At 63.4% G+C, this 112,523-nt stretch carries 117 protein-coding genes, 1 tRNA gene and 4 pseudogenes (2 of these 122 running past the window's edge); 58 read left to right on the top strand and 64 right to left on the bottom strand.

Annotated elements, in window-relative coordinates:
• The 4 genes in view from HB777_01180 to HB777_01165 are tightly spaced (at most 12 nt apart) and all read right to left on the bottom strand, a layout consistent with a single transcriptional unit that may run on beyond the window.
• On the bottom strand, positions 1-1,629 hold the 5' portion of the coding sequence (locus HB777_01180; protein ID QND62654.1) for a sarcosine oxidase subunit alpha. The gene continues 1,365 nt to the left of window position 1, outside the view; only the first 1,629 of its 2,994 coding nucleotides appear in the window; the start codon lies at positions 1,627-1,629; its stop codon lies beyond the left edge, outside the window.
• Positions 1,626-1,922, bottom strand: a complete 297-nt coding sequence (locus tag HB777_01175) for a sarcosine oxidase subunit delta (protein ID QND62653.1) — start codon at positions 1,920-1,922, stop codon at positions 1,626-1,628. The genes HB777_01180 and HB777_01175 overlap by 4 nt, the downstream gene beginning before the upstream one ends.
• 12 nt (positions 1,923-1,934) lie before the next feature.
• Positions 1,935-2,375 (bottom strand): hypothetical protein, encoded by a 441-nt coding sequence (locus HB777_01170; protein QND62652.1) that lies wholly within the window; start codon positions 2,373-2,375, stop codon positions 1,935-1,937.
• A complete protein-coding gene (locus HB777_01165) occupies positions 2,375-3,628 on the bottom strand; it encodes a sarcosine oxidase subunit beta (protein QND62651.1) in 1,254 nt (417 codons plus the stop codon). The genes HB777_01170 and HB777_01165 overlap by 1 nt, the downstream gene beginning before the upstream one ends.
• Before the next feature lie 216 nt (positions 3,629-3,844).
• Between HB777_01165 and HB777_01160 the strand changes: the two genes are divergently transcribed.
• The 8 genes from HB777_01160 to HB777_01125 all read left to right on the top strand — a co-directional run bounded on the left by HB777_01160 (position 3,845) and on the right by HB777_01125 (position 9,951).
• The gene (locus HB777_01160; GenBank protein ID QND62650.1) at positions 3,845-4,213 is read left to right on the top strand and encodes a DUF2568 domain-containing protein; all 369 of its coding nucleotides are present in this window, start codon (positions 3,845-3,847) and stop codon (positions 4,211-4,213) included.
• Between the two features lie 105 nt (positions 4,214-4,318).
• Positions 4,319-5,077, top strand: a complete 759-nt coding sequence (locus HB777_01155; GenBank protein QND62649.1) for an SDR family oxidoreductase — start codon at positions 4,319-4,321, stop codon at positions 5,075-5,077.
• 129 nt (positions 5,078-5,206) lie between these two features.
• The gene (locus tag HB777_01150) at positions 5,207-5,593 is read left to right on the top strand and encodes an SET domain-containing protein-lysine N-methyltransferase (protein QND62648.1); all 387 of its coding nucleotides are present in this window, start codon (positions 5,207-5,209) and stop codon (positions 5,591-5,593) included.
• A 179-nt stretch (positions 5,594-5,772) separates the two neighbouring features.
• A complete protein-coding gene (locus HB777_01145) occupies positions 5,773-6,051 on the top strand; it encodes a 30S ribosomal protein S21 (GenBank protein ID QND62647.1) in 279 nt (92 codons plus the stop codon).
• Between the two features lie 141 nt (positions 6,052-6,192).
• Positions 6,193-7,035 (top strand): tetratricopeptide repeat protein, encoded by an 843-nt coding sequence (locus HB777_01140; protein QND62646.1) that lies wholly within the window; start codon positions 6,193-6,195, stop codon positions 7,033-7,035.
• Between the two features lie 203 nt (positions 7,036-7,238).
• The gene (locus tag HB777_01135; protein QND62645.1) at positions 7,239-7,715 is read left to right on the top strand and encodes a DUF992 domain-containing protein; all 477 of its coding nucleotides are present in this window, start codon (positions 7,239-7,241) and stop codon (positions 7,713-7,715) included.
• 93 nt (positions 7,716-7,808) lie between these two features.
• On the top strand, positions 7,809-8,291 hold the full coding sequence (locus HB777_01130) for a DUF992 domain-containing protein (protein QND62644.1): 483 nt from the start codon (positions 7,809-7,811) through the stop codon (positions 8,289-8,291).
• 223 nt (positions 8,292-8,514) lie between these two features.
• A complete protein-coding gene (locus tag HB777_01125; GenBank protein ID QND62643.1) occupies positions 8,515-9,951 on the top strand; it encodes an MFS transporter in 1,437 nt (478 codons plus the stop codon).
• A gap of 14 nt (positions 9,952-9,965) precedes the next feature.
• Here the strand turns inward: HB777_01125 and HB777_01120 are convergent, their stop codons facing one another.
• The 7 genes from HB777_01120 to kdpF are packed head-to-tail and all read right to left on the bottom strand — an operon-like array spanning position 9,966 to position 18,143.
• Positions 9,966-10,658: a response regulator transcription factor gene (locus HB777_01120; protein QND62642.1), complete on the bottom strand. Its 693-nt coding sequence runs from the start codon at positions 10,656-10,658 to the stop codon at positions 9,966-9,968.
• A complete protein-coding gene (locus HB777_01115; protein ID QND62641.1) occupies positions 10,655-13,384 on the bottom strand; it encodes a sensor histidine kinase KdpD in 2,730 nt (909 codons plus the stop codon). The genes HB777_01120 and HB777_01115 overlap by 4 nt, the downstream gene beginning before the upstream one ends.
• A 54-nt stretch (positions 13,385-13,438) precedes the next feature.
• On the bottom strand, positions 13,439-14,005 hold the full coding sequence (gene kdpC / locus HB777_01110) for a potassium-transporting ATPase subunit KdpC (GenBank protein QND62640.1): 567 nt from the start codon (positions 14,003-14,005) through the stop codon (positions 13,439-13,441).
• Between the two features lie 11 nt (positions 14,006-14,016).
• On the bottom strand, positions 14,017-16,110 hold the full coding sequence (kdpB, locus tag HB777_01105; GenBank protein ID QND62639.1) for a potassium-transporting ATPase subunit KdpB: 2,094 nt from the start codon (positions 16,108-16,110) through the stop codon (positions 14,017-14,019).
• Positions 16,107-16,322 (bottom strand): hypothetical protein, encoded by a 216-nt coding sequence (locus HB777_01100; protein QND62638.1) that lies wholly within the window; start codon positions 16,320-16,322, stop codon positions 16,107-16,109. Before HB777_01100 ends, kdpB begins: the two co-directional genes overlap by 4 nt.
• A gap of 7 nt (positions 16,323-16,329) precedes the next feature.
• A complete protein-coding gene (gene kdpA, locus HB777_01095; protein QND62637.1) occupies positions 16,330-18,033 on the bottom strand; it encodes a potassium-transporting ATPase subunit KdpA in 1,704 nt (567 codons plus the stop codon).
• 20 nt (positions 18,034-18,053) lie between these two features.
• Entirely contained in the window at positions 18,054-18,143 is a 90-nt protein-coding gene (gene kdpF, locus HB777_01090) for a K(+)-transporting ATPase subunit F (GenBank protein QND62636.1), read from the bottom strand.
• A gap of 364 nt (positions 18,144-18,507) precedes the next feature.
• Here kdpF and HB777_01085 point away from each other — a divergent pair, with 364 nt between their 5' ends.
• Positions 18,508-19,005: a ferritin-like domain-containing protein gene (locus HB777_01085; GenBank protein ID QND62635.1), complete on the top strand. Its 498-nt coding sequence runs from the start codon at positions 18,508-18,510 to the stop codon at positions 19,003-19,005.
• Positions 19,006-19,277: 272 nt separating this feature from the next.
• Here the strand turns inward: HB777_01085 and HB777_01080 are convergent, their stop codons facing one another.
• The 6 genes and pseudogenes from HB777_01080 to HB777_01055 form a co-directional block, all read right to left on the bottom strand.
• Positions 19,278-19,580 (bottom strand): DUF982 domain-containing protein, encoded by a 303-nt coding sequence (locus HB777_01080; GenBank protein ID QND62634.1) that lies wholly within the window; start codon positions 19,578-19,580, stop codon positions 19,278-19,280.
• 263 nt (positions 19,581-19,843) lie between these two features.
• Entirely contained in the window at positions 19,844-20,140 is a 297-nt protein-coding gene (locus HB777_01075) for a hypothetical protein (GenBank protein ID QND62633.1), read from the bottom strand.
• Positions 20,141-20,216: 76 nt separating this feature from the next.
• Positions 20,217-21,436: pseudogene (locus HB777_01070) on the bottom strand (acyltransferase).
• Positions 21,437-21,563: 127 nt separating this feature from the next.
• The gene (locus HB777_01065) at positions 21,564-21,788 is read right to left on the bottom strand and encodes an alkylphosphonate utilization protein (protein ID QND62632.1); all 225 of its coding nucleotides are present in this window, start codon (positions 21,786-21,788) and stop codon (positions 21,564-21,566) included.
• Between the two features lie 189 nt (positions 21,789-21,977).
• Positions 21,978-23,609, bottom strand: a complete 1,632-nt coding sequence (locus tag HB777_01060; protein QND62631.1) for a transposase — start codon at positions 23,607-23,609, stop codon at positions 21,978-21,980.
• 80 nt (positions 23,610-23,689) lie between these two features.
• Positions 23,690-23,779, bottom strand: a tRNA-Ser gene (locus tag HB777_01055).
• A 264-nt stretch (positions 23,780-24,043) separates the two neighbouring features.
• Here HB777_01055 and HB777_01050 point away from each other — a divergent pair.
• From HB777_01050 to HB777_01030, 5 genes and pseudogenes are all read left to right on the top strand, one after another.
• Positions 24,044-24,864, top strand: a pseudogene (locus HB777_01050) (DUF2569 domain-containing protein).
• A gap of 117 nt (positions 24,865-24,981) precedes the next feature.
• Entirely contained in the window at positions 24,982-25,305 is a 324-nt protein-coding gene (locus HB777_01045) for a hypothetical protein (GenBank protein QND62630.1), read from the top strand.
• 105 nt (positions 25,306-25,410) lie between these two features.
• The gene (gene msrA, locus HB777_01040; GenBank protein QND62629.1) at positions 25,411-26,076 is read left to right on the top strand and encodes a peptide-methionine (S)-S-oxide reductase MsrA; all 666 of its coding nucleotides are present in this window, start codon (positions 25,411-25,413) and stop codon (positions 26,074-26,076) included.
• A gap of 312 nt (positions 26,077-26,388) precedes the next feature.
• Positions 26,389-27,378 carry a BMP family ABC transporter substrate-binding protein gene (locus HB777_01035; GenBank protein ID QND62628.1) on the top strand — a complete coding sequence of 330 codons (990 nt, stop codon included), beginning with the start codon at positions 26,389-26,391 and terminating at the stop codon, positions 27,376-27,378.
• 127 nt (positions 27,379-27,505) lie between these two features.
• Positions 27,506-27,970 (top strand): GNAT family N-acetyltransferase, encoded by a 465-nt coding sequence (locus HB777_01030; GenBank protein ID QND68606.1) that lies wholly within the window; start codon positions 27,506-27,508, stop codon positions 27,968-27,970.
• 14 nt (positions 27,971-27,984) lie between these two features.
• Here the strand turns inward: HB777_01030 and HB777_01025 are convergent, their stop codons facing one another.
• Entirely contained in the window at positions 27,985-28,377 is a 393-nt protein-coding gene (locus tag HB777_01025; GenBank protein ID QND62627.1) for a hypothetical protein, read from the bottom strand.
• Between the two features lie 193 nt (positions 28,378-28,570).
• Complete coding sequence (locus tag HB777_01020; GenBank protein ID QND62626.1) at positions 28,571-28,780, bottom strand: hypothetical protein; 210 nt, start codon at positions 28,778-28,780, stop codon at positions 28,571-28,573.
• A 231-nt stretch (positions 28,781-29,011) separates the two neighbouring features.
• Between HB777_01020 and HB777_01015 the strand changes: the two genes are divergently transcribed.
• Genes HB777_01015 through deoA form a run of 6 tightly spaced genes read left to right on the top strand, consistent with a single transcriptional unit; the run spans position 29,012 to position 35,256 of the window.
• Complete coding sequence (locus HB777_01015) at positions 29,012-30,544, top strand: ABC transporter ATP-binding protein (protein QND62625.1); 1,533 nt, start codon at positions 29,012-29,014, stop codon at positions 30,542-30,544.
• Positions 30,541-31,680: an ABC transporter permease gene (locus tag HB777_01010; GenBank protein QND62624.1), complete on the top strand. Its 1,140-nt coding sequence runs from the start codon at positions 30,541-30,543 to the stop codon at positions 31,678-31,680. The genes HB777_01015 and HB777_01010 overlap by 4 nt, the downstream gene beginning before the upstream one ends.
• Position 31,681: 1 nt before the next feature.
• Positions 31,682-32,653, top strand: a complete 972-nt coding sequence (locus HB777_01005) for an ABC transporter permease (protein ID QND62623.1) — start codon at positions 31,682-31,684, stop codon at positions 32,651-32,653.
• Positions 32,654-32,704: 51 nt separating this feature from the next.
• Complete coding sequence (gene cdd / locus HB777_01000) at positions 32,705-33,097, top strand: cytidine deaminase (GenBank protein ID QND62622.1); 393 nt, start codon at positions 32,705-32,707, stop codon at positions 33,095-33,097.
• A 30-nt stretch (positions 33,098-33,127) separates the two neighbouring features.
• Positions 33,128-33,937: a purine-nucleoside phosphorylase gene (locus HB777_00995; GenBank protein QND62621.1), complete on the top strand. Its 810-nt coding sequence runs from the start codon at positions 33,128-33,130 to the stop codon at positions 33,935-33,937.
• On the top strand, positions 33,937-35,256 hold the full coding sequence (gene deoA / locus HB777_00990; protein ID QND62620.1) for a thymidine phosphorylase: 1,320 nt from the start codon (positions 33,937-33,939) through the stop codon (positions 35,254-35,256). Before HB777_00995 ends, deoA begins: the two co-directional genes overlap by 1 nt.
• Before the next feature lie 87 nt (positions 35,257-35,343).
• Here deoA and HB777_00985 read toward each other — a convergent pair whose 3' ends face one another.
• The 3 genes from HB777_00985 to HB777_00975 all read right to left on the bottom strand — a co-directional run bounded on the left by HB777_00985 (position 35,344) and on the right by HB777_00975 (position 37,753).
• Positions 35,344-35,907: a TIGR02281 family clan AA aspartic protease gene (locus tag HB777_00985; protein QND62619.1), complete on the bottom strand. Its 564-nt coding sequence runs from the start codon at positions 35,905-35,907 to the stop codon at positions 35,344-35,346.
• 95 nt (positions 35,908-36,002) lie between these two features.
• On the bottom strand, positions 36,003-36,632 hold the full coding sequence (upp, locus tag HB777_00980) for a uracil phosphoribosyltransferase (protein ID QND62618.1): 630 nt from the start codon (positions 36,630-36,632) through the stop codon (positions 36,003-36,005).
• 146 nt (positions 36,633-36,778) lie between these two features.
• Positions 36,779-37,753: an adenosine deaminase gene (locus HB777_00975; protein QND62617.1), complete on the bottom strand. Its 975-nt coding sequence runs from the start codon at positions 37,751-37,753 to the stop codon at positions 36,779-36,781.
• 134 nt (positions 37,754-37,887) lie between these two features.
• Here HB777_00975 and ubiE point away from each other — a divergent pair, with 134 nt between their 5' ends.
• The 3 genes from ubiE to coaBC all read left to right on the top strand — a co-directional run bounded on the left by ubiE (position 37,888) and on the right by coaBC (position 41,853).
• Positions 37,888-38,664 carry a bifunctional demethylmenaquinone methyltransferase/2-methoxy-6-polyprenyl-1,4-benzoquinol methylase UbiE gene (gene ubiE / locus HB777_00970; protein QND62616.1) on the top strand — a complete coding sequence of 259 codons (777 nt, stop codon included), beginning with the start codon at positions 37,888-37,890 and terminating at the stop codon, positions 38,662-38,664.
• Between the two features lie 70 nt (positions 38,665-38,734).
• Positions 38,735-40,309: a 2-polyprenylphenol 6-hydroxylase gene (gene ubiB, locus HB777_00965; protein ID QND62615.1), complete on the top strand. Its 1,575-nt coding sequence runs from the start codon at positions 38,735-38,737 to the stop codon at positions 40,307-40,309.
• A 305-nt stretch (positions 40,310-40,614) separates the two neighbouring features.
• Positions 40,615-41,853, top strand: a complete 1,239-nt coding sequence (coaBC, locus tag HB777_00960) for a bifunctional phosphopantothenoylcysteine decarboxylase/phosphopantothenate--cysteine ligase CoaBC (protein QND68605.1) — start codon at positions 40,615-40,617, stop codon at positions 41,851-41,853.
• Between the two features lie 103 nt (positions 41,854-41,956).
• Here coaBC and HB777_00955 read toward each other — a convergent pair whose 3' ends face one another.
• Positions 41,957-42,535 (bottom strand): Invasion associated locus B family protein, encoded by a 579-nt coding sequence (locus HB777_00955; protein QND62614.1) that lies wholly within the window; start codon positions 42,533-42,535, stop codon positions 41,957-41,959.
• On the opposite strand from HB777_00955, the gene HB777_00950 reads away from it, so the two are divergent.
• From HB777_00950 to HB777_00940, 3 genes are all read left to right on the top strand, one after another.
• Positions 42,513-42,785, top strand: a complete 273-nt coding sequence (locus HB777_00950; GenBank protein ID QND62613.1) for a hypothetical protein — start codon at positions 42,513-42,515, stop codon at positions 42,783-42,785. The two genes, HB777_00955 and HB777_00950, sit on opposite strands and share 23 nt — an antisense overlap.
• A 67-nt stretch (positions 42,786-42,852) precedes the next feature.
• A complete protein-coding gene (locus tag HB777_00945) occupies positions 42,853-43,191 on the top strand; it encodes a hypothetical protein (protein ID QND68604.1) in 339 nt (112 codons plus the stop codon).
• Positions 43,192-43,318: 127 nt separating this feature from the next.
• Positions 43,319-43,795 carry an NUDIX hydrolase gene (locus HB777_00940; GenBank protein ID QND62612.1) on the top strand — a complete coding sequence of 159 codons (477 nt, stop codon included), beginning with the start codon at positions 43,319-43,321 and terminating at the stop codon, positions 43,793-43,795.
• A gap of 4 nt (positions 43,796-43,799) precedes the next feature.
• Here the strand turns inward: HB777_00940 and HB777_00935 are convergent, their stop codons facing one another.
• The 5 genes from HB777_00935 to HB777_00915 form a co-directional block, all read right to left on the bottom strand.
• Positions 43,800-44,651, bottom strand: coding sequence for a citryl-CoA lyase (locus HB777_00935; protein ID QND62611.1), 852 nt, complete (start codon positions 44,649-44,651; stop codon positions 43,800-43,802).
• The gene (locus HB777_00930; GenBank protein QND62610.1) at positions 44,648-45,832 is read right to left on the bottom strand and encodes a CoA transferase; all 1,185 of its coding nucleotides are present in this window, start codon (positions 45,830-45,832) and stop codon (positions 44,648-44,650) included. The genes HB777_00935 and HB777_00930 overlap by 4 nt, the downstream gene beginning before the upstream one ends.
• Before the next feature lie 15 nt (positions 45,833-45,847).
• On the bottom strand, positions 45,848-47,371 hold the full coding sequence (locus HB777_00925; GenBank protein QND62609.1) for a tripartite tricarboxylate transporter permease: 1,524 nt from the start codon (positions 47,369-47,371) through the stop codon (positions 45,848-45,850).
• Between the two features lie 4 nt (positions 47,372-47,375).
• Positions 47,376-47,912: a tripartite tricarboxylate transporter TctB family protein gene (locus tag HB777_00920; protein ID QND62608.1), complete on the bottom strand. Its 537-nt coding sequence runs from the start codon at positions 47,910-47,912 to the stop codon at positions 47,376-47,378.
• A 122-nt stretch (positions 47,913-48,034) separates the two neighbouring features.
• Positions 48,035-49,012, bottom strand: coding sequence for a tripartite tricarboxylate transporter substrate binding protein (locus HB777_00915; protein ID QND62607.1), 978 nt, complete (start codon positions 49,010-49,012; stop codon positions 48,035-48,037).
• A gap of 183 nt (positions 49,013-49,195) precedes the next feature.
• Here HB777_00915 and HB777_00910 point away from each other — a divergent pair, with 183 nt between their 5' ends.
• Positions 49,196-49,966: an IclR family transcriptional regulator gene (locus HB777_00910; protein ID QND62606.1), complete on the top strand. Its 771-nt coding sequence runs from the start codon at positions 49,196-49,198 to the stop codon at positions 49,964-49,966.
• 27 nt (positions 49,967-49,993) lie between these two features.
• Here HB777_00910 and HB777_00905 read toward each other — a convergent pair whose 3' ends face one another.
• The gene (locus HB777_00905) at positions 49,994-51,094 is read right to left on the bottom strand and encodes an OmpA family protein (GenBank protein ID QND62605.1); all 1,101 of its coding nucleotides are present in this window, start codon (positions 51,092-51,094) and stop codon (positions 49,994-49,996) included.
• Between the two features lie 110 nt (positions 51,095-51,204).
• Positions 51,205-51,738 carry a GNAT family N-acetyltransferase gene (locus HB777_00900; GenBank protein ID QND62604.1) on the bottom strand — a complete coding sequence of 178 codons (534 nt, stop codon included), beginning with the start codon at positions 51,736-51,738 and terminating at the stop codon, positions 51,205-51,207.
• A 199-nt stretch (positions 51,739-51,937) separates the two neighbouring features.
• On the opposite strand from HB777_00900, the gene HB777_00895 reads away from it, so the two are divergent.
• Positions 51,938-52,393 carry a DUF2214 family protein gene (locus tag HB777_00895; GenBank protein QND62603.1) on the top strand — a complete coding sequence of 152 codons (456 nt, stop codon included), beginning with the start codon at positions 51,938-51,940 and terminating at the stop codon, positions 52,391-52,393.
• On the opposite strand, the gene nth is transcribed toward HB777_00895, so the two are convergent.
• On the bottom strand, positions 52,387-53,148 hold the full coding sequence (gene nth, locus HB777_00890; GenBank protein ID QND68603.1) for an endonuclease III: 762 nt from the start codon (positions 53,146-53,148) through the stop codon (positions 52,387-52,389). The genes HB777_00895 and nth overlap by 7 nt on opposite strands.
• Positions 53,149-53,214: 66 nt before the next feature.
• Here nth and HB777_00885 point away from each other — a divergent pair, with 66 nt between their 5' ends.
• On the top strand, positions 53,215-53,709 hold the full coding sequence (locus tag HB777_00885; protein QND62602.1) for a DUF2244 domain-containing protein: 495 nt from the start codon (positions 53,215-53,217) through the stop codon (positions 53,707-53,709).
• Between the two features lie 9 nt (positions 53,710-53,718).
• On the opposite strand, the gene HB777_00880 is transcribed toward HB777_00885, so the two are convergent.
• On the bottom strand, positions 53,719-54,534 hold the full coding sequence (locus tag HB777_00880; GenBank protein QND62601.1) for a class I SAM-dependent methyltransferase: 816 nt from the start codon (positions 54,532-54,534) through the stop codon (positions 53,719-53,721).
• Between the two features lie 147 nt (positions 54,535-54,681).
• Here HB777_00880 and HB777_00875 point away from each other — a divergent pair, with 147 nt between their 5' ends.
• The 8 genes from HB777_00875 to HB777_00840 all read left to right on the top strand — a co-directional run bounded on the left by HB777_00875 (position 54,682) and on the right by HB777_00840 (position 60,888).
• A complete protein-coding gene (locus tag HB777_00875; GenBank protein QND68602.1) occupies positions 54,682-55,524 on the top strand; it encodes a methylated-DNA--[protein]-cysteine S-methyltransferase in 843 nt (280 codons plus the stop codon).
• Positions 55,525-55,744: 220 nt separating this feature from the next.
• Entirely contained in the window at positions 55,745-56,215 is a 471-nt protein-coding gene (locus HB777_00870) for a hypothetical protein (protein ID QND62600.1), read from the top strand.
• A 22-nt stretch (positions 56,216-56,237) separates the two neighbouring features.
• Positions 56,238-56,630, top strand: coding sequence for a hypothetical protein (locus HB777_00865; GenBank protein QND62599.1), 393 nt, complete (start codon positions 56,238-56,240; stop codon positions 56,628-56,630).
• The gene (locus HB777_00860; GenBank protein QND62598.1) at positions 56,597-57,106 is read left to right on the top strand and encodes a hypothetical protein; all 510 of its coding nucleotides are present in this window, start codon (positions 56,597-56,599) and stop codon (positions 57,104-57,106) included. The genes HB777_00865 and HB777_00860 overlap by 34 nt, the downstream gene beginning before the upstream one ends.
• Positions 57,081-57,563, top strand: a complete 483-nt coding sequence (locus HB777_00855; protein QND62597.1) for a hypothetical protein — start codon at positions 57,081-57,083, stop codon at positions 57,561-57,563. Before HB777_00860 ends, HB777_00855 begins: the two co-directional genes overlap by 26 nt.
• 156 nt (positions 57,564-57,719) lie before the next feature.
• Positions 57,720-58,625 (top strand): ribokinase, encoded by a 906-nt coding sequence (locus tag HB777_00850; protein ID QND62596.1) that lies wholly within the window; start codon positions 57,720-57,722, stop codon positions 58,623-58,625.
• Position 58,626: 1 nt separating this feature from the next.
• Positions 58,627-60,081, top strand: a complete 1,455-nt coding sequence (locus HB777_00845) for an amidase (protein QND62595.1) — start codon at positions 58,627-58,629, stop codon at positions 60,079-60,081.
• A 192-nt stretch (positions 60,082-60,273) separates the two neighbouring features.
• Positions 60,274-60,888: a LysE family translocator gene (locus HB777_00840; protein QND62594.1), complete on the top strand. Its 615-nt coding sequence runs from the start codon at positions 60,274-60,276 to the stop codon at positions 60,886-60,888.
• Between the two features lie 205 nt (positions 60,889-61,093).
• Here the strand turns inward: HB777_00840 and HB777_00835 are convergent, their stop codons facing one another.
• On the bottom strand, positions 61,094-62,035 hold the full coding sequence (locus HB777_00835) for a nucleoside hydrolase (protein QND62593.1): 942 nt from the start codon (positions 62,033-62,035) through the stop codon (positions 61,094-61,096).
• 315 nt (positions 62,036-62,350) lie between these two features.
• Between HB777_00835 and HB777_00830 the strand changes: the two genes are divergently transcribed.
• Together HB777_00830 and HB777_00825 are read left to right on the top strand one after the other, a co-directional pair.
• A complete protein-coding gene (locus HB777_00830) occupies positions 62,351-62,776 on the top strand; it encodes an Hsp20 family protein (protein QND62592.1) in 426 nt (141 codons plus the stop codon).
• A gap of 65 nt (positions 62,777-62,841) precedes the next feature.
• The gene (locus HB777_00825) at positions 62,842-63,096 is read left to right on the top strand and encodes a DUF1150 family protein (GenBank protein ID QND62591.1); all 255 of its coding nucleotides are present in this window, start codon (positions 62,842-62,844) and stop codon (positions 63,094-63,096) included.
• A gap of 68 nt (positions 63,097-63,164) precedes the next feature.
• Here the strand turns inward: HB777_00825 and ptsN are convergent, their stop codons facing one another.
• From ptsN to HB777_00790, 7 genes are all read right to left on the bottom strand, one after another.
• Positions 63,165-63,629: a PTS IIA-like nitrogen regulatory protein PtsN gene (gene ptsN / locus HB777_00820; protein ID QND62590.1), complete on the bottom strand. Its 465-nt coding sequence runs from the start codon at positions 63,627-63,629 to the stop codon at positions 63,165-63,167.
• A gap of 127 nt (positions 63,630-63,756) precedes the next feature.
• Positions 63,757-64,341, bottom strand: coding sequence for a ribosome-associated translation inhibitor RaiA (gene raiA, locus HB777_00815; protein QND62589.1), 585 nt, complete (start codon positions 64,339-64,341; stop codon positions 63,757-63,759).
• Between the two features lie 265 nt (positions 64,342-64,606).
• A complete protein-coding gene (gene rpoN / locus HB777_00810) occupies positions 64,607-66,133 on the bottom strand; it encodes an RNA polymerase factor sigma-54 (GenBank protein QND62588.1) in 1,527 nt (508 codons plus the stop codon).
• A 200-nt stretch (positions 66,134-66,333) separates the two neighbouring features.
• A complete protein-coding gene (lptB, locus tag HB777_00805; GenBank protein ID QND68601.1) occupies positions 66,334-67,152 on the bottom strand; it encodes an LPS export ABC transporter ATP-binding protein in 819 nt (272 codons plus the stop codon).
• Positions 67,152-67,736 carry an LPS ABC transporter substrate-binding protein LptA gene (locus HB777_00800; protein ID QND62587.1) on the bottom strand — a complete coding sequence of 195 codons (585 nt, stop codon included), beginning with the start codon at positions 67,734-67,736 and terminating at the stop codon, positions 67,152-67,154. The genes lptB and HB777_00800 overlap by 1 nt, the downstream gene beginning before the upstream one ends.
• Positions 67,723-68,436 carry an LPS export ABC transporter periplasmic protein LptC gene (locus tag HB777_00795; protein QND62586.1) on the bottom strand — a complete coding sequence of 238 codons (714 nt, stop codon included), beginning with the start codon at positions 68,434-68,436 and terminating at the stop codon, positions 67,723-67,725. Before HB777_00795 ends, HB777_00800 begins: the two co-directional genes overlap by 14 nt.
• A 471-nt stretch (positions 68,437-68,907) precedes the next feature.
• Positions 68,908-69,102 carry a hypothetical protein gene (locus HB777_00790; protein ID QND62585.1) on the bottom strand — a complete coding sequence of 65 codons (195 nt, stop codon included), beginning with the start codon at positions 69,100-69,102 and terminating at the stop codon, positions 68,908-68,910.
• Between the two features lie 167 nt (positions 69,103-69,269).
• Between HB777_00790 and sppA the strand changes: the two genes are divergently transcribed.
• The 4 genes from sppA (at position 69,270) to HB777_00770 (ending at position 72,015) form a co-directional block, all read left to right on the top strand.
• Complete coding sequence (sppA, locus tag HB777_00785) at positions 69,270-70,226, top strand: signal peptide peptidase SppA (protein ID QND62584.1); 957 nt, start codon at positions 69,270-69,272, stop codon at positions 70,224-70,226.
• 82 nt (positions 70,227-70,308) lie between these two features.
• Positions 70,309-70,593 carry an integration host factor subunit beta gene (locus HB777_00780; protein QND62583.1) on the top strand — a complete coding sequence of 95 codons (285 nt, stop codon included), beginning with the start codon at positions 70,309-70,311 and terminating at the stop codon, positions 70,591-70,593.
• A gap of 50 nt (positions 70,594-70,643) precedes the next feature.
• Positions 70,644-71,012: a LapA family protein gene (locus HB777_00775; protein ID QND62582.1), complete on the top strand. Its 369-nt coding sequence runs from the start codon at positions 70,644-70,646 to the stop codon at positions 71,010-71,012.
• Between the two features lie 37 nt (positions 71,013-71,049).
• Positions 71,050-72,015 (top strand): ornithine cyclodeaminase family protein, encoded by a 966-nt coding sequence (locus HB777_00770; protein QND62581.1) that lies wholly within the window; start codon positions 71,050-71,052, stop codon positions 72,013-72,015.
• Here HB777_00770 and HB777_00765 read toward each other — a convergent pair.
• The 3 genes from HB777_00765 to HB777_00755 all read right to left on the bottom strand — a co-directional run bounded on the left by HB777_00765 (position 72,012) and on the right by HB777_00755 (position 73,620).
• Positions 72,012-72,449 carry an EVE domain-containing protein gene (locus tag HB777_00765; GenBank protein QND62580.1) on the bottom strand — a complete coding sequence of 146 codons (438 nt, stop codon included), beginning with the start codon at positions 72,447-72,449 and terminating at the stop codon, positions 72,012-72,014. The genes HB777_00770 and HB777_00765 overlap by 4 nt on opposite strands.
• Positions 72,446-72,841, bottom strand: coding sequence for a drug:proton antiporter (locus tag HB777_00760; protein QND62579.1), 396 nt, complete (start codon positions 72,839-72,841; stop codon positions 72,446-72,448). The genes HB777_00765 and HB777_00760 overlap by 4 nt, the downstream gene beginning before the upstream one ends.
• Positions 72,842-72,915: 74 nt before the next feature.
• Positions 72,916-73,620, bottom strand: a complete 705-nt coding sequence (locus HB777_00755; protein ID QND62578.1) for a YafY family transcriptional regulator — start codon at positions 73,618-73,620, stop codon at positions 72,916-72,918.
• Positions 73,621-73,756: 136 nt separating this feature from the next.
• On the opposite strand from HB777_00755, the gene HB777_00750 reads away from it, so the two are divergent.
• The 6 genes and pseudogenes from HB777_00750 to HB777_00725 all read left to right on the top strand — a co-directional run bounded on the left by HB777_00750 (position 73,757) and on the right by HB777_00725 (position 80,765).
• Complete coding sequence (locus HB777_00750) at positions 73,757-74,848, top strand: class I SAM-dependent rRNA methyltransferase (GenBank protein ID QND62577.1); 1,092 nt, start codon at positions 73,757-73,759, stop codon at positions 74,846-74,848.
• 17 nt (positions 74,849-74,865) lie between these two features.
• Positions 74,866-75,723 carry an RNA methyltransferase gene (locus tag HB777_00745; protein ID QND62576.1) on the top strand — a complete coding sequence of 286 codons (858 nt, stop codon included), beginning with the start codon at positions 74,866-74,868 and terminating at the stop codon, positions 75,721-75,723.
• A 13-nt stretch (positions 75,724-75,736) separates the two neighbouring features.
• A complete protein-coding gene (locus HB777_00740) occupies positions 75,737-76,225 on the top strand; it encodes a signal peptidase II (GenBank protein ID QND62575.1) in 489 nt (162 codons plus the stop codon).
• A 57-nt stretch (positions 76,226-76,282) separates the two neighbouring features.
• Positions 76,283-77,272, top strand: coding sequence for an oxidoreductase (locus tag HB777_00735; GenBank protein QND62574.1), 990 nt, complete (start codon positions 76,283-76,285; stop codon positions 77,270-77,272).
• A 142-nt stretch (positions 77,273-77,414) separates the two neighbouring features.
• Positions 77,415-79,707 (top strand): annotated as a pseudogene (locus HB777_00730) (response regulator).
• Between the two features lie 182 nt (positions 79,708-79,889).
• Positions 79,890-80,765, top strand: coding sequence for a GNAT family N-acetyltransferase (locus HB777_00725; protein ID QND68600.1), 876 nt, complete (start codon positions 79,890-79,892; stop codon positions 80,763-80,765).
• Positions 80,766-80,846: 81 nt separating this feature from the next.
• Here HB777_00725 and HB777_00720 read toward each other — a convergent pair whose 3' ends face one another.
• Together HB777_00720 and grpE are read right to left on the bottom strand one after the other, a co-directional pair.
• Complete coding sequence (locus HB777_00720) at positions 80,847-81,479, bottom strand: trimeric intracellular cation channel family protein (protein QND62573.1); 633 nt, start codon at positions 81,477-81,479, stop codon at positions 80,847-80,849.
• A 150-nt stretch (positions 81,480-81,629) separates the two neighbouring features.
• Positions 81,630-82,265, bottom strand: coding sequence for a nucleotide exchange factor GrpE (gene grpE, locus HB777_00715; GenBank protein ID QND62572.1), 636 nt, complete (start codon positions 82,263-82,265; stop codon positions 81,630-81,632).
• Between the two features lie 239 nt (positions 82,266-82,504).
• Between grpE and HB777_00710 the strand changes: the two genes are divergently transcribed.
• The 3 genes from HB777_00710 to HB777_00700 all read left to right on the top strand — a co-directional run bounded on the left by HB777_00710 (position 82,505) and on the right by HB777_00700 (position 84,376).
• The gene (locus HB777_00710; protein ID QND62571.1) at positions 82,505-82,705 is read left to right on the top strand and encodes a hypothetical protein; all 201 of its coding nucleotides are present in this window, start codon (positions 82,505-82,507) and stop codon (positions 82,703-82,705) included.
• Between the two features lie 86 nt (positions 82,706-82,791).
• Positions 82,792-83,184 (top strand): hypothetical protein, encoded by a 393-nt coding sequence (locus tag HB777_00705; protein QND68599.1) that lies wholly within the window; start codon positions 82,792-82,794, stop codon positions 83,182-83,184.
• Between the two features lie 169 nt (positions 83,185-83,353).
• Positions 83,354-84,376 (top strand): fatty acid desaturase, encoded by a 1,023-nt coding sequence (locus HB777_00700; GenBank protein ID QND62570.1) that lies wholly within the window; start codon positions 83,354-83,356, stop codon positions 84,374-84,376.
• Between the two features lie 130 nt (positions 84,377-84,506).
• Here the strand turns inward: HB777_00700 and HB777_00695 are convergent, their stop codons facing one another.
• The 7 genes from HB777_00695 to cobA all read right to left on the bottom strand — a co-directional run bounded on the left by HB777_00695 (position 84,507) and on the right by cobA (position 91,930).
• The gene (locus HB777_00695; protein ID QND62569.1) at positions 84,507-85,127 is read right to left on the bottom strand and encodes a DJ-1/PfpI family protein; all 621 of its coding nucleotides are present in this window, start codon (positions 85,125-85,127) and stop codon (positions 84,507-84,509) included.
• A gap of 193 nt (positions 85,128-85,320) precedes the next feature.
• Positions 85,321-86,925 carry a glucose-methanol-choline oxidoreductase gene (locus HB777_00690; protein ID QND62568.1) on the bottom strand — a complete coding sequence of 535 codons (1,605 nt, stop codon included), beginning with the start codon at positions 86,923-86,925 and terminating at the stop codon, positions 85,321-85,323.
• Between the two features lie 96 nt (positions 86,926-87,021).
• Positions 87,022-87,555 (bottom strand): DUF934 domain-containing protein, encoded by a 534-nt coding sequence (locus HB777_00685; GenBank protein ID QND62567.1) that lies wholly within the window; start codon positions 87,553-87,555, stop codon positions 87,022-87,024.
• 169 nt (positions 87,556-87,724) lie between these two features.
• Complete coding sequence (locus HB777_00680) at positions 87,725-88,489, bottom strand: phosphoadenylyl-sulfate reductase (GenBank protein ID QND62566.1); 765 nt, start codon at positions 88,487-88,489, stop codon at positions 87,725-87,727.
• The gene (locus HB777_00675; protein QND62565.1) at positions 88,464-90,134 is read right to left on the bottom strand and encodes a nitrite/sulfite reductase; all 1,671 of its coding nucleotides are present in this window, start codon (positions 90,132-90,134) and stop codon (positions 88,464-88,466) included. Before HB777_00675 ends, HB777_00680 begins: the two co-directional genes overlap by 26 nt.
• Positions 90,135-90,176: 42 nt before the next feature.
• On the bottom strand, positions 90,177-90,482 hold the full coding sequence (locus HB777_00670) for a DUF2849 domain-containing protein (protein QND62564.1): 306 nt from the start codon (positions 90,480-90,482) through the stop codon (positions 90,177-90,179).
• Positions 90,479-91,930 carry a uroporphyrinogen-III C-methyltransferase gene (gene cobA / locus HB777_00665; protein ID QND62563.1) on the bottom strand — a complete coding sequence of 484 codons (1,452 nt, stop codon included), beginning with the start codon at positions 91,928-91,930 and terminating at the stop codon, positions 90,479-90,481. The genes HB777_00670 and cobA overlap by 4 nt, the downstream gene beginning before the upstream one ends.
• Before the next feature lie 607 nt (positions 91,931-92,537).
• On the opposite strand from cobA, the gene HB777_00660 reads away from it, so the two are divergent.
• Positions 92,538-94,322: a Kef family K(+) transporter gene (locus HB777_00660; protein ID QND62562.1), complete on the top strand. Its 1,785-nt coding sequence runs from the start codon at positions 92,538-92,540 to the stop codon at positions 94,320-94,322.
• On the opposite strand, the gene HB777_00655 is transcribed toward HB777_00660, so the two are convergent.
• On the bottom strand, positions 94,319-95,119 hold the full coding sequence (locus tag HB777_00655; protein ID QND62561.1) for a helix-turn-helix transcriptional regulator: 801 nt from the start codon (positions 95,117-95,119) through the stop codon (positions 94,319-94,321). The two genes, HB777_00660 and HB777_00655, sit on opposite strands and share 4 nt — an antisense overlap.
• Before the next feature lie 108 nt (positions 95,120-95,227).
• Between HB777_00655 and HB777_00650 the strand changes: the two genes are divergently transcribed.
• Entirely contained in the window at positions 95,228-96,148 is a 921-nt protein-coding gene (locus HB777_00650; protein ID QND62560.1) for a zinc-binding dehydrogenase, read from the top strand.
• Between the two features lie 13 nt (positions 96,149-96,161).
• On the opposite strand, the gene HB777_00645 is transcribed toward HB777_00650, so the two are convergent.
• The 10 genes and pseudogenes from HB777_00645 to HB777_00600 all read right to left on the bottom strand — a co-directional run bounded on the left by HB777_00645 (position 96,162) and on the right by HB777_00600 (position 105,196).
• A complete protein-coding gene (locus HB777_00645; protein QND62559.1) occupies positions 96,162-96,914 on the bottom strand; it encodes an SDR family oxidoreductase in 753 nt (250 codons plus the stop codon).
• Positions 96,915-97,059: 145 nt separating this feature from the next.
• Positions 97,060-99,336, bottom strand: a complete 2,277-nt coding sequence (locus tag HB777_00640) for a penicillin-binding protein (protein ID QND62558.1) — start codon at positions 99,334-99,336, stop codon at positions 97,060-97,062.
• Between the two features lie 370 nt (positions 99,337-99,706).
• Positions 99,707-100,090 (bottom strand): hypothetical protein, encoded by a 384-nt coding sequence (locus HB777_00635; protein QND62557.1) that lies wholly within the window; start codon positions 100,088-100,090, stop codon positions 99,707-99,709.
• Between the two features lie 113 nt (positions 100,091-100,203).
• Positions 100,204-101,217, bottom strand: coding sequence for a hypothetical protein (locus HB777_00630; protein ID QND62556.1), 1,014 nt, complete (start codon positions 101,215-101,217; stop codon positions 100,204-100,206).
• Between the two features lie 84 nt (positions 101,218-101,301).
• Positions 101,302-102,215: pseudogene (locus HB777_00625) on the bottom strand (hypothetical protein).
• A gap of 24 nt (positions 102,216-102,239) precedes the next feature.
• Positions 102,240-102,386: a hypothetical protein gene (locus HB777_00620; protein ID QND62555.1), complete on the bottom strand. Its 147-nt coding sequence runs from the start codon at positions 102,384-102,386 to the stop codon at positions 102,240-102,242.
• 25 nt (positions 102,387-102,411) lie between these two features.
• Positions 102,412-102,666, bottom strand: coding sequence for a GlsB/YeaQ/YmgE family stress response membrane protein (locus HB777_00615; GenBank protein ID QND62554.1), 255 nt, complete (start codon positions 102,664-102,666; stop codon positions 102,412-102,414).
• Between the two features lie 110 nt (positions 102,667-102,776).
• Positions 102,777-102,980 (bottom strand): hypothetical protein, encoded by a 204-nt coding sequence (locus HB777_00610; GenBank protein QND62553.1) that lies wholly within the window; start codon positions 102,978-102,980, stop codon positions 102,777-102,779.
• 84 nt (positions 102,981-103,064) lie between these two features.
• The gene (locus HB777_00605; GenBank protein QND62552.1) at positions 103,065-103,685 is read right to left on the bottom strand and encodes a ribonuclease D; all 621 of its coding nucleotides are present in this window, start codon (positions 103,683-103,685) and stop codon (positions 103,065-103,067) included.
• Between the two features lie 125 nt (positions 103,686-103,810).
• Positions 103,811-105,196, bottom strand: coding sequence for a M20/M25/M40 family metallo-hydrolase (locus HB777_00600; GenBank protein QND62551.1), 1,386 nt, complete (start codon positions 105,194-105,196; stop codon positions 103,811-103,813).
• A gap of 422 nt (positions 105,197-105,618) precedes the next feature.
• Here HB777_00600 and polA point away from each other — a divergent pair, with 422 nt between their 5' ends.
• Positions 105,619-108,576, top strand: coding sequence for a DNA polymerase I (polA, locus tag HB777_00595; protein ID QND68598.1), 2,958 nt, complete (start codon positions 105,619-105,621; stop codon positions 108,574-108,576).
• Between the two features lie 205 nt (positions 108,577-108,781).
• Here polA and HB777_00590 read toward each other — a convergent pair whose 3' ends face one another.
• Complete coding sequence (locus tag HB777_00590) at positions 108,782-109,186, bottom strand: transcriptional repressor (GenBank protein ID QND62550.1); 405 nt, start codon at positions 109,184-109,186, stop codon at positions 108,782-108,784.
• Positions 109,187-109,435: 249 nt separating this feature from the next.
• Here HB777_00590 and HB777_00585 point away from each other — a divergent pair, with 249 nt between their 5' ends.
• From HB777_00585 to HB777_00575, 3 genes are all read left to right on the top strand, one after another.
• Positions 109,436-111,640 (top strand): caspase family protein, encoded by a 2,205-nt coding sequence (locus HB777_00585; GenBank protein QND62549.1) that lies wholly within the window; start codon positions 109,436-109,438, stop codon positions 111,638-111,640.
• 125 nt (positions 111,641-111,765) lie between these two features.
• On the top strand, positions 111,766-112,146 hold the full coding sequence (locus HB777_00580) for a hypothetical protein (GenBank protein ID QND62548.1): 381 nt from the start codon (positions 111,766-111,768) through the stop codon (positions 112,144-112,146).
• Positions 112,143-112,523, top strand: the 5' portion of a protein-coding gene (locus tag HB777_00575; GenBank protein QND62547.1) for a hypothetical protein. It continues 327 nt past the right edge of the window; 381 of the gene's 708 nt are visible here — the first part of the coding sequence; its start codon is at positions 112,143-112,145; its stop codon lies beyond the right edge, outside the window. Before HB777_00580 ends, HB777_00575 begins: the two co-directional genes overlap by 4 nt.

The following is a 112,523-nucleotide window of genomic DNA, read 5'->3' as shown; positions in this document are numbered from 1 at the left end:
GTGCTCGATCGAGCGCATGCCTTCATGCACCGCCTGGCGGATGTCCTTGGCGGTGACGTCGTTCTGGAAATCGACGAAGGCTTTCACCGTCGTGTCCGGCCCGGCGCCGGGGGCAGCGCCCAGCATGCCGCGCGACCAGCTCTCGGAGGCGTCGACCTTCGGCTTTGTACCCTTGGCGGTTTTGGCACCCGCATCCTTGGCCGCCTTGGCGCCGGCCGCATAGGCCTCGTCGACCGTCGCCGACAGCCCGTCGGTGCCGTTGCAGGCGCCGACAGAGACGCAATCCTGCGCATAGGTGCCGGGCACGAAGCGCTTGGTCTCGTCGTTGAAGGCAACCTTGCCGCGCGACTGCGAGAACAGATGCACCGACGGCGTCCAGCCGGCCGACATCAGGATCGCATCGACCGGGATGGTGCGTTCGCCGCCGCCATTCTTCGGCTGCACCGTCATCGAGGAAACGCGGAGCTTACCGCCGGCACGGATGACCGCGCGGCCGAAATTGACCTCGATGCCGAGCGCCCTCGCCTCGTCGATCACCGGTCCGGTCGGATTGTCGCGCAGATCGACGATCGCCGCCACATTGACGCCGGCCTTCTTCAGGTCGATCGCCGCCGCATAGGCAGAATCATTGGCGGTGTAGACGCCGACATTTTTGCCGACCGCGACGCCATAGTGGTTGAGATAGGTGCGCGCCGCACCCGCCAGCATGATGCCCGGCCGATCATTGTCCGCGAACACCATGTGGCGCTCGATGGCGCCGGAGGCCAGCACCACGCGCTTGGCCCTCACCTGCCACAGCCGTTCGCGCGCCAGGTCGTGGCCGGGGGCCTTCAGATGATCGCTGACACGCTCGACCAGCCCGACGAAATTCTGCGCGTAATAACCAAAGGCGGTCGTGCGCGAGAGCACGCGGACATTGTCCATCCCGCTCAGCTTCGCAATCGCACCTTGAGCCCAGGTAAAACCGTCCTGGCCGTCGATCTTCGCACCAGTTTCGAAACGCAGGCTGCCGCCGAACTCGGCCTGCTCGTCGGCGAGGATGACCCGCACGCCGGTTTCAGCCGCCGCCAATGCTGCCGCGATGCCGGCGGCACCGCCACCCAGCACCAGCACGTCGCAATGCGCATAGCGCGACGAATAATGGTCCGGATCCGGCTGGTCCGGGGAAACACCAAGGCCGGCCGCGGCGCGGATCTTGGGTTCGTAGAGGCTCTTCCACGCCGCCTTCGGCCACATGAAGGTCTTGTAGTAGAAACCGGCCGAAAACAGCGGCGAGGCGATGTCGTTGACCGCACCGACGTCGAAAGACAGCGACGGCCAGCGGTTCTGCGACTGCGCGTCAAGCCCGTCATAGAGTTCCTGCACCGTGGCCCGCACGTTCGGCGTCTTGCGCGCCGCGTCGCGCTTGATCTCGACCAGCGCGTTAGGCTCCTCGGCGCCCGCCGACAAGATGCCACGCGGACGGTGATACTTGAACGAGCGGCCGACCAGATGGACGCCATTGGCAAGCAGCGCCGAGGCCAGCGTGTCGCCCTCGATGCCAGCATAGGACTGGCCGTCGAAGCTGAAGCGCGCGGTCTTGGCTTGGCTGAAGCGGCCGACGCCGGGAATGCGGAACGCGCCGCTCATTTGGCAACTCCCGGGAGCTTCGACGGCTTCGGCTCGCCGGCCTTGTAGGTCATGACGAACTTGTCGGTGACGGTGTCGCGCACGGCGTTGAAGAAGCGGGCGCAGCCATGCATGTGCCGCCAGCGCTCATAAATGATGCCCTTGGGGTTGGAGCGGATGAAGAAGAACTTCTCGAAATCGTCGTCGCTCTCGCCAGCCATGTTGGCCGAGCGCGCAATATGCGCCTCGCCCGCGTTGCGGAATTCGAGTTCCGGGCGCTCTTCCTCGCAATAGGGGCAGCGGATGAGAAGCATTTTGGTTCGTTCCTACAATTCGCCGTGGCCGACGCGGGCGCCCGCCGGTTGATCGCAAAGCTTCTGTCCCAGCGTCGCGAACGGCGCGACGAGCCGGATGCGCTCTTCCACGCTTGCGGCCGGGCGAAAGAGGTCCCGATACGCCATGTTGCCGAGGGTAAGCTGCATCGGATCGGTGGTGACGATGACTTGACGTGGCTGGAATGTCTCGTCCTCGCCGAAATCGGAAGGCTCTTTCTCCAGGAATATGACCACCCTCTGACCGCCGCTCCAGACGCAAGCCAGCGTGCCCTCGTCTACCGAAAACGGCCAGCTGGCCTCGTTCCCGGCACGGCTGATCGGCTGCGTGCGCACTTCGTCCGCCGACGGAAAATGGAACATGCCCCGTTCCCCCGCCAGCACTTGTTCCCCCGCCAGCATCAGCGGCATCGCGACAGCCATCTGCGCCATCATCAGTGCGCCACCGCCGCCGCCGCCGCCTCGTCGATGAGCCGGCCGGTGCGGAAGCGCTCGATGGTGAAGGGCGCGTTGATCGGATGCGGATCGTCTTTGGCAATCGTATGGGCAAAGACATGGCCCGAGCCCGGCGTCGCCTTGAAGCCGCCCGTGCCCCAGCCGCAATTGACATAGAGGCCGGGCACCGGCGTCTTGGCCAGGATCGGCGAGCGGTCCGGCGTGACGTCGACGATGCCACCCCACGAACGCAGCATCTTCATGCGCGTGAAGATCGGGAACATCTCGCAGATGGCGTCGAGCGTATGCTGCAATATGTGCAGGCCGCCGGTCTGCGAATAGGAGACATATTGGTCGGTGCCGGCGCCGATCACCAGCTCGCCCTTGTCGGACTGCGAGATATAGGCGTGCACCGTGTTCGACATCACCACGCAGGGAACCACCGGCTTGACCGGCTCCGACACCAGCGCCTGCAGCGGATAGCTTTCCAGCGGCATGCGCACGCCGGCCATGTTCATGATGACCGAGGAATGGCCGGCGGCAACCACACCGACCTTCTTGGCGCCGATGAAGCCGCGCGTCGTGTCGACGCCCATGACCGCACCATTGGCGGCCCGCTTGACGCCGGTGACCTCGCAATTCTGGATGATGTGCACGCCGCGCGCCGAGGCGCCGCGTGCGTAGCCCCAGGCAACCGCATCGTGGCGCGCCGTACCGCCGCGGCGCTGCAAGGCAGCGCCGACGACCGGATAGCGGGCATCCTTGGAGGTGTTGAGCGGCGGGCAGAATTCCTTCGCCTGCTCCGGCGTCAGCCACTCATTGTCGATGCCGTTCAGCCGGTTGGCGTGCACGTGGCGCTTCAGCACCTGGACGTCGTGCACATTGTGAGCGAGCATCATGACGCCCCGCGCCGAATACATGACGTTGTAGTTGAGCTCCTGGCTGAGCCCATCCCACAGCTTCAGCGCGTGGTCGTAGATGCCGGCGCTCTCGTCATAGAGATAGTTGGAACGGATGATGGTGGTGTTGCGGCCGGTGTTGCCGCCGCCAAGCCAGCCCTTTTCGAGCACCGCGACATTGGTGATGCCGTGCACCGTGGCAAGATAATAGGCGGTGGCCAGGCCATGGCCGCCGGCGCCGACGATGATGACGTCGTATTCCTTCTTCGGCTCAGGCGAGGACCATTGTTCCTCCCAGCCCTTGTGGCCGCGCATGGCCTCGCGGGCGATGGCGAATACCGAATATTTCTTCAACGTTCCAGCCTCTCGCCAAAAGGTCTCGCGAATAGCGGCCGGGCATTCATTCGGTCCCGGCGCGCGAGGTGTATCACTAGCGAAACCGGGCTTCCACCCTTGCGCTGTTTGCGACGGCGCTTGCCGTTTTGCGCCACGACGAAAAAGACGCATGCGATCTGGCTGCCATGGCTGCGTTCAGTCACACTGCCTGCCGCGAGACTCGGGAGGACGAATATGGGCAACGCCTGGTGGAATATGACGTTGCGCTTCCTGCTGGAGCTTGCCGCCTTGCTTGGCCTCGGCATTGCCGGCTGGAGTCTCTCCGACGGATGGGGGCGCTGGCTCCTCGCGCTGGCCTTGCCGCTCATTGCGGCCGTACTGTGGGGGACCTTCGCGGTACTCAATGACCCAAGCCGGTCGGGCCGCGCACCGGTGCCTGTGCCCGGCGTGGTGCGGCTGGTGCTCGAACTGGTCATCCTGTTCGGCGGTGCGGCTGGGTTCTATGGGGCCGGTTACACGACTACGGGCATCATCGTCGCCCTGCTGATTGCCATCAGCTATGCGTTCTCGATGGACCGACTCGGCTGGCTGTTGAGGCAATAGCTCAGGGCGACGCGGCCTTCGCAGGTATCGGGTGGCTCCGACCCGCCCCATTTGCGACCAAGCATCCAATTGCCGGCGCAGCTGGCGCAAAAAAGGATGCAAAAAATGTTCGCACTCGCCAACAAGGTCGCCATCGTCACCGGCGCCAGTTCCGGCATAGGCCGCGCCACTGCAAAACTCTTTGCCGAGGAAGGCGCCAGGGTCATCGTTGCCGCCCGCCGCCAGGCCGAGCTCGATGCGCTTGTCGCAGAGATCGCGGACACCGACCGCACGGCAGTCGCGCTTGCCGGCGATGTCAGGGACGAAGCCTATGCAAAGGCCCTTGTCGATCTGGCGGTCGAAAAGTTCGGTGGACTCGACGTCGCCTTCAACAATGCCGGCGCCGTCGGCCTGATGGGTCCGATCCCGGAGATGGTGCCGAAGACATGGCACGAGACGATGGACACCAACCTGACCAGCGCCTTTCTCTGCGCCAAGCACCAGATACCGGCCATGCTAGACCGTGGCGGCGGCTCGCTGATCTTCACGTCGAGCTTTGTCGGCTACACAGCCGGCATGCCCGGCATGGCCGCCTACGCCGCGGCCAAGGCCGGCCTGATCGGCCTGACGCAGGTGCTGGCCGCCGAATACGGGCCGCAAGGCCTGCGCGTCAACGCGCTGTTGCCCGGCGGCACCGACACGCCCGGCGCGACGACGACCACGCCCGAAGCCCGCGCCTTCGTCGAAGGCATCCATGCCTTGAAGCGCATGGCGCAGCCGGAGGAGATTGCTCGTTCGGCGCTTTATCTCGCCTCCGACGCCTCGAGCTTCACCACAGGAACGGCGCTGCTGGCCGATGGCGGCGTGTCGATCAACCGGACGTGATGGATTTTTCGCGGCGAACGGGCATGTTCATAGCCGGCAGGCAGCCGGCCGGTCTTGCTTTTTCGCCGCGATTTGGCGATGCCGTTTGCTGTCGAAACGGGTCTTCTTGTCAAAACCGGTCCTGCAAACATGATGCTGATCAGAACCTATGTGGCTGCGAGCGCGATCGAGGGCGTTGGCGTGTTTGCCGCCGAGCCTATCAGGAAAGGCGCTTCGATCTGGCGGCTCGATCCGGATTTCGATCGGCTGATCCCGATGGACAAATACGAGGCAGCCCCCTCGCATCTCAGGGAACTGCTCGACCGCTATGCCTATCCGAGCCCGGACCGGCCGGGTTTCATGGTCTATGAAGTCGACAATGGGCGCTTCATGAACCATGCCGGCAACCCGAACACGGATTTTTCGCAGTATGGCGGAGCCACCGCGACCCGCGACATCGCCGCCGGCGAGGAGATCACCTGCGACTACGGCGAGTTCTTCGAGGATTTCGAGCGGCTTCACCTCGCCACGGCCTAGTCGGCTCCCTGATCTCCAGACAAACCGACTGCGGTTTGGCCCTCCAAGTGCATTTCGGCTGTGGACAGCGCGGCATGATTCTGCTATCAGCCGCCCCAATTCGTGGTGTAAACCGCCGCGGAGGCTAGTGGCTATGGCCGCTTGCCTGTTGATATCAAACCCGAAAGACAGGATTGCCCGTGCAGGTACTCGTCCGCGACAATAACGTTGATCAGGCGCTTCGCGCTCTCAAGAAGAAGATGCAGCGCGAAGGCATTTTCCGCGAAATGAAGATGCGCGGTCACTACGAGAAGCCGTCCGAGAAGCGCGCCCGTGAAAAGGCTGAAGCCGTCCGCCGCGCCCGCAAGCTTGCCCGCAAGCGCGCCCAGCGCGAAGGCCTGCTGCCGATGACGCCGCGCCCGGTTGCCGCTGGCGCCGCCGGTGGTCCTGGTGGCGCTCCGCGTCCGCCGCGGTTCTAACGCCAATTTTTCGTCCTTTTCGAAGGATATCAGAGGTGGCGCGATGCGGAATCGCCGCCACCTTTTTGTTTTGATTGTGACCCGGCCCGGAGGGGGGAACCGGACCTGATCGACGCGGCTTGAAGTGAGGACAGGGCAGACATGAACGCAACAAGCGTGGAGCGCGGGACCGCATTGCGTGGTTTCGCCCTGACAGCGGCTCTGCTCTCCGGACTGGCGCTTGCCGGTTGCCAAACGGCCGGCCCGACCGGTGAATTCAACAACATCGACAAGGCGCAAGGGTCGAGCGAGAACATCTCCTCGCTGTCGGCGGTCATCCAGCGCAATCCCCAGGATCCCGAAGGCTACAATGTGCGCGGCTCGGCCTATGGCCGTGGCGGCCAGTACCAGGCAGCGCTCAAGGACTTCAATCAGGCCATCCAGCTCAACCCGAATTTCTTCCAGGCCTATTCGAACCGCGCGCTCATCCAGCGCTTCCTCGGCAATCAGACGGCCGCGCTCGAGGACTACAACCGTTCGATCCAGATCAATTCAAATTATGACGCCGCCTATATCGGCCGTGGCAATCTCTACCGGAAGGCAGGCCGCACCCAGGACGCCTTCAACGACTTCCAGAAGGCGATCCAGCTCGACACCACCGACGCGCGCGCCTACCACAATCGTGGCTTGATCTATCAGAGCCAGGGCCAGCACAAGTTCGCTATCGAGGACTTCTCGACGGCCATCTCGCTGGCGCCGGACGCCGCCGAGCCCTACAACGGCCGTGGTCTCTCCTATCTGGCGACCAACGACGAAGACAACGCCTTCTCCGACTTCAACATGGCGATCAAGCTCGACGGCAAGAATGCCGAGGCCTGGGCCAACCAGGCGCTGATCTACGAGCGGCGCGGCGACAAGGCCAAGGCAGCGAAATCCTATAAGGAAGCCGTTCGCCTCGACCCGACCTACCAGCCTGCCAAGGACGGCCTAGCCCGCGTCAGCTGACATCGACTTCAGCAGGCTACGTGCGCATCAGGTGCCGCAGCGTCCGAAAGGACGCGCGGCGCGCTTCACCTCGTCAATCCGGCAACCGCGCATTAACCCCGGCAGCAGGCTGTTGGCCCCTGCCTTGATCGCGCCAAGTTTTCAGCGGAACGGTCTGCCCATCCAATCCGTTGTTAAGAAGTGATTTGCGAAAGGACCCTCCCATGATCAAGAAACTCGCCTGCGCCGCTGCCCTCGCCACGACAGTCTTCGCTGCTGCCCCGGCCAGCGCCGGCAAGCTGCAGCTCGGCACGCTCGACTGCACCATCGACGGCGGCACCGCCTACATCGTCGCCTCCAACAAGGGCGTGTCCTGCACCTTCCGTCCCCACCATCACGGACCGTCGGAGACTTACACGGGCGTCATCTCCAAGATCGGCCTCGATGTCGGCCAGACGCATCAGGGCCAGTTGGTCTGGGCCGTGCTGGCCGCGACCCGCGATCGTGACGGTGGCGATCTCGCCGGCAGCTATTACGGCGTCAACGCCGAGGCGAGCGTCGTGACCGGCGGCGGCGCCAACCTGCTGGTTGGTGGCCTGGACAGCGCCTTCATGCTCGAACCGCTCAGCGTCCAGGCACAGACCGGCGTCAACCTTGCCGTGGCTGTGACCTCGCTCCAGCTGATCCACTCGTTCAAGTAAATTGCATGGAGCCATGCGCTCCATCCCCCCTCACCCCGCGGCGCGGAACCAGATAGGATGGTTCCGCGCCGTTTGATTTTGAGGGGGACCGCCATGCCGAAGACAGCCTTTGCCGCTGCCATATTCGCCACCGTGCTTGCCGGGACGGCGCATGCGCAGGACAAAGGCATCGAACTCGGCGTGCTTGATTGCGCCATCGGAGGCGGCACCGGCTTCATTTTCGGCTCGAGCAAGGATCTGAGCTGCACCTTCAACCCCGCCGACAAGAGCTTCGCGCCGGAAGCCTATTTCGGCGCCGTCAACAAATACGGCCTCGACATCGGCACGACGAAGCAGACGGTCATGCAGTGGATCGTGCTGACGCCGCTGAAGAACATCTATGCGCCGGGCGCGCTGGCCGGCGACTATATCGGCGCCAGCGCCGAGGTGACGGCGGCCGTCGGCGCCGGCGCCAATCTGTTGGTCGGCGGCTCCTCGCAGGCCTTCACCTTGCAGCCACTCAGTCTGCAGACGCAGACCGGCATGAACCTCGCGATCGGCGTCAGCCAGTTCCAGTTGCGCAGCACCGAGAACTGATGCTGCAGCAAAGGCTGCCGATCGAAAAGACGGCCGCGCGAACGATCCTCAAGAAACCGCTTGAACTCAATCGCGGTTGAGGTTTTACAAGCCTGCCCCGAACGCAACAACGCCTTGATGCGGCGCGCAATCCGGCGCTGTCGATTCGCATGGTCCTGCCGGAAACCTGTACTGGCTTCTGGCGTCCTGCGCCGGCGTCGAGATATGCAAGGCAGGGGTGGAAATGACCGAAATCAACACAAAAAGGGTCGACTGGCGCGCATTGTGGGCAAGCGGCGACCTGGCGCGCTTCTGCTTCATCAGCCTCGGCATCCTGCTGCACGCCACCAACGAAACGATGGTGGCAACGGTGATGCCGGCCATGGTCGGCGAACTGGCCGGCGTCCAGCTCGTCGGCTGGTCACTGGCGATCTATGAACTCGGCGCCATCGTTGCCGGCGCGGCCGCCGGACGGCTGGTGAGCTATGTCCCGCTGCGCACCAACATGGTGGTCGCCGCGCTGCTCTACGCAGCAGGCGCACTGATCTGCGCCACCTCTCCTTCCATGCAATTGTTCCTCGCCGGCCGCCTGATCGAGGGGCTTGGCGGCGGTGCGCTGGTGTCGCTGGCCTTCGTCTCGGTCGAACAGCTGTTCGCGCGCGCCATCTGGCCGCAGCTGTTCGGCATCATGTCGGCAATCTGGGGCGTCGCCGCCTTCAGCGGGCCGTTGCTCGGCGCGATCATGACCGAGCTGTTCTCATGGCGCTGGGCCTTCGGCATCTTCACCTTCGGCGGCACAGCCATGGCGCTGGCAAGCTTCATCGTGCTCAACACGCCGCAGGCGACGAAACCCAGGGCAAGCACAGGCAAGGCGCCGCCCTTCCCGTTCACGGCCCTCGGCTGCCTTGCCGTCGCCGTGGTGCTGATCGCCTCGGCCGGCGTCGACATCGCCTTGCTGCGCTCCTCGCTGCTGATGGTGCTGGGCCTCAGCGGTCTGGTGCTGTTCTTCACCATCGACGCGCTGAAGCCGCGCTCGCGGCTGTTCCCGGCGCGGCTGTTCTCATGGCGCACGCCGGTCGGCGCCGGCATGACCATGGTTGCCGCCTTTTCGGTGGCGACCTGTTCCTTCGGCGTCTACGGGCCGCTGCTGCTGACCAGCCTGCACGACATTCCCCTGCTGACCACCGGCTACATCATCGCCGCCGAATCGATCGCCTGGTCGATCCTGTCGATCCTGGTCGCCAATGCGCCGCCGCAGCGCGAGCGGCTGATCATCGTTGGCGGCGCGGTGATGATCGCGGCCGGCATCGCCGGCTTTGCCTACACGATACCGATGGGCTCCATCCCGCTGATCCTGATGTGCGCCCTGTTGCAGGGCGGCGGCTTCGGCATCGCCTGGCCCTTCCTGACGCGCGTCATCGTCGCCTCAGCGCCGGAGGGCGAGCAGACCATCGCCTCGGCGGCGGTGCCGACCATGCAGCGCATCGGCTATGCCGTGGGGGCCGCCCTTGCCGGCATCGTCGCCAATGCCAGCGGCTTTTCGCAAGGCTTGAACCACGACGCGGCGGCGAATGTGGCGTCCTGGCTGTTTCTTGCCTTCGTGCCGCTCGGCATTGTCGGCTGCCTGGCGGCCTTGCGAGTATCCATGCCGCTTGGTCGGCAGCTGGAAGCTACCGGCTAGAAGCGCCTAACCCCTCACTCCACCTCGCGCAGGCGGTAACCGACACCGGTCTCGGTGGTGATGTAACGCGGCTGGTCGGGGCTCTTCTCGATCTTCTGCCTGAGCTGCCGGACATAGACCCTGAGATACTGCACGTCGGTTGAATCGCCCCAGACCTGCTTCAACAGGAAATGGTGGGTCAGCACCTTGCCGGCGTGCTGCACGAGGATGCGCAGGATGTCGTATTCCTTCGGCGAGAGCTTTACGTCCTTGCCCTCGACCTTGACGATGCGTTTGACCAGATCGACACTGAGGTCGCCGGTGTGGAACACCGGTTTTTCGCCCTGCTGCTGGAATTTGTGCCGCAACGCCACGCGGATGCGCGCGACCAGCTCGTTCATGCCGAACGGCTTGGTGACATAATCGTCGGCTCCGAGTTCCAGAGCCTGGACGATGCCGGCCTCGTCGGTGCGGCTGGACAGGATGACCACCGGAATGTCGAGACCGTCGTCGCGCCATTTGCGCAACAGCTCATGGCCACTCATGCCGGGCAGGCCGAGGTCGAGCAGGACAAGGTCCGGCTTCTCCGCCTCCATCACCTCGATCGCCACCTTGGCGTTCGGCGCCTCGCTGATCGCGTAACCCTGGCTGCCGAGCCCGACGCGAAGCAGCTTGCGGATCGGCGGCTCGTCATCGACGACCAGTATCCTGACGTTCGAGTTTGTCATGCCAAGTCACCCACATCGTCCGTGTTCGAGGCATCAAAATTGGGCGGGTTCGCCGGCTTCGGCATCTTGATGGTGAACACCGCGCCCGAACGATCGGTCCGGTTTGCCGCCATGATCGTGCCACCCATCGCCTCGATGAAGCCGCGGCAGATCGACAGCCCGAGCCCGGTGCCGGCGCGGACCTGATCGCGCTTGCGCACCCGGTAGAACGTATCGAAAATCCGCTCCAGATCGCCAGGGGGGATGCCCGGCCCTTCATCCATGACCTGCAGGAGGACTGAGCCATTATCGGTCCAGCCCTGCACGCGGATCGTCGAGCCGGCTGGCGCGTATTTCGCCGCATTGTCGAGGAGATTGAACAGCGCCTGCTCGAACAGGACCGGGTCGACCTTCAACATCGGCAAATCCGAGGGGATGTCAGTCTCGGTCTTGTGCTCGGCTATGATTTTCCTGGCCCGCTGCAGGGCAGAGCCGACGATGTCGCCGACATAGTGGAAAGCGTAGTTCGGCTCCATCGCGCCGGACTCGATCTTGGTCATGTCGAGCAGATTGGCGATGAAGCGGTTCAGCCGCTCGGATTCGTCGAGCACGGTCGTCAGCAGTTCCACCCGGTCCTGTTCGGGAAGTGCCGGTGCGAATTCGCGCAGCGTGCCGGCCGCGCCCATGATGGCGGCGAGCGGCGTCTTCAAATCGTGGGAGATGGAGGTGAGCAGCGCCGAGCGCAGCCGGTCCGCCTCGGCGGCGAGCTTGGCGCGGTCAACGTCCGCGACCAGTTGGATACGCTCGATGGCGACCGCCGCCTGATCGGCCAGCGCATCGAGCAGGCGCTGCTGCTCGGGCGTCAGCAGCGGACCCTGCTTGTCATTGTCGAGGCCGACGACGCCGATTGCCGTGCGCCCGGTGCGCAAGGGAAGATAGAGGCGCTTGGCGCCAGGCAGCGTGTCGGCGCCGCGTCCCGCGGCGCGGTTGTGTTCCCAGGCCCAGCGTGCGGCAGCGATGTCGGCTTCGGCCAGCGTGTCGTCTGGCGGATAGCCGGCCTTGACGGTGATCGTTCCATCTTCCGGCAAAAGCAGCACCACCCGCAGCTTCAGCATCGAGGCGATCTGGAAGGCGGTTGCCCACAGCACATCGTCGAGCGTGCCGGCACCGGCGAGCTTTTTTGAAAAAAGGTAGATATCCTCCGTGGCCCGCGCCCGTGAGCGGGCGGCGACCGCCTGGCGCTGCACGCGCGCCGTCAGATTGCTGGCAATGACGGCAACAACCAGGAACACGCCAAGCGCAACAATGCTCTCCGGATCCCGGATGGTCAGCGTGTAGCGCGGTTCCAGGAAGAAATAGTTGAAGGCAAGGGCGCTGACGAAACAGGCGTACAAAGCCGGCCACAGACCGCCGGTTACCGCCGACGCCAGCACCCCGATGAGAAGGATGATCGCCAGATTGCGAACGTCGAGAAACTGGTCGAGAAGGACGGCGAAGGCGAGCGAGCCCATGACAAAGGCCGTGGCCTTGAGATAAGGCCAGATTTCGAACTGCCACTGCTCGTCCGCTGCCCTGACGCTCCTCGACGCCGTCTCGGTACCGCGTTCGTTTCCCGAAATGACATGGACGCTGATGTCGCCGGCATTGCGGATGAGATCATAGGTGAGCGAGCCTTCGATCAATTCGCGCCAGCGCGACCGGGTCGGCCTGCCGACCACGATATGGGTGAAATTGTTCGCCGTCGCATAGCGCACGATGTCCTGCGCGACGTTCTGACCCGGAATGGTGGTCACTTCGGCGCCAAGCTGTTGGGCAAGGCGCAGGTTCGTCGCGAGCCGGTCCTTGTCCTCCTCGGGCATGCTGGCCGAGCGGGTGCTGTCGACGTGCAGCGCCGTCCACGGAGCACGCAGCCGGTCGGCCAGCCTGCGCGCATAGCGGACGCGGGCCGCTCCTCCCGGGCGCGCGTCGAGGCAGACGAGAACCCTTTCGCCGGCCGCCCACGGTCCGGGAATGGCGTGCGCCTGCATATGGATCAGCAACTGGTCGTCGACGCGCTGCGCGGTGCGGCGCAGCGCCAGCTCTCTCAGCGCCGTCAGATTGCCCGGCGAGAAATAGTTCTCGATCGCGCGCTGGGCGGTGTTGGGGAAATAGACCTTGCCCTCCTCGAGCCGCTTGATCAGGTCGTCGGGGGTGAGATCGATGATCTCGACATCGTCGGCCTGGTCGATGATGGAGTCGGGAACCGTCTCACGGACCCTGACCTTGGTGATCTGGGCGACGACATCGTTCAGGCTTTCGACATGCTGGATGTTGAGCGTCGTGTAGACGTCGATGCCTTGCGTCAGGATTTCCTGGACGTCGAGATAGCGCTTGGGGTGCCGGCTGCCGGGCGCGTTGGTGTGGGCGAGTTCATCGACGAGAACCAATGCCGGGCGCCGGGCAATGATGGCGTCGATATCCATCTCGTCGAGGACGCGCCCCTTGTAGTCGACCTTGCGGCGGGGAATGACCTCATACCCCTCGACCAGGGCCAGTGTTTCCTTGCGGCCATGCGTCTCGACGACGCCGACCACCACATCCACGCCGTCGGCCAGCCTGGCGCGGCCCGACATCAGCATCTCGTAGGTCTTGCCGACGCCCGGTGCTGCGCCGAGGAAAATTCTCAAGCGGCCGCGCCCCTCCCGCTCGGCATGGTCAAGCAGTGCGTCGGGAGAAGGTCTGGCGTCGTTGCTTCTGTCGTCCGGCATCAGGATCGATCATGGATGGCGCCGGGGATACTGTCGATCCCCGGCCCGCATCATTCACTGTTTCGCGGCGTCCAGCGCAAGGTTGAGACCGAGCACATTGACCACGGGTTCGCCCATGAAGCCGAGCTCCCTGCCCTCGACTTGGGCGTCGACAAGCGCCTTGATCTTGGCTTCGTCGATACCCCTGGCCTTGGCCACGCGGGCGACCTGGAAGTAGGCCGCTTCGGGGCTGATGTCAGGGTCGAGGCCGCTGCCGGACGTCGTCACCAGGTCCATCGGAACAGGCTGGTTCGGATTTTCCGCTTTCAGCTTTTCGGCGTCGCCCTTGATGCGGTCGATCAGCTTGGGGTTGGTCGGGCCGAGGTTGCTGCCGCTCGAGGCGGCGGCGTTGTAACCGTCGCCGGCAGCCGAGGGGCGGCCGTGGAAATAGCGGTCACTGGCGAAGCCCTGGCCGATCAGTTCGGAACCGATGACCTTGCCGTCCTTTTCGATCAGACTGCCATTGGCCTGACGCGGGAACAGCGCCTGGGCGATGCCGGTCATGCCGAGGGGATAGATCAGGCCGGTCAGCGCCGTGAAGAAGATGATCATGATGATCGCGGGTCTTATCTGTTTGAGCATGAACGTATTCCTTAAGCGAGGCCAAGCGCGGTGACGATCATGTCGATCGCCTTGATGCCGACGAAGGGCACGATGATGCCGCCGAGGCCGTAGACAAGCAGGTTGCGGCTGAGCAGCGCACCGGCGCCGATGGCGCGATATTTGACGCCTTTCAGCGACAGCGGGATCAGTGCGATGATGATCAGCGCGTTGAAGATGATGGCTGACAGGATGGCGCTCTGCGGTGTCGCCAGATGCATGACGTTGAGCGCCTGCAACGGGCCGGTGGTCTGCCCCGGCGCGATGTAGAAGGCCGCGAACATCGCCGGGATGATGGCGAAATATTTGGCCACGTCGTTGGCGATGGAGAAGGTCGTCAGCGAGCCGCGCGTCATCAGCAGCGCCTTGCCGATCTCGACGATCTCGATGAGCTTGGTCGGGTCGCTGTCGAGGTCGACCATGTTGCCGGCCTCGCGCGCGGCCACCGTGCCGGTGTTCATGGCGACGCCGACATCGGCCTGGGCAAGGGCTGGCGCATCGTTGGTGCCGTCGCCGCACATGGCGACCAGCTTGCCCTTGGCCTGCTCGTCGCGGATCAGCTTCAGCTTGTCCTCGGGCGTCGCCTGGGCGAGGAAGTCGTCAACGCCGGCTTCCGCTGCAATGGCTGCCGCCGTCATCGGGTTGTCGCCGGTGATCATCACCGTGCGGATGCCCATCTTGCGCAGTTCGGCGAAGCGCTCCCTGATGCCGCCTTTGACGATATCCTTGAGGTGGACGACGCCGAGCAGGCGCCCGTCGCGCTCGACCGCCAGCGGCGTGCCGCCCGATTTGGCGATCTCGTCGGCGATCGCCTGAAGATCCCTGACGGTATCGCTGCCGGGCCGCGTGGCGTGTGCTGCGACCGTCGACTGGCTGACATGGGCGAGCACGGAATCGACCGCGCCCTTGCGTACCGAGGAGCCGTCGATGTCGACGCCGCTCATGCGGGTCTGCGCCGTGAAGGGCACGAAGGTGGCGTGCAACGTCGCCATGTCACGGGCCCGGATGGCGTATTTCTCCTTGGCCAGCACAACGATCGAACGGCCTTCCGGCGTTTCGTCGGCGAGCGAGGCGAGTTGGGCAGCATCGGCCAGCTCCTGCTCGGTGACGCCCTTGACCGGACGGAACTCGGTTGCCTGGCGGTTGCCGAGCGTGATCGTGCCGGTCTTGTCGAGCAGCAGCGTGTCGACGTCACCGGCAGCCTCAACGGCGCGGCCCGACATGGCCAGCACATTGAAGCGCACCAGGCGGTCCATGCCGGCGATGCCGATGGCCGACAGCAACGCGCCGATGGTGGTCGGGATCAGGGTCACGAACAAAGCAACCAGCACCGTCACCGAGATATAGCCACCCGAATAGGTCGCAAAACTCGGGATCGTTGCGGTGGCCAGAACGAAGATCAGCGTCATGCCGACAAGCAGGATGTTGAGCGCGATCTCGTTCGGCGTCTTCTGGCGCTCGGCGCCTTCGACGAGCGAGATCATGCGGTCGAGGAAGGTGTGGCCGGAGGCGGCGGTGATGCGCACGCGGATCCAGTCGGACAGCACCTGCGTGCCGCCGGTGACCGCCGAACGGTCGCCGCCGGATTCGCGGATGACCGGTGCGGATTCGCCCGTGATCGCGGCCTCGTTGACCGAAGCGACGCCTTCGATCACTTCGCCGTCGGACGGGATGATGTCGCCGGCCTCGACCAGCACGGCATCGCCGACCTTGAGGCTGGTGCCGGGCACGAGTTTGTATTTGGTGCGGTCTTCACCGGTCAAAAGCTTGGCCTGGGTTTCGGTGCGTGCCTTGCGCAGCGAATCCGCCTGCGCCTTGCCGCGGCCCTCAGCGACCGCTTCGGCGAAGTTGGCGAACAGAACGGTGAACCAAAGCCAGATGATGATCTGCAGCGTGAAGCCGAGATTGCCGCCGCCGGTGACCAAGTCCTTGACGAACAGCACCGTGGTGAGCGCCGAGACGACGGCGACGACGAACATCACCGGGTTCCTGGCCAGCGTGCGCGGGTCGAGCTTGCGGAAGGCGCCGCCGATGGCGGGAAGCAGGATGCGGGCATCCATGATGCTTGCTGATTTCGAGTGGCTCATTTTGAAGCTCCGGCTTCGGTGTTGTTGGACGGCACCGGATGATCGGATGCCGAAAAGAGATGGGGCGGCCCGTAGGCCAGCAACCAGAGGACGAGCATGACTGCCGCAAGACCGAGGAACGTCGACAGGGTCGGGAAAGGAGGAGGTCTCTCCTCCTTCCCGTGATCGCCACTGTGGCTGGTCTTGCGACGCATGGTGTTGAACCAGGACATGACGGCCTCAGAAGGTCTGCCCGTGGATCATTGCCAGGTGCTCGATGATCGGCCCGACGGCGAGCGCCGGGAAGAAGGTCAGACCACCGACGATCAGGATGACGCCGACCAGCAACCCGACGAACAGCGGGCCATCGGTAGGGAAGGTGCCGGCGGAGGCCGGAACAGTCTTCTTCGCCACCAGCGAGCCGGCAAGGGCCAGCGCCGGGATGATGACCAGGAAGCGGCCCATCAGCATGCCGATGCCGATGGTGATGTTGTACCAGGGCGTGTTGCCGCTGAGGCCGCCAAAGGCCGAGCCATTGTTGGCCGCACCCGACGTATAGGCATAGAGAACCTCGGAGAAGCCGTGCGGGCCGGCATTGCCCATCGACGCCACGCCTGTCGGCAGCACGACCGCGATGGCCGTGAAGATCAGCATCGCCAGCGGCAGGCACAGGATGGCCAGCATCGCCATCTTGACCTCCTTGGCCTCGATCTTCTTGCCGAGATATTCGGGCGTGCGGCCAACCATCAGGCCGGCGACGAAGACGGCGACGACGATGTACATCAGGATGCCGTAGAGACCGGCGCCGACACCGCCGACGATGACTTCGCCAAGCTGCATGTTGATGATCGGGATCATGCCGCCGAGCGCGGTGAACGAGCCGTGCATGGCGTTGACGGCGCCGCAGGAGGCGGCCGTTGTGATGACGGCAAACAGTGCCGACAGAGCGATGCCGAAGCGGCTCTCCTTGCCTTCCATATTGCCGCCGTCGATGCCCAGCGCATGCACCAGCGGGTTGCCGGCGGCTTCCGCCCAGTAGCAGATGGCGACACCGGCGATGAACATGACGCCCATGGCCGACAGGATCGCCCAGCCCTGGCGCTGGTTGCCGATCATGCGGCCGAAGACGTTGGTCAAGGCAGCGCCAATGGCGAAGATCGACACCATCTGGATCAGGTTGGAGATCGCGTCGGGGTTCTCGAACGGATGCGCGGCATTGGCGTTGAAGAAGCCGCCGCCATTGGTGCCGAGCATCTTGATGGCCACCTGCGAGGCGACCGGGCCGACAGCGATGGTCTGCTGGGCGCCTTCGAGCGTCGTGGCGTTGACATAGGCGCCAAGCGTCTGCGGCATGCCGAGCCACACATAGACCAGCGTCAGCACGACGCAGAAGGGCAACAGCAGATAGAGCGTGGAACGGGTCATATCGACCCAGAAATTGCCGATCGACTTGCCCGATGCGCGGGCGAAGCCGCGGATCAGCGCAATGGCGATGGCGATGCCCGTGGCCGCCGAAACGAAGTTCTGCACCGTCAGGCCGGCCATCTGCACGAGATAGGACATCGTGCTCTCGCCACCATAATTCTGCCAGTTGGTGTTGGTCATGAAACTGGCGGCGGTGTTGAAAGCCAGCCCTGGTTCAACCGCGGTCATGCCGGCCGGATTGTAGGGCAGGCTTCCCTGCAGGCGCTGCAGGACATAAAGCACCAGGAAGCCGGCAAGGTTGAACAGCAGCAGAGCGACCGCGTAGGTCGTCCAGTGCTGTTCCTCGCGCTCGCTGGTTCCGCAAATCCGATAGAGCCCGCGCTCGAGCGGGCCGAAGATTGACGAAAGCAGTGTGCGGTCACCGTTGAAGACGCGGTGCATGTAGCCGCCGAGCGGCTTCACCAGCAAAATGATGATCCCGCAAAAGACCAGGATCTGTATCCAACCGTTTGTTGTCATGGCTGTGGCTTTCCGTGCCTTCAGAAGCGTTCTGGACGAATGAGCGCGTAGGTCAGGTAGGCGAGCAGGAACAACGTCACGCCACCACCAAGGATGTAATCGACAAGCATGATCCGATCCTCCAGCTCAAATTCTGTCGCAGGCTTTGACATAGGCGAAGAACAGGGTGAAAAATAAAACCCCGATCCCGAGAACAATGACGTCCATTATGTTTGTTCCTTGCTTCCATTTTTCTATGGCGCGCCTGCTGCTTGCAAGCTGACAATTACGTGAAGACGGCGCGCCCCACTTCGATCGGTGGCGGCGTCCGGCGTTTTGCTCAAGGGAATATGGACCCGATCGCCATAAAGGTTCGAGACGGGGCGCAGTGGAAAGAAATAGGAATTTTATAAAGGTTTCCGTTCGAAGCGGGCGGAACGAATCCCCGGACGGGAGATTGTCGACCTGAGGGCTCACGCACCAAAGGACATGACAATGGCAAAGCAGAAAGTGCTCGACGACCTGTTTCACGACACGCTGAAAGACATCTATTTCGCCGAGAAGAAGATATTGGCGACGTTGCCGAAAATGGCCAAGGCCGCGCAAAGTGCCGACCTGAAAGCCGCCTTCGAAAAGCACCGCACCGAGACCGAAGGACACGTCGCAAGGCTGGAGAAGGTCTTTGGCGTGATCGGCAAGAAGCCGGCCGGCAAGACCTGTGCGGCCATCATGGGCATCACCGAGGAAGGCGCCGAGATCATGGAGGAGTACAAGGGATCTCCCGCGCTCGACGCCGGCCTGCTGGCTGCCGCGCAAGCGGTCGAACACTACGAGATCTCGCGCTATGGGACGCTGAGGACCTGGGCTGGCGAACTTGGCCTGAACGAGGCCGTGACGCTGCTTGAAGCGACGCTGAAGGAAGAGAAAGCCACCGACGAAGCGCTGACGCAGCTCGCGGAGTCGGCCGTGAACGTCGCGGCGGAAGCAGCGTAGATCCGCGAAAATGATCGGTGGGCCGCGTCTAAACGATCTGGCGCGGTTTCCGCATCATGCTGAGCTAGGTCGGATCGAACTCGGCGATTTCCCGCAGCCCGTGCGATGCACAGGTTCGACAAGTTGATCGCCACGGAAGGCGCAACGTCGTCAGGCTCAGCTGCAAGATGGCGGTTTCTGGGTCGCTGGAAAAGTGAAAGCCCGGCTGGAGGGCCAAGCCGGGCTTTCTGTGGTGGCTGGTATGGCTTTAGCCGCCACGATGGCATCAATCCTCAGGCGGCGTAGCCGCCATAACCACGGGCAACGGCGCGGGCGCCCGCAACCGGCTCGAGATCCGGCCATAGGATGCCGGCAGCCTGCGCAAACTCCACCAGCGCCCGGCGCGCCTGCTCCGTGGTCACATAACCCGGGACGGCAAGATCGCAGGCCTTCACCGCGTTGCGAAAAAGCGGGCCGCGGCGGGAGGTCGTCCAATTGGTCAGGAAATCGTGCATTTCGGCCAGTGAGGCGATCTCGCGCTTGAAGCCGAGGCCGACGGACAGTGCGACCGGTGAATGAAACAGCTTGTCGTGCATGAAGCGGGCTCCTGATTTTATCGCAGCCCTTGGAGAAATATCCGGGCGGGTCCACGAACGGGACGCCAAGAAACGCGCAACAAGGCAGGAGGTTCCAAGCTTGGGCCTGGACGTTTTTTTGGATGTGCCCGACTGCTGTCGAAGCGGTTGTTTCGAAGGCTGAGCGGCTTCAGGAAATGTGTCCAGGGCCTTGCGTCGGATACCCGCTTAGCCGGTGATGTCGGGCGGGCATATGTGCTTGGCGATCTGCGCGTGCCACAGTTTCATTGCTGAATGGATTTGGCCGGCATTCCAATATCGTTCTGTATTCCTATGGCATCCGCGGCCCATTCCCGCATTTCCGGGGACGCATCGCTGGACTTGAGGATCGACACTGCCAGTGCTGCTATATCGGCCGGCGGTTTTTGGTTGGCAGCCATATAGGCAAAATAGCCAACTGTGACGGCACATCCTATCGAGATGACAGGTGGGATAAACTGTGCTGTCTTCAGAGCTATTGTCCGCCAGCGTTTGGATGGGCTGGGTTTTGGGACGCCATCCTCGTCATCCTGGTCAGTCATTCCACCCCGCCCCCGCGAGTCGATACCACACCATTTAGTAGGATGAGCTTCATTAGTTAAAATGCGAATAAAACTTTCATGGGCCTGTTTTCCCAAGAAGGCCGCGATGTATCCGGCTACAAGCGGTCGGCAGATTGTCTTGTGAAGCTTCCCGGCATCCGCCCGGGCCGAGCCACGCTCGCAATTGCAGCCTCGTGTGTATCGTGCGTCGTCAGCAGGTGAAGAACTGTCACAAGACTGTTTCCTAGCGAGACGCCCGGCTTTTCGACAACAAGGTGCGCGACCAGCGCCATCAAAACCAGAAGCACCATTGTCATCAATATCACGAGCCAATACTGGCTGGCGCTGTCCAGGGCAAAATTCCGCACGGGCGCAACGGAGAAAACCAAGACGAAGGCAAGCCCCTGCAGCAGATAGATGCCATAGCTGATCTCTCCCAGTCGCACGGAACGGTTGGCCGTCAGAAGACCAAAGAAATCAGCGCCTGACACAATCAGGAAGAAGCTGCCTATGCACAGCAGTATCGGCACCGGTGCGTAGGCAATCTCGTAGGTGGCAAATATATACACCAGCACCGCCAGAGCGACGGCGGACAGGGTGTGTCGATGCACTTTCACCAGCAGGGCGTTTGCTTCAAGCGTCGCGCACACCATGCCCCCCTGCGAAAAGTCCCAGGTAGCAGTAGGCGAGACTGCCTCCGGCCACCGACATGAGAATGGAAAAAGCCAGGAGGGCGACTGGCAGACCCAAGCGGGCAATCGGGTGCCGGCTGAATATCGCCATGATCGGCAGGCTGAAATAGAACAGCCATTCATAGGGCAAGGTCCAGGTTACGCCGGCCAGCAAGTAGACACCGGAGCTCGAAAGCGGGACGTAGCCGAAGACACCAAACAGCAGATTGAAAAATGCGTGCTCATATGTGGCGAACGTCGAGTAATCGATCTGCCCATCGATGACCTCCAATGCCATCGCCAAGCCCACGGCCAGAATGTAGAGCGGCCCAATCCTGAAAGCCCGCTTGAGCAACAAGGTCGGAAAATCCACGGAGGACTTTGCCGACAGCAGTTTCCCCCAGAACAGATAGGCGGAGATGACGAAGAAGAAGGATACCCCTACCTGCCCCAGCAGCCCGTAGAAAGCGGAAGGCGGATACTTCCATGCGCCAGTCGTCAAGAATTCATGGTAGATGACAGAGTGGTGAAGCGCGACGGCAAGCGCCAGATACCCTCGCATCCCGTCTATTGTCCGGATTCTGGCGGAGCTCGATTCGAAGCCTACCCGCTGAAATAGCGGCATGCCTGCAAGCGGCCAAACCAGCGCCATGACCACAAACGCGGGCCAGAGATCATAAAGTCCAATCATGTCCGCGATTGCTCCACGCTCATAATAGACCATCCATCGAGATAGCTTGCCGCCTTGAGGGTCACGCCTTCTTCACGAACTCGGTCTTGAGCACCAGGCCTTTCACTTGCTTGGTGTTGCATTCGATCTCACCGGGATTGCCGTTGAGGCGGATGGACTTCACCAACGTGCCGCGCTTGATCGTCTCCGAAGTGCCTTTGACTTTGAGGTCTTTGATCAGCGTGACGGAATCGCCGTCATTCAATTGAGCGCCATTGCTGTCGCGCACGACTACATCGTTTGGCATGCCATCTCCTGTGATTTGGATCACCACTACCAGATCACGTAAGAATCCCAAAACCGATGGCGAACCGGCCGGCCAACCGTCAAGGTGACTATGAATTTGCGGCGGCAGACACTCTGGCGTCCTTACGAAACGCAATGTTATCAGACGGTTACACCACTCTTGAAGTAACCGGGGCAGATTACCGGGCAGTCAGGCTTGAGCGGCTTGCCTAACGAGATCCGGGAGCGGCGGAATCGACTCTTGTGTTGGTATGCCGAGGCGGTCGCCGAGATAGCGGAAGAATGAGACGTCGAGCTTGATGCAGGTCTTCATCAGGCCGAGCAGGACGTCGCGGGCGTTCTTGCCTGCCTCGCTGACGGTTCCGCCGGAGATCTTGCGCTTGGTGACGAAGGTGCGGATGTCGTTTTCCGAACCATTGGTGTGGAGCGGGATCTCGGGACGATCGAGAACGCGCAGGAGTTCATGCTTGCGGCGATGCAGCCTGGCAAGAAGCCGGTCGAGCATGACGTAGCCGGTTCGTCGTTTGAACAGGCGCTCGAAGCGGGCGCGCAGGGCCGCCGCGTGGCGCGGACAAGGAGCACGCTGGTAGCTCTTGAGGTCGCGATAGAACCACCAGATCAACTGGCGCATGATGTCGACGGCCTGACGTTGATCCGGGGTCACGGGTATCAATTTGTGGACGAGCCGCTCGGCGTGGACCCAGCACAGAGCATGGTCGCCGATGCGGAACTGGCCGGCATCATCGGACACGACCACGGTATCGCCAAGAAAGCCGTGGTGGCGGATCGCTCCCCACATCGCCCCTTCGGTGGCGATCCTGACTGGGTTGGGCTCAACCGCGAGCTGGTCGAGGCCGAGTGCGGCCAGATGCGCCTGCCATGCGGCGCTGTCGGCAAATGCCTTGTGCGGCGCAGCCGCTAGCCGCGCGATCACCGGACCGGCGAGGTTGCGGCCGCGCATATAGGCCAGGGCCTCTTCATTGATGAAGTAATCGCTGTGCCCGGCACGCAGCGTCGCCAGGAACGCCTCCCGTGACTTCGATCGCCCGGTGCGGAACGCGGTGAAGCGGCGATCGCCGATCTGGGTGGTGTAGCCGTCCTGGTGGGCGTGGCGCGCCGACGTATCATCGACGGTGATCCAGGGCGCCGTAGCCAGCCCGGCGCGCAGCACGTCACGGTCCTCCGCCGCGAAGGCCTCCAGGCCCTCCGAAATCAGCCGCACCACCTGGCGCTTCGAAATGTCGACCCCGATCCCGGTCAACAACGCCGTCAACCGCTCCGTCGTCACCTGGCCTTGAATGTGACAGGCCAGAATGAAGCGGCGCAGGTTCGCGCCCCAGCCGCCGATGATCCCCGCCGGCAAGGGCGCCACCATCGTTTCGCCGGTCGGTGTCACCCAGCGCTCGCGGCGATAGCGCACCACCTCGGCCGACAACGCCAGATCGCGCACCAGGATCGTCTCATACCCCTTGAAGCGAGAGCCCGCAGGAGCGCTCACCGCAACCGTCACCTCGCGGCTCACGCGACCGCCGTCGCGCTTGGCGCCGCGCCGGCGGCGCTTGCCCTTGCCAGATGTCGGCTGCGTCGCCTTCTCCATGCCCGATGGCTTGGTCGGCTTGACCGGGGGACGCGGCGGCAGGTCCTTCAGCCGGGCGATCTCATCCTTCAGGGTCTGGTTCTCGGCGCGTAGCGCCTGGTTCTCGATCTCAAGGCTCTCGACCCGGCCTTGAAGACCGCGCACTTCGCCGATCAGCGCAGAAACCAGCCCGCGGAGTTCCGCGAGCGACAGGCCTTCAAGCGAATCAGTCGGTGGTAGCGTCACGCAAAGGGTGAATCACGAAAGCACGCGCCTGCAAACCCCCACCGCCCGGTAATCTGCCCCGGTTACACTCTTGAAGCTGTTGGCGGAGAGAGCGGGATTCGAACCCGCGTTACGGTCTCCCGTAAACACACTTTCCAGGCGTGCGCCTTCAACCACTCGGCCACCTCTCCGTCCTTGCATGTCGCGCCGGCCGGTTTCGCCGCGCGGGTTGGGGAGATGCACCTCCCTTGGGCAAGGCGGAACTTCCGCCATCGGCGTCGCCAACCAGCAAACGCCTTTCCCCGCACCTGAGCCGTCGAAGCAACAGGCGCGGGGCTCATCTAGTCGATCCGACGGCGAATGCCAAGCCATAACGGCAGTCTATTCGCTTTGCCGGCCACACAGTGTTTCGCAAGGCCGCCGGCGCCGCCGTTTCTGACAGGTACCGCCAGCAAATAGTGTGCACAGGCCAAGCCGCAAAGCCAGCCGCGCTTGACTTCGCCCCTGCCCGTCTGTCGAGTAGCGCAAAGGCGCTGCGGGGGCATTGTCGGACATGACATCGAGCAGTGGAACGTCGGGCAGTGGACAGACGCCAGCCAAGCGGCCGGACAGCGGACTGTCCTTCGTGCCGGTGGGCTGGCTCATCTTCGTCATGGCATGGTCGGTCTACGGTGTGGTGTCGGCATGGTGGCTGGTCGGCGATTACGGCAGACTGCCGGGCGGCATCTTCTATCTCCTCCTTGGCGGGCTCGCCGTCGACATCATCACCATCCTGTGGGGGCTTTATTTGCTCGGCCTCGCCTTCGGCCGCTCGGCCCGCTTCCCGCGCCAGTTCACCCTCTGGCAGGTCGCCACAATCATCTGGCTGCTGGCCTGGCAGGCCTGTGTACTGATGATTTCCGATTTCGTCTTTTCGGGCAAGGCGCTTGCCATCACGGCCGCTCAGATCGCCATCGGGGTTCTCTGCATCTACCTGCTGCGCCGGGGATCCGAAGCCGATGCCGTTTATGCCAATCCTAAAACCGAAAGCCCACCTGTCTTCGTCTCGGTCATCGCCGCCCTGCTCGGCATCGTCCTCGGCGCGGTCATCGGTGCCGTAGGCGGATTCGCCATCGGCTCAGTGATCGCGAATGCCACCGACATGAGCTGCTTCGAAGGCGCCTGCGGTTATTTCGCCGTGTTCATCGGCCTGGCCGGGCTGGTGATCGGCGCCATAGGCGGCGGCATTTTCGCCGTCTGGCGCGTCCACCGGCGCAAACGCAAGCCGGCGGCATAGTCGGGCTTCAAATTCGCGTATGGCGATTGCGAACCAGACATGCGCATTCTATCTCTCGTCTTGAAACCGGAAGGCCCTCGGGAGGAGCTTGAGGACTGGCCGGAGGGAAGGTCTCCAATGTTTCGCTTCGTCTTCCGTCTTGCCGCAATGGTCGCGCTGTCGGTTTCCGTCATCATGGCGGTGCTCGACGCGACACGCACCGTGGCGGCCTCGGTGCTGGTGCTGACCCCGCTCAACACCAGCTGGCTGGCCGTCTCGCCCGACACGCGGGCCGCCTTCGAGACCTTCGTTCGGGCCAAGGCCGGTCCGCTGCTGTGGGACGGCGCCATCGCCTGGGTGCTCAACCAGCCCGGCTTCGCCGTGTTCGCGGTGCTGGCCTTCCTGCTCTATGCGATTGGCTACAGGCGACAACGGCGCACGGGACAGTTCGCCGCCACCTGAGCATCGGACCCAAAGTGGTGGCCGGTTTTGGGAAGATCCTATGCTCAAGCGAAAGAGCCGCCGTCAGGCGGTTTCTTGCGTTACACCGACAGAGGAAAACCGTGCATGTTCTTTCTCAGCGACATGTTGAACAAGAAGCTCAATCTGCCGAAGCCGTCCGAGGCGTTGCCGGGCCGCGCCCGGGCGATCCCGACCGCACCCAGGCACAAGGTCTTGAAAAGACCGCTCAAGGGTCCCTATCCCGAGGGGTTGGAGACGGCGATGTTCGGGCTGGGCTGCTTCTGGGGTGCGGAGCGGCTGTTCTGGCAATTGGAAGGCGTCTGGGTCACGGCGGTCGGCTATGCCGGCGGCTTCACGCCCAATCCGACCTATCAGGAAACCTGCACCGGGCTTACCGGCCATGCCGAAGTGGTGCTGGTCGTCCACGATCCCGAGATCGTCTCCTATGCCGCGCTTCTGAAGCTGTTCTGGGAAAGCCACGACCCGACGCAAGGCATGCGCCAGGGCAATGATGTCGGCACCACCTACCGCTCCGCGATCTACACATCAGGTGATGCGCAATTGCGGGCGGCGAACGCCTCGCGCAATGCCTATGAGGCCTCGCTGCGCGGCGCCGGCCACGGCAAGATCACCACCGAGATCGCCCCGGCGCCCGAGTTCTACTTCGCCGAGGGCGATCACCAGCAATATCTGGCGAAGAACCCTTACGGCACGTGTAACCTCAAGGGCACGGGTGTCCCTTGCCCCACGCCGGCTGCCGCCTCCGCCTGAAGCCGCAATGCATGTCGCTCAAAAGTGGCCCGGTTTGAGACAACGACATGCATGGAAACAAGGACCTAAAGGGCGGCGCATGAATCCGTTTCGACGCGACGCGCTTTAGGCGCAAGGAACAAGCTGCGGCGCGGCTTGGCCGCGCCATGCTTTTCCAAAAGGTCAAAATTCCGCGTGAATTTTGTTTCGGGCCATGCCAGATTGACCCGAGCGGGAGGGGAGTACACTCCTGGCTGACGTCGCATGCCTGCCGGAGAACCGGGCCGGCATGCGGTGCGTAACGGAAAAAATAACCGACAGGGTGTGGATCACATGAAACGTATCATTCTCGGCCTCCTGGCCGCAACCGCAATGGTTCTTCCGGCTTTCGCCGCGGATGTCCAGCCGGCCATCCTCTATGATCTCGGCGGTAAGTTCGACAAATCCTTTAACGAGGCTGCCTATCACGGCGCCGAGAAGTTCAAGACCGAGACCGGCGTCGCTTACGTCGAGTTCGAGGTGTCCAATGCCTCGCAGCGCGAGCAGGCGCTGCGCCGCTTCGCCGAGGACGGCCACAACCCGATCGTCATGGCCGGCTTCGCCTGGGAGGATGCGCTGAAGAAGGTCGCGGCCGAATATCCCGATCTCAACTTCGCCATCATCGACGACGCTGTCGACCTGCCCAATGTTCGCTCGCTGGTATTCAAGGAGAACGAAGGCTCCTATCTCGTCGGCATCCTGGCGGCGATGGCTTCGAAGTCCAAGAAGGTCAGCTTCATCGGCGGCATGGACATCCCGCTGATCCGCAAGTTCGAATGCGGCTATGTTGGCGGCGCCAAGTCGGCCGGCGCGACCGACGTCATCCAGAACATGACCGGCGACACGCCAGCGGCCTGGAACGACCCGGCCAAGGGCGGCGAGATCGCCAAGACCCAGATCGACCAGGGCTCCGACGTGGTCTATGCCGCGGCAGGCGGCACCGGCGTCGGCGTGTTGCAGGCAGCGGCTGATGCCGGCAAGCTCGGCATCGGCGTCGATTCCAACCAGAACGGCCTGCAGCCCGGCAAAGTGCTGACCTCGATGATGAAGCGCGTCGACGTTGCCGTCTACACCGCCTTCATGGACGGCAAGAACGGCACCTTCAAGGGTGGCGTCGAGAACCTCGGCCTCAAGGAAGGCGGCGTTGACTACGCCATGGACGACAACAACAAGGCGCTGGTGACCGACGAGATGAAGGCGGCGGTCGAAAAGGCCAAGGCCGACATCATCGCCGGCAAGCTCGAAGTGCACGACTATACGACTGACAACGCCTGCCCGTACTGAGCGGCACGGATATCCAGCAATGATCCGCAAACCGCCGGGCGCAGCCCGGCGGTTTTTGTCTTTTGCCGGACCGGGTGAACGTTCGCCGTTGCGTAGGGAACACCATCGCGGGATACACGGGATACAGATGCAGCCGACAATCGAGCCTATGGACGAGCGCGATGTAGCAGCGGTCGCGCAATTGCGCCTGGCCACCTTTTTCGAGGGAACAGGAAGGACCATCGAGGAGGACACGGCAGGGCTTCGCACCTTGCTCGCCGGCGACGACGGCTTCGAGGCGGCATTCGTGGCCCTGATCGGCGACGTGCCGGTTGGGACATGCCTGCTGGTCCGCCACGAACTTGAACCAGCGCATGATCTCACGCCATGGCTGGCCGGGTTGGTTGTCGATGCCGGGTATCGAGGCGCAGGGATCGGCAGCGCGCTGGTCAGGGCGACTGAAGCCCATGCGGCTGCGCGGGGTGTCGAGACACTCTATCTCTACACATGGGAAGCACGTGATTTCTACGCATCCCTTGGCTGGAACATGATTGAGGTTTTTGCGCAGGACGACGAAACGATGGCTCTGATGTCGTGCCAGCCGCGAGCGTGACCCCGAAAGAAGCCCTAAAACTTGCCGGCCAGGTACCCCAGCGCAAACGCCGCCATCAACCCGACGGCGACGGCAAATCCGCGCCGACCGCCAAGCGTGTGCAGGCCAATGCCGTGCGGCCGCTGCGACAGGCTTCGGATCACGGTTGGCGACCTGGCGTCGCTCAGGCCAGAGCTGCGCATCTGCGGCAGGTCGGCAATGCGCTGCGTGATCTGCTTCCAGCGCGCTTCGCCATCAGCCGGTTCGGCACGGTCGAAGATGTGCATGCGTTCGGCAAGTTGCACGACGGCGTCGCGGAAGGCCGGGTCGATCTCCAGATCGCGCTCGGCCCGTTCACGTTCCGCGTCGTTCATCAGGCCGAGCACATAGTCGCCGGCCCGCGCGACGCGATCGCTTTCACTGGCCATGGCGTGCACCCTCCCCCTTTTTCCTCAGAGACTGTTTCGAAATTCGCTCTGGCGAGTCATATGATGGTGATTTCGAGAACCGTAGCGGAGCGGACATTTGGTCCGTGAGCTCAGTTCTACTGCACGCAGTAGAACGGGGAAGCGCAGAAAACGCCATCAGATGGCCGCCAGAGTAGAATTTCCAAACAGTCTCTCACCAGTGCGGCGGCTTGGTTACTGGCACATCATCTCCTGCCTGCTCCTCAAGCGCCAGGAAGCGATCCGTCAGCGCGTCGAGCTTGCGCTGCATACGTTCGATCACCTTCCACTGCTCGGCAATCTGGCCGGACAGTTCCTCGATGGTCTTCTCCTGTTCGGCGGCGCGGATCTCCAGCGTCGTCAGCCGATCGGCAGGCATGATCATGTAAAATTCCCCAGTCCTTCACCACGAAGTCTTCCACCGCGATGTCTTGCACCGCGGTGCGAATTTCGGCTTCGCCATATTAGCGAATGTGAAGGCCTCGGCCACGTTGGAAATTGACAAGCGCACCGGGATTTGTCGAGAGTGAACACTGCTCCGGCCAATTGGCATGGACGGAGCGTCATGCTAGGCGTTTTGACCAAGCGATAAAAAAATAAGAGTGGGACAGGCTGCATGGCGCAAGCCGCAATCGAGCTGATCGGCATCAACAAGAGTTTTGGCGCCGTGCGCGCCAACCGCGACATCAATCTGGAGATCGCGCGCGGCACCATCCACGGCATCGTCGGCGAGAACGGGGCCGGCAAGTCGACGCTGATGTCGATCCTCTACGGCTTCTACCAGGCCGACAGCGGCGAAATCCGTGTCGGCGGCCAGCCGGCCTCGATCAAGACGCCCAATGACGCGATCGCGCTCGGCATCGGCATGGTGCATCAGCATTTCATGCTGGTCGACAATTTCTCGGTGCTGGAGAACATCATCCTCGGCGCCGAGAGCGATGCGCTGCTGAAGAAGAGCATCGCCAAGGCGCGCTCCGAACTCGAGCGTCTCGAACGCGAATACGGGCTGGAAGTCGATCCCGATGCGATCATCGAGGAACTGCCGGTCGGCCTGCAGCAGCGTGTGGAGATCCTGAAGGCGCTTTATCGCGGCGCCGAGATCCTGATCCTCGACGAGCCAACGGGCGTGCTGACGCCGGCCGAGGCCGACCATCTGTTCCGCATCCTCAAGCAGTTGAAGGAACAGGGCAAGACGGTGGTGCTGATCACCCACAAACTGCGCGAGATCATGGCCATCACCGACACGGTGTCGGTCATGCGCCAGGGCACGATGGTGGCGACGCGCGAGACAGCCAAGACCACGGTCGAGGAGCTGGCCGAGCTGATGGTCGGGCGGCGCGTGCTCTTGAGGGTCGAAAAGGGCGAGGCGGAAGCCGGCGGCGTCAAGCTCGCGGTCAAGAACCTGACGGTGAAGGACACGCGCGGCGTCACCATGGTCGACGACATCTCCTTCGACATCCGCGCCGGCGAGATCGTCGGCATCGCCGGTGTCGCCGGCAACGGCCAATCCGAACTGCTCGAGGCGATTTCCGGCATCAGGCGCGCCGTCTCCGGCTCGGTCATGCTGGACGGCAAGCCGATCGACCTGACCGGTGCCGCCGACCCCGGAGAATTGCGCGACCGTGGCCTGGCGCATGTGCCGGAGGACCGCCATCACGTCGGGCTGGTGCTGGCCTTCGAGGAGAACGAGAATTCCATCCTCGGCTATCATGACGACCCCCGCTATTTGAAGGGACCGTTCCTCAACATCGATGCCATCCGCAACGATGCCAAGGACAAGATCGCCAAATACGATATCCGCCCGACGGACTGCCGGCTCAAGACCGCGAATTTCTCCGGCGGCAACCAGCAGAAGATCGTGCTCGCGCGGGAAATGGAACAAGACCCGGGTGTTCTCATCGTCGGCCAGCCGACGCGCGGCGTCGATGTCGGCGCCATCGAATTCATCCACAAGCGCCTGATCGCCATGCGCGACCAGGGCAAGGCGGTGCTGGTGGTCTCGGTCGAGTTGGACGAAATCCGTTCGCTTTCCGACCGCATCCTGGTGATGTTTGCCGGCCGCATCGTCGGCGAGCGCGGCCCCGAAGCGACCGAAGGCGAGCTCGGCCTGCTGATGGCCGGCGTCGAGCATCAGGAGGCCGCGCAATGAGCACGCCTTATGCCAAACTGCCGGCCTGGGCCGACTACGGGCTGATCCCGCTGATCAATCTGTTCGTCGCCTTCGTCGTCGCCGGCTTCGTCGTGCTTCTGGTCGGCGAGAACCCGTTCCGCGCCGCCGTTATCCTGGTCGAAGGCGCCTTCGGCAAGGGCACAGGCATTGCCTTCACCCTGTTCTATGCCACCACCTTCATATTCACCGGGCTTTCGGTGGCCGTGGCAGCGCATTGCGGCCTGTTCAACATCGGCACCGAGGGGCAGGCCTATATCGCCGGCCTCGGCATCGCCGTCGTCTGCCTGAGCTTCGACAGCACGCTGCCATGGTGGCTGACCTTTCCGCTGGCGATCGTTGCTGCGGCGGTCGTGGGCGCCTTGTGGGCGCTAATCCCCGCCTACCTGCAGGCCAAGCGCGGTTCGCACATCGTCATCACCACCATCATGTTCAATTTCATCGCCGCCTCGATCATGGTTTACCTGCTGGTGGGCCCGTTGAAGCCCGCAGCCTCGCAGGCGCCGCAGACGCGCAACTTCTTTGCCGGCGCGGAATTGCCGAAGCTCAACTGGATCATCGAGCTGTTCGGCGCCAAGATCCGTTCGGCGCCGCTCAACATTTCCTTCCTGCTGGCGCTGGCCATGGCCTTCCTGGTCTGGCTGCTGATCTGGCGCACCAAGCTCGGCTATGAGATGCGCACCTACGGTCACAGCCCGAAGGCGGCGCGCTATGCCGGCATTTCCGAAACCCGCATCATCATCACCGCCATGATGATCTCCGGCGCGCTGGCCGGCATGATGGCGCTCAACCCGGTTATGGGCGACCAGCACAATGTCGCCATCGACTTCGTTTCCGGCGCCGGCTTCGTCGGCATCGCCGTGGCGCTGATGGGCCGCCTGCACCCGGTCGGCATCGTGCTGGCGGCGATCCTGTTCGGCATGCTCTACCAGGGCGGTGCCGAGCTAGCCTTCGAGATGCCGGCGATCAGCCGCGACATGATCGTCATCATTCAAGGGTTGGTGATCCTGTTTGCCGGGGCGCTGGAGCACATGTTCCGGCCCTACATTCAGGCGCTGTTCGCCTCGTTCAGTCCGCGGTCGGTGGGCATGGAAGCGGTCAAGGGGAAGGGTGCCTGAGATGGACGTGTTCAACGCAATCGTCCAGACTTTGGACTCCACCATCCGCCTCTCGGTGCCGCTGCTGCTTGCTTGCCTCGCCGGCCTCTATTCGGAGCGCGCCGGCATCTTCGACATCGGTCTCGAAGGCAAGATGTTGGTCGGCGCCTTCGCCGGTGCTGCGGCGGCTTCCGTGTTCCATTCGGCCTTTCTCGGCCTCGGCATGGCCATCCTGATCTCGGTCGCCTTCGCCATGATCCACGGCTTTGCCTCGATCACCCATCGCGGCAACCAGATCGTCTCCGGCGTGGCCATCAATTTCATAGCCGCCGGCTCGACCATCATTCTCGGCCAGGCCTGGTTCCAGCAGGGCGGGCGCACACCGGCGCTGCAACCGGGCGAGCGCTTCGAGGCCATCACTCTGCCGGGTGCCGAAGCCATCCGCGACGTGCCTGTCATCGGGCCGATCTATGCCGAGCTCCTGTCGGGCCACTCGATCCTGGTCTATCTCGCCTTCGCGATGGTGCCGTTCACCTGGTGGGTGCTGTTTCGCACCCGCTTCGGCCTGCGCCTGCGCGCCGTCGGCGAGAATCCGGCCGCCGTCGACACCGCTGGCATCTCTGTCACCTGGCTGCGCTACCGGGCACTGATCTGCACCGGCATCCTGACCGGCATCGCCGGCGCCTATCTGTCGATGGTGCAAAATGGCGGCTTCGTGAAGGACATGACCGCCGGCAAGGGCTATATCGCGCTGGCCGCCCTGATCTTCGCCAAGTGGAAACCGGTCAACGCCATGTTCGCCTGCCTGTTGTTCGGCTTCCTCGACGCGCTGTCGATCCGCCTGCAAGGCTCGCCGCTGCCCATCATCGGCAAGGTGCCGGTGCAGTTCATGCAGGCGCTGCCCTACATCCTTACCGTCATCCTGCTCGCCGGCTTCATCGGCAAGGCCATTCCGCCACGCGCCGGCGGGGTGCCTTACGTCAAGGAACGCTGAGGGGCGGCCTGGTGCCGGGTTTTGGACACGATCATCGGAGAGAACACCTGAATGTCGCATGATCTGTTCGAGGCCGCCAAGGCTGCCATGGCCAAGGCCTATGCGCCCTATTCGAAATTTCCGGTGGGCGCTGCCTTGCGCACCGAGGACGGGCGCGTCTTTACCGGCGCCAACATAGAGGTCGCGTCCTATCCGGAAGGCTGGTGCGCCGAGACCACGGCGCTCGGCCACTACATCATGGGCGGCGGCGGTAAGATCGTGGAAATCGCCGTTCTTGCCGAGCGCATGGCGAAATGCTCGCCTTGCGGCGGCTGCCGGCAGCGGCTGGCCGAATTCTGCCGGCCGGAAACAAAGCTCTATCTCTGCGACAATGCCGGCGTGGCCGAGACCGTGACCATGGGCGAGATGCTGCCCTACGGCTTCCGCGGCGACATTTTGAAATGAACAACGGGCTGAAATGAAGAGCTGGCTGAAATGACGGAAAAGGCTCTCGACCATCTCATCGAAAGACTGGACGGCTTGGCGCCGTTGACAGCGCTGGTGCTGGGTTCGGGCCTGGGCGGGCTGGTCGACCAGATCGAGCATCCGATCCGCATCTCCTATGCCGACCTGCCGGGCTTTCCCAGAAGCGGCGTCACCGGCCATGCCGGCGAAGTGGTGGCGGGGCTGTTTGCCGGTGTGCCGGTGCTGATGCTGTCCGGCCGCGCCCACTACTATGAGCACGGCAACGCGGCGGCGATGCGCCCGGTGCTGGAAGTGCTTGCCGGCATCGGCATCACGAAACTGATCCTCACCAACGCCGCCGGCTCGGTCGATCCGGACATGCCACCGGGCTCGGTGATGCTGATATCGGACCACATCAATTTCTCGGGCACCAATCCGCTGATCGGCGAGCCCAGCGACCGCCGCTTCGTCGGCCTGACCGAGGCCTATGATGCCGGCATCCGCAAGGCCATCGAACGGGCGGCGAAAGCGACTGGCACCACACTGCACAAGGGCGTCTACATGTGGTTCTCGGGGCCATGCTTCGAAACACCCGCCGAAATCCGCATGGCGCGCATCATGGGCGCCAACGCGGTCGGCATGTCGACCGTACCGGAGGTCATTCTCGCCCGTTTCCTCGGACTGCGCGTCGCCGCCTGTTCGGTCATCACCAATCTGGCGGCCGGCATGACCGGGGCCGAGCTTTCGCACCAGGAGACCAAGGACATGGCGCCGGTAGGCGGTGCGCGGCTGGCAACGATCCTACAGCGCGTGTTCCGCGACGGACTGCTGGAGAGCTGATGCTTCCGCAGGAAATCATCCGCCGCAAGCGCGACGGCCTGAGGCTGTCGGAGCAGGAGATCGCCGACTTTGTAAAGGGCTTGACCGGCGGGGCCGTTTCGGATGGCCAGGTCGGCGCCTTCGCCATGGCGGTGTTCTTCAACGGCATGAACCGCGACGAGGCGGTGGCGCTGACGCTGGCGATGCGCGATTCCGGTGACGTGCTCGACTGGTCGGATCTGCCCGGCCCGGTCACCGACAAGCATTCGACTGGCGGCGTCGGCGACAATGTCTCGCTGATGCTGGCGCCGATCGTCGCCGCATGCGGCGCTTATGTGCCGATGATATCAGGCCGTGGCCTTGGCCACACCGGCGGCACGCTGGACAAAATGGATGCGATCCCCGGCTACACCAGCCAGCCCGATATCGCGCTGTTTCGCAAGGCGGTGCTCGAAACCGGCTGCGCCATCATCGGCCAGACCGCCGACCTCGCGCCGGCCGATCGACGGCTCTATGCGATCCGCGACGTCACCGGCACGGTCGAATCGGTGCCGCTGATCACCGCTTCGATCCTGTCGAAGAAGCTGGCGGCCGGGCTGCAATCGCTGGTGCTCGACGTCAAGGTCGGCAACGGCGCCTTCATGGAAAAGTCGCGCGACGCCACCGCGCTCGCCAACAGCCTGGTCGAGATCGCCAATGGCGCCGGGCTGAAGGCCTCGGCGTTGATCACCGGCATGAACGAGCCGCTGGCGTCGGCCGCCGGCAACGCCGTCGAGGTGCGCAACGCCGTTGATTTCCTCACCGGACGCTTTCGTGACCATCGGCTCGAGGATGTGACGCTGGCGCTGGCCGCCGAAATGCTGCAGTCGGCGGGACTGGTGTCGTCCAATCAGGACGGCATGCGGCGTGCCACAGAGACGCTCACCAGCGGCCGCGCCGCCGCCACCTTCGCGCGCATGGTTGCCGTGCTCGGCGGCCCGGCTGATTTCATCGAGAAGCCGGAAAAATACCTGGCCACGGCGGCGACCGAGTTTGCCGTCAAGGCGACGGCGAATGGCTTCGTCACGGGCATCGCGACCCGCGACATCGGGCTCGCCGTGGTTGGCCTGGGAGGCGGACGCACGCGGCCGGACGACAAGATCGACCCCGCGGTCGGCATCACCAGGCTGTTGCCGGTCGGTGCCGAGGTTCGCGCCGGCGAGCCGTTGGCGCTGGTCCATGCCCGCTCATTGGCCGATGCCGAGGCGGCGGCCGCCACGGTGCTCTCGGCCTATACGGTCGGCGCTTCGAAACCGGCCGCGGACAAGTCGGTCATCCGGCGGATTCTGCCACGCGGCTAGAGCAATTCCAGGATAAGTATGAAGCGGTTCTCCCCGGGAAAAGCGCATAGCGCTTTCCCTTGGGAATTGCGGAAAACGAATAGGCCCTTACTGGATGAGCAGCAGCGTGCCGTTCTCGACCTGATATTTGTCGAGCCGGCTGAGGAAGCTCATACCGATCAGATTCGTGCGCAGCGCCTTGTCGTCGAGTACGATGGTCTGGACGTCATTGACCGTGATGTTGCCGATCTGCAGGCGGTCGATCATGGCCACGGCCGCCTTGATGGTGCCGTTGGCGGTGCTGACTTCACGGTTGAAGTCGGAAGCGTTCAACGACAGGCCGATTCTGCGTGCCGTCGAGGTGTTGATGGCGACCAGCGTGGCGCCGGTGTCGATCATGCCGTCGATCTGACGTCCATTGAGCTTGAAGGCCGACGAGAAATGTCCGCGCTCGTCTGCCGCAACGACGACCTTGCGGCCCATCGGCAGCGATGCCGCCGGCTTGTCGGGCACCGATGCCAGGTTGACATTGGGTTGGACGTCGACCGCGGGTTTGCCCGGCGATGCCGATTTCAGCAGGTTTTCGACGAATTGCGGATTCGACTGGTACACAATCGGTATCGATGCCGATGTACCGGCGAAAACACCGAGGATGAGAAGTTTGCGCAGCATGGCTCGGCCTTCGTGAGAGCCGATCTTTAAGCCCGGATGGTGTTTGCCGCTTTAACGGGCGCCAGAAACCCGCCTTTACGTAAACAATTGGTAAATTACTTGGTCCCGTACATGCGGTCGCCGGCGTCGCCGAGGCCGGGCATGATGTAGCCCTTCTCGTTGAGCTGGCGGTCGATCGAAGCGGTGAAGACGGGAACGTCCGGATGCGCCTTGGTGAAGCGCTCGATGCCTTCGGGCGCGGCCAGCAGGCAAAGGAAACGGATGTTGGTGGCGCCGCGCTCTTTCAGCTTGTCGATCGCCGCGATCGCCGAATTGGCGGTCGCCAGCATCGGATCGACGACGATCACCAGCCGGTCGGCGAGGTCGCTTGGCGCCTTGAAGAAATACTCGACCGCTTCCAGCGTTTCGTGATCGCGGTAGAGACCGACATGGGCGACGCGGGCCGCCGGCACCAGGTCAAGCAGGCCTTCCAGCAAGCCGTTGCCGGCGCGCAGCACCGAGGCGAAGACCAGCTTCTTGCCCTCCAGCGTCGGCGCTTCCATGGTTTCCATCGGCGTTTCGATCGTCGTCGTCGTCAGTTCGAGATTGCGCGTGACCTCGTAGCCGAGCAGCAGCGATATTTCGCGCAGCAGCCGGCGGAAGCCCGCCGTCGAGGTTTCCTTCTTGCGCATGATGGTCAGCTTGTGCTGGACAAGCGGATGGTCGACGACGGTGACGCCCTGCATGGTGTTCTCCTGATGCCTGCGCCCGAAAGCGCGCGCATGGTCCTTTCGGAAGCGCCGCGCTTCAAGCTGCTTGAGCGAACCCTAGCGACAATGCGCCGGCCAAGGAACCGCTTGACCCGCACCGACCACAGCTTTGTCGGCAGAAATCAGCGTGCCGCGCCGTTCAACCGGGCAAGAAGCGCGGTCTTGGTCTTTTTGTCGACGAAAGCGGCTTCGATGGCCGTTCTGGTGACGGCGGTCAGCGCCTTGTCGTTCATCGAGAAATGCTCGGTGGCGATATCGTATTCACGCTTGAGCGAGGTCCAGAAATAGGGCGGATCGTCGGAATTGAGCGTCACCTTGCAACCGGCCGCCTGCAGGGCCGGAAACGGATGGTCGGCAAAACTGTCGAACACCTTGAGCGCGATGTTGGAACCGGGGCAGCATTCCAGAACGATGCCTTCGTCGGCGATGCGCCGGACAAGGTCCGGATTCTCGATGGCGCGCACGCCATGGCCGATGCGCGAGGGTTTGATGTGGTCGAGCGCCGCCTGCACGGTCTCCCAGCCCGTCAGTTCGCCGGCATGGATGGTGATGCCGAGCCCGGCCTCGCGCGCGATCTCGAAAGCCCTGACATAGTCCTCCATCTCGCCCATCCGCTCATCGCCCGCGACGCCGAAACCGGTGACCAGCGGATGCCCGCAGCGCGCCGCGAAGCGCGCCGCCTTTTCGATCGACTCGACGCCGACATGGCGCACGCCGGTGACGATCATGCGGCCCTCTATGCCGGTCTTGGCCTTGGCGCGGAGCATGCCCTCGCCCAGCGCGTCGGTATAGGCCTTGGGCGATAGGCCGGCTTTCGTCGCATGGTCCGGCGAGGTGAACACCTCGGAGTAGATGGCGCCATCGCGGGCAAGGCTGGTCAGATAATGGTCGGCCAGCCGCGCGTAATCTTCCTCGGTGCGGAACAGATCGGCGGAAAAGTCATAAGCCGCGAGGAAGGAGGTGAAATCGTGCCAGACAAACGAACCGTTCTGGATATAGGGCGAGGTATCCTTGCCGTATTTCTGCGCCTGGCGGATGACGAGTTCTGGCGCCGCTGCCCCTTCAATGTGGCAGTGCAGTTCCGCTTTCAAAGGCATTCAAACATCCCGTCGGTCAGTCCAGGTCTTGAAAACCCACCACCTGGAAGCGCGGCCGAACACCGCGCCTTAAACAATAGCGCCCACAACATCGATCGGCTATGGTCCCGCCGGTTTTATGACGGATCAAAAAAATGTCAGTTGAGAGAACCACGGCCGCGGGCGGCATGGAAACCTCCTATGGTTTCAAGCGTGTAGGGGCTGGCGACAAGCAGTCCCTGGTCAACGATGTTTTCCACAAGGTTGCCAACCGCTACGACCTGATGAACGATCTGATGTCGGCCGGCCTGCACCGGCTGTGGAAGGACGCCATGGTGACATGGCTCAATCCTCCAAAAAGGATTGGCTGGAAGGTGCTCGACGTTGCCGGCGGCACCGGCGACATCGCCTTCCGCATCGTCGATGCCAGCCACGGCAACGCTCATGCCACGGTGCTCGACATCAATGGCTCGATGCTGGCCGTCGGCCGCGACCGCGCCGAAAAGAAAGGCCTGTCCGGCAACACTGATTTCGTCGAGGCCAATGCCGAAGAATTGCCCTTTGCTGATGCCACATTCGACGCCTACACCATCGCTTTCGGCATCCGCAACGTGCCGCGCATCGATGTCGCGCTCGCAGAAGCGTTTCGTGTGCTGAAGCCGGGCGGACGTTTCCTGTGCCTGGAATTTTCCGAGGTCGAGATGCCGCTGCTCGACAAGGCTTACGAGGCCTGGTCATTCAACGCCATTCCCAAGATCGGCAAGATGGTGACCGGCGACGGTGAACCCTATTCCTATCTGGTCGAATCGATCGCTAGGTTCCCCAATCAGCAGAATTTCGCGACGATGATTTCCCGCGCCGGCTTCGACCGCGTTTCCTTCCGCAATTATTCCGGCGGTATTGCCGCGCTTCATTCGGGCTGGAAGCTTTGAGGCTGGCTCGCATTTCTCGCACGCAATGTGGTCTGTGCCGGTTCAAAGAGCCGGCAGGACGGGCGCGGCCATGAGCACGGTCAGCGCTGGATTTCGGCTCGTAAGGGCCGGCTGGGTGCTGGTGCGCGAGGGCGTCGTCGCCGCCTTGCCGGGCGAGGAGCTGTCGGGCCTGCCGAAATTCGGCTGGCGGCTGGCGCGGCTGTTCACCCGCCGTCGCGCCCTTGCCTATGAGCGCAGCGACCGGCTGGCCAAGGCAGTCGTCCGGCTTGGCCCTTCCTATGTCAAGCTCGGCCAGTTCCTGGCGACACGGCCCGATGTCGTCGGCAACGACATGGCGCTCGATCTCGCCATGCTGCAGGACAAGATGCACACCTTTCCGAAGGCCGAGGCGGTCGCGGCCATCGAGGCTTCGCTCGGCCGCAAGGTCGGCGATCTCTACGCGCAATTCGGCGATCCGGTCGCAGCCGCCTCCATCGCCCAGGTCCATGCCGCCGACACCATCCACGAAGGCGTTGCCACCAAGGTGGCGGTCAAGGTGATCCGGCCCGGCGTGCGCCGCCGCTTCTTCCAGGATCTCGAAAGCTATTTCCTCGCCGCCCGCCTGCAGGAAAAATACATCCCGTCGTCACGCCGACTGCGGCCGGTCGAGGTTACCGAGACCCTGGCGCAGACGACCAAGATCGAAATGGATTTGAGGCTCGAGGCGGCCGCCCTTTCCGAACTCGGCGAAAACACCAAGGACGACCCCGGCTTCCGCGTGCCGTCCGTCGACTGGGAGCGCACCGGCCGCGACGTGCTGACCATGGAATGGGTCGACGGTGTCAAGATGAACGACATTGCCGGTCTCGAAGCCGCCGGCCACGATCTGAAGGCGATCGCCGCCAACCTCATCCAGTCGTTCTTGCGCCATACGCTGCGCGACGGGTTCTTCCATGCCGACATGCATCCGGGCAATTTGTTCGTCGAGGCAAACGGCACCATCGTCGCTGTCGATCTCGGCATTGCCGGCCGGCTTGGCAAGAAGGATCGCCGCTTCCTTGCCGAAATCCTCTACGGCTTCATCACGCGCGACTATCTGCGCGTCGCCGAGGTGCATTTCGAGGCCGGCTACGTGCCGCGCCAGCACAATGTCGCGGCCTTCGCGCAAGCGATTCGGGCGATCGGCGAGCCGATCCACGGCCAGCCGGCCGAGACCATTTCGATGGCCAAGCTTTTGACGCTGCTGTTCGAGGTGACCGAGCTCTTCGACATGGCGACGCGGCCGGAACTGATCCTGCTGCAGAAGACCATGGTGGTGGTCGAGGGCGTGGCGCGCACGCTCGACCCGGCCTTCAACATGTGGAAGACGGCCGAACCGGTGGTCGGCGGCTGGATCGCCGGCAACCTGGGCCCGCGTGGCATGATGATCGACGCGCGCGATGGCGCCAAGGCGCTGCTGACGCTAGCCCGCCAAGTGCCCGAGCTTGCGGCGCGCACCGACCGGTTGTCACGCGAGATCGACCTGATGGCCGAGCACGGCCTGCGCTTCGACGAGACAACAGCCCGCGCCATCGGCAAAGCCGAGGCGCGTTACAGCCGCTCCGGCCGCCTGGCACTGTGGGTGATCGCACTGACGCTGGTTTATATCGCCTGGAAGATCATCTAGCGGTTTGCCAAGAACGGCTTGCTCCAGAATGATTGCATTGCTATCATTGCATTCGGCAATGTTGAGCAGAGTGCAATCATATGGCCAGCATCACCATTCGCAATCTTGACGACGAGGTCAAGGATCTGCTGCGTCAGCTCGCGGCGGAGAACGACCGCTCGATGGAAGAGCAGGCGCGGGTCATGATCCGTGCCGCCGTCGAGGGCCAGCTTGGTTCGGCCGGCCGCATCGATCAGATCGAACAGACCTTGCGCGAACTGGCGAGCGCACGCGGCCTGGCCGCCCCAGTTGTCGCAGGGAAAATCATACCGCGCGGCCTCTCCGGCAAGCGTATCTTGCTCATCATCGGCGGTGGCATTGCCGCCTACAAGGCGCTCGATCTGATCCGCCGGCTGCGCGAGCGCGGGGCCGCGGTTCGGGTTGTCATGACGTCGGCCGCGCAGGAATTCGTCACCACGCTGTCGGTTGGCGCGCTCTCCGCCGACCATGTCTTCACCGAGCTGTTCGACCGCAATGACGAGCACGATGTCGGCCATATCAGGCTGTCGCGCGAAGCGGAGCTGCTGGTGGTGGCGCCCGCCACCGCCGACCTGATGGCCAAGCTCGCCAACGGTCACGCCAACGATCTCGCCTCCACCGTGCTCATCGCCACCGACAAGCCGGTGCTGATGGCGCCGGCCATGAACCCAAGGATGTGGGCGCATCCGGCCACCCGCCGCAATCGCGCGACGCTGCAGAAGGACGGTGTCACCTTCGTCGGTCCGGCCAGGGGCGAGATGGCAGAAAGCAATGAGGCGGGCGAAGGCCGCATGGCCGAACCACTGGAGATCGTCGCCGCGATCGAGGCGCTGCTCGATGTCGGCCCCAAGCCGCTGTCGGGGCGCAAGATCATCGTCACCTCCGGCCCGACGCATGAGCCGATCGACCCGGTGCGCTACATCGCCAACCGTTCGTCCGGCAAGCAGGGCCATGCCATCGCCGCGGCACTGGCCAGGCTTGGCGCCGATGTACGCCTCGTCTCCGGCCCTGTCGGCATTGCCGATCCGGCAGGCGTGAAGACCATCCACGTCGAACGTGCGCAGGAGATGCGCGACGCGGTGGAACAGCTCCTGCCCGCCGACGCGGCGGTGTTCGTCGCCGCCGTTGCCGACTGGCGCACGGAGAATTCGGCCGATGAGAAGATCAAGAAGGTCGCGGGCGAAGGGCCGCCGGTGCTGCGCATGGTCGAAAATCCCGACATCCTCGCCGGCGTCGGCCATCACAGTCAGCGACCCGGCCTGGTTATCGGCTTCGCCGCCGAGACACAGGATCTCCTGCGCAACGCCGAGGCCAAGCTCAAGAAGAAAGGCGCCGATCTTATCGTCGCCAATGACGTGTCGCAGGCAAGCGGCGTCGGTCCTTCGGGCGTGATGGGTGGTGATCGCAACCGGGTGCGGATCGTGTCAAAGGCCGGTGTCGAGGAATGGCCGGAGATGAGCAAGGACGAGGTGGCGGCGCGGCTCGCCGCCCTGATAGCCGAACGGCTTAAAACGATCGTCGTTTGAGCCGGCGCAAAGACGTCCTGCCGTCACGTTCCGCTGCAGTGACGCACCGCCCCTGCCGCGAGACGACATTCAGGCGGCGCGCCTCAAGTTCTGCGGCTCTACATCAATTGGTCAAAAGCTCCGCGGTCCGGGCAAGCGCGCCGGCGAAGCCGTTGAGCGGAATGGAAAAGGTCACTGCTTGTCCGGTATCGGCGGCGAAGGCGTCGATTTTCAGCGTGGTGCCTGACTTCAGCAGCGGCGTGACAGTCGCATCGAACGCCACCGGCACCAGACAGCCGACGACCTGGCAGGTGTTGAACGGCAGGCTGCCATCCAGCTTCTGATCGTCGATGGTCAGGCTGACCCCCTTGGCCAACGCCAGCCCGAACGGCAGCGCGAGCGTTCCCGTGGCATCCTCGCCGGTCTTGCTCGACAGCTCGATCGCCAGCAGGCGCTGGTTGCTTTGCTTGTTGAATTGCTGATGCGACAGGCTGCAGGTCTTGGTCGCCCCTGATATCTGGCAATTGACCGTCCAGTCGCCGTGGGTTTCGGACAGTGCCGACGCGCCGCCAGGCAGCTGCGGTGCATCGGCGGCAGCGGGTGCCGCGACCGCCTTGTCGCTCTTGGTTTGCGCCGCCACGGCCGGCACACCGACGGCGCAGGCAACACCCAGCATCGCCATGAAATACGCGTACTTCCTCATCAAGACCCTCCTGCCCGGCTCCGCCTCGGACCAGCTGGAAGCTGACCTTGAGAGACGTGCTGATCGCGTTCTGTTTACCCGTCTCGCCGAAGGCGCCATTATACCTGACGGACATGCCGACGCCATTGACGCCATTCAGCTCAAGGCCGGCGCCGGCCCGATAGAGCGGCGAATCGACGGCCTCCGTCAAGTGCAATGCGGGGTTGCCAAGCAGATTCTCCGCCGCCGCGAAGCGGCCTTCGGCGGGTAAGTAGATCGACTTCACGACGATCGACACACCCCTGGGCATGGCATCGCCGCGCAAACGCCCTATATCACTGGACAGTGTTTTACGCGGGAATGAGCGGATGTCGGCGCTTCGACCATCAAGGATCTTCACATCGGCAATGCTGGCCACGGCAGTGCTGGTGGGCGCTTGCCTGCCCGCTGCCGCGCAAGCCCTCAATTCTGTCACCGGCAACAATGCGCTGATCCGGCAGAACGACCTGCAAATCCTGCAAAACAGGGTGCAGCGGCAGCAATACCAACAGCAACAGCAACAGTATCGTGCCCAGGACCGTCAGATCGTGCGGCAACCGCCGCCGGTCGTGCAGCAACTCAAGCCAAGCTGCACGACGCAGATAATCGGCACCACCGCCGTGAGCAATTGCCGCTGACATCCGGGCGTTTTTCGTTTAATTAGCCGACTTATGTATTCGGAGTGCCTTTCGGCACACGCGAAAATTTTGGTTTTGCAACGATGCCTTGTCGCGCTATGCGGCATTGCATCGACTGGATCCACGAATGGCTGCCACGAAGAAAAAGGCCGTACGCAAGGCAAAGAAGGGCGAGAGGATCCGCCAGGTGGCGGCTATTCCCTTTCGGCTGAACGTGCGCGGCGATATCGAGGTGATGCTGGTCACGTCGCGAACCACCAGGCGCTTCATTGTCCCCAAGGGCTGGCCGATGAAGGGCAAGAGCGGACGCAAGGCAGCCACCATCGAGGCGCAGGAAGAAGCCGGCGTGCTCGGCAAGACGCTGAAGCAGCCGGCAGGCATCTATTCCTACTGGAAGCGGCTGGCCAACCGCTTTATCCGCGTCGACGTCATCGTCTATCTGCTCGAGGTGAGCGAGGAACTCGCCGACTGGCAGGAAGCCAAACGACGCCAGCGGGCCTGGCTGGCGCCGGCCGACGCAGCCATGCTTATCGACGAGCCCGACCTCTCGACGCTGGTCAAGACGCTGAAACTTCCTCAGCCTATGCCGGTCGATCAGACCTAAAGTCTCATTCGCCGGTTTCGTCCCCATCGGGAAACGGCCGTACCGGCGTGCCGGTATAGGCCCACAACCACTCGCGCGGCAGCGGCCCCTTGTTTCGCTCGGTCTGCTGCGACTGCTCCCAGGCATGCGCCAGGATGCCGACCGAGCGTGACAGCACGAAAAGCCCGCGCGTCAGTGCTGGCGGAAAGCCGAGTTCGCCATAGATGACGGCGGTGGCGCCATCGATGTTGAGCGGTATCTTTTTCCCCTTGCGCCGCGCGACCTCCGCTTCGACCGCCTCGGCGATGTCGGCGAAACGTCCATTGACGGCACCGCGCGCGGCAAATTCACGGGTCAGTTCCAGCAGACGCGGTGCGCGCGGGTCGACGGGATGGAAGCGGTGTCCGAGCCCCGGCACATAGCCTTTCTCCTCGGCGAAGAACCGGTCGAGCCGTGCCGAGACGGCCTCCGTCAGCGTCGCGCCGCCATCGAGCGCCACGGCAATGTCACCGTAGAGGGACAGCGCCTGTTCGCCGGCGCCGCCATGCACGTCGCCAAGCACATTGATGGCCGAGGCCATGGCGCTGTTGATACCGACCCCGCAGGTTGCCGCCATGCGCGCGATGGCGATCGATGGCGCCTGCGGTCCGTGGTCGACGGCGGCACCGAGCGCAATGCCGAGCAGCACCGCCTGGTCCTCGCTGGGCAGTTCGCCACGCAGCATCAGCCAGATGACAGCCGGGAAGCTGACGCGGCCGATCAGATCCTGGATCTCGTAGCCGCGCAGCCGGATGACACCCGGCCGCATCTCGATGATATCGGTCTGCCACCATTCCTCTGCGCGCTCACGGCCAGTCTTCTTCTCCGTGCCGCTCATGCCCGTGCCTTTGCCTTGGCGCGCGGTGGCAGGTCCGCGAACACCTCGCCCATATGCTCGCCGAGCGCCGGCGGTGGCTTCGTCGGCAAGGGTGCCGCGCCATCGACCATGAAACCGCCGCGCAGGACGGTCAGCGGCTTGTCCATGCCAGCCACATCATCAAAATTCGCGGTCACCTGGCGTTCGAGGACTTGCGGCTCGGCCAGCACCTGCGGGATCGTCAGCACCCTGCCCGCGGGCACGCCGGCACGATTGAGCGTCTCTTCCCAGGCCGCCGCCGGCGCGCTCGCCAGGGCGTCCTCGATCTCGACTTTTAGCGCCGCGCGGTTGCGCTTGCGCGTCTCGCGCTCGGCAAAGCGGGCATCCGAGGCCAGCTCCGGCCGGCCGATCAGCCGGCACAGCGTCACGAACTGCTCCTGCTTGTTGGCGGCGATGTTGATGAGCCCATCGCCGGTGCGAAACGCGCCGGAGGGTGCAGCGGTCATGTTCTCATTGCCCATCGGCTTGGGGTCGACACCTGCGGTCAGATAGTTGGAGACCGGCCAGCCAAGTGCGGAAAGCGTGCATTCGAGCATCGAGACGTCGAGAAAAGCGCCCTCGCCGCTCGTCTTCTGCCGCACGAGCGCCGAGGCGATAGCGAACGCGCCGACCAGTCCGCCAAGCGTGTCGGCGACGGGATAGCCGACCCGCAGCGGCGCCGTCTCCGGCGTACCGGTGATGCTCATGATCCCCGAAAGGCCCTGGATGATCTGGTCATAGGCGGGATTGTCGCGCATTGGCCCGGTCTGGCCGAAACCCGATATCGCGCAATAGACGAGGCCGGGACGGACCGCCTTCAGCGCCTCGTAGCCAAGGCCGAGCCGATCCATCACGCCCGGTCGGAAATTCTCGACCAGCGCATCGGCACTGGCGACCAGATCGAGGAAGCGCTCGCGATCGGCTGGCTTCTTGAGGTCGAGCACCACCGATCGTTTGCCGGCGTTCTGCGCCAGGAACGAGGTGCCCATGCCGGCGCTGTTGAGCCTTGGCGAGCCGCCGAGCTGGCGTGCCAGGTCGCCACCTTGCGGTGCCTCGACCTTGATCACGTCGGCGCCGAGCAGCGCCAGCTGATAGGCGCAATAGGGGCCGGCCAGCACGTTGGTCAGGTCGAGGACGCGGATACCGGAAAGCAGTTCTGTCATGGCATCGGGGATCGATCAGGCATCGCCGGGCACATGCTCCGGTCCGCGCCGACGCCGATGCTCGATGAAGGCCCAGATATGCGGGCCGGCGAGACCGATGAAGGCGAGCGTCAGCAGCGTCAGCGACAGCTTGTGGGTGTAAAACACCGACCAGTCGCCATTCGAGATGGTCATCGCCCGGCGAAACTGAGTTTCGGCGAGTGGCCCCAGGATCATGCCGATGATGACGGGCGCGGTCGGGAAATCGAAGCGCCGCATCAGGAAGCCGGCGGCCCCCAGGAAGTAGAGGATGACGAGGTCGATGGGCGATTGCGAAATGCCATAGGTGCCGACCGTGGCGAACACCAGGATACCGGCATAGAGCTGCGGCGCCGGGATTTTCAGCAGCCGCACCCACAGCCCGATCAGCGGCAGGTTGAGGATGACCAGGATGACGTTGGCGATGAACAGGCTGGCGATCAACCCCCAGACGAGATCGCCCTGGGTCGTCAGAAGCAGCGGCCCGGGATTGATGCCGTAGCTCTGGAACGCCGACAGCATGATCGCCGCCGTCGCCGAGGTCGGCAGGCCAAGCGTCAGCATCGGCACCAGCACGCCGGCAGCGGACGCATTGTTGGCAGCCTCGGGGCCGGCAACGCCTTCGATGGCGCCGACCGTGCCGAACTCCTCCTTGTGCTTCGACAGCTTCTTTTCGATCGCATAGGACAGGAAGGTCGGGATTTCCGCGCCGCCGGCCGGCATGGCGCCGATCGGGAAGCCGATCGCAGCACCGCGCAGCCAGGGTTTCCATGACCGCCCCCATTCGGCTTTTGTCATGTAGAGCGAGCCCTTCAGAGGCACGATCTCGTCCTTGCCGGCATAGCGGCGCGAAGCCATGTAGAGCGTCTCGCCGACGGCAAACAGGCCAACAGCGGCGATGATGACGTCGACGCCGTCGAGCAGTTCGGTCATGCCGAAGGTGAAGCGCGGCTGGCCGGTCTGCAGATCGACGCCGATCATGCCGATGACGAAGCCGGCGAACAGGCTGGTCAGGCCACGCACGGACGACGAACCGAGCACCGCCGAAACGGTGATGAAGGCCAGCACCATCAGCGAGAAATATTCGGCCGGACCGAAGGCCAGCGCGAACTTGACCACCACCGGCGCCAGGAAGGCGACGCCCATCGTGCCGATCGTGCCGGCGACGAAGGAGCCTATGGCCGAGGTGGCGAGGGCTGCACCGCCACGGCCGGACCGCGCCATTTTGTTGCCTTCCAGCGCGGTGACGATGGTGGCGCTTTCGCCGGGCGTGTTGAGCAGGATCGACGTCGTCGAACCGCCATACATGGCGCCGTAGTAGATGCCGGCAAACAGGATGAAGGATGCTTCCGGCGCCACCTGGTAGGTGATCGGCAAAAGCAGCGCGATGGTCAGCGCCGGCCCGAGACCGGGCAGCACGCCGATGGCAGTGCCGAGCGTGGTGCCGAGCAGGCACCACAGAAGATTGACCGGGGTGAAGGCGACCGAGAAGCCGTGCGCGAGATGTCCGAGCGTTTCCATGGCGTCAGCCCCTCAACATGCCGATGAACGCGTCGATGACCGTGTTCAGCTGGTTCTCGATGAAGCCGGCGCCGATGTTGACGCCGAGCGCCCTGGCGAAGCCGAAATAGGCGGCCAGCGCCAGGATCAGGCCGAGCACTGCGTCGCGCAGCGTGCGCTTGCTGCCAAAGCCGTAGCAGACGAGAACGAACATGATGACGGATGCCGCAGTGAAGCCGAGCGGCTGGATGAGCAGCAGATTGGCGATCAGGCCGATGACGACGAAACCCATCGCCTTCCAGTCTGTCGGCGTTTCCTTTTCTTCCTCCGGCTGCCAGCCGCCGCGAAGTGCGGCGAGGATGAGCAGCAGCGAAAGCACGATCATGCCGGTCATGGTGATATAGGGAAAGACGGTCGGGCCGACCTTCGAGTAGAGCGGCGACACCGGGATCGCCAGCGTCTGCCAGGCTACGGCCCCGGCGCAGGCCAAAAGCCCGATGCCGATCAACAATTCCGGCACGGCAAGGCGCGACGGCGCCGCCTGCTGGTCGCTGGTGCTCATCGGTGTCCTCCCAAGGTGGCCGGCATCCTCCAGCCGGCCGCATCCGCAGTTTCGCCGCATCATATGTCCATGCGGCAGGCGAAGTGGGAAGGGGGCGGCACTCTAACCGCCCCCTGAAGACATCAGGCAAGGCCGAGATCCTTGAGGATCGCGGTGATGCGGGCCGTGTCCTCAGTGAGGAATTTTGCGTAGTCGTCGCCAGTCAAAAGGATGGGCGTCCAGTTGCGGTTTTTGCACTCGGTTGCCCATGCATCGCTCTTGGCCATGGTCTCGATCATGGTGACCATCGCCGCCTTGTCGGCGTCGGAAACGCCGGGCGGTGCGAAGACGCCGCGCCAGTTGAACAGTTCGACATCGATGCCGGCTTCCTTCATCGTCGGTGCGTCGATGCCGTCCTGACGCTTGTCGGCCGAGATGGCGAGCAGCCTGAGCGCACCTGCCTTGATCTGCTCTGAGAACTCGCCAAAGCCGGAAATGCCGGCCGCGACCTGGTTGCCGAGCAGCGCCGACAGCGCCTCGCCACCGCCGGCGAACGGCACATAGGAGAGGTTTGTCGCCGGCACGCCGACCGTCTTGGCGATCAGGCCGAACAGGATGTGGTCGGAACCGCCGGCCGAGCCGCCGGCCACCGGAACCTTGGTCGGGTCGGCCTTGAGCGCGGCGACGAAATCGGCGGCCGTCTTGAACGGCGACTCCGCCGGCACGACCAAAGCCTCGAACTCGCCGGTGAGGCGAGCGATCGGCGTGACTTCGGTAAGGTTGTTGGCGGATTTGTTTGCGATGATGGCGCCAACCATGACCATGCCGGCAACCATCAGCGAATTGCCCTTGCCGTTCCACTGGCTGATGAATTGCGGCAGGCCGACCGTGCCGCCGGCGCCGCCGACATTGGTGATCTGCGAGCCGGAGATCAGTTTTTCACTGCGCAGCACCTGGTCGATGGTGCGCCCCGTCTGGTCCCAGCCGCCGCCCGGTGCCGCAGGTACGAAAATCTGGATCTGGGGTGCGCCCTCGGCGAAGGCGGGAGAGAGATGCGACGCCACCAGCCCGGCGGCGCCCGCGGCTGCGGTGCTCATCAAAAATCTGCGTCTGTTCAGCATGGGATTCCTCCAGATCACGACACCTCCTCCGGTGCCTGCCAAAACGCGCCTGCATCCAGACCCGTAATCAAGTTCAAGCAGATGTTACTGAGTTCTGTCAACGGAAACGATATTCTGCTGGACAGAACGGACTGCCGGCGCGACACAGTCGCTCCGCTCGGCTTTCTTCGAACTGGAACCGCAATGGACTCACCAAGCAAATCGGCAGATGCGGAAATCCGGCGCGCGCCGGCTGAAGGTGTTGCAGCACTAGATCGGGCGATCGCCATCCTCGATGCCTTCACCACGGCCGACCGGTCGCTCAGCCTGGCTGAAATCGCGGCGCGCACAGGCCTCTACAAGAGCACCATCCTGCGGCTGGCGAATTCCCTGTTGCGCGGACGATTGCTCGAGCGCCTCGACGACGGACGCTACCGCGTCGGACCTGCCACGTTTCGCCTCGGTGCGCTCTATCAGCGTTCGGTGGTGGCGATCGATATCCTGTTGCCGATCATGCGCGACCTTTCCGAACGAAGCTGGGAAAGCGTTGCCTTCTATGTTCGCTCGGGCGACGTCCGCACCTGCCTCTACCGCGTCGAATCCAAGCACCCGATCCGCTACACGATACGCGAAGGCGACGTGTTGCCTTTGCTGGTCGGCTCGGGCGGGCGCGTGCTTGCGGCGTTTTCCGGCCAGCCGGGCGAACCCTACGAGACCATCCGCAAGACCTGCAACTGTCTCGCCATCGGTGACCGCGATCCCGACACGGCGGGCGTGTCGGCGCCGGTGTTCGGGCCGGGACACGCCCTGCTCGGCGCCCTGACGCTGGCCGGACCCAGCACGCGCGTCGACGCGGCGTTTCTCCAGCGCATGAGACGTCCGCTGCTCGAGGCGGCGGCCCGCGCCACCCGCGCCTTCGGCGAGGACGCCTCCATGCTCGAGCAGGCGAGCCTCGCGGCGGATGCTACGTCGTAGACATGCGTGCCGGTCGGGACAGCTCGCTCAGTTCAACTTGACCAGCACCACACGGCGGTTCTTGGCGCGGCCCGCATCATCATCATTGCTGGCGACAGGCGCCATCATGCCGGCGCCGGCAGCGGTCAGCCGCGCCCCGTCGATGCCGTATTTCGCTACGAGCGCTGCCTTGACCGCTTGCGCCCGTCGCGACGACAGGTCGAGATTGTAGTCGAAGGCGCCTTGATTGTCGGTGTGGCCGACAACGATCACGGCCATGTCGGGCGCGTTGGCCAGCAGCGTCGAAATTTCCTTCAGCGTTGGTTCCGACTCCGGCTTGATGTCGGCCTTGTCGGTGTCGAAGAAGATGCCGTAGAGCGAAATGCTGCCGGTGGTGGTGAGCGAATCCGCCATCTTGGCCGCCTCGACGACCACCATCTTCTTGTCGCGCGCCTTGGGTTCCAGCACCTGGACGACGGCAACGGTGCGGCCGTTGAGCTCCTTGCAGTAGAGATCGTCGGTCATCGTATAGGTCTGCACGGTCACATAGGCGTCGCCGCCATCCTGCGGCACCTTGGCCGAGAAATAGCGCTGGTCATTGATGCCGGAGGTCAGCGCGCAGGCGCCATTGGAGAATGTCGCGTCCTTCAGATCGCTCTCATGGAAGGAATACATCGTCAGGCTCATGTCGCCGCCGCCGCCGCTCGACGAGCGGTCAGCGGCACCTCCGCATTCCTCCTTCTTGCATTCGAACAGGATTTCGCCGCCGGCCGCCCCGATCACATCCTGATAGTTGCGCAGCACTTCGAGCGGCGAGCGCTCGGCCGGCAGCACATAGGCGATGCGGGTCAAAGCGCCCTCGACCTCGGCCTTCTTGTCGGGTGCGAAGACACGATTGTTCATCGCATCGCGCGCGTCCGGGTCGGCGCTCGGCTTCAGCGGCGACAGCGGCACGCTGAAATCCGTGAAGGCCAATTTCTCATAGGAGACGATGAACGAGCCTTCGTAGCGCTTGGCGAGATGGTTGTCGGCGGCGCCCTCGATATCGGCGGTCGGCACTGTCGCGTCGGCTGCCGCCAGCCGGCCGGCCAGCAAGAGCACCAGCACCGCCCAGAAAAACTTGATGGCTATCGTCTTGAATGCACGCATCGATCGTCCCCCTTCGCACTATGATCGATGCTAGCAGAGCAGGTATATCCAGTCGATGACGACGCCCAGAGCATGATGCCGAAAAGTGCGAAGCGGTTTTTCGGACGACATCACCGCGCCAGCAGGATGGTCGGGGTGTCGTGATAGGTGGTCTGCACCACTTCCCGGTAGCCGCACTTCGCCGCAACCCTCAGCGAAGCCGTGTTTTCCGGATCGATGATGCAGACGGTCTTCTCCCGCCCGAACGTCTCTTCGCCCCATGCGAGCACGCGGCCGACCACCTCGGTGGCGAAGCCCGCTCCGTGCACGGCCGGAACCAGCGCCCAGCCGGCCTCGGGAATGCCTTCGATCGACGGCTCCATATCGCGCTTGAGATCGTGAAACCCTGCCTCGCCGATGAAACGACCCGTCGCCTTCTCCTCGATCGCCCAGAAACCGTAGCCGAGCAGCGACCACAGGCCGGCGTGACGCAGGAAGCGCATCCAGCTTTCTTCGCGCGTGCGCGGCTTGCCGCCGATGAAACGGGTGACGACGGGATCGGTCCACATCGCGGCATAGGCGTCGAAATCGCCCATCCGGTGTGCCCGCAAGATGGTTCGCTTCGTCTCGATGACAGGAGCGCTGGTCGCTGGTGGATTGTTCATGGGATCTGCCTCGCACGGATGGTCCGCGCTTAGCAAATCGCCGGCCTGGTGCAAGGGCCAGGGCAACGCGGTCCATCATCCAGGCGCCGCTATGGGAATCTTGCGCGACGGTGCTATTTTCACGACAGGCTGATTCACACCAGCAGCGTGATCCATTTTCAGGCGCGGGGCGGCGCCGTCAGACCCAAGGGAAAAAAGCATGGACGCCACCGATCTTGTGCTTGCGATCTTCCATCACGTGCTGGTGTTTTCACTGGCAGGCATCATCGGCGCCGAATTCGTGCTGATCCGTGGCGATCTGGCCGCCACGACGCTCAAGCGGCTCGCCGGCATCGACCGCCACTATGGCATCATCGCCACGCTGATCATTATCGTCGGTATCGGCCGCGTCTTCTATGGCCTCAAGGGTTGGGAATTCTACGTCTACAACTGGGTGTTCTGGGCCAAGATGGCGGCGTTTGGCGTGGTCGGCCTGCTGTCGATCATCCCGACCGTCCGCTTCATTTCCTGGAACAGGCAAGCGAGCGCCAATCCCTCGTTCCTGGTGCCGGCGACCGAGCTTGCGTCCGTGAAGACCTACATCCGCGCCGAGGCTTTCATCTTCCTGCTGATCCCGGTCTTCGCCGCGGCGATGGCGCGCGGCTACGGCTACTGATCTACCGCTGAAGCCATTTCAAGCGGAGCGATCGGCACCAGCGGCGCCGGCACATCGGTCGTCTTCACCTCGGCCTTGCAGATGTCGGCGATGACGCAGGCTAGGCAATCCGGCTTGCGCGCCTTGCAGACATAGCGGCCGTGCAGGATCAGCCAGTGATGCGCGTGGCGCATATATTCGTCCGGGATAATCTTGAGCAGCCCCTGCTCGACCTGTTCCGGTGTCTTGCCGGGCGCCAGCCCGAGCCGATTGCCGATGCGGAGAATATGCGTGTCGACCGCCATTGTGTGCTGGCCGAAGGCCATGTTGAGCACGACATTGGCGGTCTTGCGCCCGACGCCCGGCAGCTTGACCAATTCATCGCGGTCGTCCGGCACCTCGCCGCCATGGTCGCGGATCAGCGCCTCGGAGAGCGCCACGACATTCTTGGCCTTGTTGCGCCAGAGTCCGATGGTCTTGATGTATTCGCCGACCTTGGCCTCGCCCAGCGCCAGCATCTTCTGCGGCGTATCGGCGACCTTGAACAGCGCCCGCGTCGCCTTGTTGACGCCGGCGTCCGTGGCTTGCGCCGACAGCACCACCGCGACCAGCAAGGTGAAGGCGTTGACATGTTCAAGCTCGCCCTTCGGCTCGGGCCGCTGGACAGAAAAGCGCCGGAAGATCTCGTGCACTTCGGCCGGGCTGTAGCGCGACGAGCTTCGTGCCGGCCGAGGCCGCGGCTTGGCGTTTGAGCCATCGCGCCGTCCGGGCAACAGTTCTTTTTGGGCATCGAAGACTCTTTGGACTTGGGGCTCGCCATTTCCCTCCTATAATATCCCGCCATGAGCGACACAAACGCCTCGTTTCAGGCCGACGAGCCATTCTTTCAGGCGCTACTGACCCCGCACCGGTCGCTGGGCCGGAGAGGCTTCTTCATCCTGATGGCCGCGCTGCTGTTCGGCTGGCTGGTGACAGGCGCGTTTTTCCTGTCGCGCGGCGCCTGGCCGGTGTTCGGCTTCTTCGGCCTCGACGTGGCCGCCGTCTACATCGCCTTTCGCATCAACTATCGGGCCGCCCGCGCACGCGAGGAAGTCTCGGTCTCGCGCACCAGCCTCGACATCCGCAAGACGGCACCCTCCGGAAAATCGGAAGCGCATCGCTTCAATCCGTTCTGGGCACGGTTTTCGGTCGCCCGTCACGCCGAGATCGGCATCACCAGGATGGCGGTTGAAGGGCAAGGCCAGAACGTGCCGATCGGATCTTTCCTGGACCCGGACTCCCGAGAGAGCTTCGCCACGGCTTTTTCACGCGCGCTGGCGACCGCCAAGACGCGCTGAACGGATGTCTCAGAACCGATAGCGCAACAGCCTGCCGATTCTTCGCAGCGCCGGAATGTGTCTCCAAAGCCGAACAAACAGTTTCGCGGACCAGCCCATGCGGGCGGCGTGTTCAGGCTTGTAGGCCGAGATGTCCTCGACGAAGCGCAGCTTCGGAACGGCTCGCTCCAGCTCATGCGGATCGTCGATCGCCCAATGGACCTGTGCACCCGTCACCTTGATGGTCGGATTGAGGCGAAGCAGTTTCAGGCCGAAACGGCTGTAGGCGTCGAACACCAACTCACCGCTGGCAAGATGCGAGACAAGCCGCGCCAACAAGCGCGGCCCCTCTTCGGCGGGCAGATAGGGCGTCAGCCCTTCCGCCACCACGATGGCCGGGCGATTGCGGGGCACTTGAGCCAGCCAATCGGGCTCGGTCACCGACGAGGCAACCAGATGGTAATGGTCGCGCAACGGATAAAGCTTGCGCCTGAGTTCGATGACCTCGGGGTAGTCGACATCGAACCAGTCCACGCCTGGGGGTGGATCGACGCGGAAGATGCGCGTATCGAGTCCGCAACCGAGGTGCAGCACGATGGCGTCAGGAGTTCTGGCCAGAAAGTCCTCAACGCGGACGTCCAGCGTCTTTGCCCTGATCGCCAGGCCGACGCCGAGATTGGCGTCGACCTTGAGCCTGGAGAAATCATAGTCGATCTTGCGAACCGCCTCGTCGGCGAAATGATCCCCGAGTAGCGAATCCGGCAACCGGCTCTCCAACGCCTTGCCGTAGAGCGTCATCAGCAAGGTCTCTTTTGCCCCGGTGAGATTTACTTTTTCGCCAGCCATGAGCGACTCCTGGACACGAATCCCGTGTCTATCTGGGTATGCGCCGCAGGAAGGCAAGTTTCGGGTGGCGATCGACGCCCCAAGGGGCGATATTCCGGCCCAAGGAGACAGTTCCATGAGCACCCATACAGCGATCCTCAAAAGGACATCACGCCGCAAGGCAGCGACTATGAAATCGTGCGCCGCGCCATCGAGAAGATCAGCCTCGATTACCGCGACCAGCCTTCCCTCGAAGAGCTGGCGGAGGAGGTCGGCGAGACGCCGACCGGCCTGCAAAAACTCTTCACCCGCTGGGCCGGCCTGTCGCCCAAGGCCTTCCTGCAGGCGGTGACACTGGATCATGCGCGCAGGCTGCTCGATTCCGGCATGCCGCTGCTCGAAACATCGTTCGAACTGGGCATGTCCGGCCCGGGCCGGCTGCATGACCTGTTCGTCACCCATGAGGCGATGTCGCCGGGCGACTACAAGACGCGCGGCGCCGGCCTCACCATCCGCTACGGCTACCATTCCTCGCCCTTCGGCACCGCCCTGATCATGGCCACCGACCGCGGACTTGCCGGCCTCGCCTTCAGCGACCCCGGCGAGGAGCGCGCCGCCTTCGCCGACATGTCCAGCCGCTGGCCGAACGCCATCTATGTCGAGGACATGACTGCTACGGGCCCTTATGCCGCGCGTATCTTCGACCCGACGCTGTGGCGCTCCGACCAGCCGCTGCATGTCGTCATGATCGGCACCGACTTCCAGGTTCGTGTCTGGGAGGCGCTGCTCAAGATCCCGATGGGCAAGGCCCGCACCTATTCCTCGATCGCCGCCAGCATCGGCACACCCAGCGCCAGCCGTGCGGTCGGCGCGGCCAACGGCGCCAATCCGCTCTCATTCGTGGTTCCCTGCCACCGCGCGATCGGCAAGTCCGGCGACCTCACCGGCTATCACTGGGGTCTGACCCGCAAGCGCGCCATCCTGGGCTGGGAGGCGGGACAGGTCTCGTGAATATCGATTTTTCCAATTACAGTTGAAGAAATATGTAGATATCAGGATCATCAAGTATAATCATGATTTCAGCTTCGTTTTTATTCCCTACAACCGATGGCAACCTCCGGTTCCCGTAATTGTTATTTTCAGAAGCTATTTTAGTTAACCCTAAATTAACTACGATAAAGTGATGATGACCCATATTAATTCGGGCGATCCGGCTTAATAGGAGGTCTCGATGACGTTGTTTCGCGCCGCCTTCGGCGCAGTTCTGCTGGTTGCCAGCATCGACCAGACCGCGTTGGCCACGACGCAGAATGTCATTTTCAATGGCACTGTCTCGCCCACCTGCACGCTTGTCGTTGCCACCACCGGCACGATGACGGTCAGTCCCGATCTCCAGTCCCTCAGTTCCCACAACAGCGGCGGTTCTGCTGGAACCGTGACGCTGACGACGACTGGAGGTGTGTCGCTCAGCGTCGATCCGGTCACCACCACGACGGCGCCATCGGCCGACAGCACATCGACGACCTGGACACCGACCTACTCCGCCGCTGGTGCGCACTCTATCAGTGAGACCGGCTCGGCCACCAGCATCGGCACCCCCGGCGCCGATCTCGTCTCGGTCCACCTCGCTGGCACCAAGGGCGGCAGCAACCGCTTCGCCAACGGCAACTATCAGGCAACGGTAACGCTGCGTTGCGAATGACGCCGTAGCGAAGGAGGGGTCCTTGAAACATGCTCGAATCCTGGCGACGGTACTGGCCGTCGGATTGACGCCCATTGCCGCCCAGGCGCAGTCGATGTCGCCGATGCGTGGCGAGGTCAACAGCTTCACCAACGTCTTCGCGGTCCGCGTTTTCCCCGCCAATCCGTACGACCGGAAGATCCAGATCGAAATCCACGTCTACGATCAGGATTTTCAGCCGGTAGACGCCGGGATATCTCCGAATGTCTTCCAACTGGCTTCCCAGGCTTCCCGTTCTGTCCTTGTGGTCGTGCCTTTTGACGGCGCCGCCGAGCGTAAAGTGCGTATCTGTACCGAAAGCATCCCCTTTCCCAATCAACAGACGCAGATAAGGGCACAGATATGCGGAAAGTTCTTTGGGCACCGCAAGTCCTGACGGTCGCGCTAGCGGCTGCGTTTGCGAATGTCTCACCCGCCTGGGCCGAGGATGTCTACAACCTCAATCAGAACGAGAGCGGCTTCAACCTGCCCGGCGTGACCTTGCCCCAGGGCCAGGACGAGGTCCATGCCGCGGACGGCACCACTTGCCGTTCCGCCGTCTCCGGCTCCGGCGCCTATGTCGATCTCGGCGTTATCAGAGGCAACAGCCAGTCGGACAACAGCGTTGCCACCTATGGCCGGGTGGTGATCCCGATCGGGCGTACGCCGAAGCGCGTCGATTGCAGCCGCCTCTATGAGCTTGAGGTCGAGCGCCTGCAACTGGAGCTGAAACTCCTCAAAATGGGCCTAGGCTCCGACGGCCAGACGGCGAGCATAGCCGCCACCGCTCCCGCGGCCGCATCGCCCGGATGGGCCAATGAAGGCTGGAGCATCAGGACCGGAAGCGATGGCAAGAAAAAGAAGAAGAAATAGCCGCGCGCTGCTTGCAATGGCAGCACTTGCCGGCTTCTGCCTTCCGGCGCAGGCGGCGATCATCGGCACCTGCACCATCATGGTCGGGGCGTCGGGAACGATGAAGGCCAATCCCGCCATCAGCATACTGGGTTCCAAACAGGCAGGCGGATCGAGCGCCAGCGCCACCGTGGTGGCAAGCTCCCTGTTGTGCTCGATACTTAACTTGCTTGATTGCTATTCGGTTTCGGCGCCGGCGCCTGCCGCATTCTCATCCGCGCCGAGCGGCGGCGGCACCAACGTGACCTTCGCCTCGGTCTTCCGCCTCGATGGCTCGGGGGTCGATATCAACGGAAGCGTGACGCAAAGGGTCACCAACGGCACCCACCCCATGCAGGTCGACCTCACCGCCACCAAGTCGAGCGGTATCTTTCCCGCCGGCAGCTATCAGGGCACGGTCACCGTGCGCTGTGAATGAGGCCACGATACCTCAAATCGGGCTGGACCATTCGCGTGGTCTGGCAAGCCGCGGCCTTACAGGTTAGCCTCCCGCGCGATTGGAACGACCTGCGTTCGCCCGGACGCACAAAGGGCGCTCCGACACTTTGAATTTTGCGCTGCCAGGAGGCCCTGCTTGATTATCGTTATCGGCTCGATCAACCTCGACCTTATCGCCAATGTCGACCGCTTGCCGAGCCCCGGCGAGACGGTGGGCGGCTCGGCCTTCACCACCGCGCCTGGCGGCAAGGGCGCCAACCAGGCGCTGGCCGCCGCGCGCGCCGGCGCCTTGGTGCGCATGGTCGGCGCCGTCGGCAAGGACAGCTTCGCTGCCGAGGCGCTGGCGCTGCTGCGCGACGGCAAGGTCGACCTGTCCGGCGTCGCCGAGACCTTTGCCTCGACCGGCACGGCGCTGATCATGGTCGGCGACGACGGCGAGAACATCATCGCCGTGGTGCCGGGCGCCAACGCGTCCGTGGTGCCCGGCGATCTCTCCAAAGCCTTCCTGAAAAAGGGCGATGTCGTGCTGCTGCAACATGAGATCCCGCTGGCGACCGTCGATGCGGCGCTCGACCAGGCAAGAGCGGCCGGCGCCATCACGGTACTCAACACAGCCCCTTTCCAGGGTAAGGCAGCCGGCTTTCTCGGCAAGGCAGACTATGCCGTCGCCAACGAGACCGAATTCGACCTCTATGGCGAAGCGCTGGCCCTCAACGGCCGCGACCGGGCGGCACGAATGCGCGACTTCGCCGCGAAAACCGGCCGAACCATCGTCGTCACGCTCGGCGGCGACGGCGTGATGGCGGCGACGCCGACCGATTTCCTCACCGTTCCGGCAAGGAAGATCAGCCCTGTCGACACGGTCGGCGCCGGGGATACGTTCTGCGGCTATTTTGCCGCCGGCCTCTCTGCCGGTCTCACGCTCGAACAGGCGCTGACACGCGCCGGCGCGGCCGGCTCGCTGGCCTGCCTGAAGCCTGGCGCCCAGCCGGCGATCCCTCTGGCCAGGGATGTCGATCAGGCTTTGCAGGAAACCCATTGAGATGCTGCGCCCTCAAACGAAACATGCCGTACCGTCGGCCGGCGAGATCTGCCGCCTGTCCGCTGTCGAACTCGCCGAAGCAATCCGCCGGAAGACGCTTTCCGTGCGCGAGGTGGTGACGGCATTCCTCGACCGCATCGAGGCGGTCAACCCGCTGGTCAACGCCATCGTCTCCTTGCGCGACCGCGGCGACATCCTGCGCGAAGCCGATGCGGCCGATGCCAGCCTGGCGCGAGCCGATGCCGGCCCGCTCTTCGGCCTGCCGATCGCCATCAAGGATCTCGCCTCGACCACGGGTCTCAGAACCTCCCTCGGCTCGCCGATCTTCGCCGATTTCGTGCCGCAGGAAGACGATTTCTTTGTCGAGCGTATCCGCGACGCTGGCGCCATCATCATCGGCAAAACCAACGTCCCCGAGTTCGGGCTTGGCTCCAACACCTACAATACCGTGTTCGGACCGACGCTGAACGCCTTCGATCCGGCCCTGACCGCCGGCGGCTCGAGTGGCGGCGCGGCGGTGGCGCTGGCCCTCGACATGGTGCCCGTCGCCGATGGCAGCGACTTCGGCGGCTCGCTGCGCAATCCGGCCGCCTGGAACAATGTCTATGGCTTTCGCCCGTCACAAGGACTTGTTCCCGGCGGACCCGATCTGGAAGTCTTTCATGCGCAGATGGGCGTCGATGGGCCGATGGGCCGCAACGTCCGTGACATGGCGCTGCTGCTCGATGTGCAGGCGGGTTACCACCCGCGCGCGCCACTATCCTACGAGAAACCGGGTTCCTTCCTCGAAGGGCTCGGCACGGCAGCTTCTGGTGGCCGCATCGCCTGGCTCGGTGACCTCGGCGGTCATCTGCCGATCGAATCCGGTATTCTTGAACTTTGCGAGACAGCACTTGGCCGCTTTGCCGATGCGGCCTTCCCTGGCGAACCCTTGCTGCCGGATGTCGATTTCGAAGCGCTGTGGCAGGCCTTCGTGACGCTGCGCCAGGCCAGCAGCGGCTGTGCGCTCAAAACCCACTATGACGATCCCGCCAAGCGCGGCCTGCTCAAGCCGGAAGCCATCTGGGAGGTGGAGAACGCAATGCGGCTGACGGCGCCGCAGATCCGCGCGGCTTCGGTTATCCGCACGTCCTGGCATCGCACGCTGCTGTCTATCTTCGACCGCTATGATCTCATCGCGCTGCCGACCGCGCAGGTCTTCCCCTTCGATCTCAGCACGCATTGGCCCCGTGAGGTCGCCGGACGCGCGATGGACAGCTACCACCGCTGGATGCAGGTTTCCGCCTTCGCGACCCTGGGCGGCTGCCCGGCGGTCAACGTGCCGGTCGGCTTCGATGACAAGGGGCGGCCGATGGGCATGCAGCTGATCGGCCGGCCACGCGGCGACCTTGCCGTGCTGAAGGCGGCGGCGGCCTATGAGGCAACGCTGCCCTGGCAGTCCGGCGCCAGCGCCTGAGCCGCATTCACCGGCGTGTCGCGGCGCTTCGCACATCGGCTTGCATCGCCATCGCCGCCATGCATTGATTGTTGTCAGCTGCGCCGCGTCGGCGGCATTCCTAGAGCATGATCCCGAAAAGTGGGAACCGGTTTTCTCGGACAAAACGGTTTCCGTTTGTCCAGAGATCATGCTCCAACAAAGAGAAAGATCATGTCGCTCGAACTCTACGCCGCCTATGTTCTCGCTTGCATCGTCATCATCCTGGTGCCCGGTCCGACGGTCACGCTGATCATCGCCAACAGCATCCGCCACGGCTCGCGCGCCGGCCTCGCCAATGTCGCCGGCACGCAGGCCGGGCTTGCCGTGATGATCGCCATCGTCGGCATCGGCCTCAACACGCTGATTTCGGGCATGGGCCACTGGTTCGAGTGGGTCAGGCTGATCGGCGCCGCCTATCTGATCTGGATGGGCGTGCAGATGTTCCGTTCCAAGGGCACGCTGAACGCCGATGGAACAGCCAGGAAACCGCGTGGCGGCTTCTTCCTGCAGGGCCTGCTGGTGGCGCTCAGCAACCCCAAAACGCTGATCTTCTTCGGCGCCTTCTTTCCGCAGTTCATTTCGCCGCAAGGCAATTACTCGCTGCAGATCGCCGTCATGGGCCTCACCGCCATGATCTTCGCCGCGATGTCGGATTCGACCTACGCGTTGGCCGCCGGCCGTGCTGGGCGCATGCTGTCGGCCAGCCGCATCAAGCTTTTGTCGAGGATCAGCGGCAGCTTCATGGTCGGCGGCGGCCTGTGGCTGGCGTTTTCCCGGTCGAAGTAACGGCGGCCTCCACCTTCTCCCTTGTGGGGCCCGCAGGGCGGGCGAGGCCCGTGACTCGCCCCGGGCGGTGGATCGGCGCGCAGCGCCGAGACGGTTGAGGGGTGCGTGACAGATCACCGTCGGTGCCAAGCTGGAACACCCCTCATCCGACCGAGCTTCGCTCGGCCACCTTCTCCCACAAGAAGGGGAGAAGGCAAAGAGGGCTCTAGAGCCGCCCCAACCTCTCCACCAGCAGCGCGAAGAAGCCGTCATGGTCGATGTCGCGCATCACCATGGCGTTCTTTGGCCGCTTGGTAACGCCCCACCAATCGATCACGGTCATGCCCATGGTCAGTTCCGAATTGGTTTCCACGCTGACATTGCAGTTGCGGCCCTTGAACAGGTCCGGCTTCAGCAGATAGGCGATGACGCAGGGGTCATGCAGCGGCCCGCCGTCGGTGCCGTATTTCTCCTCGTCGAAGCGCTCGAAGAATTCCAGCATCTCTGCGGTCGCGGTGCCGACCTTGGTGCCGAGCGCGCGGAAGGCCTGCGTGCGCTTGGCGGTGGTCAGCGCCTTGTGGGTGACGTCGAGCGGCATCATCACGATCGGAATGCCGGATTTGAAAACGACATCGGCGGCATGCGGGTCGACATAGATGTTGAATTCGGCCGACGGCGTGACATTGCCGCCTTCGAAGAAGCCGCCGCCCATCAGCACGATTTCCTTGATGCGCGGTGCGATGCGCGGCTCGCGGATCAGCGCCAGCGCAATGTTGGTCAGCGGACCGAGCGGGCAAAGCGTGATCGTGCCGCTCTCTTCCTCCATCAGCGTCTCGACGATGAAATCGACCGCATATTGGTCCTGCAGCTTCATCTTCGGTTCGGGCAATTGCGGCCCGTTGAGGCCGGTCTTGCCATGCACTTCCTCGGCGGTGACCAGTTCGCGCATCAGGGGCCGGATGGCGCCGGCATAGACCTTGATATCAGGCCGCCCAGCCAGCTCGCAGATCTTGCGGGCATTCTTTTCGGTAAGCTTCAGCGGCACGTTGCCGGCAACGGCTGTGATGCCGACGATCTCCAGCTCGGCGCTGCCGAGCGCCAGCAAAATGGCGACGGCATCATCCTGGCCGGGATCCGTGTCGATGATGATCTTGTGTGATTGAGGCATTTCAATTCCTTGTTTGGCGAGGCCGTGGACCTGAATGAATCTGATCGAAACATCCAAATGACGCCGAAGCGGTCGCGAGCTGCGATGTCGAACCGCTCGACCGGGGAAGACAATCCCGACCTGCGCGCTTCTCCGTGCATCTGCTCGCCGTTTCAAGCGCCATGTCGATCATTCCTGTGAGTCCACGACCTGGTCTTTTTGGGCGGGTCTTTTGACGGCTTGAACTTGGTCGCGGGGCGGACCATATCAAGACCATCGGGAAAAATGCCATCTGGGTTTTTCCACTTTATGTCGCTCTTGAGAGGACAGTGTAACATGAGCCGAATGACGCCTTTTTCCAGCCCGCTTCTGCTTGGCTTCGACGCCATGGAAAAGACCCTGGAACGCCTGGCGAAATCCGGTGACAGCTACCCTCCCTACAACATCGAACGCCTCAGCGGCGCCGACGGCAAGACCGAAAGGTTGCGCATCACATTGGCGGTCGCCGGTTTCGCCGAAAGCGATCTCGATGTCACCACGGAGGAAAACCAGCTGGTCGTGCGCGGCCGTCAGACCGACGACACCGAGCGCGAATTTCTTCATCGCGGCATCGCCGCGCGCCAGTTCCAGCGCTGTTTCGTGCTGGCCGACGGCATGCGGGTGATCGCGGCGGAGCTGAAGAACGGCCTTTTGTCGATCGACCTCGATCGGCCGGAGTCCGAACGGCTGGTACGGAAAATAAACATATCGGTGAAAGACTGATCTTTACCGATGGCTCTCATGCGGGATGGCCTTGAGCGGCGTCCTCGCGCCAAGGAGGCTTTGAAATGACCAGAACTGAAACTATCACCATGACCAATGGCGAATTCGCCCATCTCGGCGAGGGCTCGGTCGCCTATCTCAGAAAGGTCTCGAGCGACGATTTGCTCGGCCGTTTCCCGAATCTCGGCGAAATCGCCCCCGGCATGGAACTGTGGGCGCTGTTTGCCGCCAATGGCCAGCCGATCCTGCTTTCCGATGCGCGTGACCGCGCGCTGGCCGGCGCCATGGAAAACGACCTGACCACGGTCGCCATTCACTGACGGCAATCTCCGTCTGAAACGAACAGGGCCGCCCATGGCGGCCCTTGTGGCGGTCTCATCTCAACAATTCAGGCGGCGTGCGAGGCCTGGGTATCGGACAAAAGCGCGTGGATCGCCGTGGCGTCGCGCGTACCCCTGATCTTGGCCACCGTGTCGGCGTCACGCAGCACGCGCGCGATGCGCGACAACGCCTTGAGATGATCGGCGCCCGCCCCTTCCGGCGCCAGCAGCAGAAACACCAGATCGACCGGCTGATCGTCCAGCGATTCGAAGTCGACAGGCGTCTCCAGCCGGGCAAACACCCCGGCGATGCGCTTCACGCCGGCCAGCTTGCCGTGCGGAATGGCGATGCCGTTGCCGACGCCGGTCGAGCCCAGCCGCTCACGCTGCAGGATGGTGTCGAACACTTCCCGCTCCGGAATGCCGGAAATCGCAGCGGCCCGTTCGGACAGCAGTTGCAGCAGCTGCTTCTTGGAGTTCGCCTTCAACGCCGGCAATATCGCCGGAACGTTGATAAGATCGCTCAGATCCATGCTTGAAAATCCCTTGTTCGCCTGCCGTCACCAGTCCTCACCCCTCGTGCGGCCGGCTCTTATCCCAGTGCGACCGTGGCCATCACGTCCGTGCGACCCTTGTCGTCACGTCCGTGCGACTTTGTCGTCACGCTTGTGCGACCTTGGTGGTGGACGGGTCGATCCAGCCGATGTTTCCATCGGGCCGGCGATAGACGATGTTGAGATGATCGGTTCCGGCGTTGCGGAAGACGAAGACCGGGCTGTCCTTGGTGTCGAGCTCGATGACCGCCGACGCCACCGACATGGTTTTCAGCGTCATGGTTGATTCGGCGACAATGGCCGGGGCGAAATTCTCCGGAATATCCTCGTCGTCATCGGCAAGCGGCGCCATCACCGTATAGGCAATGTCGGTCGGATCGCCATTGGCGGCGCCCGAATTGTGCGATTTCAGCCGGCGCTTGTAACGCCTCAAGCGGGTCTCCAGACGATCCGCCGCCGCCTCGAAGGCAAGCGTCGGATCCTGGGCATCGCCGGTGGCCTGCAGCGAAGCGCCGGAATCCAGCCGGATCATGCAATCCGCCGAATAGCGCGAGCCCGATTTGATGACCGTGACGTGTCCGGCAAAGCCGCGATCGAAATATTTGCCGATCGCTTCGCCGACACGATCGTTGATGCGTGTGCGGAACGCATCGCCGATATCCATGTGTTTTCCCGATATGCGCAAATTCATCTGAAAACTGACCTTCCTTGCTCAGGCTTCAAACTGGCCTGAGTTTATACTCGTGATCCGTGCGCACAAGCTTTGCGGCGTCACTCGCGCCGATTTTAAATCCGAACTTTCCGGTTGATCACAAGCCGCCCTTTGACCGTCCCGAGGCCAACGTCGTGACGGACCATCCGCATGCAGGCTTCTAGCCCGTCTCATGCGGGCGGGCTTCTAGCCACTTCACCGCGGCTTGTCAATGAAGTGCGGGCCTGTGGAAAATCGGACCGCCTCAGCGCCCGGCGCTGGCCAGCGCCCGTTTCTCGCGCCGACGCTGCACCGAGGAGGGAATATTCATGCCTTCCCGGTACTTGGCGACCGTACGTCTGGCAATATCGACGCCGCTCTCGCGCAACATGTCGACGATCGCATCGTCGGAAAGCACGTCGACCGGTTTTTCCTCGTCGATCAATTGCTTGATGCGATCACGCACGGCTTCCGAGGAATGCGCATCGCCGCCGCCCGACGCGGCGATCGAGGCGGTGAAGAAGTAGCGCAGCTCGAACACGCCGCGCGGCGTCAGCATGTATTTGTTCGCGGTAACCCGGCTGACCGTCGATTCGTGCATGCCGATGGCATCGGCCACCGTGCGCAGGTTGAGCGGTTTCAACTGGCGCACGCCATGGACGAGGAAGGCATCCTGCTGGCGAACGATTTCCGAGGCGACCTTGAGGATGGTCTTCGCCCGCTGGTCGAGGCTGCGCGTCAACCAGTTGGCGTTCTGCAGGCATTCGGCCAGAAAATCCTTTTCCGCCTGGTTCTTCGCCTGCGGCGAGACCTGGGCGAAATAGATATGGTCGACCAAAACGCGCGGCAGCGTTTCGGCGTTGAGTTCGACGGTCCATGTGCCGTCATTGGCCGCACGCACCTCGACATCGGCGACGATCGCGTCGCTGGCGCCGCCCGAAAATGCCATGCCCGGCCGGGGATCGAGTGCCCGGATCTCGGCCAGCATGTCGAGCAGGTCCTCCTCGTCGACACCGCAGATCCGTTTCAAGGCGTGGAAATCGCGCCGCCCCAGCAGTTCGAGATTGGCGATCAGCGCCTTCATTGCGGGATCGAGCCTGTCCCGGACGGCAAGCTGCAGCGACAGGCATTCGGCGAGGTCGCGGGCGAAGAGGCCGGCCGGCTCGAAAGTCTGGCACACCGCCAGCACCTTACCCACCGCGGCGGCGTCCGTACCGAGACGAGCGGCGATCTCGGCCATGTCGGCGCGCAAATAGCCGGTCTCGTCCAGGCCGTCGGCGAGGTCGGCGGCGATCAGCCGCGCGACCGGGTCGGCGAAGGCGAGCGCGACCTGTTCGCCGACATGGTCGCGCAGCGTGATCGCAGCGGCCGCCATGTCGCCGGCGTCGAAACCCTCGGATGAGGAACTCGCGCCATTGCCGGAAGCCGATTTCCATTGAGCCGTCAGGTCGGGACCGAGCCGCTCGCTGGTGCCCGGATCGTCGGGAAACAGGTTTTCCAGCGACGTGTCGAGCTTGTCCGAGATCGCCTCGGCGCTCCACTGCGTCTCGTTTTCGAACCAGTCGCCGTCAGCGGCGGCTGGCGGCTCCGCCTCGGTCTTCTGCGCCTGGTCGCCGGCGGCATCGTCCTGCGGTTCGGCGCGCTCCAGCAGCGGGTTGCGCTCGATTTCCTCGTCGATGAAATGCTCAAGCTCGACATGAGTGAACTGCAGCAGCCGAATCGACTGCATCAGCTGCGGCGTCATCACCAGCGACTGCGATTGTCGTAGCTGTAGTTTGGCCGCCAACGCCATGGTTCGGTTTCAAACGCCTCGTCTACGCATCCGGACTTCCGGAAAGGAATTTTTGCAGCCGGCCATAGAAACTGGCCCGGCTTTTGCTTGTCAAGGCAATTGCTAGCAAAACCCGCTTACCGGAGCGTTATCTCGGAGCAAAATCGACGAAAAAGAGCCGGATGAGCCGCAAAAATCGTGTCAGGAAACAAATTTCACGCTCAGAGCGTAAAACCCTCGCCGAGGTAAAGTCGCCGCACATCCGGGTTTGCCACCACTTCGTCGGCCCTGCCATGGGTCAGCACCTGGCCGGCATGGATGATGTAGGCGCGGTCGATCAGGCCGAGCGTTTCGCGCACATTGTGATCGGTGATGAGCACGCCGATGCCGCGCGCCGTCAGGTGGCGCACCAATTGCTGGATATCGGCGACGGCGATCGGATCGATGCCGGCGAAAGGCTCGTCGAGCAGCATGTAGGCCGGACGCGTCGCCAGCGCGCGTGCGATTTCCAGGCGCCGCCGCTCGCCGCCCGAGAGCGACATGGATGGCGCCTTGCGCAGATGGCTGATGTGGAATTCCTCGAGCAGTTCGTCGAGATTGCGCTCGCGCACCTTGCGGTCCTTTTCGACCACTTCCAGCACGGCACGGATATTCTGCTCGACATTGAGGCCACGGAAAATCGACGCTTCCTGCGGCAGATAGCCGATGCCGAGGCGGGCGCGACGGTACATCGGCATCGAGGTGACATCGAAGCCGTCAATCTCGATCGTACCTTCATCCACCGGCACCAGGCCGGTGACCATGTAGAAGCAGGTCGTCTTGCCGGCGCCGTTGGGGCCGAGCAGCCCAACGGCCTCGCCGGCGCGCACACCAATGGTGACGCCGCTGACGACCTTGCGGCCCTTGTAGCTCTTGGTCAAACCCTTGGCGATCAGGGTTCCCTTGAACTTTCCCGCATCGACGGTCACCGTGGCCGGCGCCGAAAGCTTGCCGGCGGCCCGCCCCGGAAGACGCGCCGTCAGCGACGACAGGCTGGCCATCAGGGGTTCGTCGCTCCTGATTTCGGCGGCGGCGTGATCGACATCTGGACGCGTTGCCCAGCGCATGGATCAACCTGCGCCAACCCGCTTTTCATCTGCACGGTGAGCTTGCAGCCGACCAGGACGTTGTCGTTCTGCGACAGAACGACCTTTTTGCCCGAAAGCACCAGAACCTGGCTCTTCATATCGAAGCTGCCTTGATCCGCCGTCGCGACCTGCGCATCCGACTTGACGTAAACCTTGTCGGAAATTTCCAGATGATCGATGTTGGCCGAGCCGGTCATGGCCGCCGCGCCAGCCGCTTCCGTGCCCTTGGCGCCGGCGTTGGGATCCTTGACGTAGTAGACCGTCATCTTGCCGGCTTTCATCAGCGTCGGCCCCTGGACGACGCTGACATTGCCGGTGAAAATGGCGATACTGTCGGCCTGGCGGACCTCCAGCTTGTCGCTCTCGATCTGGATCGGCTTATCGCCGGACAGTTTGAGCCCTGATTGGCTGGTGGTCTGCGCCGATGACGGCACAAGTCCGAGCAGCAGCAACGCTGAAGTTGCAGCCGCGAGCCGCGTCGAACTACTGAGCCGCATTGGTTTCTCCGCTGTTTCCCTCTGCCGTCTTCAAGGCGGCGGAATCGATGTTGACGCGCACTTTGTTCTCGAAAACCAGAATCTTGCCATTGTCCTGGACCGACATCGAATCCGCCGTGATCCGCGACCCGCCACGGCTGACATCGACGGGATCTCCCGTCTTCATAGTGCCTTTGCCCATGTCGAGGAAGACCGATTTGAACTTGGCCTGCATGCCGTCGGTTGTGGTGATCGTCACGTCGCTGGTCAGGTTCATCGTATTGCCGTCGCGATCATAGGTGCCGTGCGAGGCCTTGACCGCCGCCACATTGTCGGGCGCGATCGGCACCTTGGCGTCGATGCCTTCCAGTTCGATGATACCTTGCGTGCTGACGTCCTGAATGGCGCGCAGCGCCGTCATCGAATAGGGCTGCTTCTGCTTGGTGAAACCGTTGAGTTTGGGATTGGCCATCACCAGCTTGCCGTTGGAAAAGGCGGTGCCTTCCGCCTGAACCTTCACGGAGATGGGTGCGGCCAGATAGGAGTAGACCGGGAAAGCGATGGCGATCAGGGCCGCAGCCAGCGGCACGGCAAACTTGAGAAAGCGCACGCGGCGCGAATGGCGTTGCGCGCGATCGAACGCGTCGCCACGCGTCCGGCCGTCCGCCTGGGGGACCAACTCCATTTCGGCGTCGGTCGGTTCATTCGGTCGCGCTAACATTCACTGCTTTCTTCTAAACCCCAGCCCACCTGGGAACACCGCCTATAGGTGGGACGCCGGCGCCTTCAAGCAAGCACAAGCCCAGGAAAACCGCAAAAATGTGACAACCGCATTTGTACAGATGAAAACCAGATCCGCACAACTGCCCGTTCTTCATAGCAGAAACAGACACGCAGGGTAAAATTTATCAGCTGTCTGTCTCGCCGCCCGACCTCGCGGTGAATGCACAAATACGTGAGGGGAGATGTCGGATCCCCCGCCTGGCCGGCCCGGCCGATCGCGTATGAGGCATGGCAATCTCGACTATCCGCGCCGATTGTCCCGTCGTGTGGGAAAGAGGCAGTGTCTCAGTTTGAAATTTAAGAACAGAAACGCGCGTTGGTCGGCGGCTTGACGTTGGCAATGCGCATGGTGCTAACGGCGTAGCCGATCACGTCTGCGGGGCGCTTGTTGCCTTGGATCGGGTCGGCATCAGGCCGCCTTCCGCTGTATGAGACCAACCAGAACGGTGCGCATTCCCGAATACGATGGGCTGCCAATTTTCACTTCCCAATCAGTGTTGCGTTTCCGAGGGTGTTTCGCATTACGCAACGCTTGGCGGAATGTGTTCGGGTCGACGCCTACAGTTCGAGCCATATCTTCGGCGGTTGTGTGTTTGGCGATCATGACGTCTCCTATGCCTTTTGCCAATATATAGGGCGTTTGCACAACTCGGCCAAAGGATAGGCGTTTCCGCAAATTTCAAACTGAGACACTGCCGGGAAAGAGAACTGCTTCCCGATGGGAGGATCATGGTCTAAAAGCGTCTCCTCCCGCCGCCTGAAAGGCTGACCATGGCACTGAGAGCCGACGACCTGATCGACCGCCGCCGCTTGCGGCGCAAGCTGACATTCTGGCGCGTCGTCGCCATAGGCATCGTTGCACTTGGGGTGATCGCGCTTTCAGGCTGGTTCTATGGCGACGATTTCGGCGGCTCGGCGGTCGACCATATCGCCAAGGTCAGGATCGAAGGCACCATCACCGAGGACGAGGAACTGATCAAGCGGCTGGAAACCATCCGCCTGTCGTCGAAGGTGAAAGGCGTGATCCTGTCGATCGATTCGCCTGGCGGCACCACGGTCGGCGGTGAATCGATCTATGAAGAGGTGCGCAAGCTGGCTGCCGACAAGCCGGTGGTGGCGGAAGTCGGCACGCTCGCCGCATCGGCGGGCTATATGATCGCCAGTGCCGCCGATCACATCGTTGCGCGCAAGACTTCGATCGTCGGCTCGATCGGCGTGCTGATCCAGTATCCCGACGTCAGCGGCCTGATGGACAAGCTCGGCGTCAAGCTGGAGGAAGTGAAATCCTCGCCGCTGAAAGCCGCGCCCTCGCCCTTCAAGCCGACCAATGACGACGAGCGCGCCATGGTCCGCAAGCTCATCCTCGACAGCTACGACTGGTTCGTCGGCATCGTTGCCGAACGCCGCAAGATGACCCGCGAGCAAGCACTGGCGCTTGCCGACGGCTCGATCTTCACCGGTCGCCAGGGTGTCGCCAACGGGCTGATCGATGCCGTCGGCGGTGAGACCGTTGCGGTCGACTGGCTGGCAACCAAGGGCGTCGATGCCAAACTCAAGGTCGTCGAATGGAAGGACACCGAACGGCGCGGCGGCTTCCTGTTCTCCAAGGCGATGGCGCAAACGATCGGCAGAGCGCTCGGTCTGCCGGCCTACAGCGGCGACGTCATCCATGAACTGGGTGCCGACCGCTTGTTTCTTGACGGTCTCGTTTCCGTCTGGCACCCTTGAGATGCCGTTTGGGGCAAGTGAAAAAAGCAAATAAAATCATCCTCATAAATTTGACCGCACTGCTTTCACGGGGACCCGTCTCATGATCAAGTCCGAACTTGTGCAGATTATTGCCACGCGCAATCCGCATCTTTTCCTGCGCGACGTCGAAAACATCGTCGGCGCGATCTTCGATGAAATCACCGACGCCCTTGCTGAAGGCAACCGGGTCGAGTTGCGTGGCTTCGGCGCTTTTTCGGTGAAAAACCGTCCCGCCCGCACCGGCCGCAATCCGCGTACCGGCGAATCCGTCGAGGTCGAGGAAAAATGGGTGCCGTTCTTCAAGACCGGCAAGGAACTGCGTGAAAGGCTGAACGGCGGCAAGTAGGCGCGTCAGCGCCAGACGGCCGGACAGGCCAGCTTCCGACGGAAAACATTATGTTCAATCGCTTCATTCTCATCGTGATCTTCGTGCCACTGGCGATCATCCTGATCGCACTCGCCGTTGCCAACCGCGAACTGGTCGCCTTCACGCTGGATCCGTTCAACCCCGGCAATCCGAAGCTGACGCTGACTTTACCGCTGTTCATCTTCCTGTTCCTGGCGCTCGGCATCGGCATGATCGTCGGCAGCCTGGCAACCTGGGTCAAGCAGGGCCGCTACCGCAAGCTGGCGCGCCAGCGTGGCGTCGAGGCCGAGAACCTGCGCCAGGCGGTCAGCCGTGCGCCGGCGGCACCGCAAAGCCCGATCCCAGGATCGGCCCAAGGGTCCGCCCAAGGCTCCGCATTGCCGAAGCCGACCACTTGAACCGCCCGCAGCCGGCTTTGTCCCCACGGAGTTTTTCATGCTGACCATTTCGGCCGCAGAGGTCGACCATGCGCTGACCTTTCCCGGATTGGTCGAGACGCTGCGCACGGCGTTTCGCGACGGTGCGGTGCAGCCGGTTAGGCACCATCATACGATCGAGCGGCCCGACGGCGCGGCCTCCACCCTGCTTTTGATGCCGGCCTGGACCGACCTCAATGCGGCCGGCACGTCGGCCGGTGGTCACGTCGGCGTCAAGATCGTCACCGTTTCGCCCGACAACAACGCCATCGGCAAGCCTGCGGTGATGGGGCTCTATCTCCTGCTCAATGGCGCCACCGGCGAGCCCGAGGCCTTGATCGACGGCCAGCGGCTGACCCAATGGCGCACCGCCTGTGCTTCGGCGCTCGCGGCCTCCTATCTCGCCCGCGACGATGCCTCGCGGCTGCTTGTGGTCGGCGCCGGCGCGCTGTCGCCCTTCCTCGCCAAGGCGCACTCAGCCGTGCGGCCGATCAAGACTATCCGCATCTGGAACCGCACCCAGGCCAATGCCGAGAAGGTCGCGGCCGATCTGCGCGCCGAAGGCTTCGCGGCCAGCGCTGCGAGTGATCTCGATGCCGAGCTTGGGCAGGCCGACATCGTCTCCTCGGCGACGATCACGACCACGCCGCTGATCAAGGGCGCATTGCTGCGGCCGGGAACCCATGTCGACCTGGTCGGCGGCTTTACGCCGACGATGCGCGAAAGCGATGACGACGCGATCAGGCTCGCCCGCGTCTATGTCGACACCCGCGCCGGCGCCACCAAGGAAGCCGGCGACATCGTCCAGCCGCTGGCCTCCGGCGTGCTGAAGCCGGAAGCCATCGTCGCCGATCTGCACGAATTGGCGCGCGGCCAGAAGAAGGGCCGCGAAGGCGCCGGTGAGATCACGCTGTTCAAGTCGGTCGGCGCGGCGCTCGAGGATCTTGCCGCCGGTATTGCCGTCTACAAGGCGCTCACGGCCTAGTTCGCCGGCACATCCACTTTGGCGCCCATCGTCTCGGCGATGACACGAAAATCGTGATTCCCGATTTCGAAAAGGCCAAAGCGAAGCTGATAACCCCAGTTCGACTTTCCGGCCGTGAAGTGCAGCCTGTCGAGCAGCGGCTTGATCGGCGTCTCCTCGGCCTTCGCCCACTCGACATCGCGACGAAACGGCGTGAAGCCACCACCCATTTCACCCTGATAGGGTTCGCCTTCCCGCACCGTGCCGATCGCCGTGAAGGCCTGCAGGCCGTCTTTCTCGCCCAAAATGGTGGTCGGCGAATAATAGACGATCCCATCGCCGGGCCTGACGCGGCGCAGCGGCGCCGCCTTGCCGTGGTTGACCTGCATGAAGCCGCTAGCACGGCCGCGCCGGACATGCTCAGCCGAGGCCACCGCGATCCAGTACGCGCTCATTTTTGTTCCCCATTGGCCTGTTCCCCATCGGACAGCCAGTAGACGCGCAGGCGATGATTGTCGGGATCGAGCGCGACAAAAGTGCGGCCGAAATCCATGTCGGTCGGCGTCTGCAAGATTGTCAGCCCGCGCCCGGACCAGTCGGCATGGGTGGCATCGACCGCATCGGGCGTGTCCTGCGCAAAGACGATTTCGGCGCCGCCGCCTGCCGCGGCAGCAGCCGGCTCCACCGTATGGCGCGACCAAAGGCCGAGCTTGAAGCCGTTGTCGAGCACGAACAGCACGAAGGTCGGCGCGCTTTCGACCGGCTCACGGCCGAACAGCGCACTGTAGAAGGCACCGCTCTGTTGCGGCTGGTCGACATAGAGGATGACGAAATTCGGGGTGGTCATGTCTGCTCTCCAAGGTTCGGTGTTTCGACTTGGCGAACATAGGATAAGCTACTGTCAGATTATGGCAGTAGCCATCAGGAACCACGCGGCCAGGAACCACGCGGCTTGTCGAGGGTCGCCCGCCATTCCTTGAGCAGCGCCTGGCGACGACGCGGATAGCGCGTGTCTGTTGTTTGGAGTTCGGCGATGCGATCGGCGCGAAAATGCCGGAAATCCTGCCGCATCTCGCACCACGCCACCACCACCCGCACCTTGTCGAAGAAGCCCAGCGCAAACGGCCAGACCACACGTTCGGACGCGGCGCCGCCAGCATCACGGTATAAAAAGCCGAGCTTGCGCTCGTTGCGGATGGCCTGCCGCACCAGACCAAGGTCGATGCCTTCGATGGTCGCGGCGGGAGGGCCGACCAGCAGAGTGCTCGCATCGAGATCCTCGCGCAGATCGTCCGGCAGCACGGCGGCGATCTTGGCCAACGCGTTGGCGGCGGCGGCCGAGAGGCGCTGGTCCGGCTGCTTGGCGACCCAGCGCGAGCCGAGCACGATGGCTTCGATCTCCTCGTCGCTGAACATCAGCGGCGGCAGCATGAAGCCGGGCTTGAGCACATAACCCAGCCCAGCCTCACCCTCGATCGGCGCACCCTGGCCCTGCAGCGTCGCGATGTCGCGGTAGAGCGTGCGGATCGAAATCCCGAGCTCATCGGCCAGCGCCTGCCCGCTCACCGGCCGGCGGTGCCGGCGCAAGGACTGGATCAGGTCGAGCAGGCGTTCGGAGCGGGACATCCGGCAGATTTGCCCGTTTCTTTGACATTGGTCCATCGCCGGCCGACATAAACCGGAAAGGCCTACATGTCGGACTTGGTTGCACCGCCGGTTGCCCTATGTCAAAAGCGGCCACGCCGCTCGGAGTTGCCCCCGCTTGAAGTCTTTTCGCGACAAACGCCGCGACAACCGTCCGCATCCATCCGCAAAGGGTGCGGCGGACGTGTCACGTCCGCGCGCCGGACCCGTTCCCGCCAGACCGGACGCGCAACCGCGCGAGCGGCATGAGGCGAAGGCGGACGACCGTTCCGAACCGAAATCGGGGTCGCGCATCCTGGCCCGCCGCGAAGGCGCCCTGCCCAGCGAGCAGCTTCCTGTGATCCTCGAAGTGGCGCCGAATGCCGATTATGCGCTGCTCGACAGCGGCGCCGGGCAGAAGCTCGAACAATACGGCCCTTACCGGATCGTGCGGCCCGAGGGCCAGGCGATCTGGCAAAAGGCCTTGCCGGCAAAGGACTGGGAGCGCGCCGACGCCATCTTCACCGGCGACACCGACGAGGAAGGCATCGGCCGCTGGCGTTTCCCCAAGACGCCGCTCGGCGAGACCTGGCCGATGAAGCATGACGGCATCGACTATCTCGGACGTTTCACCTCGTTTCGCCATGTTGGCGTCTTTCCCGAGCAGGCCTCGCACTGGGACCACATGGCCGGGCTGATCGCGGCGGCGAAGCGGCCGGTCAAAGTGCTGAACCTGTTCGGCTATACCGGTCTTGCTTCCTTGGTGGCGGCCCGCGCCGGCGCCGAGGTCACCCATGTCGATGCCTCCAAGAAAGCGATCGGCTGGGCCCGTGAAAATCAGGAGATGGCTGGCCTCGGCAGCAAGCCGATCCGCTGGATCGTCGACGACGCGGTGAAATTCGCCGAGCGCGAGGAACGGCGCGGCAGCCGCTATGACATCATTCTGTTCGACCCGCCGGCCTATGGCCGCGGCCCCAAGGGCGAGGTCTGGCAATTGTTCGAGGACCTGCCTGATTTGACCGACCTTTGCCGCGCGATCCTGACGCCGAAGCCACTTGCCGTGGTGCTGACCGCCTATTCGATCCGCGCCTCCTTCTTCGCCATCCATGCCTTGATGCGCGACACCTTTGCCGGCATGGGCGGCAAGATCGAATCGGGTGAGCTGATCATCCGCGAAAAGTCCGCCGGCCGGGCGCTTTCGACCTCATTGTTTTCGCGTTGGGTGGCCTGAATGCCCCGGAGTCCTGAATGAATGAGCGGCACGCAGGCGCACCCGGGCAGGTGAAGGAAGTCACCAGCCTCGCCAATCCGCTGGTCAAGGACATCAAGGCGCTCGCGCAGAAGAAATTCCGCGACCAGCAGAACGCTTTCATGGCCGAGGGACTGAAGCTGGTCATCGACGCGCTCGATCTCGGCTGGCAGATCAGGACATTGGTTTTCGCCAAGGCCGGGCGCGGCAACGCGGCTGTGGAGAAGGTCGCCGCACGCACGGTTGCCGCCGGCGGCATGGTGCTGGAGGTGTCGGAGAAGGTGCTGGTCGCCATCACCCGCCGCGACAATCCGCAAATGGTGGTCGGCGTCTTTTCGCAAAAATTCCTGGCCTTGAAGGATGTCCGCGCCGACAATGGCGACGTCTGGGTGGCGCTCGACCGGGTGCGCGACCCCGGCAATCTCGGCACCGTCATCCGCACCATCGATGCCGTCGGCGCCAAGGGCGTCATCCTGGTCGGTGACACCACCGATCCTTTTTCGGTGGAAACGGTGCGCGCCACGATGGGTTCGATCTTTGCCGTACCGGTGGCCAAAGCGACAACCGAGGCTTTCCTTGCCTGGCGAGGAGGGTTTTCAGGCCTCGTCGCCGGCACCCACCTGAAAGGCGCCGTCGACTACCGCTCGGTCGATTTTTCCCGCGGACCCGTGCTGCTGATGATGGGCAACGAGCAGCAGGGACTGCCCGAAAGCCTGGCGGCGAGTTGCGACAGGCTGCTCAGGATTCCGCAGGCCGGCCGTGCCGATTCGCTCAATCTGGCCGTTGCCACCGGCATCATGCTGTTCGAGATCCGGCGCGGCGCGCTGAAGCTCGAACCAATCGTGGACCAGCAATGAAGGTTGCCTGCCCGTGAGATCATGGTCTCCCTACGCGCTGCTCGTCGTCGCGGCCATCGCGCTTGACCAGTGGATAAAACACCTGGTGGAGACCGGCCTGCCTTTTCAGGAAAAGCTCGATCTGGTGCCCTTCCTGGCGCTGTTTCGGACCTACAACACCGGCATCGCCTTCTCGATGTTCTCGTCCTTCGGCGACACCGGGCTGATCGTCATTTCGCTTGCGGTCGTTGCCTTCGTGCTGTTCCTGGCGACGCGGATCGCGCCGTCCCAGATCCTTGCCCGCACCGGTTTTGCGCTGATCGTCGGCGGCGCGCTCGGCAATCTGATCGACCGCGCCGTCTACGGCCACGTCATCGACTACATCCTGTTCCACACGCCGGTCTGGTCCTTCGCGGTCTTCAACCTTGCCGACGCCTTCATCTCGGTGGGCGCGGCACTGGTCGTCTTCGACGAACTGTTTGGCTGGCGGCGCGAGCCCAAAGCCAAACCTTCCAAAGATTGACCCCGTGCGGCCATCGCCGCACAGTTCATGTCGCCAAACAAGATCGCGGAGAAAGAGATGTCCGAAACCTTCAAAGCCATCCTCGTTTCGCGTGACGCCGAGAAAAAGCAGTCGGTAACCGTGACCGATCTCACCGACGCGGACCTGATGGAAGGCGATGTCACCGTCGCCGTCGAGGCGACGACGGTGAACTACAAGGATGGCCTGGCGATCACGGGCAAGGCGCCGGTGATCCGCCGCTGGCCGCTGGTGCCGGGCATCGATTTCGCCGGCACCGTCATCTCGTCTTCCCATCCCGACTGGCGCGCTGGCGACAAGGTCATCCTGAACGGCTGGGGCGTCGGCGAAACCCATTTCGGCGCCTATGCCGGCCGCGCCCGTGTCAAGGGCGACTGGCTGGTGCCGCTGCCGCAAGGCATCAGCCCGCATGACGCGATGGCCGTCGGCACCGCGGGCTACACCGCAATGCTCTGCGTCATGGCCCTGGAGCGGCACGGCATCCTGCCCGATCGCGGCCCGGTGGTGGTGACAGGAGCCGCCGGCGGCGTCGGCTCGGTCGCTGTCTCGATCCTGTCCAGCCTCGGCTACCATGTCATTGCTTCCACCGGCCGCAATGCCGAAAGCCCCTATTTGATCAACCTTGGCGCCGCCGAAGTGATATCGCGCGACGAGCTTGCCCAGCCGGCCAAGCCGCTGGCCAAGGAGCGCTGGGCCGGCGGCATCGACGCCGTCGGCAGCCACACGCTGGCCAATGTGCTCTCGATGACCTCCTATGGCGGCGCGGTCGCCGCCTGCGGCCTAGCCGGCGGCATGGACCTGCCGACCAGCGTCGCCCCCTTCATCCTGCGTGGCGTCTCGTTGCTCGGCATCGATTCAGTGATGGCGCCGAAGGCAGTCCGCCTCGAGGCATGGCGCCGCATCGGCACCGACCTCGATCTGCAGAAGCTAGCCAGCCTGTCCAGGACCATCGGTTTCGACGGCATCATCGATGCCGCGCGCGACATCGTCGACGGCAATATCCGCGGCCGCGTCGTCGTGGACATGTGAACCGCTCGACTGCCCGGGAAGGCGGACGGAATCGCCACGTCCAGTGGCAAATCCGCCGCTGCGGCAGCGAAAAGCGCCCATCCGCTAAAATTCGAACGATCCGCCGCAATTTTCCATAATCTCTGTCTGGCAAGGATTTCGCATGATCGCGGAATCCGGCAGCCAAGAGGCGGACACTGGCGACGACGTCGATGCGGCGCCCCCCGCCGACGCCGTCGCGGCGCTTTGTCGCCGCGCCATCGCTGGTGCCCGAGCCGGAATTCTCCAGTCGCGAAGGCCTGCCCTTTCTGACATTCGTCGCCATCGTGGTGGTGGCCGGCCTTGCACACCTGACCGGGGCACCGATCTTCATCAGCATCGCATTGCTGGCAACCGGGCTTGCCGGTCTTGCCATGCATCTGCGCGCCAGACAGAGCGAACACCGCACCGCCGCCCTTCTTGACGAAACCACGGCCCGCAGCCGCGCCGAGATCGAGACGCTGGCCGACCGCATGTGGGAAATGCAGGAGAGCGATGAACGCTTTCGCGGCCTGATCGACGCGCTTGGTGATCTCGTCATCCATCGCGACCGCGATGGCTACATCGTCTATGCCAACAAGGTCTTCGCCGATCTGGTCGAAATCGATCAGCGCGACCTTGCCGGCAAGAGCCTGGCGGAACTCGGCATCGAGGTCGGCATCGTTCCCGATGCCGCCTTTTCCGACCATGAGTGCCTGAGTTCCACCGATGTCGCCATCAGTACGCCGAGCGGCCCGCGTTGGTTCTCGTGGATCGAGCTGTCGGTCCGCGACAAGGACAGCGATGCGGTTTCGCATCGCGCGATCGCTCGCGACATCACCGCCCGCAAACGCGCCGAATCCTCGCTGATCACCGCACGTGAGCGGGCCGAATACGCCAGCCAGGCCAAATCGCGCTTCCTCGCCACCGTCAGCCATGAGATTCGCACGCCGATGAACGGCATCATGGGCATGGCCAGGTTGCTGGCCGACACCAGCCTGTCGCCGGAGCAGCAGACCTATGTCGGCGCCGTCTCGACTTCGGCCAGCGCATTGCTTGCCCTGATCGAGGATCTTCTCGACTACTCCAAGATCGAAGCCGGGCGCTTCGACCCGGAGCCGCAGCCGATGTCGGTGCGCGAGATCGCCGACAACATCATCGAGTTGCTGGCCGCGCGCGCCTTCGCCAAGGGTATCGGGCTGGGCTGCCATGTCGAACCCGACGTGCCGCAGTTGATCACCGCCGATCCGGGCAAGGTCAGGCAGGTGCTGCTCAACCTTATCGGCAACGCCATCAAGTTCACTGACAGCGGCGGCGTGTTGGTGAGCATCGCACGCGCGCGCACCGAAACCAGCGACCGCGTATGCTTCACCATCGCCGATACCGGTCCGGGCTTGCATGATGAGGACCTGGATCGCATTTTCGAGGAGTTCGAGCAGGCCGACGGCACGTCGACGCGCACGCATGGCGGGGCCGGCCTCGGCCTTGCCATCTCCAGGCGCCTGGTGGCCGCCATGGGCGGCACGATTTCGGTATCCAGCCGGCTCGGCCAGGGATCCGAGTTCGTCTTCGAAATCCCGGCGATAGCGGCCACCGAAGCGCCACAGGGCCGCCAGAACGCGCTCGTGGGCAGGCGCGCGGTGATCCTGTCGAAAAACGCCGTCGAGGCCGAGGCCATCGCCCGCACCATCCGCGCCAATGGCGGCGCAGTCGACGTCGCCACCACCGCCGCACAGGCCGCGCCCTTCGCCGCCGGCTGCGATGTGATTCTGGTCGATGCGGCCATGGAAGAAAGCGACGGAAGGCTGCTCAAGCGCCTGCGTCAGAGCGGTTTCTCCGACTGCGAGGCCATCACGCTGATCGCGCCGACCGACCGCGGCATGCTTGGCGAGTTCCGCGCCAGCGGCTACGCGACCTTCCTGGCCAGGCCGGTGCGTGGCGGAACGCTTCTGCGTGTGCTTTTGAGCAGCCATGCCCCCAGCCTCGCCCAGCCGCAGCCGGAAAAGCGCGGCGCGCCGACGCTGCGCGCCGTTGGCAACCGCCAGCGGGGCCTGTCGGTGCTGATCGCCGAGGACAATGACATCAATGCCATGCTGGCGCGTGCCACGCTGTTGAAGGCTGGGCATCGCGTCAAGGTGGTCGGCAATGGCAAGGCCGCCGTCGAGGCTGTCACCGGCGCCGGTCACAGGGACCGCTTCGACGTGGTTTTGATGGATCTGCATATGCCGGTCATGGACGGGCTGGACGCGATTGCCGCCATCCGCCGCCATGAAGAAGAAACCGCCGTGTCGCCGGTGCCGATCATGGTGCTGTCGGCTGACAGCCAGGAAAAGACCCGCCATGCGGTGCTCGCTCATGGCGCCAGCGGCTTTGTCACCAAGCCGCTCGACCCCGAGGCGCTGGTCAATGCCGTCGAGGGGCAGGTCGTCGCGGCCTGAGCTTTCCGCCGTCCATTCCGCGCCGCGCGCTCACGTAAACGTAGCCGGTTGATCGTATTCGCCAGCCGACGAAGTATTGCCCACGACGTCGTATCACGGTACTGTCACAATCCTGTTGCACCTACACCGTATCCCCGTGCCAAGAGGGATGGCTCGAAGGAGAATCACTCGTGCATACAGTTATGCCGGAATGTGACACTCGGCCGAACGCCAGCAGCGCCTTGCTTGCCGGACGTAACGTCGATTCCGTCATAAAGGGCGCGGCACTCGGCCGTATAGGCAATCTTGAAGTGCGGCTCGCTCGCAACGAGGCCGAGATCGCGGCCGCGCAGGAAGTGCGCTACCGGGTGTTCTACGACGAACTTGGCGCCAGGAAGGACCTCGTCCAGGCCCATGACCGCCGTGACGCCGACCGGTTCGATCCGCTCTGCGACCATCTGCTGGTTTTGGACACCACGCTTTCCGGCCCCGAACATCGCCGCATCGTCGGCACCTACCGGCTGCTGCGGCAAGAAATCGCGGCCACGGCCGGAGGGTTCTATTCGGAAGGTGAATTTGAGCTGACCAAGCTCATCGCCCGTCACCCCGGCCAGCGTTTTCTCGAGCTCGGCCGCTCCTGCGTTTTGCCGGAATACCGCTCGAAGCGCACCATCGAGGCGCTGTGGCAAGGCATCTGGGCTTACATCAACCACTACGAGATCGGTGTGATGACCGGTTGCGCGTCCTTCCACGGCACCGTGCCGGCGGCGCATGCCGAGGCGCTCACCTACCTCGCCCATCACTGCCGGACGAATTCGGCCTGGGATGTGCGCGCGGTGTCCGGGCGCTACTGCTCGATGGATCTGATGCCGATCGAGGCCGTCAATGCCAAGGCGGCGATCGCTGCGATGCCGCCTCTGGTCAAGGGCTATCTGCGCGTCGGCGCCCGCATCGGTGACGGCTGCGTCATCGACCGCGAATTCTCGACGGTCGACGTCTTCGTCGTCATGCCGGTCAAGGAAATCGGCGCCCGCTACGTCAACTACTATGGCGGGGAAGCCCAGCGCTTCGCTGCGTGAGTAGGCAGTAGGCAGTAGGCAGTAGGCAGTAGTGAAGACGCCACGATTCACGCTCTTGTGACTACTGACTATTCCCTCTCTTCACGGAATATCTTCCGGCCGCCGGCCGGGTCGGCTCTTGTAGGACGGAAACGACCAGCCGAATTTGAGCGCGCCGCCACGCACAAGGAACGCCGCCGCAAAGCCGGCGAGGTCCGAGGCGAGCGGCGGCAGTCCGGCAAGATCGCCAAGTGTGTAGAGGCCGGCACCCGCAAGGGCTGCCGTGACGTAGATTTCGGGCCTGAGCAGCACCGATGGCTCGCCGGCAAGGAGATCGCGCAGAATGCCGCCGAAAGTGGCGGTGAGCACGCCGGTGATGACGGAGACGACAGGCGAACCGGTAATCGCAAGTCCCTTGGCCGCGCCCATCACCGAAAAGGCGGCGAGCCCGATGGCGTCGAGCCAGAGCAGCCATTTCCAGCGCGATTCGACACGATGCGCGCTGAAGAAGACCAGCACCGCAACCACGGCGCAGATCAGCACATAGCCGGAGTTGGCGACCCAGAAAACCGGCAGGTTGAGGATGACGTCGCGAAGCGTGCCGCCGCCTATCCCGGTGACGCTGGCCAGGAACAGGAAGCCGATAATGTCGAGCTGCTTGCGCGAAGCCGCAAGCGCCCCGGTCGCCGCGAAGACGGCGACACCGGCATAGTCGAGAAGCGCGATGGGGTTCATGGACATGAGGCAGTAGGAATTAGGAATTAGGGATTAGCGATTAGCGATTAGGCAGTAGGCATAGCACGAAGCCGCGCGATTGATACGACTGCCCTAGTTTCCCTAATGCCTAATGCCTAATGCCTACTGCCTATTCCCTATTCCCCTACCTCACGCATCCTTCTCAGCCTGCTCGTTCACCGGCCCCGGCTCGACCGGCGCTTCAGCGGCGGCAAGCTTCGGACCGCCCTTGGCGACGCCAACCATGGCCGGACGCAGCACGCGGTCGCCGATCGAATAGCCCGGCTGCACGACCTGGACCACCGTATTGGCCGGAACATCCGGGTTGGGCACTTCGAACATCGCCTGGTGGAAATTGGGATCGAACTTCTCGCCTTCAGGCGCGAGCTTCTTGACCCCATGCCGTTCCAGCGCCGACAGCATGGCGCGCTCGGTCAAGTCGACGCCTTCGATCAGGGCCTTGAAGCCGGCGTCACCCGATGCCTTGGCCTCTGCGGGGATAGCGTCCAGCGCGCGGCGCAGATTGTCCGACACCGACAGCATGTCACGCGCGAAATTCGCGACCGCGTAGGTGCGCGCGTCGTGCACGTCGCGCGCCGTGCGGCGACGCAGGTTTTCCATCTCGGCCGCCACGCGCAGCGCGCGGTCCTTCAGCTCTTCGTTTTCCTTCAGCAGCCGCACAAGGGCTTCATAGTCGCCGTCGATGCTGCCTTCCGTGCGCTCGGCAGTGGCCTCGGTTGCCTCGACTTCATCGGGCGCGCGTTCGTCTTTTGCCTGGTCGCTCATCGCCGTTTCCCGTCAATCTCGAATGATGTGGATTTTGTGCCCGATATCGAGGTTTGGCAGCCAAAAATCAAGGGGTAAGCGATTGTGGAGGTGGCCAGTCAGGGCTGGGCAGTGATGGGCAAGACATTTCGATTTTAATTCAAATTTTACCCTAACCGCCGGCTTTGCTTGCCACAAAGGCGTGATGGGGGAACCATTCCCTAGCTGGAGGAGTTTCGAAGCCGATACAGGATTTTGAGATGATGACCCGCAACAAGAGTGAAAAGGCCGAAGGGCTGGCCGCCGAAGTCAGACGCCAGTTCGGCGCCGAGGCGGTGACGCGCTTTATGCGCACCTTGCCGGCCTTCCGCACCGAGGCCGACATCCCTGACCGATTCAGAGAATTGCTCGACCGCCTCGAAGGCGCGGAGAACGGTGACGTCGGCTGGCGCAGGCGGTAACGCAACGGCCAATCTTGGCAACAAACCTCTATCGGCAATGGCCTGAGAGAACCGAACCGTCTATTGATGGATGCGTTGTGGTTCACATGGAGGACGTAGTGCGCAAGGTTTCGATCAATTCATTGCTGTCGGCGCTGGTCGGCCTCGGCGCCGTTGCATTGATGGCCTTTCCGGCACAGGCAGAGAGTCTGCAGCTGGAATTGGGCAAACACGGCCCGCGGCTGAAGCTCCTGGAAGATTGCGATCCCAACTACAACGATTGTGAAGACACCGAACGCTACTACCGGCGCGACCGCCGTCAATCACGCGGCTGCACCGAAGACCGGGCCCTCGACAAGGCGGACCGAATGGGTATCCGCCGTGCCAGGATAGAGTCCGTCGGCCGCCGGGAGATCACTGTCCGCGGCAGACAGGGTGGCGAGCGCGTGCGCGTGACTTTTGGAACCGAACGCGGCTGTCCGATCCTCGAACGCGATTAGGAGCATCGGGCTCAGAGCGGTCGGCTTGAGCCGGTCGCTCAGGGAGTGCATCGAGCGGGATCGAGCTGGCGGTTGTCTGGCTCGGCCGCCAGGCCACGCGACAATTACGCACAGTAATTTTGCGTGATTGTCGTCTTGCAGTGGCGGAGCGCCCCGCCTATGCTTCCTGATGAACATGATTTCCCCTGAGGCGGTCGCCAACAGCAAGCGCGCCTGGTTGAAGATTCTGGCGCGCTACAAGAAGCCTGACAGGCGCCGCAGCACCATCGAACTCGCCATCACACTCATTCCGTTCGCCATACTCTGGGGATTGTCCTCGGCGGCCTATGCCTATGGCCATTGGTGGGGGCTGGTCCTGATCCTTCCCGCGGCCGGGTTTCTGGTGCGCATCTTCATGATCCAGCACGATTGCGGCCACGGCTCCTTCTTCGCCAATCGCTACGCGGACGACTGGATCGGCCGCGCGCTCGGCATCCTGACGCTGACGCCCTACGACTGCTGGCGGCGCGCGCACGCGACACACCACGCCAGCGCCGGCAATCTTGACGAACGCGGCATGGGCGACATCAGGACGCTGACCGTTGCCGAATACCGGCAAATGTCATGGCGCGGCCGCCTTGCCTATCGTCTCTATCGCCACCCGCTGGTGATGTTCGGGCTCGGGCCGATCTGGCTGTTCATCTTCGAGCAAAGGCTGCCCGTCGGCATGATGCGCGGCGGCCTGACGCCCTGGGTGTCATCGATGACCACCAACCTTGGCATCGCGGTTGCAGCAGCCGTCCTCATCTGGTTCGTCGGCCCCGGCGCATTCCTGGTGGTGCATCTGCCGATCGTCATCCTCGCCGGTTCGGCCGGCATCTGGCTGTTCTACGTCCAGCACCAGTTCGAGGAAACGGAATGGGCGAAGGATGCCGACTGGGAATTCCAGCACGCCGCCCTGCACGGATCGTCCTATTACGACCTGCCGCCGGTGCTGAACTGGTTCACCGGCAACATCGGTGTCCATCACGTCCACCACCTCTCCGCCAAGGTGCCGTGCTACCGGTTGCAGGAAGTGCTGCGGGACTATCCCGAACTGCGCAGCATCGGCCGCGTCACGCTGCTCGAAAGCCTGCGCTGCGTCAAACTGGCACTGTGGGACGAGAACCGCCGCAAGCTGGTGTCGTTCCGCGAGGCACGGCTGGCCGCCTAAGCAATTCCAGGAAAAGTGTGAAACGGTTTTCCCGGGAAAAGCGCGTAGCGCTTTCCCTAGGGGATTGCGTCAAAACAAGAAAATAGAAAGACCGCCGCGCCATTGGCACGGCGGCCTCCAAAATCCCGGATCAGGCAGCCTGGCGCTCGTCGCGCATCAGGATCTCGCCGTGGCGGATCTCGGTGCCCAGCACTTTCAGGCATTCGCGGATGAAGTTGGACAAGCCAGGCCAGCCCTTGGCTGACACGAGATTGCCGTCGACATGGGCGCCGGTCGGCGCAACGTCGATATAAATGCCTCCGGCGAGCGTGACCTCCGGCTCGCAATATTGGAGTGCGGCGACTTCCCGGCCCCGCACCACGCCGTCGACGGCGATCAGGATCTGCACGCCATGGCAGATGGTGAAGATCGGCTTGCCGGCCTCGTGGAAATGCCGCACCAGCGCCTGCACCCGCTTGTCGATGCGGATGTATTCCGGACCGCGCCCGCCCGCCGCATAGACGGCATCGTATGCGGCCGGATCCACCTCGGAAAACGTCTTGTTGAGGATGTAGTCGTGGCCGAGCTTTTCCGAGTAGGTCTGGTGGCCTTCGAAGTCGTGCAGCGACGTTTTCAATATATCGCCCGCCTTCTTGTCCGGACAGACGACATGGACGGTGTGGCCAACCGCATGCATCGCCTGCTCAAAGACGAAAATCTCATATTCCTCGCTGAACTCGCCAACGAGCATCAGTATCTTCTTGCCAGCCATTCCCGGTTCCTCCCTTGTGGCCATATTTATTTCGGACCGCGAAATAATGGACCTATCCTAAGGGCCGGATGGCGAAAGCGAAAGCGCAAATCGCACAATTGGTAAGACCAGTTGATGTCGATTGGCACCGATATCATCATAGGGTATTCCACAACAGGCAAACCCAGCACCACTGGTTCGACCAGAATCCCGATCAGGCAGCCTTGATCATATCAGCTGCCTTTTCGGCGATCATGATGGTCGGCGCATTGGTGTTGCCGCCGATCAACGTCGGCATCACCGAGGCGTCGACGACACGCAAGGCTTGCATGCCGCGGACACGAAGCTCGGGGTCGACGACAGCCATATCGTCGATACCCATCTTGCAGGTGCCGACCGGGTGATAGATCGTATCGGCACGAGCCCGGATATGCGCCATCAGCTCGGCGTCGCTCGAAACGCCGGCGGTGTAGATTTCCTTGTGGCGGTATTTGGCCAGCGACGGCGCCTCCAATATGGCGCGCATCATTCTGGTGCCCTTGAGCAAAAGCTCGGCGTCGCGTTCGTCGGACAGAAATCGCGGATCGATGCGCGGCGGCGCCAGCGGGTCTGGCGTCGACAGCCCGACCTCGCCGCGCGACTGCGGCCGCAGCACGCAGACATGGCATGAGAAGCCATAGCCCATATGCAGCTTGCGGCCATGATCATCGACGATAGCGATGCAGAAATGCAGTTGCAGATCGGGCCGATCGATCGCCGGGTCGGACTTGAGGAAGGCGCCGCTCTCCGCGTAGGGCGTGGCGATCATGCCGCTGCCGTCCTTGCGCCAGCGCCGCAGGTGCCGCAGCAGGCCAGGCAGACCGCGCAGGCCGATGCCCATCATGTCGGCATCCCTTGATGTCCAGCCCATGATGAAGTCGAGATGATCCTGCAGGTTCTTGCCGACGCCGGGCAACTCATGAACGATCGGAATTCCGTGTGCTGCAAGCTCGACAGCTGGCCCGATCCCGGACAGCAACAAGAGCTGCGGCGAGCCGAAGGCACCACCGCAGACGATGACCTCGCGCCTGGCTTTCGCAACGGCTTCGCCCTTGCCCGCGCGGTAGCGCACGCCGGCGGCCCGCTTGCCGTCAAGGACGATGCCCGTGGCATGGGCTCCAGTGATGACGGTAAGGTTTGGGCGGTCCATGGCCGGATGCAGATAGGCGGCCGCCGCCGAGCAGCGCTCGCCGTTGCGGCGTTCGCCCCAGAATTGCGTGACCTGATAGAGCCCCGCCCCTTCCTGCTCCGGTCCATTGAAATCATCGTTGCGACGGATCTGGTTTTCGCCGCAGGCCTCGACAAAGGCCCGGGAAAGCGCACGTGGCTCCTGCTGCTCGGCAACCCGCAGCGGTCCGTCACCACCATGCAGGGCGTCCGTGCCGCGCTGGTTGCCTTCGGCCCGCTGGAAATAGGGCAGCACCTCGTCCCATGACCAGCCGGTGCAGCCGAGATCGGCCCATTCGTCATAGTCCCCGTGGTGTCCGCGTGTGTAGAGCATGGCATTGATGGCGCTGGAACCACCCAGCGCCTTGCCGCGCGGCTGGTAGCCCTTGCGCCCGCCAAGCCCTTGCTGCGGCACCGTCTCGAACGCCCAGTTGTTGATCTTCGGCCGGCCGGGCAGCAGCGCGATGACGCCTGCCGGGGCGCGGATGAGCAGATCTTTGCCCTCGCCGCCGGCTTCAATCAGGCAGACCGTTTTCGATGGATCTTCGGAGAGCCGCGCGGCAAGCGTGCAGCCGGCGGACCCGCCGCCGGCAATGACATAGTCGAAATCCATGATCTCCTCCCTCTCACCCGGCGGATGTTTCCGTCCGGACGACCAAGAGAAGGCCCGATCACCGCTGATGTAAAGGCGTACGGAATTACCGCTGCGTCAGCTGTTGCGAAGGCGGCGCCAGGAATATTTTGGGCCCTTGGGCTCCGGCACGGCGGCTGGCTGGTAGTAGAGCCCCAACCCGCCGGTGCGGCCCTCCTCCAGTCGCTTCAACAGCACCGGATTCGAGATCTCGAACTCGTCGAAGCCGAGCCGCAGCATATGCGGCAACTGGTCGACCAGAACCTGCCCGGTGGCGCGCACCGCACCTTCGAAATCGTAGCGGCTGCGCAGCAATTCGCCCTTGGAGAAGGAGCGTCCGTCGCTGAAGGCCGGGAAGACCAGCGCCACCAAAGACAGCTGGTCGAGCAGATCGGCGATCTTTTCGAGCTGATCGCCCGGCTGCAGCACGACGCCGAGCCGCTCCTTGGCAGACCGGCGCACCTCCGGCTCCAGATCGAGGAACGCCTGCAGCGGCAGGATGAAGCGGCCGTTGCCGGACAGCGCCTCGGCGCCTTCGGCATGCGTCCACTCATCATCGCGAAAACCCGTAGGGGTCCAGAGGCGGGTCTCCGGTATCGTCGGTTCAGTCATCAAAAATTCCTAAAAAACTCAAGAAGCTCATTGTGTGTGTTCAGGTCAGGTCGCGCCGAAAATGGTGGCTTCCGGGGCCGCCCTGCGGCGAGCGGAGCGTACTTGAAGTACGTGAACACCGGAAGCGCAGGAAGCTGCCGTTTGCAGGCCGGCTGAATATCAACATACCCTAAAGGGATGCGTCGGTCAGCGACTTCTCCAGCCCTGACAGGTGAATGCCGCACTCGGTCTTGGCATGACCGGCCCAGCGGCCGCTGCGCGCGTCCTCGCCCGGCTGCACCGGCTGCGTGCACGGGAAGCAGCCGATCGACAGATAGCCATAGGCGACCAGCGGATTTTCGCGCAGCGCATGCGCGCGCATGTAGTCCGCCTGATCCGATGTCGTCCAATGCGCCAGCGGATTGATACGGATGCGCGGACCAACCGCTTCGAACACCGGAAGTGCTGCCCGGGTCGAGGCCTGGAAGCGCTTGCGACCGGTGAACCAGGCGCGGAAGGGGGCAACGCCCCGCGCCAGCGGCTCGACCTTGCGCACGTCGCAGCAGGCATCGGTGTTGCTCTGATGCAGATTGCCCGTCGGATCGATCCGCTCGAGCGCCGCTTCCTCGGGCTTGATCACCCTTATGTTGGTCAGCCCGAAATCGGCAGCAAGCGCATCGCGATAGCCGAGCGTCTCCTCGAAATGCTTGCCGGTGTCGAGGAAGATGACCGGCAGCGTCCGGTCGATCTTGGCGATCATGTGCAGCAGCACGGCCGAGTCCGCGCCGAACGACGACACCGCGGCGATCTCGTCGAGAAACAGTTCGCGGGCCGAGTGTTCGATGATCTCGAGCGGCTTCAGATGACCATAGAGCGCATCGAGCCCGGCCGCCTTGGCGGCGATGCCGTCATCGACGTCGGCAATACGGTCAAGCGGCCTTGGTTTCGCCAGCATAGAGCGCCTCCTTGAACGGCGCGGGACCGACACGGCGGTAGGCGTCGATGAATTTCTCTTGTGGGTCGAGGCGAAGGCCGAGATAGGTCTCGACGATCTGCTCGATGGCGTCGGTGATCTCTTCCGAGGAGAAGCCGCGGCCGATGATCTCGCCGACCGAGGTGTTCTCGTCGGCCGAGCCGCCCAGCGTCACCTGATAGAGCTCGGAGCCCTTCTTCTCGACGCCGAGGATGCCGATATGGCCGACATGGTGATGGCCACAGGCGTTGATGCAGCCGGAGATCTTCAGCTTCAGTTCACCGATCTCGCGCTGCCGCTCCAGCGAGGCGAAGCGGCGCGAGATTTCCTGCGCGATCGGGATCGAGCGCGCCGTCGCCAGCGCGCAATAATCGAGGCCCGGGCAAGCGATGATGTCCGATATCAAATTGGAATTGGCCGTCGCCAGGCCGATGCCGACCAGCGCATCATAGACCGCCTTGAGGTCGGCGCGCGCCACATGCGGCAAGATCAGGTTCTGCTCATGGCTGACGCGCAGCTCGTCAAAGGCATATTTTTCGGCGATGTCGGCGACCGCTTCCATCTGGCTGTCCGAGGCGTCGCCGGGCACTTCGCCGATGCCCTTGAGCGAGATCGTCACCGCCGCGTAGTCGGGATGGCGGTGCGTCACGACGTTCTGGTCGAGCCACTCCGAGAACCCCTTGGAATCCAGGCGCGCCAGCTTAACCGCCTGGTCGCCTTCCGGCCGCTCGGTGAGCGCCGGCGGCGCGAAATAGGCCTCGATGGCGCGGATATCGGCTTCCGGCAGCTTCAGCTCGGCGTCCTTCAATTCCTGCCACTCGGCCTCGACCTGGCGGGTGATCTCCTCGACGCCGGTCTCATGGACGAGGATCTTGATGCGCGCCTTGTACTTGTTGTCGCGGCGGCCATAGAGGTTGTAAACGCGCAGGATCGCCGTGCAGTAGGACAAGAGGTCGGCTTCCGGCAGGAAGTCGCGGATCTTGCGGGCAACCATCGGCGTGCGGCCCTGGCCGCCGCCGATATAGACGGCGAAACCGAGTTCGCCGGCAGCGTTCTTCTTCAGGTGCAGGCCGATGTCGTGGGTCTGGATGGCAGCGCGGTCCCGCTCGGCCCCCGTCACCGCGATCTTGAACTTGCGCGGCAGGAACGAGAATTCTGGATGCACCGACGACCACTGGCGCAGGATTTCCGCATAGGGGCGCGGATCGGCGACCTCATCGGCTGCGGCGCCGGCGAAATGGTCAGCGGTGACATTGCGGATGCAATTGCCGCTGGTCTGGATGGCGTGCATCTCGACGCTTGCCAGATCGGCCAGGATCGCCGGAATGTCCGACAGCGCCGGCCAGTTGAACTGGATGTTCTGGCGCGTGGTGAAATGGCCGTAGCCCTTGTCGTATTTGCGGGCGATGTGGCCCAGCATGCGCAACTGCTTGCCGTTCAGCGTGCCATAGGGCACCGCGATGCGCAGCATGTAGGCGTGCAGTTGAAGATAGACGCCGTTCATCAGCCTGAGCGGCCGGAACTGGTCCTCGGTGATCTCGCCGGCAAGGCGGCGCTGGACCTGGTCGCTGAACTCGGCGACGCGGGCCTGGACAAAATCGTGGTCGAACTCATCGTAACGGTACATGCTTCGTCTTTCAGGGCGCGTCCGCCCATGCCTGGTGTCTTGTTATGCTGCCCAAGTCGACTGCTTGCCAGCTTGCTTGCCGAGATCGTTGCGGATGGTCGGACCTGCGGCGCGGATCTTCTCGCGCAACCGCACCGGCTCGACGACGCCGTTGACGACATCCGCATCGATCAAATTCACGTCGACCACTTCGTTGGCGGCGTAGGCCTTGGCGCCGATCGCCTCGAGCCTATCCTCGGCTGCCTTGTCATGGGCGAGGTCGGCATGGTCCACCGTCTCGGCCCAGCCGCCATCGGCATACCAGACGGCAATGCCGTCGGTGAGGCGGTTGGCGGTCAGTATCTTCATTGCTGAACTCCTTCGGCGACCGAACTGGACGCGCCTTCATGCCTGTGTGCCGCGAGCGGCTCGGACCGTTCAAAGTTGGCGCCAGCGACCGCATCGCCGATGATGGTCATGACCGGGCCGGAAAGATCGGCGCGCGCTTCCAGCGACGGCAGGTCGGCAAGCGTGCCGTGGAAGCGGCGGCGGTTGGCGAGGCTCGCATTCTCGACCACGGCCACCGCGGTATCCGGCGACAGCCCGGCCTCGATCAGCCGGCCGGCAACCTCGGCCGCGACCGAGCGGCCCATATAGACGGCGACGGTGGCGCCCGAAATGGCGAGCTTGGCCCAGTCGGGCAGCGAATTGCCCTTGAGGTCGTGGCCGGTCGTGAAAACCATCGACGAGGACACACCGCGCAAGGTCAGCGGCAGTTCGAAATCGGCAGCGGCGGCAAAGGCCGCGGTGACGCCCGGAACCACTTCGTAGGCAATGCCGGCATCACGCAGTGCCGCCATCTCTTCGCCGGCCCGGCCGAACACCAGCGGATCGCCCGACTTCAGCCGCACGACGCGCTTGCCTTCACGGCCAAGCTCGACCAGCAGCGCATTGATCTCGGCCTGGCTCTTGGTGTGGCAGCCCTTGCGTTTTCCGACCGGCAGGCGCTCGGCATCGCGGCGGCCCATGGCAACGACCGCCTCCGGCACAAGCGCGTCATGGACGATGACATCCGCTTCCATCAGCAAACGGTGGGCGCGCAAGGTCAAAAGATCCTCAGCGCCTGGGCCGGCGCCGACCAGCGCGATGTGGCCCGTAGCAGGCGTGTTCGACAGCAGAAGATCGACGGCGGCGTCATGCGCCTGCGAAAGCTCGCCGGCTTCAGCCGCGCGGGCAGGAGCGCCAGCGAAGAAATCGTTCCAGAAGCGGCGACGGGCATTGCCTCTCGGCAGCAGCTTCTCGGCAGCACCGCGGAACGAAGCGGCAAGGATTGCCAGCGGCCCGAGCGAGGGCGACAGCATGCGGTCGATGCGGCCGCGCAGCATCTGGGCAAGCACCGGGCCTGCACCTTCCGTGCCGATGGCGATGGCGACCGGTGCGCGGTTGACCAGCGCCGGGGTGAAGAAATCGCAAAGCTCAGGCCGGTCGACGGCATTGACCGGAATGCTTAAGCGGCGCGCATCCGCGACCACACGGCCATCGAGTTCCTCATCGCCGCTGGCGGCAAACACCATGACCGCGCCTTCGAGCTGAGACGCGTCGTAGGCGGCGGCAAAATGATTGGCGCCGGTCTGAGCGATGAAGGCGAGCAGGTCGGGCTCGGCGTGTTCCGCAACGATGCGCAGGACCGCGCTCGACTGTCCGATCAGCCGCGCCTTGGCCAGCGCCTCTTCGCCGCCGCCGACGATGGCCACGGTCTGCCCCTCGACCCGCACGAAGACGGGAAAGGCATTGAGTTTGGGAGCAGTGTGCGACATGGGCGCGAGCGGAATCCTGAACAGGCTTGCAGTTCTACGCGCGGGCGTGAGAAACCAGAAGGAACGCACTCGCGCATCGCCTGTCGGGATGCAATCGCTTTTCTGAAAGCATCCCGGCCAAGAGAAAAATATTCCTCATCGGCGGATGGAGCGGATTCAAGCTGCTGTCGCAGGCCTTGATTTGTAGGTCTTTTAGCGCCCAACGAGAAAAGCCGCAAAACAGTTTTTTCTAAATTCTACCAATTTAGTAGATTAAAGTCGCAGGCATTGGACAACCTGCATGGCCGGCACCCGCGAGGGTCCGGTTAGAACATTACCGGTTCGGAAGTCGGGGACAAAGTGACCCGCCGAAATTCCCAAGACACTGACCAACCACAGCCTGATCGTTGTCGATCGATCGCGTCGGATCGGAGCGAAACATCATCGCGCGAATTCAAATCCGACCGGCGGTTTCTTCGGCTGCCGGTCAAGTTTTTGCGGCCGCACCGTCGATTTCATGGCTTTGCGGGTTGCATCGCCGACACCCCATCCACCATATTGCAAACAGGCGGCGGCTTCGGGCGGCGACCATCCAACATTGCTGATTTTGAAAGGCGCTCCATAGACAATGCCGCATGACACGCCCCTTATCGCCACCATTGTCGCCGGTCTGGGGCTGGCTTTCGTCTTCGGCGCTCTCGCCAACCGCTTCCGTATTCCGCCGCTGGTCGGCTATCTCGTAGCCGGCGTGTTGGTCGGGCCGAACACGCCCGGTTTCGTCGCCGATGCCGGCCTTGCCAACGAACTGGCCGAAATCGGCGTCATCCTGCTGATGTTCGGCGTCGGCCTGCACTTCTCGTTGAAGGACCTTCTGTCGGTGCGCGCCATCGCTGTGCCCGGCGCCATCGTCCAGATCGGCTTTGCCACCGCGCTCGGCGCCGGCCTTGCCTGGATGCTCGGCTGGTCGATGGGTGCGGGGCTGGTTTTCGGCCTGGCGCTGTCGGTCGCCTCGACCGTGGTGTTGCTGCGCGCGCTGCAGGAGCGCCGGATGATCGAGACCGAGCGCGGCCGCATCGCCGTCGGCTGGCTGATCGTCGAGGACCTGGCCATGGTGCTGGCGCTGGTGCTGCTGCCGGCCCTTGCCGGCGTGCTCGGCGGCCAGGAGCAGGTGGACACCCATGCGAGCGGCCTGCTGTCGCTACCGGCCAGCTACGGCATCTGGGGCGTCGTCGGCGTCACGCTGGCCAAGGTCGCCGCTTTCGTCGTCGTCATGCTGGTGGTCGGCCGCCGGGTCATTCCCTGGATCCTGCACTATGTCGCCCACACCGGCTCGCGCGAATTGTTCCGGCTGGCGGTGCTCGCCATAGCTCTCGGCGTCGCCTTCGGCGCGGCAAAACTGTTCGGGGTCTCGCTGGCGCTGGGTGCCTTCTTCGCCGGCATGATCATGAGCGAGTCAGAACTTAGCCACCGCGCGGCGGAAGAATCGCTGCCGCTGCGCGATGCCTTTTCCGTGCTGTTCTTCGTCTCGGTCGGCATGCTGTTCGACCCGTTCAGCCTGATCAGCAATGGCTGGCCGATCCTGGCGACGTTGGCCATCATCGTCATCGGCAAATCCTTGGCGGCGTTCGTCATCGTCGTCGCCTTCGGCTATCCCCTGGCCACGGCACTGATGATCTCGGCAAGCCTTGCCCAGATCGGCGAATTCTCCTTTATCCTGGCCGAGCTCGGCGTCGGGCTGAAACTGTTGCCCGAACAAGGTCGCGACCTCATTCTGGCCGGCGCCATCCTTTCGATCGTGCTGAACCCGCTGATGTTCCTGGCCATCGACTGGATGAAGCCATGGCTGGAGCGGCGCGCCGCCAGGACGGCACCGCCGGTCGAGGCAAAGCCGGTCGGCCCGGCGACGGAACCGGGCCAGGTCGCCTCTGTTGCAGCCACGACGAAAGCGGAAGACGGGCCGCCGCCCAGGACAACCCTCACCAACCACGCCATCCTGATCGGTTATGGTCGCGTCGGCAGTCTCGTCGGGGCGTCGTTGAAAGAGGCCGCCCTGCCCTTCCTCGTCGTCGAGGATGCCGACAAGACACTGGCCAGACTGAAAGCCGACGGTATCGAGACCGTCTCCGGCAACGCGGCCAACGCCGAAGTGTTCGCCGCCGCCAATCCCGAAGGGGCGAAGCGGCTGATCCTGGCCATTCCCAATGCCTTCGAGGCTGGCCAGATCGTGCTCAGGGCACGTGCCGCCAACCCCGGCATCAACGTCATCGCCCGTGCCCATTCCGACGCCGAGGTCGAGCACCTCAAGGGCCTCGGCGCCAACACGGTGATCATGGGCGAGCGCGAGATTGCGCGGGGCATTGTCGAAGAGGTGTTGGGTCACAAGCCGGGGGCTGCCGAACCGTCCGCTGCCTAAGCCGCGCCGCCATGGTGCACGACACTGCTGAGGTATTTTGCCGGGGGCTTGCCGAGTGCCTTCTTGAACATGGTGATGAAGGCCGTGACGGATTCATAACCGAGATCGCCCGAAACTTGCTGCACGCTGGCGCCGGAGGCCAGCTCTCGTATTGCGACGATCAAGTGCAATTGCTGACGCCAGCGCCCGAAGCATAAGCCAGTCTCCTTCACCACGAGACGGGCGAGACTGCTTTCGCTGAGCGCGACGCGATTGGCCCATTCTGCCAATGTGCTGCGGTCGGCAGGATCTTGCGCCAACGCTTCGGCGATCCGCCGCAAGCGCGGCTCGGATGAGATCGGCAGATGCAGCTGCTGGACAGGCATGCGCGGCAGCTCGGTGAGCAGGGTCCTGGTCAAAAGCTCATCCCTCGCCGGATCGTCCTGCACACCATTGGAAAGCTCGATGATCAGTTCGCGCAGCAGCGGCGAGATCGAGAGCGTGCAGCATCTGTCCGGCAGATCGGCAGCTCCCGGCTCGATATACACGAAGAAAATACGGGCGTTGGCGGTCGCGACATTGCTGTGCTCCATGCCGCTTGGAATCCAGACCCCGCTATGCGGCGGCACCATCCACAGGCCGCTGGGGACGCGGCAGGTGACGCCGCCTGCAAGCGCGAAAACGAGTTGGCCCTTGCGGTGCCAATGGGAGGGTACCTCCGCTCTGGTCTCGGGGATGTCGACGCGCACGGCAATCGCCGGCGCGGAAAGGTCATCCACATCGAAATTGAGCCAGGGGTAGCGGAGGGGTTGTCTCATGATTGACTGTTTTTAGCGATCAGATGCTTTGATGTCTAAATTATTCAAAGGCAAAAATCGATAGGTTCCACTGCCGTGCGTCCAACGCGCAACAGTGAGGTATGAACCATGCTTGCCCTCGTCATCTCTTCCGAAAGCGCGACCGGATTGAGGATCGCGGAACTCGCCGAACCTCAGCCGGCCTCGAACGAAGCGCTTGTCTCGGTCCGCGCGACCTCGTTGAACCGCGGCGAACTGCGCCTGCTCGCCATCCGTCCGAACGGCTGGATACCCGGCCAGGACATCGCCGGGTTTGTCGAACGGGCAGCAGCCGATGGTTCCGGGCCAGCCATGGGCGCCCGGGTTGCGGCTCTGGTCGACCAGGCCGGGTGGGCGCAACGGATCGCCGTTCCGACCGACCGTCTCGCGGTTCTGCCGGATGACGTCAGCTTCGTTTCCGCAGCCACGCTTCCGGTCGCCGGCACGACGGCGCTGAGGACTTTGCGCCATGGCGGCGACCTGACCGGCCAGCATGTCCTGATCACCGGTGCTAGCGGTGCGGTCGGTCGTTTCCAAATCCAGATTGCCCGCGAGCAAGGCGCCTCGGTAACCGCGGTCGCCGCCGCCCGGCACGCCGAGGACCTCCGCGGCCTTGGAGCCGAGCAGGTTGTCGAAGCAATCGAACTGGCCGAGGGACCGTTTTTGCTGATCACCGAGTCGGTCGGCGGCCAAAGCCTCGCCCACGCGATCGAACGCGTCGCACCTGGCGGGACCATAGTCATGTTCGGTTCGAGCAGCGGCGAGCTCACACCCATCGGATTCCGCCAGTTCGTTCCGGATCATGAAGGGGCGAGGCTTCAGACTTTTGCGTACTACACGTCAGGTCCAGGCATTGGCGAGGACATCGCCTCGCTGCTCGCTCTGGTCGCAGCCCGCCGGCTCGAGACGCGTGTGGCCATGACCGTGCCGTGGACCGACATCGCCCAAGCCCTGGACGCATTGCGACAGCGCAGCTTCAGCGGCAAGGCTGTTCTCACCATAACAGGGTGATCACCCTGTATTGTCACACGTGCTGGCCGCCATTGATGTGGATTTCCGAACCCGTCACATAGGACGCCTGCTGCGAGCACAGGAAGAAGATGATGTCAGCGACCTCGGCCGTGGTGCCAAGGCGCCTGAGCGGAATGGTCTCGACGATCTTGTCCGTGCCCGGCGACAGGATCGCGGTGTCGATCTCGCCGGGCGCGATGGCGTTGACGCGGATGCCGTGCGGACCGAAATCATGCGCCATCTCGCGCGTCAGCGAGCCGAGTGCCGCTTTCGACGTCGCATAGGCCGTGCCGGCGAAGGGATGCACCCGGGTGCCGGCGATCGAGGTGACGTTGACGATCGAGCCCTTGGCCGCCGCCAGTTCCTTGAACAGGCCGCGCGCCAGCATGATCGGCGCGAAGAAATTGACCTGGAACACGTCGCGCCAGACATGCATCGGCGTGTCGATCGAGTCCATGCGGCTATTGCCGTCCTTGAGCTTCGGCGAAATGCCGGCATTGTTGACCAGCGCATGCAACTGGCCGCCATGCGCTTCCAGCCGGTGGCGGATTTCGGAAACGGCGATGCCGACATCCTCCTGGTCGGCGAGATCGACCTTGATGTGGTCCTCCGGCCCGGCCGGCCAGGGGCAATCCTCGGCGAAAGCCTGCCTGGAGCAGGTGATGACGCGCCAGCCCTCGCGCGAAAAACGCTTGACCGTGGCGTGCCCGATGCCGCGGCTGGCGCCGGTCAGCACGATGGTTTTTCTAGTGTCGAGTTCAGCCATTTCAGGGTCTCCGGGCCGGAGATGTAGCCGAACGACGCCGAGGTGGCGAGAGGCGAGTTGCCGCTAATCCATGTCGCTCAAAAGTAGCCCCGGTTTTGAGGCAACGACATGCATAGAAACAAAGAGCTAAAGCGCGCGACGCGCTTTAGCCGCCAAGGAGATCCAGGATCGAGGTCTGCCGCTTCTTGCGCGGACCACCGACGTCGCCTGGCGGCACCGGGTGCTTGATCGACGCGGTGGCGCCGTCGTCCTCCGGCATGGAAAGGCCATCGGCATCGACGGTCTGTGCGGGACGGGCCGCGCGGACCGGTGCCGGCGCCTGGGCGACCGGCGCGGCTGGCCGCGCCTGCGGCGCCTGCTGGCCGACGGACGCGGATGGAACCGGCGCCGGCGGCGTGTTGTTTGCCGAGGGTATCTCGTCGGGCACGATGGTGTCGGCCGGCGTCGATTTCCAGGTGCCGGGCAGCGGCCGCACCGGCACGCCCTCGTGGGCTGCGACCATGAATTCGTGCCAGGCCTGCGCCGGCAGTGCGCCGCCGGTGACCTTCTTCATCGGGCTGCCGTCATCATTGCCAAACCACACACCGGTGGTGAGGTTGGCGGTGTAGCCGACGAACCAGGCATCGCGCGAATTCTGGCTGGTGCCGGTCTTGCCGGCGGACGGCCAGGCGAAAGCCGCTTTCCGGGCGGTGCCGATCTCGACCGTACCGGTCATCATCGAATTCATCATGCCGACGATCTCGGGCTTGACGACGCGCGGCGCGCTGCCGCCACCGCTGTCGTAGAGCACCTTGCCCTCGGTGGTCGTCACGCGACGGATGAAATGGATGTCCGGTTTGTAGCCGCCATTGGCGAAGGGCACATAGGCCGATGTCAATTCCAGCGGCGTCACTTCCGACGTGCCGAGCGCGATCGAGGTGTTGGCTATCAGGTCGGACTGGATGCCCATGCGGTGCGCCGCCTCGACAACCGCGTTCGGCCCGACCTCCATGGTCAGCTGGGCGGCGACCGAATTCAGCGATTTGGCCAATGCGGTGGCCAGCGTCACCTTGCCGAAATACTTGCCGCCGTAATTGTCGGGCGTCCAATTGCCGATCTTGATCGGCGCGTCGTTGCGGATGCTGTCGGGCGTGCGGCCGGCTTCAAGCGCTGCCATATAGACGAATGGCTTGAACGCAGAGCCCGGCTGGCGGCGTGCTTCCGAAGCGCGGTCGAACTGGCTGGTCGAATAGTCGTAGCCGCCGACCATGGCGCGCACCGCACCGGAATCGTCGATCGACACCAGCGCGCCCTGGGTGACGTTGAGCTTCTTGCCGCTGTCGTCAATCAACCTGCGGATCGACTGTTCGGCGAGCTTCTGCAGGTTCAGGTCGACGGTGCTGTCGATGACGATGTCACCGCGCACGTCGCCAATCAGGTCGGGCAGTTCCTCCATGATTGTGTCGGCGACATAATTCTCCGAGCCGGTCCAATAGGACGGCGCGCGCGTTGCCGGCGCACTCATCGCCGAGGTCAGTTCCTTGGCGCTGATCTTGCCCTCATCGCGCATGGCGGCAAGCACCAGTTGCGAGCGTTCCTCGGCGGCCTTGGGATCGCGTGCCGGCGACAGCCGCGACGGTGCCTTCAAGAGGCCGGCAAGCAGTGCGGCTTCCGACAGGGTGACGTCGCGCGCGCTCTTGCCGAAATAGCGGCGCGAAGCCGCTTCGACGCCATAGGCGCCGGAACCGAAATAGACCCGGTTGAGGTACATTTCGAGGATCTGGTCCTTGGTGTGCTTATGCTCCAGCCACAGCGCCAGCAACACCTCCTGCACCTTGCGCTCCAGCGTGCGGTCGGGCGTCAGGAACAGGTTCTTGGCCAATTGCTGAGTCAGCGTCGAACCGCCCTGCGAGAAATGCCCGCCGAGCACGTTGGTCACCATCGCGCGCGACAGCCCGATCGGGTCGATGCCGAAATGCGAGTAGAAGCGGCGATCCTCGATGGCGATGACGGCCTCCGGGATATAGGGCGACATTTCGTGCAGGCCGACCGCCTCGCCGCCGCTCATGCCGCGATTGGCGAGCAATTGGCCGTCGGCCGAGACGATCTTGATGTTTGGCGCGCGGTCGGGGATCGACCAGGTCGTCGCCGCCGGCATCTTGGCGCCGTAGTAGATGACGATACCAGCCACCGCGATGCCACCCCAGATGGCGAGCACGAAGCACCAGTAAAACATCCGACCGAGCACGCCGAACAGGCCGCGCCGGCTCCTGCCGCGCCCACCGCGCGATGATTTCGCCTTGGCCGGCTTGCGTTTGGCGGAGGCTTTGCGGTTGCTCGGCACGACGCGGTCCTCCTCGTTCACCGAAAGACCCGCCGAGGACCGCGCCTGCGGCGGTCCCTCGAAACTGGGTTCGATGCGACTGTCTCTGCGGTTCGCCATGCGCTGTGCTTGATATCCCCGATGCCTATGGCGTTCGGGTTGAAGAGTAGATGCGGCGATTTAAGGGCGGGTTAAGTCGGAAAAATTCAAAGCGATTGACAATCAAATGCTTGGGGTCCGGCCGCTGTCGCTCGGTTCGAGGCCCCTTATTCTGGCGCCAGCAAGCGCCTCACACCCTCGAAGATAGAACAATCAGAAACCGCAGCATTTTGTTCGGACGCCAAAGACCCAACTCCTGCCAGCCGCTGCAAGCCTTTGGCAGGCGTTGCAACCATGTTCCTCGTCAGGGCGCGATCGCAAGTGGTTACAGCTTCGCGTCGGACCGCGCCCTAATCATCTCGTCACCAGGTGATCACCTGGCGGACATGCGTCAGCCGATCGCCGCACGAACCGAAAGCGCTGCCCTGGACGATTGCATAACCTCGCCAACATGGCAGTAGCAGACAATCTCGTGCAGTTGGTGGTCGGTCAACTCGAAGAAGCGCTTGGCTTCGCCATAGCTGTCGTCTTTCAGACCTTCGTCGTGCAAAATGGGGTCCGTGAAGGCAACCGTTATCGGCGAGCCATCGCCTCGCATCACATCGCGCTCGGACGGCGCACGGTATTCGGTCCCGGCAAGCGCGTTCAGGAGCCGGCTGGGCTCACGTTCAAGAAGTTCGGCCCAACGTAGGAGACGCTGGGTTCGGCTCATTACCGGCTGTGTAGTGCTGATCTCGGCCACTGCATGCAGTTGGTCCAGTGTTTGGTGCTTCATGGCAACCTCCTAATGGTTAGGTTGGTTGGCCCAAACGCCCTATTCCGACATCATAGCGCCGAAGCGGCGATCCGTCATTCTAATTCCATGTCGGGTTGGGCCCTCTTCCGGCGCTACGCCGGTGCAATAGCCCTGCCTTGCCGGCAATTTTCAACTGCACCGAGTATCGTCGTCAGCGCGAAAAAGGCCAGCGTCTGCTCTTCGCAGGTCACAGCCACGACGCTGTTGGACCGGTCGATATCGAGACCTTTCGGCCCGCCCTCGTCAAAACTGGCCCTGCCGCGCAGGAAGGTTTCTTCATCGAGCACAGCAACCGAGCGCGCGGGCTCGCGATGCTCCTTCCAGCCACCGTCGCCTGCATAAACATGCACCATTTGGCTGCCCGCGTCGGCGACGAGGATGTGCCGATCGTCAGCAGTAAAGCGCACGCCGTGCGGATAGCCGGCATTCTGCAGGACACCGGCCGGTTCACTGTCCGGTCCGAGCGACGCGGACATGCTGTAGATCTTCACATCCTTTGTGCCGTGGCTGCTGACGGCGATCCACTTTCCGTCATGGCTGAGCGCAATGCCGTCCGGTATGTCGAGACCGCGCTTTAGCAGCGGCTGATTGCTTGTAGCGCGATAACCAAGCAACCGGTTGACGACATGCCGGGTGACCAGATGCGTGTAGTTGTTGCAGACCAGCAGGCTGACCCGGCCGTATGACTCAAGCCTGATCGCAATCGAGCCCGGTGAATTCAGTTTGTAGGGCCGCCTGCCTCGGAGCTGGCGAATGGCGGTGATCTGACGGCTTTGGCCAGCCGGTTCTTCACGCGGCAGCGCAAATAGCGCAACCAGCCCATCGCGATTGGCGATTGCCAAGGTCCGGTCATCGATGAAGTCGAGGCCGTGGACTTCACCCACGTCGTCCGACGTCAACTCCATGAAATTGTGAAGTGTGACGCCTGGGCCATCAGGTCCCGTCTCGACGTCGATGCGCAGGATCAGGCAGCGCTTGCGCGCATATCCGGCAATTGCCAGCAGCCGGTTATCAGGCGAGAACCGCAGGTCTTCCGTGCGCCCGATTTCCGCAAGCGCGGCCCGCACGGCGTCGCCTGCCTTGAAATCGATCTGGTGTATCGTCATGCGCCTCTCGTTGGCATTGAAGGCTGAAAATCTGTCTCGTCGGCCCGGCTCATTGCCAAATCCTGCCCGGCTTTGATGTCTGGTTCAGATAGGCTCGAACTTCACATCCGGCTGGTCAGGCCCCCGGCTTGCCGCAACAGCGCGAGAATGTGTTCGCCCCTGTCAACCTGCTGTCGTCTCCAGTTCGAGGCGTTCGTCACATGCAGCCAGCCATCGACCACCATGAAAAAATCCTCGGATTGATCATGTCCGGCGCCGAAATGAAGCGATGTGTTTTCAGCGAACCGAACCAGCGCCGGATCGATCGACCTGTAGAGCACCGGCCAGTTGCCGCCACCGGAATCCATATGAAACTTGTAGCTCGGGGCGAAATCCAGCCGTCGGCGCAGCAGGCTTCCATCGAAAAAACTGAACCCGGGCCACAGGAACCAGCCGCCCGGCGTCGGCGTATCGCGCCGCACGCTCCCGTAGAGGCTTTTGCCCTCCATTTGGGCGCGGATCGAAAATGGTTCAGTCGGAAAGATGTCATGATCGATGAAGCCGAAAAGCTTCGGCCCGAACCTGGGCAAGAAATTCCGCACGATCCAGTTGAGCGCTTGACCGTGCGACCTGCTGACAACCAGCCTGTTCCTCGGCAACGCGACATAGGGGACATGCTGGCGGCGACAAAGGTCGCGGATGGCCTCCCTTGCCTCGTCCTTCTTGCTGTTGTCGAAGACGATGTAGCTGTCGTGCTCGGCCAGATATCGGCGCACGAGGTGGATCTGCCATTCGATCACGTCGGGCCGGTTGAAGGCCACGCTAGCGATGATCGCATCGCTGAAAGCCTGCTCTCGCCCCTGCAGTTCGCTGACCGGCGCGGATGCCCTCAGGAAGCGAAATACCCGCCAATGATAGCGCAGCCACGCCTCGCGCCTTGGCGGCCTGTTCAGCCTCTCCCATTCCGCGACGGTGATTGCGGGCCGATCAGTGCCTTCCGATGCGTCAGAAGCCACCATGTCGCGCTCCCACCGATCGACGGTTCAGTTCTGCTGGATCGAGATGCCCTTGTCGTCGATCTTGAGCTCGACGCCCTTGGGTCTGGTCTGCTCGCGATAGACATAGATACCGAGCGCGATGACCACGACGACGAGCGCGCCAATGACAAGATAGAGCGTATTCTGTTTCACGGCGCGCCCTTTGCGTTGTCGAGCCTCAGGCTCGTTTCAGGACCTTGACCAGCACCAGCAGGATGATAGCGCCGATGGTGGCATGGATGATCGAGGCGAGAATGCCGCCGCCGATGGAGAAGCCGAGCCGCGGGAACAGCCAGCCGGCGATGAACGCGCCGACGATGCCGACAATGATGTTGCCGATCAGGCCAAAACCGAAGCCGGAAACGACAAGACCGGCGAGCCAGCCGGCGATGGCACCGATGATGATGAAGACGAGCAGGCTTTCGACACCCATAGCGATTTCCTCCGAGCAAGAGGGCGACGGCGGAACGGAAAGCTCCGAATCGGCCTCGATATCAACGGCTTCAGGCTATTCGAAAGCGGCCGGCCTCACCAGCGGCGCCCTCATTGATCGTCATCGTCGCTTGCGGCAGGCCGCCAACTGGTCGGCTCGACCTTCTTTTGCGTGTGACTGTCGGTGTAGACCCACCAACCGTCGTCGCGATATTGCGCGATGGATTCGTTGATCACGCCGTCGCTGTCCTTCCAGGTGACGGAGACCTTGGAACCGTCGGTCGGCGCGGTCGCTATAGGCTTTCTGTCCGTCATGTCATCCCCCATTTGAGCCGACAGAACGCGGCGGCCCGCATCTGGTTCCAACCAGCCATCGACGGCAGCTCGCCGCGACGACCGTCAGCTATGGGCGAAGATATCCTCTTCGTCCCAGCCCATCAGATCGAGTTTGGCACGCGTCGGCAGGAAGCGGAAGCAGGCATCGGCTTCCTTGGTCCGCCCATCGCGCGCCAGCCGCCCGGCCAGCACATCGCGCAACCGGTGCAGATAGAGCACGTCGGAAGCGGCATATTCGAGCTGTTCGGGCGACAGTGTCTCGGCCGCCCAGTCCGACGATTGCTGCACCTTGGACAGGCCGACGCCGAGAAGCTCGAAGCAGATATCCTTCAGCCCATGCCGGTCGGTGTAGGTGCGCGTCAGCCGCGAGGCGATCTTGGTGCAGAACACCGGCTCCGGCATCACGCCGAACGCGTTGTAGAGCACGGCGAGATCGAAACGGCCGAAATGGAAGAGCTTGGTTATGCCGCGGTTCCTCAGCAGGTTGACAAGGTTCGGCGCCTTCTTCTGGCTGGGCGCGATCTGGATGACATCGGCCGTGCCGTCGCCAGGCGAAATCTGCACCACGCACAGCCGGTCGCGATGCGGGTTGAGCCCGAGCGTCTCGGTGTCGATGGCCACCGCCCCGACATTGTAGTGCGAGAGGTCGGGCAGATCATGCTTGTGGAAACGGATATCGGCCATTGTCTTCTCCGGTCGAGCCTTGCGCGTCCCTTGACCCGCAAGGGACGCTGTCGCGCTTTTGTCTTGTGGCCCGTCCTCGCCGCGATCCGCTGAAAAATCAACAGGAAAACGAGGGGTCCCGCCGCTCAGCGCGTCAAGGCATCGAGAATGCGCGCCCAGGAGCGCTGGCCCTTGTGGAAGGAGCTGAGCTCGTATTTCTCGTTGGGCGAGTGGATGCGGTCGTCGTCGAGGCCGAATCCGACCAGCAGCGATTCCATGCCGAGATAGGTCTGGAAATCGCCGACCACCGGGATCGAGCCGCCGCTGCCCGTCGTCACCGCCGGCTTCGGCCATTCGTCGGACAGCGCATCCTTGGCCTTGGCCAGGAACGGCGAGTCGTAGGAAAGCTGGATTGCCGGCGAGCCGCCATGCGGGTGGAATTCGACCGAACAGTCAGCCGGGATGCGCTCCTGGACGAATTTCTGGAACGCCGCACGGATTTTCTTGGGATCCTGCTTGTGGACGAGGCGAAACGATACCTTCGCCGAGGCTTCCGCCGCGATCACCGTCTTGAAGCCCTTGCCGGTGTAGCCGCCGATGATGCCGTTGAACTCGGCCGTCGGCCGCGCCCAGGTCAATTCCAGCACCGAGCGGCCCTTTTCGCCCGACGGGATCGACAGGCCGACTGGTCCGAGGAACGTCTCGGCCGTCTCGCCAAGCGTCTCCCATGATTTCAGGATCTGAGACGGCGTTTCCTCGACCCCGTCATAGAAGCCGGGAATGGTGATGTGGCCGTCCTTGTCGTGGATATCGGCCAAAACCTTGACCAGGATGCGGATCGGGTTGGCTGCGGCACCGCCATAGAGGCCGGAATGCAGGTCGCGGTCGGCGGCCTTGACCGTGATCTCCTCACCGACCAGCCCGCGCAATCCGACGCAGATCGACGGCGTGTCGCGATCCCACATGCCGGTATCGCAGACCAGCGCGAAATCAGCCTTGAGTTCGTCGGCATTGGCCTCGAGGAACGGCTTCAGCGACGGCGAGCCGGATTCCTCCTCGCCCTCGAACAGGATGGTGATGCGGCAGGGCAGATTGCCATGCACCTGCTTCCAGGCGCGGCAAGCCTCGACGAAGGTCATCAACTGGCCCTTGTCGTCGGCCGAGCCGCGTCCGGTGATCACCTTGTGGTCCGGTCCGACCTCCTTGACCGCAGGCGCGAACGGATCGCTTTCCCACAATTCGATCGGGTCCACCGGCTGCACGTCATAATGGCCATAAAACAGCACATGCGGCGAACCGGCCGGCCCGTCATGATGTGCAACCACCATCGGGTGTCCGGGCGTGTCGCGAACGCTGGCGTCGAAGCCGATGAGCTTGAGCTCGGCCACCAGCCATTCCGCCGCCTTGCGGCAGTCGGCGGCATAGGCCGGATCGGTGGAGATCGACTTGATCCTGAGCAGGCCGAACAGGCGTTCGAGGCTCTGGTCAAGATTCTTGTCGAGACGGTCGAGGACGGGGGAAACTGCGGACATGTGTGAAGCCTTTCGATTCAGAGCCGGAACCGTAAAGGCAGGACGGGAAAACGAAAAGCCCGCGATCATTGGACCACGGGCTGCAAACGTCTGTCTGAGGCAAAAAAAGACCGCCGTGGTGGAGGGGGAACCACGGCGGCCTTCTACTCGAAACGATGCGGCAGCCCGGAGAGGGGGGGATAGGCTGCCGCAGGTGTCCGGGATAGGCGGGGGACGGGCCTTGCTCCGGACTCGGCGAAAACTGCCGATGACCTGTATTTGTGTCTTTGAACGTGGCGATTCAAGGGCACGAAAATTACACTTTTGTAACATGGGCGTGAGCAGGCCGGCCCGCGGCCGTTCTGTCAGGGTGTTGCCGGAACCGATATTTGAGGCTGCCTTTGGCATGGACCAAGCCGCCGCGCCGCGCTATCCCTGCCGACATGAAAAAAGGCGATCATCTCTTCCTTGTCGACGGCTCCGGCTACATCTTCCGTGCCTATCACGCGCTGCCGCCGCTGACCCGCAAATCCGACGGTCTGCCGGTGGGCGCCGTTTCCGGCTTCTGCAACATGCTGTGGAAGCTGATGCTCGACGCCCGCAACACCGATGTAGGCATTGTGCCGACGCATTTCGCGGTCATTTTCGACTATTCGTCGAAAACCTTCCGCAACGAACTCTACCCCGAATACAAGGCCAACCGCTCGGCTCCGCCGGAAGACCTGATCCCGCAATTCGGCCTGATCCGCCAGGCGACCAGGGCGTTCAACCTGCCTTGCATCGAGATCGAAGGCTACGAGGCCGACGATCTGATCGCCACCTATGCAAGGCTTGCCCGTGAAGCAGGCGGCGACACCACCGTCATCTCCTCCGACAAGGATTTGATGCAGCTGGTCGGCGACACGGTCGGCATGTACGACCCGATGAAGGACCGCCAGATCGGCATTCCCGAAGTCATCGAGAAATGGGGCGTGCCGCCGGAGAAAATGGTCGACCTGCAGGCGCTGACCGGTGACTCGGTCGACAATGTGCCTGGTGTGCCCGGCATCGGGCCGAAGACGGCGGCGCAGCTGCTGGAACAATTCGGCGACCTCGACACGCTGCTGGCCCGCGCCGGCGAGATCAAGCAGGACAAGAGGCGCGAATCCATCATCGCCAACGCCGACAAGGCGCGCATTTCGCGTCAGTTGGTGACGCTGATGAACGACGTGCCGGTGGCCGAGGGATTGGACGACTTCGTCCTGCACGCGCCGGACGGGCCGAAGCTGATCGGCTTCCTCAAGACCATGGAATTCACCTCGCTGACCCGCCGCGTGGCGGAAGCAACCGGCACCGAGGCCGGTGACGTCCAGGCCGTGTCGGTGACGGTCGAGCGCGCCGACAACGCGCATGGCCCCGATGTCGGGGCCGGAGTGCCAGCCGTTGCCCGAAGCGAGGCCGGCGCCGAGCCAGGCCAAGCCGGCGGAACGGCAACCACAGCGACACCGAAGCAAGGCGACACCCCTTCCCTGCTCGCAGCGTTGCGGCTGGAGAGCGCGGCCACCCGCAAGATCGATACGTCAGCTTATCAAGGCATTCGCGACGTCGCGACCCTGAAGGCCTGGGTAGCCGAGGCAAAGGAGACCGGCCTTGCTGCGTTCGATGTGAGGGCCACTTCCTCTGACCCGATGCAGGCCGAGTTGATCGGCATATCCATCGCCACCGCGCCTGGCCGTGCGGCCTACATTCCCTTTGCCCACAAGAGCGGCAATGGCGACCTGCTCGGCGGCGGTGCGGTCGAAAACCAGATTCCCCTGCGCGAGGCGCTGGCCCTGCTGAAACCGCTGTTGGAAGACAGGTCGGTTCTCAAGATCGCGCAGAACCTGAAATACGATCTTGTCGTCATGAGCCGCTATGGCATCGATGTCGCGCCTTTCGACGACACCATGCTGATCTCTTATGTGCTCGATGCCGGCACCCCCCATGGTCACGGCCTGGACTCGCTTGCCGAGAAATGGCTGGGGCATACCCCTCTCCTGCTCAAGGACGTCACCGGCTCCGGCAAAAGCTCCGTCGGTTTCGATCAGGTCGACATCGACAAGGCGACCGCCCACGCCGGCGAAGACGCCGATGTGACGCTGCGGCTCTGGCTGGTGCTGAAACCACGGCTTGCCGCCAAGGGCCTGGTCTCGGTCTATGAGCGGCTGGAACGGCCGCTGGTGCCGGTGCTGGCGCGCATGGAACAGCGCGGCATCTCGGTCGACCGGCAGATCCTGTCGCGACTGTCCGGCGAACTGGCGCAGGGCGCCGCCCGACTGGAAGAGGAGATCTACCAGCTCATCGGCGAGCGCATCAACATCGGCTCGCCAAAACAGCTCGGCGACATCCTGTTCGGGCGCATGGGCCTGCCCGGCGGCTCCAAGACCAAGACCGGCCAGTGGTCGACCTCGGCGCAGCTTCTTGAAGACCTTGCCGCGGAAGGCCATGAACTGCCGCGCAAGATCGTCGACTGGCGACAGCTGACCAAGCTGAAATCGACCTATACCGATGCGCTGCCGGGCTTCATCCACCCCGACACCAAGCGCGTCCACACCTCCTATGCGCTGGCCGCGACGACGACGGGCCGGCTGTCGTCCTCCGATCCGAACCTGCAGAACATTCCGGTGCGCACCGCCGAAGGCCGCAAGATCAGGACCGCCTTCATCACCGACAAGAGCCATCGGCTGGTCTCGGCCGACTACAGCCAGATCGAGCTGCGGGTGCTCGCCCATGTCGCCGAAATCCCGCAACTGCGGCAGGCCTTTGCCGACGGCGCCGACATCCACGCCATCACCGCGTCGGAAATGTTCAACGTGCCGGTTGAAGGCATGCCTTCGGAAGTCCGCCGCCGCGCCAAGGCGATCAATTTCGGCATCATCTACGGCATTTCGGCCTTCGGCCTCGCCAACCAGCTGTCGATCCCGCGCGAGGAGGCGAGCAACTACATCAAGAAATATTTCGAGCGTTTTCCGGGCATCCGCGACTACATCGAGGAGACCAAGGCCTATGCCCGCGAGCACGGCTTCGTCGAAACGATCTTCGGCCGCCGCATCCATTACCCGGATATCCGCTCCTCGAACCCGTCGCTCCGCGCGTTCAACGAACGCGCCTCGATCAACGCCCGCCTGCAAGGCACCGCCGCCGACATCATCCGCCGTGCCATGATCCGCATGGAGGAGGCGCTGGAAAAGGCGGGCCTTTCAGCACGCATGCTGTTGCAGGTGCATGACGAACTGATCTTCGAGACCGTAGAGGCCGAAGTCGAGGCGACGATCCCGATCGTGCGTCATGTCATGGAAAACGCGGCGATGCCTGCGGTTTCGATGTCGGTGCCGCTGCATGTCGACGCCCGGGCGGCGAACAACTGGGACGAGGCGCATTGATGCTCCGCCACTTCGTCATCCTAGGGCGAAGCAAGGAGCGAAGCGACGCGGCGTAGACCCTAGGATCCATGCCGTGACGCCAGAGCGCTGCGGCTGTGGAGATTTATTCTGCACCGCTGCAATCGTCGGAAATGTAACGGAATGGATCCTAGGGTCTCCGTTCCGCTTCGCGTTCACTCCGCCCTAGGATGACGAAGATAAGGTCTCAAGCGGCCTCCGCCAGACACTTGGCACACGTCCCGCGAAACTCGATCACCGCCTTCTTGGCGGCAAAGCCCGTCGAGCGCACCCATTCGTCAAGCCGGTGGCCGACATCGTGGTCGGACATTTCGGTGACTTGCCCGCATGTGTCGCAGATGGCGAAGGCGGTCATCGAGTGGCTGTGGTCGTGCGGCTCGGCGCAGGCGACGAAGGAGTTGATGCTTTCCAGCCGGTGCACGAAGCCGGACTTCACCAGCGTGTCGAGCGCCCGATAGACCTGCAGCGGCGCGCGAAAACCGCGCTCGCGCAGTTGGTCAAGCAAGGTGTAGGCGCTGAGTGGGCCGCTGGCGGCCTCGAGCTTTTCGAGCACGCACACCTGGTTCTTCGTCAGCACATCCCTTGCCGCCATGGTCCTGATCCAACTCGCCTTGCGTCGCTCGCGCATCATTTCCGCGCGCAAACGAACCTTGTCCCACCCAGATAGCGACGAACAGGCGTTTTTGCTACTGTTTCCAACATCTGCCCGGAAGAGAGCGCTATCATCGACCGGATTGAGATAACAGGCAGGTTGCTCTCCAATGCAACATTCAAAATACTGACAAAATCTTCGGCAAGAGTTGCCGCGCTTGGAAATTCGATCGGGCTTTGGGAAGCAATCATGATCAAATTGACGCGGCGGACGCTGCTGGTCGGCACGTCCGCGCTGACGATGGCCGGCATGGTGTCGTTCCGGACCATGGCCGCATCGCGCACCTACCATGCGTTGCTGGTCGCCTGCACCGAATATCCTGCCCTGCCGCAGAGGAACTGGCTGATCGGGCCGAAGAACGATGCCGGCCTCGTCCACGAATATCTCCTGAAGAACGTGCCCGACCCGGTGCGGTTCGCACCGGAGAATGTGACGCTGCTCGCCAAGGACGTCCCCGGCGCCAGTGGCCTGCCGACCCATGCGGCGATCAAGGCTGCACTGGCCGACCTTGCCGCCAAGGTGCAGCGCGACGATTTCGTCTATTTGCACCTGTCCGGTCACGGCGCCCAGCAACCGCAGATGGTCAAGGGCGACGAGACCGACGGGCTCGACGAGATCTTCCTGCCCGTCGACATCGAAAAATGGATCAACCGCGATGCCGGCGTGCCCAATGCATTGGTCGACAACGAGATCGGCGCAGCACTCGACGCCATTCGCGACAAGGGCGCCTTCGTCTGGGTTGTGTTCGACTGCTGCCATTCCGGCACCGCGACGCGCGCCGTGGAAGTCGACGACGAACTGGAGCGCAAGGTCGAATTCGCTGACCTGGTCGGCGGCAGCGAGGCCGAGCGGGCCGCCGCGATCAAGGCCTATGACGAGGTGACGTCGGCCGCCGGCTCGCGCGGCGTCGACGACAACGGCGCGCGCAAGCCCGCCTTCAACCTGACCCCGACCGGCGGCGAACCGATCACCAAGGGCAAGCTGGTCGCCTTCTATGCCGCACAGACGGTGGAGACGACGCCGGAAATGCCGCTGCCCAAGGGCACGGCGGATGCGCCCCGGTTCGGCTTGTTCACCTTCACCATCCTGTCGAAACTGGCTGAGAATCCCAACGTCACCTATCGCCAGCTTGGCCAGGCCGTGCTGCAGCAATATTCGGCCGACAGCCGCACCCGGCCGACGCCGCTGTTCGAAGGCGAACTCGACGCGCGGGTGTTCGGCACCGACAAGACCGACGCGGTCATGCAGTGGCCTGTCGTCATCAAGGATGGCGAGGCGACGATCGGCGCCGGGCTGCTGCATCGCCTCACCCTCGGCAGCAAGCTCGCCATATTGCCTTCGGCGCTGTCGCCGCTTTCCGACGCTGTCGGTTATCTCGAGGTGCAGTCGGCCAAGAACCTGGAAAGCCGCGTCAAGCCAGTCGAGTTCGACAAGAAGCCGGCGCTCGAAGTCGCCGACATTCCCGCCAATGCCTATGCGCGGGTGGCGGAGATCGCCGTCGACTACAAGCTCGTCGTGGCGCGCCCGGCTGCCACCAAGGGACTTGAGAAGGAAACCGCGCTGGTCAATTCGGTTCTCGACGAACTGGCCGCAGCCAAGGAGACCGGCTTCAACATCGAGCTGGTCGAGCCCGGCAAGAGCGCCGAGCTTCGCTTTGCGGTGATCCGCGAGAATGCCATTGCCGGCGCCGCCAAGGATGCGACCGACAAGCCGGCGCTGTGGTTCCTGCCGGCGTCGGGCGACGTGTCCTTGAAGGACGGCAGCAAGCCACCGCTGATCATCATCCATAGGGATGACCGGCAGAAACTGGTCGATGCGACGACCAGGAACCTGCGCACCATCTTCCGTGCCACCGGGCTTTCGCGGCTGGCGGCGGCCTCCGACTACAAGCCCGAGGACGTCAACGTCCAGTTCCAGGTCAAACGCCGCGACAAGGATGGCCTCGAACCGCTGCAGGCTTCGGTGGTGCCGCGCGTCTCGCCGGGCGACGAAGTGCATGTGCTGGCCAAGAACAGCTCGGACCTTCTGGTCGACATCAACGTGCTCTATATCGGCAGCGACTATTCGATCACCCATATCGTTGCCGAACGCCTCGCCCCGCAGGCCACGCTCGAGGAGGGGCTGCTGGCCTTCACCGACACCAGTTTCGGCATGGAACGGATGATTGCGGTTTTGACCGAAGCGCCGCCGGAGAGCGAGAAGGAGGACCTGAGCTTCCTGGCGCAGGACGGCGTCGCCTCGGCGACACGCGGAACAGGCTCCGCCGGCTTCTCCGACATGTTGACCGATCTCGGTATGGCGCCGGCAACCCGCTCGGTGATGCGGCTTGCCGACAAGAGCGGGCCGAAAGGCGCGGTGATGATCTTCCCGATGGAAACGGTGCCGCGCACCTGAGCGGATGCCGGCGCCAAAGCCTCACGGCTCTGTCGTGCCGGCTCTTGCACGATCAGCGCGATATGAGAACATTCCCGACTGCGGCCTTGGCGCATGACGGCCGGATGAAACGGATAGGATCGATTGTGAAGAATTCTGTGTTTTCCTGGCGTGCAACGATGGCCGGCCTTGCCGGCGGCCTGTTGCTGATCGCCAACGCTTCGGCGGACGAGGCCTGCGGCCTGTGCGTCAAGCAGATCGTCATCAACTCGGAACTGGCGACGTGTTTTCTCGATCAGTACGACCAGATCGCCAATAGCGGCAGTGGCGCCGTTGTCGTTGATCTCAGCAACTGCGCCTCGCGCGGCGTCGTCGAAGCCTTGCCGTCACCGAACAAGGGGGCGGCGGAGCCCGACGTACAGTTCATGATTTCGCGCCTGCAGTTGCAATGCCTGAAAAAGAAGCTGGAGGCGCCAGGCATCGTGCTGGATCCCTCCGCCACCATTGAACTGGACACCTGCGGATGAAGAAACCGTCGGGCAACACCAGGCAAACAGCAGCCGCCGCACCCGCAAAGGCGCCGGCCGGCAAACCGGCGCTGCCGGAAACCACCGAAGGTTTCCCGTGGCCGAGCAGCCACGAGATCAAGAAGGAGAGCAATCCCTTCACCGACCGCGACTGGCGCATGCTGGTCTATGCCTGGTCGGGCCTGGCGGTGCGTCTGGCCATCATCTTCACCTTGATGTTCTCGGTCTATCAGTTTCTGGCCAACCAGGAGCAGAAGCGCGTCGAGCAGACCATGTCGCTGGTCGAACTCTGGGAAAACAAGGACTACCAGCAGGCGCAGCGTGCGCTGAAAGATCGTCTGACGGCCCTCAACGCCAAATATGACAATCTGCTCAGC

The organism is Mesorhizobium loti (genome assembly GCA_014189435.1).
Taxonomy (GTDB): Bacteria; Pseudomonadota; Alphaproteobacteria; order Rhizobiales; family Rhizobiaceae; genus Mesorhizobium; species Mesorhizobium loti_G.
This window is presented reverse-complemented; position numbering and strand designations above follow the sequence as displayed.

Coding starts and splice junctions, on each gene's coding strand:
- HB777_01085 (QND62635.1), top strand. CDS start 18,508: ATGGCAAAGCAGAAAGTGCTCGACGACCTGTTTCACGACACGCTGAAA.
- HB777_00760 (QND62579.1), bottom strand. CDS start 72,841: ATGACCACCCCGAATTTCGTCATCCTCTATGTCGACCAGCCGCAACAG.
- kdpF (QND62636.1), bottom strand. CDS start 18,143: ATGCTTGTCGATTACATCCTTGGTGGTGGCGTGACGTTGTTCCTGCTC.
- ptsN (QND62590.1), bottom strand. CDS start 63,629: ATGGATCTGAGCGATCTTATCAACGTTCCGGCGATATTGCCGGCGTTG.
- HB777_01135 (QND62645.1), top strand. CDS start 7,239: ATGATCAAGAAACTCGCCTGCGCCGCTGCCCTCGCCACGACAGTCTTC.
- HB777_00660 (QND62562.1), top strand. CDS start 92,538: ATGCCGCATGACACGCCCCTTATCGCCACCATTGTCGCCGGTCTGGGG.
- HB777_01010 (QND62624.1), top strand. CDS start 30,541: ATGAGCACGCCTTATGCCAAACTGCCGGCCTGGGCCGACTACGGGCTG.
- HB777_01020 (QND62626.1), bottom strand. CDS start 28,780: ATGATCATGCCTGCCGATCGGCTGACGACGCTGGAGATCCGCGCCGCC.
- HB777_00825 (QND62591.1), top strand. CDS start 62,842: ATGACCAGAACTGAAACTATCACCATGACCAATGGCGAATTCGCCCAT.
- HB777_00680 (QND62566.1), bottom strand. CDS start 88,489: ATGCTGGCGAAACCAAGGCCGCTTGACCGTATTGCCGACGTCGATGAC.
- HB777_00600 (QND62551.1), bottom strand. CDS start 105,196: ATGTCCGCAGTTTCCCCCGTCCTCGACCGTCTCGACAAGAATCTTGAC.
- HB777_00950 (QND62613.1), top strand. CDS start 42,513: ATGAAATACGCGTACTTCCTCATCAAGACCCTCCTGCCCGGCTCCGCC.
- HB777_00780 (QND62583.1), top strand. CDS start 70,309: ATGATCAAGTCCGAACTTGTGCAGATTATTGCCACGCGCAATCCGCAT.
- HB777_00765 (QND62580.1), bottom strand. CDS start 72,449: ATGAGCGCGTACTGGATCGCGGTGGCCTCGGCTGAGCATGTCCGGCGC.
- HB777_00710 (QND62571.1), top strand. CDS start 82,505: ATGATGACCCGCAACAAGAGTGAAAAGGCCGAAGGGCTGGCCGCCGAA.
- HB777_01170 (QND62652.1), bottom strand. CDS start 2,375: ATGATGGCGCAGATGGCTGTCGCGATGCCGCTGATGCTGGCGGGGGAA.
- rpoN (QND62588.1), bottom strand. CDS start 66,133: ATGGCGTTGGCGGCCAAACTACAGCTACGACAATCGCAGTCGCTGGTG.
- HB777_00670 (QND62564.1), bottom strand. CDS start 90,482: ATGAAGATACTGACCGCCAACCGCCTCACCGACGGCATTGCCGTCTGG.
- HB777_00745 (QND62576.1), top strand. CDS start 74,866: ATGAATGAGCGGCACGCAGGCGCACCCGGGCAGGTGAAGGAAGTCACC.
- HB777_01100 (QND62638.1), bottom strand. CDS start 16,322: ATGTCCTGGTTCAACACCATGCGTCGCAAGACCAGCCACAGTGGCGAT.
- HB777_00900 (QND62604.1), bottom strand. CDS start 51,738: ATGAACAATCCACCAGCGACCAGCGCTCCTGTCATCGAGACGAAGCGA.
- kdpC (QND62640.1), bottom strand. CDS start 14,005: ATGCTCAAACAGATAAGACCCGCGATCATCATGATCATCTTCTTCACG.
- HB777_00755 (QND62578.1), bottom strand. CDS start 73,620: ATGTCCCGCTCCGAACGCCTGCTCGACCTGATCCAGTCCTTGCGCCGG.
- HB777_00605 (QND62552.1), bottom strand. CDS start 103,685: ATGGCCGATATCCGTTTCCACAAGCATGATCTGCCCGACCTCTCGCAC.
- HB777_01175 (QND62653.1), bottom strand. CDS start 1,922: ATGCTTCTCATCCGCTGCCCCTATTGCGAGGAAGAGCGCCCGGAACTC.
- HB777_01005 (QND62623.1), top strand. CDS start 31,682: ATGGACGTGTTCAACGCAATCGTCCAGACTTTGGACTCCACCATCCGC.
- HB777_00645 (QND62559.1), bottom strand. CDS start 96,914: ATGGCTGAACTCGACACTAGAAAAACCATCGTGCTGACCGGCGCCAGC.
- polA (QND68598.1), top strand. CDS start 105,619: ATGAAAAAAGGCGATCATCTCTTCCTTGTCGACGGCTCCGGCTACATC.
- sppA (QND62584.1), top strand. CDS start 69,270: ATGGCACTGAGAGCCGACGACCTGATCGACCGCCGCCGCTTGCGGCGC.
- msrA (QND62629.1), top strand. CDS start 25,411: ATGTTCTTTCTCAGCGACATGTTGAACAAGAAGCTCAATCTGCCGAAG.
- HB777_00790 (QND62585.1), bottom strand. CDS start 69,102: ATGATCGCCAAACACACAACCGCCGAAGATATGGCTCGAACTGTAGGC.
- HB777_00685 (QND62567.1), bottom strand. CDS start 87,555: ATGACTGAACCGACGATACCGGAGACCCGCCTCTGGACCCCTACGGGT.
- HB777_01140 (QND62646.1), top strand. CDS start 6,193: ATGAACGCAACAAGCGTGGAGCGCGGGACCGCATTGCGTGGTTTCGCC.
- HB777_01075 (QND62633.1), bottom strand. CDS start 20,140: ATGACTGACCAGGATGACGAGGATGGCGTCCCAAAACCCAGCCCATCC.
- HB777_00695 (QND62569.1), bottom strand. CDS start 85,127: ATGGCTGGCAAGAAGATACTGATGCTCGTTGGCGAGTTCAGCGAGGAA.
- HB777_00585 (QND62549.1), top strand. CDS start 109,436: ATGATCAAATTGACGCGGCGGACGCTGCTGGTCGGCACGTCCGCGCTG.
- HB777_00675 (QND62565.1), bottom strand. CDS start 90,134: ATGTACCGTTACGATGAGTTCGACCACGATTTTGTCCAGGCCCGCGTC.
- HB777_01130 (QND62644.1), top strand. CDS start 7,809: ATGCCGAAGACAGCCTTTGCCGCTGCCATATTCGCCACCGTGCTTGCC.
- HB777_00855 (QND62597.1), top strand. CDS start 57,081: ATGGCAAGAAAAAGAAGAAGAAATAGCCGCGCGCTGCTTGCAATGGCA.
- HB777_00835 (QND62593.1), bottom strand. CDS start 62,035: ATGCCTCAATCACACAAGATCATCATCGACACGGATCCCGGCCAGGAT.
- HB777_00995 (QND62621.1), top strand. CDS start 33,128: ATGACGGAAAAGGCTCTCGACCATCTCATCGAAAGACTGGACGGCTTG.
- cdd (QND62622.1), top strand. CDS start 32,705: ATGTCGCATGATCTGTTCGAGGCCGCCAAGGCTGCCATGGCCAAGGCC.
- grpE (QND62572.1), bottom strand. CDS start 82,265: ATGAGCGACCAGGCAAAAGACGAACGCGCGCCCGATGAAGTCGAGGCA.
- HB777_00800 (QND62587.1), bottom strand. CDS start 67,736: ATGCGGCTCAGTAGTTCGACGCGGCTCGCGGCTGCAACTTCAGCGTTG.
- HB777_00920 (QND62608.1), bottom strand. CDS start 47,912: ATGAGCACCAGCGACCAGCAGGCGGCGCCGTCGCGCCTTGCCGTGCCG.
- HB777_01045 (QND62630.1), top strand. CDS start 24,982: ATGTTTCGCTTCGTCTTCCGTCTTGCCGCAATGGTCGCGCTGTCGGTT.
- HB777_00885 (QND62602.1), top strand. CDS start 53,215: ATGAGCGACACAAACGCCTCGTTTCAGGCCGACGAGCCATTCTTTCAG.
- HB777_00795 (QND62586.1), bottom strand. CDS start 68,436: ATGTTAGCGCGACCGAATGAACCGACCGACGCCGAAATGGAGTTGGTC.
- HB777_01150 (QND62648.1), top strand. CDS start 5,207: ATGATGCTGATCAGAACCTATGTGGCTGCGAGCGCGATCGAGGGCGTT.
- HB777_01080 (QND62634.1), bottom strand. CDS start 19,580: ATGCACGACAAGCTGTTTCATTCACCGGTCGCACTGTCCGTCGGCCTC.
- HB777_00775 (QND62582.1), top strand. CDS start 70,644: ATGTTCAATCGCTTCATTCTCATCGTGATCTTCGTGCCACTGGCGATC.
- HB777_00915 (QND62607.1), bottom strand. CDS start 49,012: ATGCTGAACAGACGCAGATTTTTGATGAGCACCGCAGCCGCGGGCGCC.
- HB777_00845 (QND62595.1), top strand. CDS start 58,627: ATGCTGCGCCCTCAAACGAAACATGCCGTACCGTCGGCCGGCGAGATC.
- HB777_00935 (QND62611.1), bottom strand. CDS start 44,651: ATGAGCGGCACGGAGAAGAAGACTGGCCGTGAGCGCGCAGAGGAATGG.
- HB777_00610 (QND62553.1), bottom strand. CDS start 102,980: ATGACGGACAGAAAGCCTATAGCGACCGCGCCGACCGACGGTTCCAAG.
- HB777_01160 (QND62650.1), top strand. CDS start 3,845: ATGGGCAACGCCTGGTGGAATATGACGTTGCGCTTCCTGCTGGAGCTT.
- kdpB (QND62639.1), bottom strand. CDS start 16,110: ATGAGCCACTCGAAATCAGCAAGCATCATGGATGCCCGCATCCTGCTT.
- HB777_00690 (QND62568.1), bottom strand. CDS start 86,925: ATGGATTTCGACTATGTCATTGCCGGCGGCGGGTCCGCCGGCTGCACG.
- HB777_00705 (QND68599.1), top strand. CDS start 82,792: ATGGAGGACGTAGTGCGCAAGGTTTCGATCAATTCATTGCTGTCGGCG.
- kdpA (QND62637.1), bottom strand. CDS start 18,033: ATGACAACAAACGGTTGGATACAGATCCTGGTCTTTTGCGGGATCATC.
- ubiB (QND62615.1), top strand. CDS start 38,735: ATGAGCACGGTCAGCGCTGGATTTCGGCTCGTAAGGGCCGGCTGGGTG.
- lptB (QND68601.1), bottom strand. CDS start 67,152: ATGGCCAGCCTGTCGTCGCTGACGGCGCGTCTTCCGGGGCGGGCCGCC.
- deoA (QND62620.1), top strand. CDS start 33,937: ATGCTTCCGCAGGAAATCATCCGCCGCAAGCGCGACGGCCTGAGGCTG.
- HB777_00635 (QND62557.1), bottom strand. CDS start 100,090: ATGAAGCACCAAACACTGGACCAACTGCATGCAGTGGCCGAGATCAGC.
- HB777_00700 (QND62570.1), top strand. CDS start 83,354: ATGAACATGATTTCCCCTGAGGCGGTCGCCAACAGCAAGCGCGCCTGG.
- HB777_00830 (QND62592.1), top strand. CDS start 62,351: ATGAGCCGAATGACGCCTTTTTCCAGCCCGCTTCTGCTTGGCTTCGAC.
- HB777_00725 (QND68600.1), top strand. CDS start 79,890: ATGCCGGAATGTGACACTCGGCCGAACGCCAGCAGCGCCTTGCTTGCC.
- raiA (QND62589.1), bottom strand. CDS start 64,341: ATGAATTTGCGCATATCGGGAAAACACATGGATATCGGCGATGCGTTC.
- HB777_00895 (QND62603.1), top strand. CDS start 51,938: ATGGACGCCACCGATCTTGTGCTTGCGATCTTCCATCACGTGCTGGTG.
- HB777_00975 (QND62617.1), bottom strand. CDS start 37,753: ATGCCTTTGAAAGCGGAACTGCACTGCCACATTGAAGGGGCAGCGGCG.
- HB777_01035 (QND62628.1), top strand. CDS start 26,389: ATGAAACGTATCATTCTCGGCCTCCTGGCCGCAACCGCAATGGTTCTT.
- HB777_00735 (QND62574.1), top strand. CDS start 76,283: ATGTCCGAAACCTTCAAAGCCATCCTCGTTTCGCGTGACGCCGAGAAA.
- HB777_01125 (QND62643.1), top strand. CDS start 8,515: ATGACCGAAATCAACACAAAAAGGGTCGACTGGCGCGCATTGTGGGCA.
- HB777_00650 (QND62560.1), top strand. CDS start 95,228: ATGCTTGCCCTCGTCATCTCTTCCGAAAGCGCGACCGGATTGAGGATC.
- HB777_00640 (QND62558.1), bottom strand. CDS start 99,336: ATGGCGAACCGCAGAGACAGTCGCATCGAACCCAGTTTCGAGGGACCG.
- HB777_00590 (QND62550.1), bottom strand. CDS start 109,186: ATGGCGGCAAGGGATGTGCTGACGAAGAACCAGGTGTGCGTGCTCGAA.
- HB777_00930 (QND62610.1), bottom strand. CDS start 45,832: ATGACAGAACTGCTTTCCGGTATCCGCGTCCTCGACCTGACCAACGTG.
- HB777_01155 (QND62649.1), top strand. CDS start 4,319: ATGTTCGCACTCGCCAACAAGGTCGCCATCGTCACCGGCGCCAGTTCC.
- HB777_00925 (QND62609.1), bottom strand. CDS start 47,371: ATGGAAACGCTCGGACATCTCGCGCACGGCTTCTCGGTCGCCTTCACC.
- HB777_00870 (QND62600.1), top strand. CDS start 55,745: ATGACGTTGTTTCGCGCCGCCTTCGGCGCAGTTCTGCTGGTTGCCAGC.
- HB777_00955 (QND62614.1), bottom strand. CDS start 42,535: ATGAGGAAGTACGCGTATTTCATGGCGATGCTGGGTGTTGCCTGCGCC.
- HB777_01115 (QND62641.1), bottom strand. CDS start 13,384: ATGCCGGACGACAGAAGCAACGACGCCAGACCTTCTCCCGACGCACTG.
- HB777_00905 (QND62605.1), bottom strand. CDS start 51,094: ATGCGTGCATTCAAGACGATAGCCATCAAGTTTTTCTGGGCGGTGCTG.
- HB777_00655 (QND62561.1), bottom strand. CDS start 95,119: ATGAGACAACCCCTCCGCTACCCCTGGCTCAATTTCGATGTGGATGAC.
- HB777_00880 (QND62601.1), bottom strand. CDS start 54,534: ATGGCTGGCGAAAAAGTAAATCTCACCGGGGCAAAAGAGACCTTGCTG.
- HB777_01065 (QND62632.1), bottom strand. CDS start 21,788: ATGCCAAACGATGTAGTCGTGCGCGACAGCAATGGCGCTCAATTGAAT.
- HB777_00840 (QND62594.1), top strand. CDS start 60,274: ATGTCGCTCGAACTCTACGCCGCCTATGTTCTCGCTTGCATCGTCATC.
- HB777_01025 (QND62627.1), bottom strand. CDS start 28,377: ATGGCCAGTGAAAGCGATCGCGTCGCGCGGGCCGGCGACTATGTGCTC.
- HB777_00615 (QND62554.1), bottom strand. CDS start 102,666: ATGGGTGTCGAAAGCCTGCTCGTCTTCATCATCATCGGTGCCATCGCC.
- HB777_00985 (QND62619.1), bottom strand. CDS start 35,907: ATGCTGCGCAAACTTCTCATCCTCGGTGTTTTCGCCGGTACATCGGCA.
- HB777_01030 (QND68606.1), top strand. CDS start 27,506: ATGCAGCCGACAATCGAGCCTATGGACGAGCGCGATGTAGCAGCGGTC.
- HB777_01120 (QND62642.1), bottom strand. CDS start 10,658: ATGACAAACTCGAACGTCAGGATACTGGTCGTCGATGACGAGCCGCCG.
- HB777_00630 (QND62556.1), bottom strand. CDS start 101,217: ATGACGATACACCAGATCGATTTCAAGGCAGGCGACGCCGTGCGGGCC.
- HB777_00940 (QND62612.1), top strand. CDS start 43,319: ATGGCTGCCACGAAGAAAAAGGCCGTACGCAAGGCAAAGAAGGGCGAG.
- HB777_00860 (QND62598.1), top strand. CDS start 56,597: ATGCGGAAAGTTCTTTGGGCACCGCAAGTCCTGACGGTCGCGCTAGCG.
- HB777_00770 (QND62581.1), top strand. CDS start 71,050: ATGCTGACCATTTCGGCCGCAGAGGTCGACCATGCGCTGACCTTTCCC.
- HB777_00910 (QND62606.1), top strand. CDS start 49,196: ATGGACTCACCAAGCAAATCGGCAGATGCGGAAATCCGGCGCGCGCCG.
- ubiE (QND62616.1), top strand. CDS start 37,888: ATGTCAGTTGAGAGAACCACGGCCGCGGGCGGCATGGAAACCTCCTAT.
- HB777_01015 (QND62625.1), top strand. CDS start 29,012: ATGGCGCAAGCCGCAATCGAGCTGATCGGCATCAACAAGAGTTTTGGC.
- upp (QND62618.1), bottom strand. CDS start 36,632: ATGCAGGGCGTCACCGTCGTCGACCATCCGCTTGTCCAGCACAAGCTG.
- HB777_00720 (QND62573.1), bottom strand. CDS start 81,479: ATGAACCCCATCGCGCTTCTCGACTATGCCGGTGTCGCCGTCTTCGCG.
- cobA (QND62563.1), bottom strand. CDS start 91,930: ATGTCGCACACTGCTCCCAAACTCAATGCCTTTCCCGTCTTCGTGCGG.